Origin of the sequence: Sorangium sp. So ce887 (genome assembly GCF_051521455.1) — a bacterium.
Lineage (GTDB): Bacteria > Myxococcota_A > Polyangia > Polyangiales > Polyangiaceae > Sorangium.
The window spans coordinates 8,891,497-9,006,839 of record NZ_CP150354.1; the positions used below are offsets into that span (position 1 = coordinate 8,891,497).

At 69.1% G+C, this 115,343-nt stretch carries 87 protein-coding genes, 1 tRNA gene and 6 pseudogenes (2 of these 94 only partly in view); 56 read left to right on the top strand and 38 right to left on the bottom strand.

Annotation, left to right across the window (positions count from 1 at the left end; translation table 11 throughout):
- A protein-coding gene (locus WMF36_RS33190) for a hypothetical protein (RefSeq protein WP_437574792.1) crosses the window boundary here: on the top strand, positions 1-377 show its final stretch. The gene continues 889 nt to the left of window position 1, outside the view; only the last 377 of its 1,266 coding nucleotides appear in the window; its start codon lies off the left edge, out of view; its stop codon occupies positions 375-377.
- Between the two features lie 42 nt (positions 378-419).
- Here WMF36_RS33190 and WMF36_RS33195 read toward each other — a convergent pair whose 3' ends face one another.
- A complete protein-coding gene (locus WMF36_RS33195) occupies positions 420-2,342 on the bottom strand; it encodes a response regulator (RefSeq protein ID WP_437574793.1) in 1,923 nt (640 codons plus the stop codon).
- Between the two features lie 95 nt (positions 2,343-2,437).
- Here WMF36_RS33195 and WMF36_RS33200 point away from each other — a divergent pair, with 95 nt between their 5' ends.
- The 9 genes from WMF36_RS33200 to WMF36_RS33240 all read left to right on the top strand — a co-directional run bounded on the left by WMF36_RS33200 (position 2,438) and on the right by WMF36_RS33240 (position 12,805).
- Positions 2,438-3,361: an RNA ligase family protein gene (locus WMF36_RS33200; protein WP_437574794.1), complete on the top strand. Its 924-nt coding sequence runs from the start codon at positions 2,438-2,440 to the stop codon at positions 3,359-3,361.
- Between the two features lie 582 nt (positions 3,362-3,943).
- Positions 3,944-4,450 carry a hypothetical protein gene (locus tag WMF36_RS33205; RefSeq protein WP_437574795.1) on the top strand — a complete coding sequence of 169 codons (507 nt, stop codon included), beginning with the start codon at positions 3,944-3,946 and terminating at the stop codon, positions 4,448-4,450.
- A gap of 96 nt (positions 4,451-4,546) precedes the next feature.
- Positions 4,547-5,023, top strand: coding sequence for a signal peptidase II (lspA, locus tag WMF36_RS33210; protein ID WP_437574796.1), 477 nt, complete (start codon positions 4,547-4,549; stop codon positions 5,021-5,023).
- 269 nt (positions 5,024-5,292) lie between these two features.
- Positions 5,293-6,495, top strand: coding sequence for a phosphotransferase family protein (locus WMF36_RS33215; RefSeq protein ID WP_437574797.1), 1,203 nt, complete (start codon positions 5,293-5,295; stop codon positions 6,493-6,495).
- 30 nt (positions 6,496-6,525) lie between these two features.
- Positions 6,526-8,046 carry a hypothetical protein gene (locus tag WMF36_RS33220; protein ID WP_437574798.1) on the top strand — a complete coding sequence of 507 codons (1,521 nt, stop codon included), beginning with the start codon at positions 6,526-6,528 and terminating at the stop codon, positions 8,044-8,046.
- Between the two features lie 184 nt (positions 8,047-8,230).
- On the top strand, positions 8,231-9,601 hold the full coding sequence (locus WMF36_RS33225) for a hypothetical protein (RefSeq protein WP_437574799.1): 1,371 nt from the start codon (positions 8,231-8,233) through the stop codon (positions 9,599-9,601).
- A gap of 137 nt (positions 9,602-9,738) precedes the next feature.
- Positions 9,739-11,037, top strand: coding sequence for a hypothetical protein (locus WMF36_RS33230; protein WP_437574800.1), 1,299 nt, complete (start codon positions 9,739-9,741; stop codon positions 11,035-11,037).
- Positions 11,038-11,141: 104 nt separating this feature from the next.
- Complete coding sequence (locus WMF36_RS33235; RefSeq protein WP_437574801.1) at positions 11,142-12,224, top strand: AraC family transcriptional regulator; 1,083 nt, start codon at positions 11,142-11,144, stop codon at positions 12,222-12,224.
- Positions 12,225-12,730: 506 nt separating this feature from the next.
- Positions 12,731-12,805, top strand: a tRNA-Gly gene (locus WMF36_RS33240).
- A gap of 56 nt (positions 12,806-12,861) precedes the next feature.
- Here the strand turns inward: WMF36_RS33240 and WMF36_RS33245 are convergent.
- The 3 genes from WMF36_RS33245 to WMF36_RS33255 form a co-directional block, all read right to left on the bottom strand.
- Positions 12,862-13,881 (bottom strand): DUF2891 domain-containing protein, encoded by a 1,020-nt coding sequence (locus tag WMF36_RS33245; protein WP_437574802.1) that lies wholly within the window; start codon positions 13,879-13,881, stop codon positions 12,862-12,864.
- A 77-nt stretch (positions 13,882-13,958) separates the two neighbouring features.
- Positions 13,959-14,915, bottom strand: a complete 957-nt coding sequence (locus WMF36_RS33250) for a DUF979 domain-containing protein (protein WP_437574803.1) — start codon at positions 14,913-14,915, stop codon at positions 13,959-13,961.
- A complete protein-coding gene (locus WMF36_RS33255; protein WP_437574804.1) occupies positions 14,912-15,604 on the bottom strand; it encodes a DUF969 domain-containing protein in 693 nt (230 codons plus the stop codon). Before WMF36_RS33255 ends, WMF36_RS33250 begins: the two co-directional genes overlap by 4 nt.
- A gap of 205 nt (positions 15,605-15,809) precedes the next feature.
- On the opposite strand from WMF36_RS33255, the gene WMF36_RS33260 reads away from it, so the two are divergent.
- Positions 15,810-16,265 (top strand): GNAT family N-acetyltransferase, encoded by a 456-nt coding sequence (locus WMF36_RS33260; protein ID WP_437574805.1) that lies wholly within the window; start codon positions 15,810-15,812, stop codon positions 16,263-16,265.
- A 434-nt stretch (positions 16,266-16,699) separates the two neighbouring features.
- On the opposite strand, the gene WMF36_RS33265 is transcribed toward WMF36_RS33260, so the two are convergent.
- From WMF36_RS33265 to WMF36_RS33285, 5 genes are all read right to left on the bottom strand, one after another.
- Entirely contained in the window at positions 16,700-18,973 is a 2,274-nt protein-coding gene (locus WMF36_RS33265; RefSeq protein WP_437574806.1) for a molybdopterin cofactor-binding domain-containing protein, read from the bottom strand.
- A 2-nt stretch (positions 18,974-18,975) separates the two neighbouring features.
- Positions 18,976-19,434, bottom strand: a complete 459-nt coding sequence (locus tag WMF36_RS33270; protein ID WP_437479297.1) for a (2Fe-2S)-binding protein — start codon at positions 19,432-19,434, stop codon at positions 18,976-18,978.
- The gene (locus tag WMF36_RS33275) at positions 19,431-20,078 is read right to left on the bottom strand and encodes an Isoquinoline 1-oxidoreductase subunit (protein WP_437574807.1); all 648 of its coding nucleotides are present in this window, start codon (positions 20,076-20,078) and stop codon (positions 19,431-19,433) included. Before WMF36_RS33275 ends, WMF36_RS33270 begins: the two co-directional genes overlap by 4 nt.
- A 155-nt stretch (positions 20,079-20,233) precedes the next feature.
- A complete protein-coding gene (locus WMF36_RS33280) occupies positions 20,234-21,847 on the bottom strand; it encodes a DUF1552 domain-containing protein (RefSeq protein WP_437574808.1) in 1,614 nt (537 codons plus the stop codon).
- Complete coding sequence (locus WMF36_RS33285) at positions 21,844-23,604, bottom strand: DUF1592 domain-containing protein (protein WP_437574809.1); 1,761 nt, start codon at positions 23,602-23,604, stop codon at positions 21,844-21,846. The genes WMF36_RS33280 and WMF36_RS33285 overlap by 4 nt, the downstream gene beginning before the upstream one ends.
- A gap of 631 nt (positions 23,605-24,235) precedes the next feature.
- On the opposite strand from WMF36_RS33285, the gene WMF36_RS33290 reads away from it, so the two are divergent.
- From WMF36_RS33290 to WMF36_RS33310, 5 genes are all read left to right on the top strand, one after another.
- Entirely contained in the window at positions 24,236-25,597 is a 1,362-nt protein-coding gene (locus WMF36_RS33290; protein WP_437574810.1) for a serine/threonine-protein kinase, read from the top strand.
- Positions 25,598-25,608: 11 nt separating this feature from the next.
- Complete coding sequence (locus WMF36_RS33295; RefSeq protein WP_437574811.1) at positions 25,609-26,544, top strand: PEGA domain-containing protein; 936 nt, start codon at positions 25,609-25,611, stop codon at positions 26,542-26,544.
- On the top strand, positions 26,541-27,251 hold the full coding sequence (locus WMF36_RS33300; protein ID WP_437574812.1) for a hypothetical protein: 711 nt from the start codon (positions 26,541-26,543) through the stop codon (positions 27,249-27,251). The genes WMF36_RS33295 and WMF36_RS33300 overlap by 4 nt, the downstream gene beginning before the upstream one ends.
- A 111-nt stretch (positions 27,252-27,362) precedes the next feature.
- Positions 27,363-27,512 (top strand): hypothetical protein, encoded by a 150-nt coding sequence (locus WMF36_RS33305; RefSeq protein ID WP_437574813.1) that lies wholly within the window; start codon positions 27,363-27,365, stop codon positions 27,510-27,512.
- Positions 27,513-27,748: 236 nt separating this feature from the next.
- A complete protein-coding gene (locus WMF36_RS33310; RefSeq protein ID WP_437574814.1) occupies positions 27,749-29,149 on the top strand; it encodes a hypothetical protein in 1,401 nt (466 codons plus the stop codon).
- 325 nt (positions 29,150-29,474) lie between these two features.
- On the opposite strand, the gene WMF36_RS33315 is transcribed toward WMF36_RS33310, so the two are convergent.
- Complete coding sequence (locus WMF36_RS33315; protein WP_437574816.1) at positions 29,475-30,578, bottom strand: HNH endonuclease; 1,104 nt, start codon at positions 30,576-30,578, stop codon at positions 29,475-29,477.
- Positions 30,579-30,725: 147 nt separating this feature from the next.
- On the opposite strand from WMF36_RS33315, the gene WMF36_RS33320 reads away from it, so the two are divergent.
- Positions 30,726-31,148 carry a hypothetical protein gene (locus tag WMF36_RS33320; RefSeq protein ID WP_437574818.1) on the top strand — a complete coding sequence of 141 codons (423 nt, stop codon included), beginning with the start codon at positions 30,726-30,728 and terminating at the stop codon, positions 31,146-31,148.
- On the opposite strand, the gene WMF36_RS33325 is transcribed toward WMF36_RS33320, so the two are convergent.
- Both WMF36_RS33325 and WMF36_RS33330 read right to left on the bottom strand, forming a co-directional pair.
- On the bottom strand, positions 31,099-31,662 hold the full coding sequence (locus WMF36_RS33325; RefSeq protein WP_437574819.1) for a cysteine hydrolase family protein: 564 nt from the start codon (positions 31,660-31,662) through the stop codon (positions 31,099-31,101). The genes WMF36_RS33320 and WMF36_RS33325 overlap by 50 nt on opposite strands.
- Complete coding sequence (locus WMF36_RS33330; protein WP_437574821.1) at positions 31,659-31,985, bottom strand: hypothetical protein; 327 nt, start codon at positions 31,983-31,985, stop codon at positions 31,659-31,661. Before WMF36_RS33330 ends, WMF36_RS33325 begins: the two co-directional genes overlap by 4 nt.
- 194 nt (positions 31,986-32,179) lie before the next feature.
- On the opposite strand from WMF36_RS33330, the gene WMF36_RS33335 reads away from it, so the two are divergent.
- Positions 32,180-32,428 carry a hypothetical protein gene (locus WMF36_RS33335; RefSeq protein WP_437574822.1) on the top strand — a complete coding sequence of 83 codons (249 nt, stop codon included), beginning with the start codon at positions 32,180-32,182 and terminating at the stop codon, positions 32,426-32,428.
- Between the two features lie 197 nt (positions 32,429-32,625).
- On the opposite strand, the gene WMF36_RS33340 is transcribed toward WMF36_RS33335, so the two are convergent.
- From WMF36_RS33340 to WMF36_RS33350, 3 genes are read right to left on the bottom strand one after another with little or no spacing between them, the layout of a single operon-like run.
- On the bottom strand, positions 32,626-32,772 hold the full coding sequence (locus WMF36_RS33340; protein WP_437574823.1) for a hypothetical protein: 147 nt from the start codon (positions 32,770-32,772) through the stop codon (positions 32,626-32,628).
- The gene (locus tag WMF36_RS33345) at positions 32,769-33,311 is read right to left on the bottom strand and encodes a hypothetical protein (RefSeq protein WP_437574825.1); all 543 of its coding nucleotides are present in this window, start codon (positions 33,309-33,311) and stop codon (positions 32,769-32,771) included. The genes WMF36_RS33340 and WMF36_RS33345 overlap by 4 nt, the downstream gene beginning before the upstream one ends.
- A complete protein-coding gene (locus WMF36_RS33350) occupies positions 33,308-33,685 on the bottom strand; it encodes a hypothetical protein (protein ID WP_437574826.1) in 378 nt (125 codons plus the stop codon). Before WMF36_RS33350 ends, WMF36_RS33345 begins: the two co-directional genes overlap by 4 nt.
- A gap of 813 nt (positions 33,686-34,498) precedes the next feature.
- Here WMF36_RS33350 and WMF36_RS33355 point away from each other — a divergent pair.
- Together WMF36_RS33355 and WMF36_RS33360 are read left to right on the top strand one after the other, a co-directional pair.
- Positions 34,499-35,227 (top strand): trypsin-like peptidase domain-containing protein, encoded by a 729-nt coding sequence (locus WMF36_RS33355; RefSeq protein WP_437574827.1) that lies wholly within the window; start codon positions 34,499-34,501, stop codon positions 35,225-35,227.
- Between the two features lie 471 nt (positions 35,228-35,698).
- Positions 35,699-36,193 (top strand): RNA polymerase sigma factor, encoded by a 495-nt coding sequence (locus tag WMF36_RS33360; RefSeq protein WP_437574828.1) that lies wholly within the window; start codon positions 35,699-35,701, stop codon positions 36,191-36,193.
- A gap of 632 nt (positions 36,194-36,825) precedes the next feature.
- Here WMF36_RS33360 and WMF36_RS33365 read toward each other — a convergent pair.
- The gene (locus tag WMF36_RS33365) at positions 36,826-37,842 is read right to left on the bottom strand and encodes an IS1 family transposase (protein ID WP_437574829.1); all 1,017 of its coding nucleotides are present in this window, start codon (positions 37,840-37,842) and stop codon (positions 36,826-36,828) included.
- A gap of 287 nt (positions 37,843-38,129) precedes the next feature.
- On the opposite strand from WMF36_RS33365, the gene WMF36_RS33370 reads away from it, so the two are divergent.
- A complete protein-coding gene (locus WMF36_RS33370) occupies positions 38,130-38,468 on the top strand; it encodes a hypothetical protein (RefSeq protein ID WP_437574830.1) in 339 nt (112 codons plus the stop codon).
- Between the two features lie 313 nt (positions 38,469-38,781).
- Here the strand turns inward: WMF36_RS33370 and WMF36_RS33375 are convergent, their stop codons facing one another.
- The 4 genes from WMF36_RS33375 to WMF36_RS33390 all read right to left on the bottom strand — a co-directional run bounded on the left by WMF36_RS33375 (position 38,782) and on the right by WMF36_RS33390 (position 43,038).
- Entirely contained in the window at positions 38,782-39,852 is a 1,071-nt protein-coding gene (locus WMF36_RS33375; RefSeq protein WP_437574831.1) for a hypothetical protein, read from the bottom strand.
- A 291-nt stretch (positions 39,853-40,143) separates the two neighbouring features.
- Positions 40,144-40,704, bottom strand: coding sequence for a sigma-70 family RNA polymerase sigma factor (locus WMF36_RS33380; RefSeq protein ID WP_437574832.1), 561 nt, complete (start codon positions 40,702-40,704; stop codon positions 40,144-40,146).
- Positions 40,705-40,894: 190 nt separating this feature from the next.
- Positions 40,895-41,800: a helix-turn-helix transcriptional regulator gene (locus tag WMF36_RS33385; RefSeq protein ID WP_437574833.1), complete on the bottom strand. Its 906-nt coding sequence runs from the start codon at positions 41,798-41,800 to the stop codon at positions 40,895-40,897.
- A 119-nt stretch (positions 41,801-41,919) separates the two neighbouring features.
- Positions 41,920-43,038 (bottom strand): sigma-70 family RNA polymerase sigma factor, encoded by a 1,119-nt coding sequence (locus tag WMF36_RS33390; RefSeq protein ID WP_437574834.1) that lies wholly within the window; start codon positions 43,036-43,038, stop codon positions 41,920-41,922.
- Between the two features lie 225 nt (positions 43,039-43,263).
- Between WMF36_RS33390 and WMF36_RS33395 the strand changes: the two genes are divergently transcribed.
- The 8 genes from WMF36_RS33395 to WMF36_RS33430 all read left to right on the top strand — a co-directional run bounded on the left by WMF36_RS33395 (position 43,264) and on the right by WMF36_RS33430 (position 56,974).
- Positions 43,264-44,439, top strand: a complete 1,176-nt coding sequence (locus WMF36_RS33395; protein WP_437574835.1) for a hypothetical protein — start codon at positions 43,264-43,266, stop codon at positions 44,437-44,439.
- 275 nt (positions 44,440-44,714) lie between these two features.
- Positions 44,715-46,103 carry a hypothetical protein gene (locus WMF36_RS33400; RefSeq protein WP_437574836.1) on the top strand — a complete coding sequence of 463 codons (1,389 nt, stop codon included), beginning with the start codon at positions 44,715-44,717 and terminating at the stop codon, positions 46,101-46,103.
- Positions 46,104-46,140: 37 nt separating this feature from the next.
- On the top strand, positions 46,141-47,667 hold the full coding sequence (locus tag WMF36_RS33405; RefSeq protein WP_437581987.1) for a hypothetical protein: 1,527 nt from the start codon (positions 46,141-46,143) through the stop codon (positions 47,665-47,667).
- A gap of 948 nt (positions 47,668-48,615) precedes the next feature.
- Complete coding sequence (locus WMF36_RS33410) at positions 48,616-48,897, top strand: hypothetical protein (RefSeq protein WP_437574837.1); 282 nt, start codon at positions 48,616-48,618, stop codon at positions 48,895-48,897.
- A 334-nt stretch (positions 48,898-49,231) separates the two neighbouring features.
- On the top strand, positions 49,232-50,674 hold the full coding sequence (locus WMF36_RS33415) for a hypothetical protein (RefSeq protein WP_437574838.1): 1,443 nt from the start codon (positions 49,232-49,234) through the stop codon (positions 50,672-50,674).
- Positions 50,675-50,684: 10 nt separating this feature from the next.
- The gene (locus WMF36_RS33420) at positions 50,685-55,451 is read left to right on the top strand and encodes a sigma 54-interacting transcriptional regulator (RefSeq protein WP_437574839.1); all 4,767 of its coding nucleotides are present in this window, start codon (positions 50,685-50,687) and stop codon (positions 55,449-55,451) included.
- A gap of 459 nt (positions 55,452-55,910) precedes the next feature.
- The gene (locus tag WMF36_RS33425) at positions 55,911-56,786 is read left to right on the top strand and encodes a hypothetical protein (protein WP_437574841.1); all 876 of its coding nucleotides are present in this window, start codon (positions 55,911-55,913) and stop codon (positions 56,784-56,786) included.
- The gene (locus WMF36_RS33430) at positions 56,783-56,974 is read left to right on the top strand and encodes a hypothetical protein (RefSeq protein WP_437574842.1); all 192 of its coding nucleotides are present in this window, start codon (positions 56,783-56,785) and stop codon (positions 56,972-56,974) included. The genes WMF36_RS33425 and WMF36_RS33430 overlap by 4 nt, the downstream gene beginning before the upstream one ends.
- 309 nt (positions 56,975-57,283) lie before the next feature.
- Here the strand turns inward: WMF36_RS33430 and WMF36_RS33435 are convergent, their stop codons facing one another.
- The 3 genes from WMF36_RS33435 to WMF36_RS33445 form a co-directional block, all read right to left on the bottom strand.
- Positions 57,284-57,481 (bottom strand): hypothetical protein, encoded by a 198-nt coding sequence (locus WMF36_RS33435; protein ID WP_437574843.1) that lies wholly within the window; start codon positions 57,479-57,481, stop codon positions 57,284-57,286.
- A 90-nt stretch (positions 57,482-57,571) separates the two neighbouring features.
- The gene (locus WMF36_RS33440; RefSeq protein ID WP_437574844.1) at positions 57,572-59,626 is read right to left on the bottom strand and encodes a helix-turn-helix domain-containing protein; all 2,055 of its coding nucleotides are present in this window, start codon (positions 59,624-59,626) and stop codon (positions 57,572-57,574) included.
- A 387-nt stretch (positions 59,627-60,013) separates the two neighbouring features.
- Positions 60,014-60,298 carry a hypothetical protein gene (locus tag WMF36_RS33445; protein ID WP_437574845.1) on the bottom strand — a complete coding sequence of 95 codons (285 nt, stop codon included), beginning with the start codon at positions 60,296-60,298 and terminating at the stop codon, positions 60,014-60,016.
- Between the two features lie 686 nt (positions 60,299-60,984).
- On the opposite strand from WMF36_RS33445, the pseudogene WMF36_RS33450 reads away from it, so the two are divergent.
- A pseudogene (locus tag WMF36_RS33450) lies at positions 60,985-61,178 on the top strand (hypothetical protein); the annotation flags it as partial.
- A gap of 1,103 nt (positions 61,179-62,281) precedes the next feature.
- Here the strand turns inward: WMF36_RS33450 and WMF36_RS33455 are convergent.
- Positions 62,282-62,560 (bottom strand): annotated as a pseudogene (locus WMF36_RS33455) (helix-turn-helix domain-containing protein); the annotation flags it as partial.
- A gap of 272 nt (positions 62,561-62,832) precedes the next feature.
- Here WMF36_RS33455 and WMF36_RS33460 point away from each other — a divergent pair.
- The 3 genes from WMF36_RS33460 (at position 62,833) to WMF36_RS33470 (ending at position 66,175) form a co-directional block, all read left to right on the top strand.
- Positions 62,833-63,381: a transposase zinc-binding domain-containing protein gene (locus tag WMF36_RS33460; RefSeq protein WP_437574846.1), complete on the top strand. Its 549-nt coding sequence runs from the start codon at positions 62,833-62,835 to the stop codon at positions 63,379-63,381.
- Positions 63,382-63,501: 120 nt separating this feature from the next.
- A complete protein-coding gene (locus WMF36_RS33465) occupies positions 63,502-63,702 on the top strand; it encodes a hypothetical protein (RefSeq protein ID WP_437574847.1) in 201 nt (66 codons plus the stop codon).
- 883 nt (positions 63,703-64,585) lie between these two features.
- On the top strand, positions 64,586-66,175 hold the full coding sequence (locus tag WMF36_RS33470; protein ID WP_437574848.1) for an anti-phage dCTP deaminase: 1,590 nt from the start codon (positions 64,586-64,588) through the stop codon (positions 66,173-66,175).
- A gap of 742 nt (positions 66,176-66,917) precedes the next feature.
- Here WMF36_RS33470 and WMF36_RS33475 read toward each other — a convergent pair.
- Together WMF36_RS33475 and WMF36_RS33480 are read right to left on the bottom strand one after the other, a co-directional pair.
- A complete protein-coding gene (locus WMF36_RS33475) occupies positions 66,918-67,940 on the bottom strand; it encodes an IS3 family transposase (RefSeq protein WP_437574849.1) in 1,023 nt (340 codons plus the stop codon).
- A gap of 29 nt (positions 67,941-67,969) precedes the next feature.
- Positions 67,970-68,257 (bottom strand): annotated as a pseudogene (locus WMF36_RS33480) (transposase); the annotation flags it as partial.
- A 24-nt stretch (positions 68,258-68,281) separates the two neighbouring features.
- Between WMF36_RS33480 and WMF36_RS33485 the strand changes: the two are divergent.
- Together WMF36_RS33485 and WMF36_RS33490 are read left to right on the top strand one after the other, a co-directional pair.
- Positions 68,282-68,530, top strand: coding sequence for a hypothetical protein (locus tag WMF36_RS33485; protein ID WP_437574850.1), 249 nt, complete (start codon positions 68,282-68,284; stop codon positions 68,528-68,530).
- 466 nt (positions 68,531-68,996) lie between these two features.
- Positions 68,997-70,523: a methyltransferase domain-containing protein gene (locus tag WMF36_RS33490; protein WP_437574851.1), complete on the top strand. Its 1,527-nt coding sequence runs from the start codon at positions 68,997-68,999 to the stop codon at positions 70,521-70,523.
- 819 nt (positions 70,524-71,342) lie between these two features.
- Here the strand turns inward: WMF36_RS33490 and WMF36_RS33495 are convergent.
- Entirely contained in the window at positions 71,343-72,293 is a 951-nt protein-coding gene (locus WMF36_RS33495) for a hypothetical protein (RefSeq protein WP_437574852.1), read from the bottom strand.
- A 755-nt stretch (positions 72,294-73,048) separates the two neighbouring features.
- Here WMF36_RS33495 and WMF36_RS33500 point away from each other — a divergent pair.
- Positions 73,049-73,672, top strand: coding sequence for a hypothetical protein (locus WMF36_RS33500; RefSeq protein WP_437574853.1), 624 nt, complete (start codon positions 73,049-73,051; stop codon positions 73,670-73,672).
- A gap of 163 nt (positions 73,673-73,835) precedes the next feature.
- Here WMF36_RS33500 and WMF36_RS33505 read toward each other — a convergent pair whose 3' ends face one another.
- Positions 73,836-75,245: a serpin family protein gene (locus WMF36_RS33505; protein WP_437574854.1), complete on the bottom strand. Its 1,410-nt coding sequence runs from the start codon at positions 75,243-75,245 to the stop codon at positions 73,836-73,838.
- Between the two features lie 728 nt (positions 75,246-75,973).
- On the bottom strand, positions 75,974-76,288 hold the full coding sequence (locus WMF36_RS33510) for a hypothetical protein (RefSeq protein ID WP_437574855.1): 315 nt from the start codon (positions 76,286-76,288) through the stop codon (positions 75,974-75,976).
- A 244-nt stretch (positions 76,289-76,532) separates the two neighbouring features.
- On the opposite strand from WMF36_RS33510, the gene WMF36_RS33515 reads away from it, so the two are divergent.
- From WMF36_RS33515 to WMF36_RS33535, 5 genes and pseudogenes are all read left to right on the top strand, one after another.
- Complete coding sequence (locus WMF36_RS33515) at positions 76,533-77,039, top strand: heavy-metal-associated domain-containing protein (protein WP_437574856.1); 507 nt, start codon at positions 76,533-76,535, stop codon at positions 77,037-77,039.
- Positions 77,040-77,058: 19 nt separating this feature from the next.
- Positions 77,059-77,256 (top strand): annotated as a pseudogene (locus tag WMF36_RS33520) (PLP-dependent aminotransferase family protein); the annotation flags it as partial.
- A gap of 176 nt (positions 77,257-77,432) precedes the next feature.
- The gene (locus tag WMF36_RS33525) at positions 77,433-78,233 is read left to right on the top strand and encodes a hypothetical protein (RefSeq protein ID WP_437574857.1); all 801 of its coding nucleotides are present in this window, start codon (positions 77,433-77,435) and stop codon (positions 78,231-78,233) included.
- A 796-nt stretch (positions 78,234-79,029) separates the two neighbouring features.
- On the top strand, positions 79,030-80,136 hold the full coding sequence (locus WMF36_RS33530; RefSeq protein WP_437574858.1) for a hypothetical protein: 1,107 nt from the start codon (positions 79,030-79,032) through the stop codon (positions 80,134-80,136).
- Positions 80,137-80,169: 33 nt separating this feature from the next.
- Positions 80,170-81,267 (top strand): annotated as a pseudogene (locus tag WMF36_RS33535) (integrase core domain-containing protein); the annotation flags it as partial.
- A gap of 346 nt (positions 81,268-81,613) precedes the next feature.
- On the opposite strand, the gene WMF36_RS33540 reads toward WMF36_RS33535, so the two are convergent.
- From WMF36_RS33540 to WMF36_RS33555, 4 genes are all read right to left on the bottom strand, one after another.
- Complete coding sequence (locus WMF36_RS33540) at positions 81,614-82,732, bottom strand: DUF4185 domain-containing protein (protein ID WP_437574859.1); 1,119 nt, start codon at positions 82,730-82,732, stop codon at positions 81,614-81,616.
- 512 nt (positions 82,733-83,244) lie between these two features.
- Positions 83,245-84,192 (bottom strand): hypothetical protein, encoded by a 948-nt coding sequence (locus tag WMF36_RS33545; protein WP_437574860.1) that lies wholly within the window; start codon positions 84,190-84,192, stop codon positions 83,245-83,247.
- Between the two features lie 430 nt (positions 84,193-84,622).
- Positions 84,623-85,678, bottom strand: a complete 1,056-nt coding sequence (locus tag WMF36_RS33550; RefSeq protein ID WP_437574862.1) for an isopenicillin N synthase family dioxygenase — start codon at positions 85,676-85,678, stop codon at positions 84,623-84,625.
- A 147-nt stretch (positions 85,679-85,825) separates the two neighbouring features.
- Positions 85,826-87,241: an SOS response-associated peptidase family protein gene (locus WMF36_RS33555; protein WP_437574863.1), complete on the bottom strand. Its 1,416-nt coding sequence runs from the start codon at positions 87,239-87,241 to the stop codon at positions 85,826-85,828.
- A 745-nt stretch (positions 87,242-87,986) separates the two neighbouring features.
- On the opposite strand from WMF36_RS33555, the gene WMF36_RS33560 reads away from it, so the two are divergent.
- The 6 genes from WMF36_RS33560 to WMF36_RS33585 all read left to right on the top strand — a co-directional run bounded on the left by WMF36_RS33560 (position 87,987) and on the right by WMF36_RS33585 (position 95,814).
- The gene (locus WMF36_RS33560; RefSeq protein WP_437574864.1) at positions 87,987-89,201 is read left to right on the top strand and encodes a lactonase family protein; all 1,215 of its coding nucleotides are present in this window, start codon (positions 87,987-87,989) and stop codon (positions 89,199-89,201) included.
- A 27-nt stretch (positions 89,202-89,228) separates the two neighbouring features.
- Positions 89,229-89,933 carry an FAD-binding oxidoreductase gene (locus WMF36_RS33565; protein WP_437574865.1) on the top strand — a complete coding sequence of 235 codons (705 nt, stop codon included), beginning with the start codon at positions 89,229-89,231 and terminating at the stop codon, positions 89,931-89,933.
- Between the two features lie 36 nt (positions 89,934-89,969).
- Positions 89,970-90,764: a BBE domain-containing protein gene (locus WMF36_RS33570; RefSeq protein WP_437574866.1), complete on the top strand. Its 795-nt coding sequence runs from the start codon at positions 89,970-89,972 to the stop codon at positions 90,762-90,764.
- A gap of 304 nt (positions 90,765-91,068) precedes the next feature.
- Positions 91,069-91,656: a hypothetical protein gene (locus WMF36_RS33575; RefSeq protein ID WP_437574867.1), complete on the top strand. Its 588-nt coding sequence runs from the start codon at positions 91,069-91,071 to the stop codon at positions 91,654-91,656.
- 203 nt (positions 91,657-91,859) lie between these two features.
- A complete protein-coding gene (locus WMF36_RS33580; RefSeq protein ID WP_437574868.1) occupies positions 91,860-92,246 on the top strand; it encodes a WD40/YVTN/BNR-like repeat-containing protein in 387 nt (128 codons plus the stop codon).
- Between the two features lie 403 nt (positions 92,247-92,649).
- Positions 92,650-95,814 carry a hypothetical protein gene (locus tag WMF36_RS33585; RefSeq protein WP_437574869.1) on the top strand — a complete coding sequence of 1,055 codons (3,165 nt, stop codon included), beginning with the start codon at positions 92,650-92,652 and terminating at the stop codon, positions 95,812-95,814.
- A gap of 385 nt (positions 95,815-96,199) precedes the next feature.
- On the opposite strand, the gene WMF36_RS33590 is transcribed toward WMF36_RS33585, so the two are convergent.
- Both WMF36_RS33590 and WMF36_RS33595 read right to left on the bottom strand, forming a co-directional pair.
- Positions 96,200-96,634 (bottom strand): VOC family protein, encoded by a 435-nt coding sequence (locus WMF36_RS33590; protein WP_437574870.1) that lies wholly within the window; start codon positions 96,632-96,634, stop codon positions 96,200-96,202.
- A 98-nt stretch (positions 96,635-96,732) separates the two neighbouring features.
- The gene (locus WMF36_RS33595) at positions 96,733-97,362 is read right to left on the bottom strand and encodes a hypothetical protein (RefSeq protein WP_437574871.1); all 630 of its coding nucleotides are present in this window, start codon (positions 97,360-97,362) and stop codon (positions 96,733-96,735) included.
- Positions 97,363-98,314: 952 nt separating this feature from the next.
- Between WMF36_RS33595 and WMF36_RS33600 the strand changes: the two are divergent.
- Both WMF36_RS33600 and WMF36_RS33605 read left to right on the top strand, forming a co-directional pair.
- Positions 98,315-98,728: pseudogene (locus WMF36_RS33600) on the top strand (alpha/beta hydrolase); the annotation flags it as partial.
- A 369-nt stretch (positions 98,729-99,097) separates the two neighbouring features.
- Positions 99,098-99,328, top strand: coding sequence for an MYXO-CTERM sorting domain-containing protein (locus WMF36_RS33605; protein ID WP_437581988.1), 231 nt, complete (start codon positions 99,098-99,100; stop codon positions 99,326-99,328).
- A gap of 1,493 nt (positions 99,329-100,821) precedes the next feature.
- On the opposite strand, the gene WMF36_RS33610 is transcribed toward WMF36_RS33605, so the two are convergent.
- Positions 100,822-101,139 (bottom strand): hypothetical protein, encoded by a 318-nt coding sequence (locus tag WMF36_RS33610; RefSeq protein WP_437574872.1) that lies wholly within the window; start codon positions 101,137-101,139, stop codon positions 100,822-100,824.
- Positions 101,140-101,171: 32 nt separating this feature from the next.
- Positions 101,172-101,444 (bottom strand): hypothetical protein, encoded by a 273-nt coding sequence (locus WMF36_RS33615; protein WP_437574873.1) that lies wholly within the window; start codon positions 101,442-101,444, stop codon positions 101,172-101,174.
- A 52-nt stretch (positions 101,445-101,496) separates the two neighbouring features.
- On the opposite strand from WMF36_RS33615, the gene WMF36_RS33620 reads away from it, so the two are divergent.
- The 5 genes from WMF36_RS33620 (at position 101,497) to WMF36_RS33640 (ending at position 110,390) form a co-directional block, all read left to right on the top strand.
- Complete coding sequence (locus WMF36_RS33620; RefSeq protein ID WP_437574874.1) at positions 101,497-102,147, top strand: glycoside hydrolase family 11 protein; 651 nt, start codon at positions 101,497-101,499, stop codon at positions 102,145-102,147.
- Between the two features lie 684 nt (positions 102,148-102,831).
- Positions 102,832-106,602, top strand: coding sequence for an ATP-dependent RNA helicase HrpA (gene hrpA / locus WMF36_RS33625; RefSeq protein WP_437574875.1), 3,771 nt, complete (start codon positions 102,832-102,834; stop codon positions 106,600-106,602).
- Positions 106,603-106,729: 127 nt separating this feature from the next.
- Positions 106,730-107,779: a hypothetical protein gene (locus WMF36_RS33630; RefSeq protein WP_437574876.1), complete on the top strand. Its 1,050-nt coding sequence runs from the start codon at positions 106,730-106,732 to the stop codon at positions 107,777-107,779.
- On the top strand, positions 107,773-109,152 hold the full coding sequence (locus tag WMF36_RS33635) for a serine/threonine protein kinase (protein WP_437574877.1): 1,380 nt from the start codon (positions 107,773-107,775) through the stop codon (positions 109,150-109,152). The genes WMF36_RS33630 and WMF36_RS33635 overlap by 7 nt, the downstream gene beginning before the upstream one ends.
- Positions 109,153-109,313: 161 nt before the next feature.
- The gene (locus WMF36_RS33640; RefSeq protein WP_437574878.1) at positions 109,314-110,390 is read left to right on the top strand and encodes a hypothetical protein; all 1,077 of its coding nucleotides are present in this window, start codon (positions 109,314-109,316) and stop codon (positions 110,388-110,390) included.
- Positions 110,391-110,450: 60 nt separating this feature from the next.
- Here WMF36_RS33640 and WMF36_RS33645 read toward each other — a convergent pair whose 3' ends face one another.
- Complete coding sequence (locus tag WMF36_RS33645) at positions 110,451-112,007, bottom strand: hypothetical protein (RefSeq protein ID WP_437574879.1); 1,557 nt, start codon at positions 112,005-112,007, stop codon at positions 110,451-110,453.
- Positions 112,008-112,254: 247 nt separating this feature from the next.
- On the opposite strand from WMF36_RS33645, the gene WMF36_RS33650 reads away from it, so the two are divergent.
- The gene (locus WMF36_RS33650) at positions 112,255-112,419 is read left to right on the top strand and encodes a hypothetical protein (RefSeq protein WP_437574880.1); all 165 of its coding nucleotides are present in this window, start codon (positions 112,255-112,257) and stop codon (positions 112,417-112,419) included.
- A 219-nt stretch (positions 112,420-112,638) separates the two neighbouring features.
- Positions 112,639-115,343: the 5' portion of a DNRLRE domain-containing protein gene (locus WMF36_RS33655; RefSeq protein WP_437574881.1), read on the top strand. 463 nt of this gene lie beyond the right edge of the window; the window shows 2,705 of its 3,168 coding nt (coding positions 1-2,705); the start codon lies at positions 112,639-112,641; the stop codon falls past the right edge of the window.

Sequence of the window (115,343 nt, forward strand, 5' to 3'; positions counted from 1 at the left end):
GGTTCTTCCACGAGAGGGTGCGGCCCATCTTCGCGACCAACAAGAACCTGTGCAGCGGCTGCCACGCCGAGACGGGCGCCAATGCGAAGCTGATCCTCGGTGGCCACATCAGCTCCAGGAAGATCGTCGACGGTCTGATCAACAAGCCCTCCCGCGGCGGCGGCCAGTACAAGCTCGTCGTCCCGGGCGATCCCGAGAACAGCTGGCTCTACCGCAAGGCCGCCGGCACGGCGGAGACCGCCGGCTGCGTGCAGTCCGCCACGGCACAGTGCATCTCGGGCGTGATGCCCCCCAGCGCGGCCGGGCCGACCGTCAGCCAGGACGAGCTCGCGATCTTGCGGCAGTGGATCCAGGACGGCGCCGCGGGCCCGCCCTGATACGTAGCAGCGACCCGAGACAACGCCTGCCCTGAGCCCCGGCTACGTCCCCCCCGTCGGCTCCACCGCCCTCGCCGGCTCCACCGCCCTCGCCGGCAGCAGCGCCTCCACGCGGCGGATCAGCTCCGCAGGATCGATCGGCTTCGGCAGCACGCGGCCCCCGTGTGCTGCCAGGAACCGCCTGCTCGCCTCGCTCGTCCCGCCTCCGGTCATGAACAGCACCCGGTCCGCGAGCGCCGGCAGCTCCGCCTCGATCCACTCGTGGAGCTCGATCCCCGTGCCTTCCTGCATCACGAGGTCGCAGAGCACGACATCGAAGTCCGCATCCAGCCGGAGCGTCCTTTGCGCCTGGGCGCCCGAGGACACGCACACGACCTCGTGGGATGTCCCGAGGAGCCCCCGCAGCGCCCGCAGGATGAGCGGCTCGTCGTCCACGACGAGGATCCGGGCGCGCCGCGTCGGCCCCTCTTCGCGCGCTGGCGCGGGCAGCGCCGCGGGCTCCGCGCTCGTCCAGGCGGGCAGGCGGACGCGGACGCAGGTGCCCACGCCGGCCGTGCTGCTGATCCCGATGGTCCCGCCGCACGACTCGACGATGCTCCGGCAGATCGCGAGCCCGAGCCCCGTCCCCTCCCCCGCGCGCTTCGTGGTGAAGAACGGCTCGAACAGCCGGTGGATGTGCTCCTCGGCCACGCCGCAGCCCGAGTCCACGATCTCCGCGACGACCTCGCGCCCCTGCTCGCGGGTACGCACCTCGACGACGTTGTCGGCGACGCGCCCCTCCCGGATGGACTGCGCCGCGTTGATCAGCAGGTTCACGAACACCTGCGTGAGGCGCCCCTCCGCCCCGCCCACGCGCGAGACCGGGGCGAGCTCGCGCACCACGCGCGCGCGGTGCTTCATCTGGGCGTGGACGATGTTGAGCGCGCTCTCGAGCACCGCGTTGACGTCGGTCGGCCCGATCGCCTCGTTCGCCTCGCTGCGCGCGAACACCCCGAGATCCCGGACGATGTGCATCACCCGCGTCGCGCCGTGGCGGGCGTCGTCGAGCGGCTGGGCGAGCTGCTCGGTGGCCACCCCCTTGCCGGCCAGGCGCCGTATCTCGCGGGCGAGCAGCTCGAGGTTCGCCACCACGTAGGCGAGCGGATTATTGATCTCGTGGGCCACGCCCGCCGCCAGCTGCCCGACCGCGGCGAGCCGCTCGCTGCGCTCGAGCCGGAGCCTCAGCTCCTCCCCCCGGCGCCGCCCGGTCACGTCGCGCAGGAGCGCCATGCGCGAGGGCCGCCCCTGCCAGTCCACATCGACCCAGCGAACATCGATGAAGACCGTGTGCCCGCCGAGCTCCAGGCTCGTCTCGCCGGCGCGCAGCGCCACCGGGCAGCCCCGCCCGGCGACGAGGCGCCCCTCGCCGAGCAGCGCCTCTGCAGCGGGGTTCGCGAACAGCACTGTGCCGCCGGGGTCCAGCACGATCACCCCGTCGGCGCTCCGGGCGATGAGCTGGTGGAGATTGGCCTCGTTCTCCCGGGCCTCCGCCATCGTGCGCGCGAGCTGCGTCACGAGCTGCTGGCGGCTGACCGCATAGCGGATGGCGCGCCACAGCGTGTCGGTGTCGAGGCTGCGCTTCACCAGGTAATCCTGCACCGAGGCGCCGAGCGCGCGCTCCGCGAGGCGGACGTCGTCGTGGCCCGTCAGCACCACGATGGGCACGTGGGGATCCACGTCCCGGACGCGCTCGACCACCTCGAGGCCCTCCCCGTCGGGCAAGGAGAGATCGAGGAGAACGACATCCCACCCTTCCTTCACGCGCGCGAGCCCTGCCGCGAGCGTCTCGGCGTGTGCGAGCTCGGCGCGCTGCCACGGCACGGCGTCGAGGTGGCTCTGCACGATCGAGGCGGCGATGGCGCTGTCCTCGATCAGCAGGAGGCGAAAGCACGGCGCTGGCGGAGCCCGGCTGGATTCGGCGGACATGAGTGACCCCCCTGGGTCTAAGGAGCTCAAAGGCCTTCCCGGAAGTCAAGCGTCTCGCACGCGCGGCGGTGCCATCGGCGCTATCGTCGGCGGGAATGGAGTTCCTCCCCTTCCCCAAGATGCCGTGCCTCGGCGCGAGCGATGCCCCGACGTGGGTCGCGCTCGAGAAGATCCACGGCGCGCAGCTCGTGATCGGCGTCGACGCGGCCGGTGTCCGCTTCGGCAAGCGCAAGGAGTGGCTCCGGGACGACGACCCCTTCTTCGGCTGGCAGCTCCTCCGCGCGTCGCTGCGGGACGCCGCCCGCGCGGCGTTCGCGGCGGTCGGCGCGGAGCGGCTCGTCCTCTACGGTGAGCTCTTCGGCGGCGGCTACCCCCATCCGGACGTCCCCACGGGCGGCGTGAGCCCGGTGCAGACCGGCGTCTGGTACGCGCCCGACCTGCGGTGGGCGCTCTTCGAGCTCCGCGCCGTCGACGAGGGCGAGGACGCGTTCCTCGCCTTCAGCGAGGCGGCCGCCGTCGCCGTCGCCGCCGGGCTCATGATGCCCCCGCTCCTCGCCCGCGGGCGCAAGGCGGAGGTCGCCGCCCTGCCCGAGCGATTTCCGTCGCGCGTCGCGTCCGTCCTGGGGCTGCCGCCGCTCGGTCCGGCCAATCTCGCGGAGGGGCTGGTCGCCAAGCCCGATGTCCGCATGCCCGCCGCCGCCTACATGGCCTTGAAGCGCAAGATCGCCGAGATGCGGGAGGACCGCTTCGACGAGAGCGCGCCGTGGGATCCGGAGCGCCCGGTCGATCTGCCCACGCTGGTCCGCTGGGGCGAGCGGCTCGCGAACGGCCCGCGCCTGGCCTCCGCTGCCTCGAAGGTCGGGCGCCACGACCGCGCGGCCATCGACGAGGAGGCGGCCCTCGACGTGCTCGTGGACCTCGAAGCGGCGTTCCCGGGCGCGATGAGCGCCCTCTCGCCCGAGGACGGCGAGGCGCTCGAGCGCGCCGTCAGGGCGGCTATCGCGGGGCAGCCGCTCTAGACGAGAGCGGTGCTCGGACGAGAAGAAGAACAGGAGAACAAGAACCGCCAAAGCTCCTGCCCGATGGGCGCATTGCGTACTTGCTGAAGACATCTCGGCGACGACGCACTCACCGCGTCATGAGTCCAATGGAGTTCATCGCCCGGCTCGCGGCTTTGGTGGGCCATGCTCATGAAGCGCTCGTTCGGGTTCGATGCGCTCCGATGCCCGAGATGCGAACGGAGGATGCGCGTGCTTTCCACGATCACCGACTCAGCGGTGGCGCGCCGCATCCTCGATCATCTGAGCTTGCCCTCGCAGCCCCGAACGGCAGCATCCGCGCGCGATCCAACGTGTGGACCGATGGCGTTCGGGTTCGACGCGGCGTAGGTGGGCCCCGGCCCGAGCCCGTGATGGCGAACGCACGTCGCGGTCGTCGAGCCAGAGCTGCACCCAATGCACGGCGCGCGGGCCCTGCGATGGGGCGAGCGGGTGTCTGATGCGCGAAAGACGGCTCGCCCGGCGCCGTTCCCGCGGGCTTGACACGGGCGAGAGTTCTAAGAAGCTGCCGCGAACGCCTGCGCCCATCGTATCGTGGGCGCCGTGCGGCCTCGCCCCCCCGCCTCCCGCCCTCGCGAGTACCTCGCCATCCTCGCCGGCGCCCTGGCCGCGGGCGCCTGCGGGGCGCTCTTCGATCAGGTCACCGCCACCATCTCTCCGGAGTATTTCCTCGACGGAAAGGGCCTCGCCGTGTCGAGCTTGCCGTTCCGGCTCGCGGTCGCGTGGACGGGGTTCCGCGGAGGTCTGCCGCTCGGCGCCCTCGTCACCGGCGTGGGCCTCCTCCGCGCCGCGCGCAGCGACCGGTTCTCGTGGCGCGCCTGGCTGGCGAGGATCATGGCGGCGCTCGCCGCTGCGCTCGCGCTCTGCCCGGCCGTCATGGCGGCGCTCGATCCGTTCGGCGTGCGCGAGGCGAGCCTCGGCGCGTGGTCCCCCGGCGCCGCCACGCGCTATCTCGTCAGCTGGGGGCTCCACGCCGGCGCTTACCTCGGCGTCCTCGTCGGCGTCTTCCTGGAGGGCCGACCCGCCCTCCGCCGATCGCCCCGGCCGTGAAGTACGATGACGAGTTCATCCCACACCGTCCTCTCTGGAGAGAGCGGGAATGACCCGCCGCGACCACGCGTTCCGCCGGCCATGGCGCGACGCGCGATGAGCTGGGTCCTGATCCTGTTCACGATGGCCCTGGTGGGGTGCGATCATGCGACCAAGGCGGTCGCGCAGGCCGCGCTCGAGCGGCGAGCGCCCCTGTCGATCGTGCCGGGGGTGCTCGATCTCCGCTACGCCGAGAACCGCGACATGGCCTTCAGCCTGCTCCGGGGCATCCAGTCGCCGGCCAAGATGGCGTTCCTCTTCGCGTGCTCGATGATCGTCCTCGGCGGGGTGATCCTGGGCTGGTGGCACAGCCGCCGCGCCTCGCTCGCCGAGCAGGCCGCGTACGCGCTCATCGTCGCCGGCGCGATCGGGAACGCGATCGATCGCGCCGTCCGCGGGTACGTCATCGACTTCATCCACCTTCATCGCTGGCCGGTGTTCAACGTCGCCGACATCGCCATCGTGGCGGGCGGGATCCTGCTCGGGATCGTGATGTTCCAGCGTGCGCGCCGGGAGCCGCGCGAGGTGTCCTGAGCTCCGCTGACACGAGGCGGCGTTCCCGGGCGCAATGCGCGCCCCCTCGCCCGAGGACAGCGAGGCGCCAGGACGCCATGAGAGAGGGAAGAGAGAGGGAATGGTACGCCGGCGCGGCTGGCGGCGTCGGTTTCATTTCGACCCCAGTACGCTTCTGGCGTCCTTGGCGTCCTTGACGCCTTGGCGCCTCATTCTCCTCTCGCGGAGCACCGCCGTCCGTCACGGTTCTGAGCTCTCGACCCACGTCGGCCCTTCGCTATCATCGCCCGGTGCCGACCGAACCGCCGCGCATCGTTCGACTCGTCCTCGTCACCAGGGCGGGAGAGCTCCTGGGCGCGCTGCCGCCCTATCCGGTCGCGATGCCGTGGTGGCAGGAGACCCAACCGGTCATCGAGGGAGCTCGCGAGCACCACGGCATCGAGGTGACGGTCCTCCGGATGCTCGCCGCCGAGCTCCCGGTTCCCCACGGCGGCGCCGTCACCTACCTCGCGGAGACCGAGGCGCCGCCGCCGCCCCGCATCGAGCCCTGGCGCGGGGCGCTCGACGAGCACCCGCTCCGGCAGCCGTGGGCTCGGCCGGGCGGGCCTTCAGACGACCTCGCCTGGGCGGACTCGGTCCTGCGCGCTCGGGGCCTCGCGCGGACGGCGCCCGCCGAGCAGATCCGGACCTGGAACCTGTCGAGCGTGTGGCGGCTCCGGGCCGGCGGCCAGACGGTCTGGCTGAAGCACGTCCCGCCGTTCCTCGGGCACGAGGGGGCCCTCATCGCGCGGCTCGCGGGCGGGCCCGTACCGGCGCTCCTCGGCCACGACGGCCGGCGGATCCTCATGCCGGAGATCCCCGGCGAGGATTTCTATCACGCCGAGCTGCCGATCCTGGAGCGGCTGGTCTCGCTGCTGGTCGGCCTGCAGCACGGCGCGAGCCGGCAGGTCGGCGAGCTCCTGGCGCTGGGGCTGCCGGACTTCCGCGCGCCGGCCCTGATACGGCTCATCGCCGACGCGGTGGCCCGGACGCCCGGGCTGTCCGCCGGTGATCGGGCGACCCTCGGCGGGTTCGTCGATGGCCTGCCCGAGCGCTTCCGTCGCCTGGCCGAGGCCGGGTTGCCCGATACGCTCGTCCACGGCGACTTCCATCCCGGCAACGCCCGCGGCGACGCGACGTCTGTCGCGCTGCTGGACTGGGGCGACAGCGGCATCGGGCACCCTCTGCTCGACCAGCCGGGGTTCCTCAAGCGGATCCCGCCCGGCGACATCGGCCCGATCGGGAGCCTCTGGAGCCGCGCGTGGCGCGCCGCGGTCCCGGGCTCCGACCCCGAGCGCGCCGCCGAGCTGCTCGCCCCCGTCGCCGCTGCCCGCCATGCGGTCATCTTCCGCAAGTTCCTCGACGGCATCGAGCCGTCGGAGCACCCCTACCACGCCGGGGATCCCCTGGAGTGGCTCGAGCGAACAGCCGAGATGGTGCGTTCGCGCCCGTAGAGCACCGATATGGTTGCGCCTTGTGCCACGGTGAAGGAGAGCGCCCCGGATCTTGTACGGGCGCGCGCCGAGGGCCACCGGGCGACGATGGACAGCATCGCGGAGGGGCAAGCCGCGGGGATCCTGCGCGGGGGCGATCCGAGGCAGCTCGCCCTCGTGCTGTGGTCGCGCATGCGCGGCCTGGCCGTGCTCCTGACGCAGGGGCAGAGATTCAAGACAGGTGTTTTTCTGGGTGCCACACTCCTGGCGACGACTCATGTTGCCTGCCGGTCCGGCGGTGCTGCTCCAGGTACCCTCTCGCTCGGCAGCGACGCCGCGCAACATGCACCGAACGCGACGGGGCCATCTCTCCCGCGACCCCAAAGTTCGTTGGGCAAGGTCGCTGAGCTGCCCGTCCGTACGGCCCATCTGTGGCCCCTGGAGGGTGGACAGATCTTGCTGGAGCGCAATGGCACCTCCTTCGCATTGGTCGAGGGTGACCGTGTAGGGTCGTCGGCAGAGATCGCCGAAGGCCTGCCCATGGAGTCCTCCGTGCCGGACGGAGAGGTAAGGACCCTCGTCGGGCGCTGGCCCGATGCGGCATGGATGGTCTTGCGCACCCCGGACAACTCGAGCCGGGATTACCCATTCTATCATGAGCGCGTGTTCCGTCTCCGTGGCGCTCGCTGGACGAGGGTCCACCAGGTACCGGAAGGCGACTACTCCGAGGACCTGTACCAGGACCTGTGGGATCAAGGCCGCGGGTGCCTTGTCGGCCTGCTCGTGGACAACGAGAACGCAACAAATGCCTGGACGGCGCGCCAGGAGGTGCTCGATTGCCCCGGACAACCAGCGCCGCGTCCCTCGTACACGGCGACGAACGAGAAGACGTATGGGATAGCCGCGGCGCGGGGTTGGCGCTCGGGAGACGTGCTGGCGCTCGAGGCGCACGCTGCAATGAAGGAAGGCGAACCAGCTCCGGTCCGGCTCGTCCTGTCCCGCCCGGGGCGGCCGAACAGGACCGAGATTCTCCTCCCACTGCCGCCCGAAATCCGGCGCGACAGGCGGAAGTTCTACCCAGGCTACACCCGCCTGCTCGGAGAGAGCCCGACCGACGTGTACGTCGTCGGCAATCATGAGCTCGGTGTAGAGGCACCCCATGGGGTGTATGGGCCTTACCCCTCGGAGGAGACGTCGCCGCCCCTGCTCTTCCATTTTGATGGGACCGCTGTCTCGGAGATGCCCGCCCCACCGACAAGGAGGATCCTGAATGCTGCTCGCGGGCAGGACGGAACGTTGGTGATCCTCGGCCTGCCGCGAGACGCTTCCCGAGGAGGGAAGGCGCCGGAGGTCTGGGCGCTCCCACGGGGCGGCGCCTGGGTGCAGGTACCCATGCCTATCGATCCGGAGGTGAAGGCCGCGTACATCCCGAAAAGCGTCGCGGCGCGGTCGCTGTCCGACATCTGGGTCGTCGGCGTTCATGAGAAGAGTGAGAAGGATCGCCGGCTCGCCCTCTTCCGCTCTTACCGCCTGACGGACATCGCGCCGGGATCGGGCCCGACGCACCGGTAGCCGGTCGCCCGTCCCGCAGAGCGCTCGGTCGCTGAATGCGTGCTCACGTGGCGCCGCTCCTTGCAGGCCGCCCCCCGTCTCCTGGTACACTGCGAGTCAGCGGCGCTCTCTTCGAGCTGGCAGCGGACGGGCGTCGAGGGAGGGGAACAGGCATATGGCGACGCGAAGCGTACTGTGCACGCTGGTGAACTATACGGGCGAGCCGCTCACGTTCGTGGGCCCTCCTCGGCTCGACCACGGGATCCTCACCCCGGGCCGGGAACCACCGCCGGCGTGCCGAGCGACGGCAGTCTGGTCGGCCGAGTCCGACGGCGTCATGACCGGGACCGAAGGCCGCGTGACCTACCGCGGCCCGAGCGGATCGGTGACGGTGTACTGGAACAACCCCTTCGTCGGCGGCAACGACTACGGCGCCACACCGGGCGGCGCCTACATCATCACCAAGGTGCAAGGCCCGAAGGTGGGCAGCAACGTGAACGCCACCTACGTCGTGGACCGCAAGCAGGAGGCGGCGCCAGAGGCAGATGCGCCCGGCGGGGCCGCGCAAGCCCAGCCGCAGGCCGAGCAGCCGGAGGAGCCGGGGAAGAACAGTCACCTGCCCACGGGGACAGGGCAGGTCACCGTGATCAGCCCGAAGGACTGGCTTGTCGACATCGCCTGGCAGGCCGTCAACAGCATCGAGTGGAGCCCGCTCATCCTCGAGATCACCGAGAACCGACACGGCAGCCAGAGCGGCGCTGCGTGCCCTGGCATACTGCCCACCTTCCCTGGGGTCAAGGCGAGCGGGAAGTGCCAGCTACGGCACCAGGCGAAGGCAGCGGAGCGAGAGGCGAAGTACGCCGCAGCGTTCGAGCGGCTCAAGAAAGAAGGAATGGAAGAGAAGCTCGCCCAGGCCAGGGCTCGCGAGGAATCCAGCCAGAATTACAATGATTTTCACTCCTGGTGCGGCGACTTCGTGACCTGGGTGTTCTGGAAGGCCTGGGCCTTACGTGGCGAGCCGGAGGACAAGATCACAAGCGGGGAGCTCGGCAAGTTCCTCAACCGTGAAGCCCTCAACGGCGCATGGAGACCCGGAGCGAACCTGACCATGATCGAGGCCTATGCGAAGGGTCTCTCGCTGGAAGCATTCCGCGAGGACCAGAACGCGAAAGGTACGCCCACCGGCCTCCTCGTCTGGCATGCGCCGGGGGACGGGTATGCGCCCAAGCCGGGAGACATCTTCATGGCCAACCGCAAATCCGGAGGCCATATATCCATCGTCGCGTCCTGTGAGCTCGAGGCAATCTACGCCCCGTCGGACAAGCAACAGCAGCATCCGCACTACCGATTCACGACGCTGGACGGCAAGTCTTTCGATTTCCGCGACGACGACGGCGAGGCCGGCTGGAACGAGGCGCTGGCGGAGCTCAGCCCAGAAGAGCGCAAGGAGATCGAGGTTCCTCAGGGAAAGTGGCAGGGGGTTGCCCAGAACAAGCGCAGCACCGACGCGACGAAGGACCCGCTCCGGGGCTTCATCGACACCTCGAAGCTCCGGGAGGCCCTCGGGTACCGTTGATACGGGATAGGTCGGCCGATTCGACCAGGTTCGTGGCCGGCGCGACCAGGCGGAGCCGCGGCGGCACGCCTAACCTCCTTGCACGCGTCCACCGGGTAACGGTCGACGCGCTTCGTCACGATGCTTGGAGGTACCTCATGATCGATCGAATGCGACTCGCGCGGAACCCGAGGAGCCATCGGCTCGCCGTGGCCATCGCCACGGCCTTCGCCTTCACGGGATGCTGCGCAAATCCGACCGACGACAACCACGACGGGAGCGGCGGCACGCCGGCCGGCGCAGGCTCGGGCGGCAGCGGAGGCTCGGACGGCAGCGGCGCCTCGGGCGGCAGCGGAGGCTCGGGGGGAGATGGCGGCGCAGGCGACAGCCTCGCCCCGACGCACAACGGCATCATCTCCATCCAGGATGTCTCCATCCTCGGTGCGCCGCAGGCGGGTCACGGCCTCACGGTGCAGGTCCTGTTCACCGCGGCGAAGCGTCCCACTTACGAGGAGATGCCCGGCCAGCTCACCGGGTGCAAGGGATGGGTCTACGACGTGCAGGACGATCCGCCGCCGCCGCTCACCGATCAGGGCGTCATCACGATTTCGGGGCTCGCGGGCGGTTCGCTCGATTGCCGCTTCCAGGGCAACGGCTACGTCTGCCCGACGCACAGCGGAACGGGCCAGACGAGCGTGACCCCCGGGCAGATGGGCACCGCAGCGTACGTGATCGGCGGCGCGATGTTCTCCGCGGCCGACGTGGGTCGCACCCTGCGCGTGGACGGCGCAGCGATGGGCGAGAACAACGGGGCGTTCCCCATCGTCGCCGTCGAGTCGAGCGAGACCGCGGTCGTGGTCAATCCGCGCGCGGCCGAGGAAGCGTTCGTGGCCAACCACGTCGTGCTCGCCGGCGCAGGGCCGATCCCCGGTAACCCGAACGATCCCATCGCGAGCGGCGATGAGGTCGTCGTGGGTATCGAGCCCGGCGGCGTGATGGCCTTCGAGTTCCCCGATCTGGGACCCCTCGTGGCAGGAGGAGAGTTCCAGCTCGACGAGGCGTCGCAGTCCCTCCTCGGCGCGGTGCCGCTCGACGGCACGTCGATGACCCTGAGCTGCGGCGGCGAGGGCGGGAGCTGCGGGGCCGCGCAGGGCACGCTCGTGCGCATCACCACCACCGACGGCAGCGTCGAGGGAGCGTCGCCGTTCGCGATGCCGCCCCCCGCCGGCAAGCAGGTGGAGATCCAGTGCGTCGCGCTGGGAGGAGACGGTTCGCTCACGATACCGGTCGAGGCGATGAGGCTGCTCCAGGAGGCGCATCAGGCGTCCTCCATCACGCGCATCCGGACCGCGTTCATGCGCGAGGGCGTGGCGAGCGCCACGAACCCCGAGCCAGGGGCCCCGAACACCGTTTATGTCGTGGCGGGGCACGGGATCCTGGGCTTCACGAGCCCCTGAGCCCGCACGAACAGCGCACGCCCTGATCGCCGCGCCATGCCCGACGCGCCCACGAAGCCTCCCGCTGCACGGGGTGCCGTCCACGAAGAGCATCGGTCTCTGGCATGCTGCATGCTGGGGCCGAGCGCATGGTGCGCCCCCAACCGACGGTCGTGGCGAGGGTGGTCCAGCGTGTCGTCGACCAGGCGCTGCGGGACGGCGTGCGGCCGGACGCCCTACGCCGCGCGGCGCGCCTGCCGCAGACGCTCGCCGAGGACCCGGGGCGACGCATCGAGTTCGATCATCTGGTCGACCTGTGGGCGTATCTGGGTCGGACGCTCGATGACCCCTCGTTGCCGCTCCGGGTAGCGCAAGCGGCGGCCATCGAGGACCTGCACGTGCTCGGCTTCGCGCTGATGACCGCGCCGTCGGTGCGCGACGCGCTCGACACCATCGCTCGCCACGGCGCGCTGCTCACCGACTCGGGTCGCTGGGAGGTGACGGAGGTCGCGAGACGCGTCCACCTCCGATGGTACCGCGCGCGGCCTCTCACCCTCGGGCACCGCTTGTCCAACGAGACGGCCGTCGCGCAGGGCCTCGGGTGTCTGCGGCGGCTCGCCGGCGCGGATCTCACGCCCATCGAGGTGACCTTCCGCCATCCCGCGCCGCCTCGCCGGGCGGGGCACGGCGCGTTCTTCGATTGCCCCGTGAGCTTCGACGCTCCGCACGACGGGCTCTCCTTCCGTCGCGAGATCCTCGACGCGGTGCCTCCCTCCGCGAACCGGACGCTCTGGGAGTATCTGTGCAAGTCTGCAGGAGCGCTCTCGGAGCAGCTCGCGCCGCGGTCGCGCGAGGACGCCGTCCTGCACGCGATCGTCCGCGAGCTGTCGAGCGCCGACGGCGGTCTCCCGTCGCTCCCGCGCGTGGCCCGCGCCCTCGGCACGACGGAGCGGACCTTGCGGCGGCACCTCGAGGCCGAGGGGACGAGCTTCCGGCGCCTCGTCGACGAGGTGCGCCGCGAGCGCGCCGGCAGCTTGCTCCGGAAGGCGACGGTCAGCGTGACCGCGGTCGCGCTTCAGCTCGGCTTCGCGGACGCGACAGCGTTCAGCCACGCGTGCCAGCGATGGTTCGGCTGCGCTCCGCGCGAGCTGCGGGGGAGCCTCCGAGCCGCGGCCGGCCCCGCGCCGTCCTCGCCCTCGCCACGTTGACGAGGTGGAACGCCGGCCAGGCCTCGACGTCTCCACGGGGCTGCAAGGAGCGAGACGCCTTCATGCCAGTGTGGGACGATGTCACGCGGACAAGTCGAGACGGCACACTGCCAGGCGTCGATCTCGTGATCGAGCCGGTGTCGGTCGCGGCCGCGGTGGCGACGAAGCCGAGCCGTGTGCGGGTGACGCGCTGGAGCAGGCGCCATCCCTCGGAGAGATCGTCATCGGAAAAGCCGTGCCGGACGCCCGCCGCGCCGGTCTCCGGGCCCCCGGGACGAGCGACGCCGGACAAGGCAAACCGGCCGGGCGGGCTCGTGCCGTCCGGCACGCACGATCGCTCCAGGACCACGCACCTCGACGCTTGACTATGGCGGCGCCGGTTGATATTCCTCCGCCGCCTCGACGGAGACAGCCATCCGACGACGGCTCGGCGCACTCGGGGTCTTCTCCGAGAGGCGCCGAGATGAGTGGATCTCCAGATCCCTCGGTTTCTGTGCTCGACGTTTGCGGGAGTAACTCAGTGGTAGAGTGCAACCTTGCCAAGGTTGACGTCGCGGGTTCAAATCCCGTCTCCCGCTCCACGACCTAGACGCTGCGACGCGAGCCGCGGCCGAGCGCCGCGCATCCCTGTGGCGCGTCACCCCGCCCCGGCGCCCAGCGCGAGCAGCGCGAAGCTCGCGAGCCAGTGCTCGCCCATGTAATCGCCGGCCACGTGCGGCAGGCTGGCGTCGAGGTGCCGCTCCGCCGCGTCGAGGGCGCGGGCGCGCACCGGATCCGCTCCGGGCAGGGCCGCGGCGAGCGAGCGCCAGCAGAAGGCGCGGCTCAGGTTGAGCCCGTCGAGGTGGGCGATCTTGCCGTCGCTCCGGTCGCTGACCGTCGCCGGCTCGAACAGGGTCGCGGGCTCGCCCTCCGCCGCGCGCGGCAGGAACCGCGCGAGCCAGCCGCCGAACTCCGGCCCGGACAGGACCCGGCGCATGCACTCGGCCTCCATGAGCGCGGGCGAGAGGAAATCGTCCTGCGAGGGCTCCCACGCCTGGCAATCCGCGTCGCGGCCGTACCACGCCCGGGCGGCCTCGGCGCAGCGCCGCGAGAGCCGCTCATCGCCCTTCACGGCGGCGTACTCCAGCGCGAGCGCGAGCGCGAAGGCGCTGTTCGTGTGCGCACCGGCGCGGACCGGGTACGTGGCCCTCGGCAGGTACTCGACGAACCGCTCGGCGAACGCGTCGCCGAGCGGGGCCAGCGCGGCCGACCACCGCCGGCCCTCGTCGGTCTCGTACCGCGCGAGCTCGGCCGCGAGCAGGAGCAGCCACGCCCATCCATAGGGCCGCTCGAAGCCGCGGCTCGCCGGCCGCCGGAGATAGGCCAGCTCGACGGCGACCTTCTCGGCCGTGAGCTGCGACTCCAGCAGCGCGCGGATCGCGGCCGCGCCGGGGGCGCCGGGGAAGAGGCGATGGACCCGCGCGAGGAGCCAGTGGCCGTGCACGCACGAGTGCCAGTCGAAGCTGCCGTAGAAGATGGGGTGCAGGTCGCGCGGGCCCTTCACGTCCTCGGGACCGGCCATGACGTGATCGAGCTTGTTCGGATACTCCCGCGTCACGTGCCCGAGCGCGATGGAGGCGAAATGCGAGGCGATGTCCGGTGTCAGGACGTGCGTCATGGGTGGAGACCTCGGCGCCCGAAGACGAGCACGTTCACGAGCCGATGGCCACCCGGACGCGGTGAACGGGCGCGGCCTCAGCGCCGGAAGACGAGCAGGTACATGAGGAGCGTGTTCCCGATCAGCAGGAGCAGCGCGGTGGGGAGCTGGGCCTTGATCACGCCGTCGCGGTCGGGCAGCCCGAGCAGCGCCGCGGGCACGATGTTGAAGTTGGCGGCCATGGGCGTCATCAGCGTCCCGCAGAAGCCCGACAGCATGCCGATGGCGCTCATGACCGCCGGGTCGCCGCCGAGCCGGCGCACGATCAGCGGCAGCCCCACGGCCGCGGTCATGACCGGAAACGCCGCGAACGCGTTCCCCATGATCACCGTGAACACCGCCATACCCACGGTGTAGGCCGCCACCGCGGCGAGGCGGCCGCCGAGCGGGAGCACGCTCCCGGCCAGCCCGCCGACCACGTCGCCGACGCCCGCGGCCGCGAACACGACCCCGAGCGCGGCCAGCATCTGGGGCAAGATCGCCGCCCAGCCCACCGTGTCGAGCAGGCGCCGGCCTTCCTGCAGCGGGGCGAGCAGCGGCGGGCGCAACCACGCCACCGAGACCGCGAGCGCGAGCACCACGCCGAGGGCGAGCGAGATCAGCGTGGCCTGCCCGGGCTCGAGCAAGGGAGATCCGTGGATCTCGATCCGCCGGAGGACCAGCGCGCCCAGCAGGGCGGTCGCCGGGATGATCAGCGCCGGGACGAAGAGGCGGTCCCCGCGCCGCTCGGCGCTGGCGAGCCGCTGCTCGGGCGTCGTGGTGGCGGGGCGCCCCTGACCCAGGCCCCCGACGCCGGCCAGGAGCACGAGCGCGATCGCGAGGACGCCGTTCGCGAGATCCCCGAGACGCGAGCCGAAGAGGAAGCTCGCCGCCAGGAGACCCCAGAAGAGGGTGTTCTTCCAGCGCTTCTCGTTCGCGCGGTCGACCGCGCTCAGGACAGCCGCCGCCACGAAGAACAGACCCGCCGCGATGTAGCCGACATCGAGCGTGATCATTCGCGCGCCACCCCGGCGTCCGCGCCGGCGAGCTCGCGCTGGAGCCGCCGGTCGAGCAGGAGGAGCCGTGTCCCGTGGATCAGCAGCGCCAGCACCGCCGTGGGGATGGCCCAGACCGACAGCTGGAGCGGCTCGACGAAGATCCCGTTCTGCTCGAGGAAGCCCTTGATGAGCAGGATCGACGCGATGGCGAGGAAGATGTCCTCTCCGAAGAACAGCGCCACGTTGTCGGCCGCCGCCGCCGAGGCGCGGATCAGCCAGCGTGTCCTGTCCGGCAGCGGCCCGTACCGGTTCTCCGCGGCGGCCTCGGCCATGGGCGCGATCAGCGGCCGGACCATCTGCGCGTGGCCGCCCAGCGAGGTCATGCCGAGGGCCGCGCTGAGCTGCCGTATCACGAAATACACGAGCAGGAGGCGCCCGGTCGTGGCGGTCTTCACCCGCGAGACCAGCGCGCGCGCCCGCTCCTGGAGGCCGGAGCGCTCCAGGAGACCGATGACCGGCAGGACCAGCCAGACGAGGCTGACATAGCGGTTGTCGTTGAAGGCCTTGCCCAGGGCGGAGAGCCCCTGGACGAGGCTCATCCCCGCCGCGAGGCTGGTCACGACGGCGGCCGCGGCGACGACAAGGAGCGGATGGATCCGGACGACAAAGCCGACGACAACGACCGCGACCCCGAGGAGCGTGAGCATGCTTCTTCCCCCGTGTTCGCGCGCAACGTCGCACGCCGGCGGCGGCATCGTCCATGAGCGCGTACAGCACAGCGCGCCCGGCGGCCTCTCCTTGACGCCGGCCGGCGCCTCGGATTGCCTCCTGCAAAGCGACGGACACGGGGGTCGCCGGCGAGGCCGCGAGGGACCAGCCCCCAGCCTGCTCGCTCAACGGAGGATCGCCGTCATGGCCCACCAGGCAAGCGAAGAACTCGTCATCTCGTCGGACAAATCACGCCTCGACCTCGAGCTGATCCACGCCGTCCTCGCCTCTGCCTACTGGTGCAAGGGCATCCCCCGGGAGGTGGTCGAGCGAGCCATCCAGGGCTCGCTCTGCTTCGGCGTCTACAAGGCGGGCGCGCAGATCGGGTTCGCCCGGGTGATCACCGATCAGGCGACGTTCGCGTACCTGGCCGACGTGTTCATCGTCGAGGCGGAGCAACGAAAGGGGTACGGGAAAGCGCTGATCGCTCACGTCACCGAGGCCCTCGGCCAGCTCCGGTTGCGGCGGACGCTGCTCGCCACCGCGGACGCCCACGGGCTCTACCGGCAGTTCGGCTTCACGCCGCTCCAGAAGCCGGACAGCTTCATGGAGATCAACATCAAGGACATCTATCAGCACGGCAAAACGGGGACGTCGTAGCCGCGGCCCGCTGCCCTGCTCGAAGGCCTACATCAGGCACCGGATTCGGGCGAATCCTGGAGAGAGCGGCCTGTTTCCCTGCAAGCCCATGCCGTCGAGAGGTCCAGACGGCGCAGGCTAGAGCGACAAACGGGTTGAAACCCCGAAAAAAAGCAGGAATTTCACAGGGAGGCGAGGAGGCGGGGAGCGAGAGACGGCGAGAGGGAGAGATTCTTTTTTCTCTTCCTCCCCGCCTCCCCGCCTCCCTGTGAAAATTCTCCGGATTTCAACATGATTGGTGCTCTAGTACTTCGTTCCCTAAGTTCGTCCCGGGTTCGGCGACGCAGTATTTACGCGAAATCGCATAAATTTTCGGCCACGCAGACCCGGGAAGGACTCAGGGAACAGTGTACTAGGGCCCTTTCACGAGAAGGGGCTCGCCGCAGCCGCGCCCGTCACAGACCCAGGCGCCGCAGCGGGAGCTCCCGCGCGCGCGTCTTCGTCAGGGCGAACACAGCGTTCGCGATCGCGGGCGCCACAGGCGGCACCCCGGGCTCCCCGACGCCCCCGGGCGGCGCGTCGCTCTTCACGATCTCCACGTGGATGCGCTGCGGCACCTCCGTGGTCCGCACCACCGGGTAGTCGCGGAAGTTCGTCTGCTCGACCGCGCCGCCCTTCACCGTGATGGCGCCGTGGAGCGCGATGCTCATCCCGAAGACCACCGCGCCTTCCATCTGCGAGCGCGCGCGGTCCAGGTTGATGACCGTGCCGGCGTCGGCGACGAGCCACACCTCGTCGACCTGCACCTTGCCGAGCGCGTCCTTCGACACCGCGGCGACGACCGCCACGTACGTGAGGAAGCTCCGGTGCGCGGCGAGGCCCACCGCGCGGCCCGCCTTGCGCGCGGCGCTCCACCCCGAGATCTCCGTCACCCGCTCGATCACGTGCCGCAGGCGGCCCACGTCGACCGGGTGCTGCTCGATCGGCGCCCCGTAGTTCGGGACCTTCTGGACACCCAGCTCGGCCGGCGTCGCATGGCGCGCAGGGCCGAGCACCTCGAGCAGCACCTCGCGCGGATCGGCCTGCCGCGCGTGCGCGATCTCGTCGATGAAGCTCTGCACCGCGAAGGCGTGGAAGATGTTGCACACCGACCGGAGCCACCCGATCCGGACGTGCGCCGGCGCGTCGCAGGCCTCGGCCCGGACGTTCGGGGCCGCGAGCGCGAGATCGAGCACGCCGAGGCCGAGCTCGTTGTCGCTCGGGGTCTTCACCCTCCCGTCGAACGTCGACGGGATCGGCGGAAACGCCGTCCGGTGCAGCCAGGCGCTCACCTTGCCGTCCGCGTCGAGCCCCGCCTTGAGGTACTGCGCGCTCACGCTGTGGAAATAGCCGCTCTGCACGTCGTCCTCGCGGGTCCACTGCACCCGCACCGGCGTCCCCATGGCGCGAGCGAGCAGCGCCGCCTCGGCCACATAGTCCGGCTTGGACTTCCGCCCGAACCCGCCGCCGAGGAACGTCACGTGCACGGTGACCTTGGCCTCGTCGACCCCGAGCGCCCGCGCCACCTCGGTGCGCGCCGCCTGGGGGTTCTGCGTCGGCGCCCACACCTCGCAGCCGTTCGCGTCGACCCGCGCCACCGCCGAGGGCGGCTCCATGGCCGCGTGCGCCAGGTGCGGCACGTAGTACTCGGCCTCGAGCGTGCGCGCCGCCTTCGCGAGCGCCCCGTCCACGTCGCCGACCTTCCGCACGACCTTGCCCGGCGCGCGCGCCGCGCCCGAGAGCGCCTCGCGGTAGGTCGCCGAGTCGTACGCCGCGTTCGCGCCGTGATCCCACTCGATCTGGAGCGCCGCCCGGCCACGCATCGCAGCCCACGTCGTGTCCGCCACGACCGCGACGCCGCCGAGCGGCTGAAACCCGACCGCTCCGCCCTGCGGACCCGGCAGCTCCACGAGCTTCTTCACGCCCGCGACGGCCAGCGCGCGCGCCCCGTCGTACCGCACGACCTTGCCCCCCACGACCGGCGGGCGCGCGATCACCGCCGTGAGCATGCCCGGCAGGCGCACGTCCGCGCCGAACTGCGCCGTACCCGTCACGATGGCCGGGCCGTCGAGCAGCGGGAGCGGGCCGCCGACGCGCTTCAGCTCCGAGACGGGGCGGAGCGCGACGGTCTTCGCGTCAGGCACCGGGAGCTTCGCCGCGTCGGCCACGAGCTCGCGGAAGTCCAGCGAGCGCTTCGACTTCGCGTGGTGGACCGCGTGCTGCTCGGCCACGCACTCCGCGGCGGGCACGCGCCACTTCTTCGCCGCGACAGCGACGAGCATCGCGCGCGCCGTCGCGCCCACGCGGCGCATCGGCTCGTAGCCGTCGCGCACGCTGCGCGAGCCGTCGGTGTTCTGATCGCCGTAGGCCTTGTCGCCGTCGCCCTGCACGATCTTCACCCGCGCCATGTCGGCGCCGAGCTCGTCGGCGACGAGGACCGGCAGCGAGCTGCGGATCCCCTGCCCCATCTCCGACCGGTGGCAGACGACCGACACCGTGCCGTCGGTCGCGATGTGGAGGAACACCCCGGTCCGGAGCCCGGGCTGCGCCGGCAGCGCGGTGGGCCCGAGCGGCGCGGGCGGCGCGGCCTCGGCGTCGCCCGCGGCGAGCCCGAGCGCGAGCCCGCCCGCCGCGAGCCCGAGCCCCGCGAGGAAGGAGCGGCGGAGGAGGACGACGCGTTGCTGTTCCATCTTCACTCCGTGGGGAGGCCGGCGGCCTTGCGGACCGCGGCGCGGATGCGCGTGTACGTGCCGCACCGGCAGATGTTGCCGGCGAGCGACTTATCGATATCGTCGTTCGACGGCCGCGGGTTCTTCCGCAGGAGCGCGGCCGCGCTCATGATCTGCCCCGCCTGGCAGAAGCCGCACTGCGGGACGCCGAGCTCCACCCACGCGCGCTGCAGCGGGTGATCGCCGGCCGGGCTGAGCCCCTCGATGGTCGTCACCGAGCCGCCCGCCGCGCGCTTCACCGGCGTCACGCAGGCGCGCACGGTCTCGCCGTCGAGGTGCACGACGCACGCCCCGCAGAGCGCCTGGCCGCAACCGTACTTGGTCCCCGTGAGGCCGAGCACGTCGCGCAGCACCCAGAGCAGCGGCGTCTCCGGATCCACGTCGAGCTTCTGCTCGGCGCCGTTCACCTTCAGGATGATCATGGTCGGGACTCCTCGGGCGGGCACGCGGCGCCCGCCTTCACCCACGCATCGATGAGCGCGCCGAAGGCCGCCTGCGAGCCGGGCGCCTTCGTGCGGCCATGCCCGGGCGCCCAGCCCCACGCGACGAGCTCGTCGTGCGCGGAGTGCTCGACGATCTGCGCGAGCGTCTTCTTGCCGTTACGCGCCGGATCCTTGATCTGCGCGCAGATCGCCGCCGGCGAGCGGCCGAGCCACGCCATCTCGGCCGGCGCGAGGTGCCAGCCCGGCGCCCCGGGCACGCGGGCGAAATCGAGGTTCTGCGCCTGGTGGCACGACGTGCACTCCATCGCCGCGAACCCGCGATCGGCCGGACCGCGCTCGACCGGCGGGCTGTGGCGCTCGCCGACGTCGCCCTGGCGCGGGATGCCATCGTGCGGATGGCAGTTCACGCAGCGCGGATGGAGCAGCACCTTGCTCGCCTCGAGGAAGATCGTGGCCGCGCGCGCGCCGTCGTCCCGGATCGACGCGAACGCCTCCGGGCTGCGGAGCTCGCCCGCGGGCACGGGCGGAAGTTGGACCGGCCTGGGTGCCTCCGCGGGAGGGGCATCGCACGCCGCGGCGAGGAGGCCGACGCCCGCCAGGAAGCAGAGAGAGAGAGGCTGCATCGCGGCGCCTAGACTGATGGCTTCCGGCGCGCAGCACAAGCCCTTCCTCGGACCCCGGCTCTCCGCGCGCCGCGCCCCCGATGAGTGCCGGACGCCGCCCGCCCGGCGCGCTCCCCGCGTCTCGCGAGCCCCCCCCGAGGACCTGAAGCAGCCCGTCACGCCTTGATGGCGTCGAGCTCACCCGGGTTGCTGATGCCTGGCCCGTCGATGACGTTGCCTGCGCCATCCGTGGCGAACGACGGAGCGCTGCCACCGAAGCCGACCGAGACCGCATCCGACACGCCGAAGCGATCGACCGGAGCCCAGTCGGGCGTCCCGGCGCCGAGCGCGTTGATCAAGGTCGTATAGAGCTTGTTCAACGGGACGGTTCCGCCCGATGAGCCGGTGTTGCCGCTGTTGTTCTCGGCCTCCCCGCCGCCCGCGCAGCTGGCTTCGCTGTTGCCCACCGCGAGGTTGCCGCCCGCGAGGTTCACCGCGACGCCCTGCTTGAGGTAACCGCCGGCGCCGCCGGCGATCACGATGGGCAAGTTGTTGGTGTTGTGCGCGTTGCCATCGGCGAGCTCCGGCAGCCACATGATCGCGGAGTTGTCGAGCATGGTGCCGCCCCCCTCCTCGATGCTGTCGATGGTCTTGACCAGCTTGGCGTAGCGGCCCGCGTACCAGCGGTCGATCTCGTGGATCTGCTCGAGGACGCCGCTCACGCACTGGCCGCCCGTGGCGGCGCTCCCGTTCCGGTGCGAGAGCCCGTGATGATCGTGAGTGTGGCTGATGCCGTCCCACTTGAACGTCACGAAGCCCGGCCACTGGAGCACGATGGAGCGGTTATTGTCGCACATCATCGTGAGGGCGATGAGGCGGATCATCATCTCGCTGCCCAGCGTGTACACCGTCTCGCTGTTACCGCCGAAGCCGCCGCCGCGGGCGGGGTAGCCCGCCGCCGTGAGGGCAGCGTCCGTGACGCCGAGCGCGGCTGCAGCCTCCGCGGTGCAAGCAGAGGGGAGGACCCGCTGCTCCGTCTCGCGGAGCAGGGCGAGCCAGTCATCGACCTTCCTCCGATCGGCGCCGCTCATTTTCCGGGCCTTGAGGGCGTTCAGATCATGGGTCACGAGATCGATGATGCTCTCGCCGCGAGCCACGCGATGATCCGCTTCGGTCTCGGAGCCGCTCGCGAAGAGCCCGGTCAGGCTGCTGTACACCGTGCGAGCGTTGGTCACGGGGGCGAACGGCGTATTCGACGCCGAGTACGACACGATGCCCTTGACGTTCGTGAAGGCATTGCCGACGGAGAGCACGAGCGGGATCTTGTTGGTGCCCTGGTTGAAGCGGCGCGCGATCTCGTGGTCGAGCGAGTGCGACAGCGCCCAGTGCTCCCCGGCGGGATCGAGGGGCGCGCAGGTCAGCTTGCTGCCCATGCCCTGATCGTGGGGATCGAAATGCACGGCGCCGTCCACCTTGTTGTTGAAGCCGCTCAGGGGCATCGCGAGCCCGCGCGGGAAGAGCAGCTTCGCCGCGTAGGGAGCGAGCGGGGCGAGGGTTCGAGGCTTCCCATCCGCCTGCACCGTCTCCAGGGACGCCGCGGTGACGCTTCCGGCCCCGTTCTCGATCGCCGGGAACCAGCGGTTCGTCAGGCAACCGTTGTTTGTGTAGAAGATCACCAGGCGCCGCGGCGATGGGGCTTCCTGCGCTCGCGCGGAGCGGACGAGCGAATTCAAGAAGGGAACCGCGAGCGCTGCGCCACCAATTCCGCGCAGGAATAATCTTCGGTTCACGGCGCCACCTCCGTCTGTAGTGCACGATATCGGAACGACTGACTTTGCGTGAGGTCTGCGATCAGGTCGAGCACGGTGTAGCCGCCCTGGGTGAGCTTGGCGGTCAGCTCGTCCACGGTGCAGGAGTCTTCGTTGTTGAGCTCGCGCTGGTAGGCGAACGAGACCCACTTCCGCACGTAGCACCTGTGCGCCTCCGGGGAGCTCGCGATGGCCTCGGAGAGCGCCACCGGGCCGTCGAGCTCCACGATGTTCTCGCCCATGTCGACGCTCACCCGTGTGTCGATGGGCGCGCCGGAGAACGACTCCGTCTGCTGGTAGGCGCCCACGGCGTCGTACGCCTCGAGCGCGAAGCCCGTCGGGTTGATGTACGGGTGATGGCAGAACTTGCAGGTGTCTCCCGCCGTCTGTGCGTCGACGCGAGCGCGGTTGGTCGTGAGGTTGTCATCCGTGGGCAGCGGCGTGCCTTCCACCATCGGTGGTGGCGGTAGGATGTTCGCGCAGAGGATCTCTTTCTGCAAGAACGCGCCGCGCAAGATGGGCGACGTCCGGTCGTACCCCGAGTGCGACACGAGGAAGCCCAGGCGAGTGAAGAGGCCGGAACGCTGCGTCGGGTCGAGATCGACCGGGACGAGCTCCGCGCCGTTGAACTGCGCAGGATCCAGGTCATAGAGCGGCGCCAAGGAGGCGTTGACGAAGCCCACCGGCGTGGTGACGAGCTCCTGGAACGTGCCGGCCTGGTCGAAGACCACGTGCTCGACGAAGCGCTCGGTCTCCTTCGACAGAAGGGGGACCATCGAAGCATCGAAGTCCGGGAAGGCGGCCGGGTCACGCTGGATGTCCGACCAGCGCGTGCCGGGCCCCATGTGGAGGTAGTGCTCATGGAAGCCTTTGACCATCGCGCGGCTCTTGGGATCCGCCAGCATTCGCTGCGCCTGCGCGAGAATTTGCTCCGGCGTGAGCAGCGCGCCCTCGTCTGCTGCGGCGAACAGCGCGTCGTCCGGCATGCTCCCCCAGAGCAAGTACGAGAGGCGCGACGCCACCTCGTGACTGTTCAGCGCGAAGTACTCGCCCTCGGGCTCCTCGCTGATCTCTGCTCGCGTCAGGAAGGAGGGCGAGAGCAAGAACGCCTCGATGATCAGCTGGGCGCCGTCGGCGAACGAGCCGGTCGGCGTGAGCGCCTGGCGGCGGGCGTAGAGGGCCTGGAAGAGCCCTCTCTCCTCGTCGGTGAGCGGGCGCCGGAAGGCGCGCCGTCCCAGCGTATCGATGAGCTGGTGCGCGCACGCGGTGCCGTCGGCGTCCGGGGTGCAGGGGATGGTCCTGGCTCGCGCGCTGGGGTCTGCCATGACCGCCGCCGCCACGGTCGCTGCGGCGGTTTTGTACCCATCCCACGCGCGCTGATCGACGCTCCCGACGCCGTCCGGCGCGAGCATCGACGACGGCTGGTTGTCGATGCCGACCAGATCGCGAATCGTGTTGTCGTACTGCCCCCTCGTCAGACGCGGCAGCGCCGACGTTCGCGGGACCCCCGGCACGCACACCGTCGGCTCGACGTCGGGGTTGCCACCCGTCGAGCCGCTCCCGCCGGTGCCGGCGCCGCTGCCGGCTCCGCTGCCGGCTCCGCTGCCAGGCCCGCTGCCGGGCCCGCTGCTCCCCTCGACGTCGTCTCCGCCGCCGATCATTGCGGTGCAACCGGACATGGCTGCACAACTCGTCGTGAGCAGCGCAGGAACGATGAACCGTCTCGCCCACGTGTTCATAGCACTCACCTCATCCGGGGGGCGCTTACATCGGCCATCGCCCAGACATAGAATGCCCTGTCATGGGCCGCAGATCACTATTTTTCTCGTATTTTCGTGGTGGCGCAAGTTTGCTTCTGCCACGAAATTCCCTCGGGCGAGACGTTCTGGGGGCCGGCCTTGTCGAACCGCGCGCCGTACTCCGCCTCCGTGCGCTCCGTGCGCTCCGTGCGCTGCTTGCCCGGACGACACGCGCATCGTGCGGATATCGGACAGCTTCGAGAGGGTGTGTCGACGAGGGTGTGCGACCGCAAGATCGATTGATTTCATCAGGGTTTCAAGGACTCACGCGCGCTGTGGTGCGCCACCTTCGACGGGGCGTGGTGCCCTCCGCGGCACCCCTTGGTGTAGCGAACTGTCACGAGGGCTCTGCGCAGCGCGGCCCCACGCCACGATGCGCCACGCCGACGCCAGCTCATGCCCCCGTAACCCCTCGAGCGAGACGCTGGCTCGCCGCATGCAAGCCGGCTCCGGCATGAGCAACACGGTAGGAATGGGTGAGGCCACACAGCCATCGCCGTGCCTGATCGCCCCATCCGAGGCAATCCGCCACAGCGCGCCGTCGAGCTCGGAACGCGGGCCGCTGCCCGGGATGCAGGTGAGCTCGCAGCTCCGGCTCCTCCGCGCGCTCGGTCAAGGCGGCATGGGGAGCGTCTGGCTCGCCGAGCACGCCGCGCTCAGGACGCAGGTCGCCGTGAAGTTCCTCCGCGACATCTACGTCGATCACCCGCTCGCCGTCGTCCGCCTCCGGCGCGAGGCGGAGGCCGCCGCCCGGATCCAGAGCCCGCATGTGGTGCGGGTGTTCGACCTCGGGCTCACCGACCAGGGGGTCCCGTACATCTTGATGGAGCACCTCGAAGGCGAGACGCTCCAGGACCTCGTCGAGCGGCGCCAGCGGCTCTCGCTCGACGAGGCGGTCTCCATCCTGCGCCAGACCTGCGCTGCGCTGGCCAAGGCGCACGAGTCGGGCATCGTTCACCGCGACATCAAGCCCGAGAACATCTTCCTCGTGGAGGGCGAGCGCGAGCCGTTCGTGAAGGTGCTCGACTTCGGCATCGCCAAGAACACCGTCGAGGAGGCCGAGCGGCTCACGCTCACGGGCGCCATCATGGGGACGCCGCACTTCATGTCGCCGGAGCAGATGGCGGGCGGAGCGCGGGTCGGGCCGCACAGCGATCTCTGGGCCCTCGGCGTCGTGGCCTACTTCTGCCTGACCGGGCAGATCCCCTTCGGCGGGGCCACCATCGCGGCGGTGGCGGTCGCGATCGACCGCGGGTCGCCCCCGCCGCCGTCCCGCTTCGCGCCGGGCCTGCCGCCCGCGATCGACGCCTGGGTCCTCTCGCTGCTCGAGCCGGACCCGGCGCGCCGCGCCCAGAGCGCCCGCGCCGTCCTCGATGCGCTGGACGCCGCCGTCGCCGCCCCGCGCGACGCGCGGCCCTCCCCCGGCCCGACCGAGCTCATGCCCCCGCGCGACACCCTCACGTCGAGCGAAGGCTTCTCGTCCCTCGTCACCACGCTGATGCCCTTCGGCACCCTCGGCTCCACCTCGCCGCGGCAGCGGACGCGGGCGCGCTCCTGGGCCGTGGCGGCGGCCGCCGTGATGGGGATCAGCACCCTCGCCTGGGCCGGCATCACCCGGACGACGGCGCCAACGGCGCAGGCCGCGTCGCTCGCCATGATCGGGGCCGGGCCGTCGGCGCGCCCCGCCCTCGCCGCCGAGCCCGCGGCCGAGTGCGCGACGAGCGCGCCGCAGGCCGCAGCCGGCGCGCCGCCCCCGGCCACGGCGCCGCAGGCCGCAGCCGGCGCGCCGCAGCCCGACGTGCAGCCTGCCGCCGTGGTGCAGGCCGCGGCGCCGGCCGCCCCCGGGGCGCCGGGCGCCGCGCAGGCGGCGCGCGTGGCGCCGGTCAAGCAGGTGGCCACGCGCACACGCCCGCGCCGCGATCTCGGATTCTGACGGGGGAATGCATGCACTCCGGGCCCAGGACCCTGATGATGATCGCCGGCCTGATCATCGCGGCTTCACCGGCGCGCGCCGGCGAGGACGCGGTCGCCGCCGGCGGCGAGGCGGACGAGCAGGCGCGGATCGAGGCCCGGGAGCTCGTGTACATGGGCGACGAGCTCTTCGCCCAGAAGAAGTACGCGGAGGCGCTCCGCACCTACCAGCGCGCCGAGAGGCTCGTCTGCGTGCCCACGACCTCCATCGAGGTGGCGAAGACGCTCGCCGCGATCGGGCGGCTCAGCGAGGCGCGCGAGCTCGCGTCGACGATCGCCGCGTCGCGCGCGCCCCCCGGAGAGCCCTGGCCGTTCACGCAGGCGCGGCGCCGCGCCGACGCCCTGCACAGCGAGCTCGACGACCGCATCCCCCGGCTGAAGGTGAGGCTCACGCCGAGCCCCGCCGGCGCCCGGCTCAAGGTCGACGGCCAAGAGGTGAAGACCTCCGCCGAGGGGTCCCTGATCGATCCGGGCAACCACTGGGTTGAGGTCGAGGCCGACGGCTACGTGGGCGCCCGGCAGCGGGTCTATGTCCCGGAGCGGGAGGTCACGACGCTCGACGTCGCCCTCACCCCGGAGGCTCGCTCGGGCGGCGCCTCGGCGTGGGCCATCGGCGGGTTCGTCGCCTCGGGCGCCGGGCTGGCCGTGGGGCTCGGCGCGGGCGCGGCCTACCTGAGCGCGAGGAGCGACCTCGAGGAGGCGTGCCGGCAGCGCGCCCCGGGCTGCTCCGACGACGCGCGAGGCAGCGCGAACGCGGTGGGGTGGGTCTCGAACGTGGGGTTCGGCCTCGCCATCGCCGGCGCGGCCGTCGGGGGGCTCGCCCTCGGGCTGGAGAGCGCGCGGGCGCCGGCCTCGAGCGTCACGTGGGCGGTCGGCCCGGGCTACATCGGCGTGCGGGGAACGCTATGAAGGCGCGCTCCGCGGTCGCCTGCGCGCTCGCCGCGTGGGTCGCCGGGTGCCAGGTCGTCGCCCCGCTGCCCGGCGGCGAGGGCAGCAGCCTCGCGACCGGCGGAGGCAGCGTGGAGAGCGACGCCGACAGCGGCGCCCGCGACGCCGACGGCGAGGCGAGCCAGGACAGCGGCGTCCCTCCCGAGGCCACGACACCGCCGCTCCAGCCGCAGGAGATCGGCCCCTGCGAGATCGCCGCGTGCTCATCGCACTGCGCCGCGTCGCTCGATCGCTGCGAGCTCGCGCCGCAGTATCCGTCGGTCGAGGCGTGCTGCGCCGTCTGCGAGGCGATGCCGTCGCCCCCGGACTACGTCGCGTGCCGGCCGGTGGAGACGGGCGATCCCGCCGGCTGCACCGGCGCCGGGCTGCTCGGCCCGGACGGCGGCGACGGGTGCGTCGGGCGGTGCGAGGCGCTCTGCACGCTCTACGCGGCCGTGTGCCCGCGCGAGCTCGCGGAGATCGCGGCCTGCGAGGCCCTCTGCGCGGTCTTGCCGGCGCCGCAGGTGTTCGACGCGTGCGGCTCGCTCACGGCCGAGGGCTCGCTCGGGTGCAGCACGCAGCAGATCTACGCCGCGCTCGGCGCGGTCGACAAGAAGGCGCGCGACAAGGTGTGCCGCGACATCCTGGAAGGCCGCTGCCCCCACCCGGCGTGCGCGGACGGCGACTAGCTCGATCCTGCCTCGCGAACGGCACCGCAAGCGGGGGAGTCTGCCTGCTCTCCGCCGGTGCGTTCGCCTGGGCAGCCGATCCTTGGGAGCGGGAAGCGCTATGGCGCGGAGTTGCTGCTCCGGCGCGCCCGCGAAGACGAGGACGCTTTCCTCGAGATCGAGTGGCCCGCCCCGGAGGCACCGCCGCGCCTCGATCTGCGCCGGCGTGCGCGCGAAATCGACCTCGTGCCGTTTCTCCGCGGCCGCAACGTCGGGGAGTGAAGCCGCACCTCCAATCACCTCGCGAAGGCGGCCAAAGCCCCGGTGGAGCGAGACGGTCGCCCCGCGGCGGCCTTCCCTGCTGCTCACGGAGGTAGGGACCCGCGGCGGGCGAGGGTACGTGGTCGGCGTCGCCGTCGGCGCCGACTCGCGCTGTGGCCTCAGCCGTCCGGGGTCGCCACGCACAGCACTTGGGTCCGGTTGCTATGGTTCCACCCTCAGCGGAAAATGCGCCGGGCTTGCGTGGCCTGGATCATTGGGCGATCCTCGGCAGTTACATGAAGTACTTCGCTGGCTACAACGACGCCTTGGATCCTGTAGAGGATCGCGAACCGAAGCGGCTCAAGCCTGTCGATCCGGGGCTCGACTGTCTTCCCTTCGATCATCTCGAAGATCGCCGCTTCGAGACGCTAACCTACAGACTCAAGCTGGCCGAGCACGCGAGCCGGGCGCGTGTTTTTCTGATGCAGGGAGTCGGGGAGCGCGGTCGCGACGTTGTGGTGTACACGCCAGATGGACGCCTGGCTGAGATCGTTCAGTGCAAGAGGCTACGCAGCAGGATGACTGCTCCTGAGCTTCGGCGGGAGCTTCTCAAGCTGGCGATACACGCCTTCTTGGAGCCTGAAATACTTGGACCTGGTCCCGTGAGGTACGAGCTGTGGTGCCCGGGTGGCTTGGCTGAGCCAGCGCTCGATCTGATTGCGCGGTGGCCAACGCAGTGGACTGAGGACAAAATCGGTGAAGATGCGTTGAAAGTATTGGGCGAGTACACGGCGTTCTCAGGGCTCAGTTGGGAGTCTGCGAAGGCGTATGTGGTTGATGAGTTTTCTCGTGTCGTTACGGTGACTCTGCAAGAGGGTGTAGATATCTCCGTAAGAGCTCGTCGGGAGACTGCGGTCTACCAAGACTATTTTCAGGCGAACATTGTACTGTCTGCTAATGATACCAAAGAAACGCTGCGTCATAACTTTGATGCCGTCGATGAGCGGTTGCGGCGACTTGAGTTTTTGCACGCGTGTGAAAAACCGCTCAGGGACCTGTGTGTGGTGCTATTTCTGAAACAACCGATTTTGCCAAGTGTCGTTGGTGATTTTGTGTTCTTTGTCGAATTTTGTGGTCACCGCGGTCCAGGGCGACGGGCGAAATTGTCTCTCGCGGTGTGGAGTCATTACCCCGTTGCGTTTCTTGGTGGCGGGCGCGAACTCTTGTGGGGGACCTGTGTGTCCGCGTGGGACCACTCTCCACTGCGGCGCTTCTACTTCATGTGTTCGGGAACTATGGACAGGTCTGTACATCGCATAGAGACTCGGGTCGTGGTTGAGCAGGAAATAAGTTTTGCTACTCTCGAATCTATGGAAGACGCTTACATTTCGCCGATTATTCCATGTGCTCTCTGGGAAAATTTGGAAGGGTTCATTGTTGCGGCAAATGGCTACGAGCTGGTGCGAGCCACCGCTGATACCTGCGTTCCTCTCGAACGCGACTGGAAAGATTTTCCGGGTGAGTTCCCGGACACGCTTAGGGGAACGCCGCTGGTGCATCTGTCACGAAAGACCGCGCTGACTGATACCAACGGACCCAACTGGACGGGGTTCCGCGCGTCCTTCACACCTACTCCGTCGCTGATGACGGGCGCGTGACGGTAGCAGACTGGTGCAGTGGGTGCGTGACGACGAGTTCTGCTTCAACTCGACAACGGCTTCGGGCTACCCGCACGAGCTCGCGCGGCGCCAGCGTGTTTTTGTGGAGCGCTCGTTAAGTCTACGGGATCCACCGGTCGCCACCGCTGGAGTTCCCGAGCGCGGCCCCCGGGTCGAGCTGGCGGAGCTCGGCCCCTAGGTCGAACTGGCGGAGCTAGGCTTCCCGACCTACTCGGCGCGGCTCAGTACCTACCGGCGCCACCTGCCGGAGGCAATCGTCCGGCTCCGCATCGCGTACGACGCCCCGAGCGCGTGCGGCGTGAACCTACGTTGAGCCGTCTCGGCTACGTCTCATACGCTTCGCGAGTTCCGTGTGTTCTAGCGCCTTATTCCCGGTTCGATCGATGCTGAACTCGTGGGCATCGAAAAACAGTCCCTCTTTCAGCGCGATGTGTCCAAGTTGTACAACAAACGACCATTCGCCGTACAGAGCCACTAGGCCGACGAGTGCTGGTGGGTCGTAGAAAAGCGCGACTGCATGGGCGCGGGTTGGTATAATTGGCTTGGCGTCGCGACGCATTTGTACAAAGCGCGTGTCGACGGCCAATTGCCCCGATTTAACTAATTTGGAACGGATAACGTTGTCTCCGCAGATGTACGACCGTATTTCGTCGAACTCAGTACTAAGTGCGAGCTCGGTGCCTTTTTTTGCCGCGAGGTAGTTGAACGTAATTTTTGCTACCGCTCGGAACGTGTCATTGAGTCGAAACTTTAGGTGGGCTTCGATACTCGGCCGCTCGATTGTGCTGTGCTTTGCTTTGTTCTCTTGAAGCTGTTCCTTGATTCTGTTCCACTGTCTGTCCAGCAGTTCCAGAAACTGGATGCCTGTTTCGTGGGTTTTGGCGCGTACGTAGAGATCGTTGCTCCGGTGCTGCACGACTCTGGGAGTGGTAGCCTTGTCGGCGTTGTCGGTGCGTATGAACGTTCTAAGTAGGCGCCCAGTTACTTGTCTACTATCAACTACTTTGACGAAGCTATCCTTGTCTTGCTCTCTGCTACCAAAAAAATTAAAGTAATCTTTGACGTGGTGCAGTTGTGGCGGCAGATGGCTGCGCATCTCGTTGACTAGTTGTGCTTCGAGCCATAAATTTTCTTCTGAATCGTAGTGAAAGTGACTGCCGCCTACTCTTGTTGTGTGTGAGCTCGACTTGGTGTAGGCTGCCCGCGAAATTGCCGTTAGAAATTGCTCGGCGAGTGCTTGATCAATTGTCGAGAAGCTTTGGTTGCAGCCTTTGCAAACCGTGGGTCTTTCTGTGCCGTCGCTAAGCGTCGTGAGATCGCCTCCAAGACTGTAAGGGAGTACGTGCTCTTTGGACGGCGGCCGATCGTTGCGGCAGTAGATGCAGCGGCGGGGGTACTCACGGCTCATGTGTGTTGCCTCACTGGATCCTGCTTACGTCGGGAGGGGGCACGGACTTGAGAAACCGGCGCACACGATCTAGGGTGGCCTTCTCGTTCAGGATCATAGACTACCCCAAGTCATCGCCGCTCGGTTTGCGCCCAGGGGGCCGGCCTGGTGCGGCTGTCGCTCAAGCGCGCCTTTGCCGACGGGACCGTCGCGGTCGATATGGACCCGCTCTCGCTCCTGTGCCGGCTCGCGGCCACCGTCCCGCCGCCGCGGTTTCACACGGTCAAGTACGCGCGGGGTAAGCGCCCGGCCAACGGCATCGTGACCCTCCCGGCGGCGCCGGTTACGAAGAAGCTTGTTGACCCCGGTTGCTCCGGCTCGTCGAGAAGCAAAGCCATGAGGAGCTGCGCAAGGCGGCACACGCCGCGAGGGGGGCCGGCCGCCGCGAGCGGAGCCCGGATCGCACGGTTGGCAACCAGCCGCGTGCTGAGCGAGGCGATCGGGCTGTACCGCGCCGCGGGCTACCGCGAGGTCGAGCCGTTCAACGGGGAGCCGTACGCGCACCACGAGCTGGCCACTCCGCGCACGTAACGATTTCCGCTCCCCTGCTGGGAAAGACGGTGTTGACGAGGAGCTCGTGCACCGCCGGGTCCGGGTCGGCGCACCCGTCGCGGAGCACGGTCAGCCCGTAGCCCCGGTCCGACGCGTCGTACAGCGTGGCCGCGACCATGGCGCTCGTCGCGACACCAGTGAGCGCGAGCGAGTCCACGCCGCGGGCGCGGAGCACCAGATCGAGATCCGTTCCTGCGAACGCGCTCGTGCGCCGCTTGAGCACGACGACGTCGTCCGCGGTGACCTCCAGCGCGACCTCCGTACCCGGCGAACCCTCGTGGAACAGGTCACCGGCCCGGTGGAAGGCCGCGAAGACCTCACCCGCCAAGTCCGCGCCGTTGGCCCGAAACGCGGTACGCACGAACACGACCAGCACCCCGGCTGCGCGGGCTCGCGGCAGCAGCTCGGTCACCGGCGGCACCACGGCCTTCGTGAACGGGTAGTTGTCGAGAATCCCGACCTGGAGGTCACCGACGATCAGCGCGCTACTCATGGTGCGAGCTTCTCCATCCGGCGGCCCACCGTCAACAGCACACCGACGCCGGAACGGTCGTCGAGGTTCGCGGGGCAGGTCTTCTGCCCCCCCTCGGCGATCAGGCCTTGCCTCAGGCACGACCCTCGATGGCCCGTCGACCGGCACACGCACCACGTGCTCGCCTGCGTCGTCGTGCGCGTCCAGCGGCGCGCCACGCGTGCGCCTCTCATCGGCATGCCCGTGCGCTCGACGCGCGGCGCGCGGCGCGCGGCGCGCGACCATCGATGGCCCGACGCGCGGCGCACGCGCCACGTGCTCGTCTGCGTTGTCGTTCGCGTCAAGCGGTGCGCCACGTGCTCGCCCATCCGCGCGGGTGCTCGCGTCTGCTAGCCGCCCACGTTGGCGCGCAAGCTGATCGGACCGCGCTCTGCGAAGCCGCAACAGCCCGCGAAGGCGGACGACGAGCCCGCTCCCAGACGCAAGGGGGGCGGCTACCGGGCGGTCGACGACCCGCGCCGAGCTTCTGCGCCGCACGTTGGCGCTCGATGTCCTCGAGTGCCCGGCCTCCAAGGGCAGGATGAAGCTCGTCGCCATGATCACCGAGCCGAGCAACATCGCCCGCTTCCTCACCGCGCTCGGTGAGCCGACCGACGTTCCAGGCCGCTCACCCAACCGAGGGCCGCCCTACTGGGGGTTCGGGGCGCAGGGCGCCGCTGGCGACCCGGAGCCCCGAGCATTGAAGAGCACCGTCCTGCGCCGCAAGGCGCTCGGGGACGCCGCGTAGCCGCAAGAACATCCCGGGCCAGACCAACGCCCGGAGGGCGATGTATGCCCGCGGCACGCCGATGCGCCCCTTGGCGCGCTCTACGCCGCGCGGGGCCCGCTCTTTCGACCCATGAACGACGCGTCGCGACGCGCGCGGTCCCGCCACTTCGATTCGCCGCGCCACACTTCTTCGCGCAGCGATCCGGCTTCTTTTACCTACGCGCCCTGATCCTCGTCACCCACGAGGAGCCTCTCGACCTCGTCGTCCTCCTCGTCGTCGAGCGCCTCCGCGATGCCCTCCACCGCGTCGTCGATGTCGACTCCGATCGCCTCGTACGTCTCTTTCAGGTTCCTGTCTCTCATGACGTCTCTCCGATGCCCGCGGCCCAGTCCAGCACCGCGAACCAGTCTTCGTTGCCCAGGCGCGCCTGGATGCGCGCGCACAAATCCTCGTCGTCGAAGACCTTTTGCAGGGCCCGCTTCAGGGGCTGGATCTTCGGGTCTTCGGCGCCTCCTGGAAGCATCGCGACGACGCGCTGGAGCGGCACGCCGAGGAGCTTGTAGAGCTCCGTCTCGCGCGCGTTCGCGTTCTTGAGCCGCTCGATCGCGATCTCCTTCTGGCCCTGCACGATGGCCAGGCTCGCGCTCGTCTCGGCTGCCTTCGTCAGGAGCTCGTTGGCCTTCCGCTGGTCGTCGTAGAGCTCCGCGATCCGCCTGTCGCGGTCCTTGATGGTCGCTTCGCGCGCCTGGATCGTCCGCTCCAGAGAGTCGATCTGAGAGCGGGCGTCGGCCGCACCCCGGCTGTAGACCGCCCCGAGCTCCGAGGCGAGCTGATGGACGTCGATCGTCACGACCTGCTGGGTAACGACGGACGATGAGCCGGCGCGCGGCTTGGCGCTCATGCCGAGCCCTTCTTGGGATTCGCGACCCGCTCCTCGGCCCGGCGGCGCTCGGTCTCGGCCTTGTGCTTCAGGCCGAGCGACCGGCCGGCGTTCGCGCTGCTGGCGTTCGTCGAGCCGATGAGCGCCGAGCGGCACAGGCCGCGCAGGGTCGGGTTGGCGTCGCCCGCGAGCAGCGCGCCCAGGCCGCTGACCGCGGCCGTCGCGACCTTCACCGTGTCGCCGTCGTTGTGCCGCGCATCGGCGTACGAGACGCCGGACGCGATCGCGTTCGTCAGCGGCACCTCGACGACGAGGGGCATCGCTTCGTTCGCCTGGGCGTCTTCAAGGGCGACGACCAGATCAGCCTTCGACGCGCTCGCCAGCGCCGCGTCCATGGGGAGTGCGAGAGTGCCAGCCACAGGGAACCTCCTTCGTTCGAGCCGAGCTCGTTCGACGGAGGCTTAGCGTGCTGGCGAGGTGTCCCCCGCGGTTCCTACTCTGAAGGAGGTGTACTCGGACTCAGAGTACATAGTTGATGTGCGACGGTTTCCCGTGGAGATCCCGTGTGGTAGTGTTGGAGCTGCTTATGAAGGCCCGCCGGGACAAATCGTACTCTGAGGCCGTCGCGTGGCTCCGGTCCGATCCGCGGGTACGCGCCCCCGTCAGCCGCTCCCGGAGGAGCGACTTCCGCCGCATCGCCGCCCTGGGTGACACCTGGGGGGCACCCTCGATGCCCTCGGCGCGCCGTACTACGTGGTGCGATGGGTCGCCGGGCCTGGACGCGGGACGTGGAGGAGCGTGAGCGACGCTACCGGGCGGGGTGCGACGCCCTGTGGCGGGAGGTGCCGTGGAGCTGGGCCGCGTGGCTCCGGCTCCAGGCTACGGGCCGACCGGTCCGGCCGGCGCCGCCGCGGCACGTTCTGCGGTCGTTGTCAATCCTGCAAGTGCTACCCGAAGCTGCTCGGCGCTAAGACGAGGCTGCGCCGTACGGCGGTAGCCAAGCCAGGCGCTCCGAGGGGTGCCCCTTTGTGACGGGGGCGCAAGTACCGCAGCTACCCCACCTTCGACTAGCATGATGCCGAGGGAGGCTGTCGATGCCTGACGAACCTGTAAGCGGATCGAGTACGCACGATAGAGCGCCAGAATGGGAGGACCTCGCGCGAGAGCTGCCACCGCTCCAACATCTCCGCGACGCTTGGCTTCCCGTCGTGGAGGTAGACGCCCCAGTCGCTTTCCCGATCATACACTGGCACCGGCTGGCGGATGGCCGCTACTCAATTGACCCTGGCGACCAGGGATCCGCGTTCTTCATTTCGATGGGCCCCGTTGGCGGAGTGTTCCTGACCGCGAAGCATGTCGTGGAAACGCAGTCTTCCGACAAGCCCTATTATTTACTGATTTTGGACTCGATCGACGAACCGAAATCCTTCTACTCAGCCCGGGTTCAGGGGGTCGAATTACATCCCGATTACGATGCGGCGGTCGGGCTCGTGCGGTTAATAAAGCCAGTAAAATGTCTGAGCGTCGGTCGTCGTCAACTCCAGCCTGGAGAGCCCTTTGTGACCTTTGGGTATCCGAACACACAGCTCGTTGAATTTTACAACGACGAGCAGGAGCGATGTCTTGGCATCAACTACGCTCCAGCGCAGGTGAACGGTTTTGTGGCCGACTATCAGGATAACGAACGTCGGTTTGGTCCTGTGTACATTCACGAAACCCGCCTCGCATGTGGTATCAGCGGCGGTCCACTGATCTGTGCGACGGATGGTTTGGTGTACGCCCTCAACAGTCTTGGCTACCCACCAGACTGTGAGCTGGCACTCGCGATCGCACCGTTGCTCGACTGGCGGGTCAAACTCCTCGACGGGATGACGCTCGGCGAGTTCCTCACCCTGCACGAAAGAACTGCAGGAGTAACACCAGCGGGCACTGAGTAGCGCAGTCTGAACCCCGCGTCTCGGATGTCCCGTTCGCAGGACAACTGGCCCGTCAAGTAGATCGTCGCCGTCTGTGTCGGCGCAGGCATCAATCGGTGCGCCGCCTTCGAGCGTGACGCCGGCCTTCGGGCGCGTCACGAGAGTTTATGGCCAGAGCGGGCACAGCCTGCACGGCGGCGACGAACTCGCGCTGCTTCGGCTGTGTGGGCGGCGACCGCTATCCGGAAGCCCGGGACGCGCCGCGGTGGATTGTGACCGCGGGCCTAGGTAGACGGGGCACGTTGCAGAAAAAAGTTCGCCCGCGCTCGTCCTTCTGGCCGCACGCGTCGCCAAGACGGCCGTGGAGCGCATCCTGGCGCCAGGCGTGGTTGTCGCTGACCGCTGCCCGAGCTGCGGGAGCTCTGGGTGAAGCGCCCGCGGAAGGGGGCTCGCCGCCCGCCTGCCGCGTAACATCCCCGGAAGAAGCCGACGATGGAGGCGATCCTGGCTGAGCGCGGGATCGTGCTCGCCACGCTCGCGGGCATCCCGAAGCGCGACCGCGCCGACGTGGAGCAGCAGGTGCTCATGGGCGCGTGGCGCTCAGTGAAGCGCGGCAAGTACCGGCCCGACCCGAAGGATAAGCCGCGGGACGCGCTCCGGAAGTGGCTCCACGGCATCGCCTGGCGGCAGGCGGCGCACTACTTCGACAGCGCGTGGGTGCGTCGCGCCGTCCTGCACGCGGAACCGCTCGGCTTGCTGCGCGAGCCGGCCGGCCTGAACCTGGAGGCGCAGCTCCAGGCGTGCGAAACGCTGGAGGCACTGGCCGATCTGCCGGACTGGCAGCGAGAGATCCTGCTCGCTGTGGACCTTCCGGAGTCGCTCGTCGCGTACGCGCGGTCCCGCGGCATGCACCCCGGCACAGCGGCGAGCCGGCTCAGGATCGCCCGCGAAGCGCTGGCGCTGAAGCTCCGGCGGTGGCGCCGATGAGCAAGCCCAGGAGCGGCTCCGCCTTCCGATTGACGGCCGGACGCGAACGCCACGGCCGAGCTAAACACTCGAAACTACAGCACAATGTAGTTGTTAGCAGAAACTAACAAGTGAGCATTGATGCTCATAACCCAACTAGGGTATGATGCCCTAGGCGCCGGGGCCCGTCGCGCTCCCTTGACGGAGCGAGCGATGCGCGTGTAGGGTGACCCCCGTCAAGTTCACGTCGCTTAGGCGACGCATGAATAAGACGGGGAGCCAACGGTTCCAGCCGCGGGCTCCCCTTTCAACACCGAAGTGTTGCGCGGTGGTTCAGCCCCACCGAGTTCAGATGTGTATCTAGCGCAAGCTGGGTACTGACGTCAAGGGGCTGATCCGCCTTCGCAATCAAGCGGAGGGTTTGTGTCCCGACGTCGTCGTGAGAAGACGGTCCATTCAAAGACCGCCCATAAACGCATTCCTATCTTCAAGCTCCCGTTCGACGCTTCGAACGGGTCACGTGACGAACCGCCGCACGTGAACTTGCACCGAGCGATGAAGCAGCTCGTTCTGCCCATCTTCGGTCCGGGTTGCCCTCCACCCATCGATCCGAGCCTGCGTCGCGTAGAGCGACCGCGCCACTATCGGCGTCGCTAGTCGTCCAGGTCACCGAACAACGACAGTTGAACCCCCCGCCTCGGCTTCGGGGCGGGCGGCGGCTCTGGCTCTGTGGGTGCCACGGGCGCAGCCGGCACGCTGCCGACCAGCCGGAGGAAGCCCCGGCCGTTCGGCAGGGCCCTGGCGGGCGTCGTAGGCGCTCCGGCGGGCAGCTCCGGCAGCTTCAGCGCCTTCGGCTTCGGCGGCTCCGTGGACGCCTCAGCGAGCGCCGCGGTAACGAGCTCCTCGATGCTCCAGACGTGATCGGTCAGCCCGGCCTCCATGGCGGGCGTCACACGGTGCGCCTCGTGCGGGCGGCAGAAGTTGTAGAACGCCATGTGCAACGCGACGGCCGCCTTGTGGTGCGGGAGGCGCTTGCTGAACCCGTTGCAGAGCCGGGTGAACCGGCGGATGTGCATCCGGATCGTGAGATTCTGTCGCTCGATGTGGCTCGTGCTGGCGCGCTTCATGTCGGGCACCCCGAACACGGGCGTCTTCGTGATGAACGGCTCGCGCGGCGGCTCGTAGCGGTGGTCGTCATCCTTGCGAACCTTCCGGTTGTAGCGCTTGACGACCTGGGCGTAGTCGACCGAACCCGCAAGCGCGAACGATGAGCCGACCGCAGCGACGTAAGGCGCCCAGCCGTCGCTGTAGAGCTGCGGGACCGTGACCAGCCGAGCGCGTAGATCGGTGATGAACGCGCTCGTGTTCTCCTCATCGCGCTTCCCGACGCGGTAGCTGATGACCAGCTTCGACGCGCTCGCCATGCCGACGAAGGTGTACGCATCGCCGCGCTCCGCAGGATCTGTGTCCGTCACCCGAGACTGCTTTTTCTGGACGTAGCTCCAGATCTCGTCCACCTGGATCGTTCGACAGTCGACGTCGCGCAGCAGCAGCGACAGGATCGCCGGTTGGCTCACGCCGGTGAGCCGCGACGTGGGGCGGATACCCGCCCCCTCGACGAGATGAGCGACGACCTCGACGCGCTTCGCCATGGGCAGCACGTGTGCCATGCAGAGCCTTGCCTCTCCCCCTGGGCCGGCCCATCATGCGGCAGCGACGCGCGCTCTGTGGGCCACCACAGGGTGTGTTGCAGCCCCGTCTCGGGTTCCAGCCGAGGCGGGGCGCTTTGCTAAGTACCGTGCAAGGTAGCACGAAAAGCCTATGTTTCACGGCGTTTCGGTGCGGATAGGACACGCGCTGTCATAGCCAGAGCGCGTGATCGCAGCCTGTTTGACGGCACTTTGGCGCGATGGCGCCTGACCAACCGGACGCGCGGCCGGCGTGGTAGGCTCGCCGCATGCGCGTGCGGATCATACTGGAAAACGTCGGCCACACCATGTCAAAGCTCATCGAGCTACCCGAGCCGCCGAAGGTTGGCGATGTTGTCACCGTCGACCGCGGTCGTCAGCGCGTCGTCGGTCGCGTAGAGCACGAACCGGAGACCGACGTACACGTGGTCAGTCTGACGGAAGACGAGTACGACCTGGAGATCTACCTACATCCGCGCATACACCTTGAGCACCTTGCGGGGATGATGGAGGACGGGTGGGAGATCGAAGGCGAGGAGGAGCTCAGGCGAGAGCTCCGCGAACGACTCTCACGTCAAGGCGATCCAGGGCCCATTGCTCAAAATTGAGCACTACCCCGGACGAGGCGCCCGGCTGAGTTGCAACTCCGGCCAGGACCTCGAACGAAGCCGCGGGGGGAGTTGCAACTCCGGCCGGGACCCCGGACGAGGCGCCCGGCTGAGTTGCGACTCCGGCCAGGACCTCGAACGAAGCCGCGGGTGGAGTTGCAACTCCGGCCAGGACCTCGAACGAAGCCGCGGGTGGAGTTGCAACTCCGGCCAGGACCTCGAACGAAGCCGCGGGGGAGTTGCAACTCCAGATCGCCTCGTTCGAGCATCCCGGACCTGAACAGGTGAATACTCTCCACGGATGTGCCGTCCGCTACACCGGTAGCGGCGTCTCGGTGCCCCGGGTCGCCGGTGTCGCCCCGCCACCCGCGCCGGGTGTCGCCCCGCCACCCGCGCCGGGCGTCGCCCCGCCACCCGCGCCGGGCGTCGCTGTCGCTCCGCCGCCCGCGCCGGGCGCCGCATCCCCACCCGCGGGCGCCGCCGGCTCCTTCTTCGTTCTCTTCCGGCCCTGGCCGACCCGTCCGACCACGTAGAGCGACGGAAAGCGGGCCTCCCGTTGGGGATCATACCGCAGGAAGCGCAGCCCCAGCTCCTGCACCTCGATATAGAGCGGCTTGGCGAGCGTCCACGCGCGTTGGAGCAGGTCGTAGGCCTCGCGTGCCTTGGGGCTCAGCGCCGCGCCGAGGACGGTCAGGATCTGGGACGCGAGCCGCCGGGCATCGGCGAGGTCGGTCGCGCGGTAATGGATCGGGTCCTTGGACACGATGTCATGCTGGGCCTGGTAGATGTCCGCGTAGCCGAGGAGATCGTACGCGCGATCGAGGTAGCCGGTGCCGGCGCTGAGGCGGCGGAGGACGGGGCCGAGCTCCGGGCCGTCGCCGAAGAAGTGCTCGCAGACCTTCTGCAGGCGGGACTCGACCTCCGCCGACTCCTTGTCGAGAGCCGCCGACAGCTTGGCGCCGCTTGTGAACGCGCCCGCGGCGTCCGCCTGCCGATAGGCGTGGAGGAGGATGAGCGCGAGCGCCTTCAGGTGCTCGAGGTTATCGAGCTGGAACTCCCCCTGCGCGGCCGCGCCTCGGTACAGCGCGACGAGCGGCGGGGCCTGCGTGAGCGCGTGCACGGTGAGGAGGGCGCGGCTGGCCGACTCGATGTCGAGGCGCGGGACTTCCAGTCGATCCGGCGTGATGGCGGTGAGGCGCGGGCGATACGCGGCGACGAGCTCCTCGGCCAGCTCGGGATCGTAGCCGTGGGGCTCGGCCACGAAGCCCGCGAGCTGGGCGGATAGGGTGGTGACCGCGGACGGCGCGAACGCCAGCGGGTCGGTGCCAGGAACGAAGACGGACGCCGGGCCTTGCCGGCGCGAGGTTTTGTTGTTGGTAGCCATGATCAAGCGAGGCTACGGGCGGAGTGGCTCCATGGGGAACCGACGGGCACGATCCCGACGCCGCGCGGACGCGACCAGACGCGCGGGCGAACACGCCTTCTCGCCCCCTTTCTACCGCCCGGACGTTCAAACGGTCCGCACGCGCCGGGCACGGCGTCGGCCACTGGCCGAGCACGGGCGCGTCGCGCGCTGGCGGGAGCCGCGCTCGAGCGCGGGTTCGGGTGTCGATCATTCGCTCTGCCTCATCGTCTTTCAAGTCGCGCCGGAGGTGCGCGACCAGGCCTTTGATGCTCACCACGACCCCACGCTCTGGGTGGAGATCTCCCCGACTTCCCGAAGCCTCATGTCGTCACGCAACGCGCTGATGGCCTTTGTGCGTCGCTTGTAAAGCGTGGAGAGAGGTAGCCCTGCGTCTTCGGCTATCTTGGCCATCGGGACGCCGTGCAGGTCGTGTGCCACGAGAACGAAGCGCAGATCCGGATCGAGATCGTTCACTGCGTCCATGGTGCTGGCCCTGACGTTGTCGGACTCCATCGCAGTGGCGGCATCCGGCGCTGGGTCGAACACCTCGATCAGATCGACCAGCACCTCCCTGCGGTGCCGCGCACGCTCGTGGTAGTGCGCGGCAAGGTGTACAGTGATCGCGTTCAACCAGCGTTCCGGCCTGCCGCGCTTCGGGTCGAACCTGGGCCAGCTCTCCCAGGCGTTGACCCAGACTTGGCCCGCGACGTCGCCACGATGGCACCGAGGGACCCCCAGCCTCGCCAGCCAGCGCGGCACGGCACGGACCAGCATCGGGCAGAACAAGCGCGCGTGCGCGGCGGCGCGCTCGTCTACTTTCAGACGCTCCATGGCTTTACCCCGTGGGCGATCCGGCGCCCTATGATGATAGCTCGGCCCATGCCAACGGAGGCGTTGAGCGGCTGTCGATGGTCAGCGGGTTTTCCCGCGGGTGTTCGCCGCCGCGCCGAAGCGTAAGCCGTGGTTGGCGTCCCGGATCGCTCGCCCGTTTCCACTGAACGCGAGGCAGGCAGGGCTGCGCTCACCCATGGTTCCCGACTCCTGGTAGCGTCGTGTTCAGCGAAGAGCGCTCAGCGTCCTCCCAATCGGATCCGCGTGCAGGACTGGACCCACCTTCTTCACGCTGTAGCGGGAAGCTCGTCAGCGTGGCAGCGCGGCGCGCGAGCTCGTCCCCCGCCCCGGCGCGAACGGGGAGCGGCGACCGCAGCCGCGGCTGTGGAGGCGGCGGGAGCTTGGCCCGTGGGCTCGTGGCAACGAGATCTGGAGCCGGCACCACGGGCGGAGGAGCATCGGGCGCGCGACGAGGTATCGCGGGCGGAATCGGCGGCACTGAGATCGACGGCGGCGACGCCGCGGGACGCGCCGAGCTCTCGCGCTTGGTGATGGGCTCACCGATCCGCATCACCACCGTTTCCTCCGCGTCCGTTCGGCGGTCGTCGCGCAGCCGCCACAGGCGCTCCCAGTACCGCGCAGGCGTGCCGGTGAAGGCTTCCAGCTGCCGTGCGAGGCCGGGCGTCATGGGGAGGTCGCTCCTCAGCAGCCGCTCCACCTCCCTTGGTTCTAACCCCGTGCTCTCGGCCAGCTTTCTCCTCCACGAAGGCATCGTCGCGCAGAACGATTCGAGGACCCTGCCTGGCCCGGGGACGGAGCGCGCGCGGGCGTCTGTCAGCTCCGCGAGCGCCGCGTCGACGTGACAGTCCAGAAGGCGGCGGTATCGATCACGCTCCCCCGCGGCCTGCTCCTTCGCATCGGTGAGGGCGGCCTCCTCGTCATCATGCGCGTGCTCGCGCGCCTCGCGAAGCCCGCGCTCGCGTCCCAGCGCTTCGCGCGCGGTGACCGCGAAGCCGATCGCCACGCAGGCTATCATCGCGAGCCCGAGCGGCGAAATGAGCCACATCGCACCCAGTAGATCCTCCGTCGTATTCATCGCGTTTCGTCTCCTGGACGTGATCGTTCTTGTCGGGAACAAGGCGGATCTTCGCCTTGTGCTGTCCGAGGACATCACCAGGGTCACCGCCTGCTAGCTGCCGAAGGACAGCCGAGGATTCAGCGAATCTGCCGGAGGAGTGCTTCGCGCTCGGCGGCGAGCCGCCCACGGGGGAACTCCCGCGCGTGGGTGTTCAGCAGCCGGAGCGCCTCGAGGTTGGCCATGGCGTTGCGGGCCTCGATGGCCCTCCGGGCCTGGTTGATCAGGCTCCTCTCGCGCTCGCCCCCAGTCGGTCGAACGACGCTCGCCGGAGATGCGGGCCGGCGAGCGCTCGTCGTCGAGGGAACGGGCGTGCTGCTCGCCACCGCCTGCGCGCGCGCGCTTCCTTGCTGCCTCGGCGACGACATCTCGCGCGCGATCGGCGCGACCGGTGCCGCGGCGCCGTGCGCGCGTTCTCCACCGGCGGGCGCCGCGGCGCCGTGCGCGCCGTCTCGCGCAGGGGGCGCCGCGGTGTCCTGCGCCGCGGGCCGGGTGGCAGGGACCGCCACCGCCCCGAGCCACGATTGCACGTCAGCCAGGGGCGGCGCTGACGAGACGACCGCGCCGGTCAGCACGACGAGCGCGCCCTGAACGAGGATCCTCACGCCCAGACGGCGCAGCGAGGCCACCCACGACGCGCGACGGCCGAAGCCCAGTGCGAGCGGCACGCAGGCGCTGTCGTCCCTTCCCTGAGAGCGCTGCTGATCCTGCCACCGCTCCCGCTGCGCCCGGAGCGCCTTGCGCGCCCGCCAGTGTCGCGTCCTCACCGTGGCCAGCGGGAGTCCCTGCTCGGTGGCGATCTCGGCGAGCGGGACCTCTTGCAGATCGTGCTTGATCAGGAGATCCCGGTACTTGGGATCGAGTTGGTCTATCAGCTGCCGCGCGAACTCTTCCCGCTGCCGTCTCCGCAGCAGCTCTTCCGGCGTGGGGCACTCGTCTCGGACCTCGCACTCATCGAATGACGTCAGCACCTCGCCGCGGCGGCGTGCGTCACGGACGTGATTGCGCGCCTGGTTGATGGCGATCGTGACGCGGTACGGAGCTGGGTCTGCCCCCGGGTCGAGCCGCTTGTCGGCCTCCAGCCCCCGCAGCAGCGCTTCCTGAGCGATATCCTCGGCGTTTCGCGCCGGCACGCCGTGGCGCCGGGCGAGGCGCCGGAGGAGCTCGAAGCCGGGGGAGACGGTCGCTGGCTTGTCCACGGTCAGCAGCACACTTGAGCCGGCCCAAACGCTTCAAAAAATAGAACCGAGGAGCAACTTTGGTCGGACGATGTGCTCCAGGGTAGCACCATCAGTTACACAAATCGGGGCTCGCCGACGGCTGAGCGCATTCCGTCATCCGGCCGCCAATTCTCGCCCAAGCGGTCGAGACGTCGCGGTTTCCGCCGGTTGACGCCGAACGGCCGGCGTTAGTACCGTCACTGGATGCGTCACATTGCGCATTCGCTCTCGATTCTTCTCACACTCGGGGCCGCGACAGGCTTCACGACCTCTGCCAGCGCCGACGATGTCCCCCCGAAGGCGCGACAGGCTTCACGAAGTCTGCCAGCGCCAACGGTGTCCGCCCCGAAGGCGAAACCGAGCCACGGTTCATCGGTGAAGGACCCTGTTCGCCGTGGTCGGCTAGCGCGCAATGCCGGACGGTGGATCGAGGCACACGCTGCCTACAAGGCTGCTTTCGAGGCCGCGGACCCGACGACCAGCACCGAGCGAGAGCGGGCGGAGATCGCCGGCGAGCTCGGCCTTTGCGAGGTCGCATTGCACAGGTACCGCGACGCGGCCGAGCACCTTGCCAAGAGCCTCGAACAGCGCGAAGCGCTGCCGGAGGCGCTCGAGCGGCGATTCGAGGCAGGACAGCGCGAGGCAGTGAAGCGCGTCGCCACACTCGCGCTCTCGGTCGATCCGCCTGACGCCGAGGTGCTCATCGGTGGCGAGCGCATCGGGAGGACCGCGCGCACTTACACGCTCTTCTTCGAGCCGGGCAAACACATCATGGTGCGGGCTCGGGCACCGGGCCACGCAGACGCGTTTCAGGGTTTCCTCGGCGTGGTGGGCGCGGAGCACCAGATGACGCTGGAGCTGTCCCGTGCGGCGGCGAGCAGCGCCAAGGAGGCGAGCAGCGCCAAGGGCACCGCGCCAGCGACGCCGACCCCCTCGCGCACGTTGCCCGCTGCGCGCGCGCAGGCTCCCAGCCCGTGGGCCTCCTGGCCGGGGACGCTGCGCATCACGGGGATCGCCGTCACGACGGCTGGCGTGACGGTGGGCACCCTCCTCATGGTCCGGGCGGGCAAGCTCGATGACGACCTGAGCGCCCGGCGAAACCGGCTCCAAAGCGAGCCGTCATCGAGCGCGTCGATGTGCTGGCAAGCGCCTCGGAGCTCGCCGTGTGGCGAGCTGGCGCGCCTGCAGGACGCGCGCAACATGCACGGCCGCGCCGGTCTGGCCGCGGTGATCACGGGCGGTGTCGTCGGTGCCGTGACCGCCGCGTCGTTCTTCACGGACTTCTCTTTCCTGGCATTCAAGCCGGCGCGGGATCGGGTCAATGTCTCTCCCGTGGCGAATGGGAACGAATTTGGGGCGCGAATCGAGGGGGCATGGTGACCACGCGGGGGGCCGAGAGCATGAGTTCGCTGGTAGACCGACGCGCCGTGACGTCGGTCGTCGCTCTCGCAGTCAGCGTGTGGGGAGCTAGCCTGCTGACAGCTTGCGCTAGCTATTCCGATGATTGCGCGGAAAAGCTGGCGTGTTCTCCAGATCCGGAGCCTCCGCCCGACCCGTGCGCGGCAGAGCCCGGCACAGCGCCAGCGCTCGACCAGTGCGGAGTGTTTGTCAGCGAGCAAGGTGACGACAAGAACGCTGGCACGAAGGACGCGCCGGTGAAGACCTTGCAACACGCGGCCGGCCTCGCCGCGCAGGTTCGCGACAACGGCCAGGCGCCGACTCGGCGCGTGTACGCGTGCGGCGGGGTGTTCGAGGAGGCCATCTCGCTCCCCCAGGGGGTCGACCTCTGGGGCGGCCGTCTGTGTGCCGGCGGCGACTGGTCCTACGGAGGGCCGCTCGACGGGCAGCACGCGTTGACCGTCATCGCGCCGCCCGTGGGGATCCCGGTCCGGGTCCTCGGGGGGGACGACGCGGTCCTCGCGGGGGAAGACGCGACGTCGGTGATCGTCGGCGTGCGCGCCGTGGCGGCCGACGCCTCCGCGAGCGACGGCAAGTCGTCGATCGCGATGGTCCTGAGCCATGGGGCCAGGGCGATCGTGCGGGCAAGCGAGATCTACGCAGGCGACGGCAAGGATGGAGAGCCGGGCGAGGACGCGCCGAGCTTTCGCGCGAACGCCGGCGTGGTGGGGAACAACGGCGCGGACGCCTGCACCGCGGACGTGGCGCTGGGCGCCCTTCCGGTCGTGACCGTGTGCGGCGATGGCATCGAGTCGAGAGGTGGCTACGGGGGCGACGGCGGCCTCGAGACGGGTGGCGATGGGGCTTCAGGACTGCCGGAACCGGTCGGGAATCCGGACGAGCGCGGCCTGGGCGGCTTCGGCGCGTCCAGCATGGCGTGCAAGGAAGGGCAGAAGGGAGCGGACGGCGCCCCTGCAGAGCGCGCTGCCGGAGCGCTTGCCGATGGCCTCCTGGGCGTCGACGGATGGGCCGGCGTCCGTGGGGAGGACGGGAAGAAGGGCGGCGTCGGTCAGGGCGGCGGTGGGGGTGGCGGCGGCAAGGGGCGCGACGACTTCATGAACGCGTGTCCGACCGGTCGGCCTCAGGGCGGTGCGGCCGGCGGATCGGGCGGCAGCGGCGGGTGCGGTGGCGAGGGCGGCAAGGGGGGCGACTACGGCGGCGCGAGCATCGCGATCGTGGCGCTGTACGGGAGCGACCTCACGGTCGTGGACAGCAAGGTCCTCGGGGCCAAGGGCGGCGATGGTGGGGTCGGCGGAACGGGCCAGTGGGGAGGCGCTGGCTACGGCGGCGGCAATGGTGGACGCGGTCTTGTGACCGACAAGTCGGTTGGGTGCCGCGGCGGCTTTGGCGGCCGAGGCGGCCGAGGCGGCGATGCCGGCGGCGGCCTCGGGGGCCACTCGCTCGGCATCGGATCCGTGGGCGCCTCCGTGACCCTTCTCCCGGATGCGACGGTCTTGCCCGGACAAGCCGGCACCGGGGGGCTCGGCGGCAATGCAACCCCGGAAGCTCTGTCCGGCACAGGGAACGACGGGACTGCGCTCTTCTGGTACAGGTTCGATGAGCAAGATCCGGAAGCGCCTCGATGAGCCGCCCTGCGCAGGCGGCGCACGTCAGGACACGCACATGAAGAAGACCTCCGCTGCACCCTTCGTCCTTCTGTTGTCGCCGTGGGCCACCGGCTGCGGGACCGTGCCCGACGTGAGCGACGCTGGCGTGATGCCTTGTGAAGGCACATCGTGCGAGGACGAGCCGCCTCCGGAGTCGGTCTGCGTCGAGCACGTCGCCGCCGATATCCTCGACGACGGTTGCGGCGTGTTCGTCGCCGGAGCCTACGGTTTTGGCGACGACGGGAACCCCGGCACGAAGGCGAAGCCGGTGTTCACCGTCGAGCGCGCCGTCGAGCTCGCGCGCGCTGGACGAGGGCGCGTGTTCGTCTGCAACGACGGATTCCGGTTGCATCAGGTCAGGCTGCCCTCCGGCGTGGATCTCCTCGGGGGCTTCGACTGCCGGAAATGGGTGCGCAGCGATCTACCCAAGCGGTCCTCGTTTTTTCACGATCCGGTCCCCACTCCCATGGTGATCATCGAGCCCGCGGGCCCGGAGGACAGGGGGGCCGCGGACGGGGTGTCGACGCTCGCCGATCTCTACATCCAGGCCTGGGGACCGACCGGCGTGCTCGCTCAGTCCAACACGGTGGTGGAGATCCTGCGGAGCGAGATCTCCGCCAGCAATGGATGGGGAGGCGTCGATGGCGAGGAGTGGCCGTCCAGGCAACCAGACGGACCGGATGGCAATTTCGGTGGGGACGCGTGCTCGGCGACACGCGTCGCCGGCGGGCCTGCGTCCGTGAACCGGTGCGAGAACGGGCTCACGAGCGTCGGCGGCAAGGGAGGGGACGGGCTGTCCGACAGCGCCGAGGATGGCGGCGACGGGGAGCCCGCCTACGCTTCGCCCTCGCGCGGCGGTATCGGGGAGCGGGACAACGTCAGTTGCTCCATCGGATTCACTGGGGGCCCGGGGGCTCCTGGAACGCAGGGTGCGCCCGGCAAGGGCATCGGGCGCCTCACCGAGACAGGATGGGAGGGCGACACGGGGGGCGAGGGCACCTGGGGCACGCCGGGCCAGGGCGGCGGCGGCGGTGGCGGTCGCTGGGGCGGGCTCGCCCTGTGCGGCGTGGCCTCCAAGGGAGGCCCAGGCGGAGGCTCGGGCGGGGCCGGCGGTTGCGGAGGCCGAGGGGGCCGCGGGGGAGCGGCCGGACTGCCGTCCATCGGCGTCGTCGCGCTTCACGCCCGGGTGACCGTGCGCGATACAAAGATCACGGCGGACGATGCCGGCTGGGGCGGCGACGGCGGGGAGCCCCAGGACGGCGGCCGAGGCGGCAGAGGCGCGCCGGGCGGAGTGCTGGCGGATGAACTGGCCGCCTGTTTCGGCGGCCGGGGCGGGCAAGGAGGGCCCGGCGGCTACGGCGGCCCAGGGCGCGGCGGCGACTCGATCGGCATCGCCTATCTCGACGAGGACCAGCTCACGCTCGAGGGCGTCACCATCGAGACCGGACAGCCGGGCAAGGGCGGGACCAGCTGGAACCACGATGGCACGACAACGATGGGGCCGAGCGGTGAGGCCCACCCGACGCTTCGCTTCCCCGAATAGCCGAAAGGACGGCGCGGATCGCCGGTTTCTCGTCCGGCTCGCCCACGTCGTGGATGCCATAATAGGGCCCGAGGAGGCTCACGTGGAAGCCGAGCGAAGCCCTGTTGCTGAGCGATGGAACGGGCTCGAAGTCCTTGTGGCGATAGATGCGGGCCGAGTACGCCGGAACGATCCCACCTGACAACAGGTGAAGCGATTCGTTTTGAATTCGGTATCAATCTCCCAGGCGGCGGATCATCGCTTTCCATGCTGGGTACTCCGCTCGCCCGCGGGTTGCGGCTCCAACCAGGCGGCGGTACTCCTCCGTATCGTCGTAGACGGGCAGGGCGATGTGTGCCCGCGGCACGCCGATCCGCCCCTTTGCACGCTCTGCGCCACGCGGGGCCCACTCTTATTTGTTGTTCTGTGCTTTGGTCTCGCGGCGTGCAATTACGATGTAGGGGAATGCTATGTCCGGGGTTCGGGAAACGAAGGTGCCGGCGGCAGCATCATTACCCCGACTGGAGGGGTCGGAGGCTTCGGGTGGTATGTGCCACTGGAGCCGCAAGATCACACGGGCTTCGATGCGGATCCGTGCTCGCAAACCGTGGAATGCACGGTCACGTGGAAGGCTGGCTCGGATGTGTGCGGTAACCAGGGCGCGGCCGGCAGCTGCACAACCAAGTATCAGGGCGAGCACGCGAGCTTGGACGAAGCCAAGGATCGATGTGAAGAAGCCTACGGGGTTCGAAACGGCTCCGGTGCGCAGTCATGCGACTCGTGTCGGTGGGCGACAAGCTCAAGCTCGTCCGACTGCAAAGAGGCATGCAAGGAAAAGTGTGACAAAATTCATGATCGATGCCACGAAGACTGCAACAAATATGACCGCACTCAAAGCTGTCGCAAGAAGTGTAACGACGAGTATTCCTCGTGCCTTAGGGGTTGTGACCGAAATTGTTAGGAGGATCAATGCTGGAGCTCACCACGACATTTACACCCGCGGACGGGAGTTCGCCTCGAACCATCACACTTCGGGTCAGTGACGTGCGTCCGGACCCAGATGGCTTCACGTGGTCCGTGGCCGTCGATGTGCTTGGATTCAAGTATGATGACAGTGTGCGCCTGAAGCAGGTGGACTGGGCGGCTGCGATTGAGGACGCAGGGCGATTCATCAAGAAGATGGTGGCAGACAAGGTGGAGCTTGCGGGCGGAGGAACGCTCGACCCGCCCATTCTTCCTCCGGAAACATAGGCCTTCGACTACACGATGCGGCGCGGCGACCATGGGCGGCATCCGCAGCCCTTCGAGCTGGAGATAGCCGAGCGGCCCTGCGCGAGGCGCCGCTGGAGGTCCTAATGCTGTTCCAAGCGATGCCTCTGCCCCGAGTTGTCATGAGGTGTCCGCCGGAGATCGCGAATCGCTGCCGGTCGTCGTCAGGTCGGGTTACCAGCTCCTGGTCACCCCGCCGTTCCAGTTACCACATCCCCTGGTAACGGCCTCGTTGCGACGCTCACAATCCATTGAAATTCAATGACTTAGCGCGATGGCCCGAGAGCTGCACCAGGGCCGGGCAGGAGGTTTTCCCATGGTAACCGCATCGACGTCCCGCCACCTCACGCTCCCCTTCGTCCTCTCCACCCTGATCGTCGCGTGCGCCGGAACGACCGACAGCGGTAGCTCGAACGACGGCGCGCCGCCCGACCCGGCGCCTCACCCTGGCCAGGTCCCCGACCAGCAGCCGGCGCCCGGCGTGAACTCGGCGCCCGATCTCGCGTACCCTGGCAAGGGCTTCATCGTCCACGAATGGGGCACCGACACCGTGGTCGTTGGCTCCGACGGCTCGCTTCAACCGGGGCTGCACCACGAAGAGGAGGACCTCCCCGCCTTCGTCTATGACCGGCTCGAAGCCGGCTCGCTCGATGGCGCGACGTCGACGAGCGTCAACGTGAAGATGGAGACGCCGGTCACCTACTTCTACGCCGAGGAGCCGCTCACCGCGTTCGTCCAGGTCGCGTTCCGCAAAGGGATCTTCACGCAGTGGTACCCCGCCGTCCGCGAGTTTTACCCGCCCATCTTCGCGCCCAACACCGTTGCTGGCGTGACGACGTACAAGGACCCGGCGTTCGACCCCGAGTTCCCCTTTGGCTCGCCGGTGTGCTCAGAGATGTACGGCCCGAACGCGAACGGCTATCTCGAGTGGGGTGCGCTCGAGATCCTCGGGCGCGACAGCGACATCCCCCTGCCCGAGGCGCCGCTCGATCGGTTCACGTGGGCCCACGCGCGCCAGGTCGGCGCCAACCCGCTCCGCATCGCAGGCGTGCCCGGCGCGACGGAGGCGCCCCAGCACGAGCGCTTCCTGTTCTATCGAGGGCTCGGCAACTTCGACCTGCCCGTCCGCGTGACGGCCGGTGTCGACGGGGCGATCTCCGCCGAGAACACCCTCGGCGAGGCGATCGGCACCGCCTTCGTCCTCAATGTTGGCGCCTCGGCGGGCGCGTTCGTCGCGCATCCCGAGGGTATCGCCAGCGGTGGCACGCTCGTCGAGCATGCCCCCTCGCTCGAGGGAGCTCCACCCCTCGACGAGTTCGTCGAGGCGCTCGGCGTGAGCGTGATCGACGCCCTCGACGCGACCGGCCTGTACCATGACGAGGCCGTCGCCATGGTGAACACCTGGAAGCGCCAGTGGTTCCGGACGCCGGGCGTGCGGGTGCTCTACCTCGCCCCGCAGGCGTGGACCGACGCCTCGATCCCGCTCACGGTCCAGCCCACGCCCGACGCCGTCGTGCGCATGATGATGCTCCGCGTCGAGGTGCTCTCCCCCGAGACCGAGGCGGCCGACGTCGGCGCGGCGCGGCGGCTCGCAGACCCGTCCACCGCCGGCGAGGCCGAGCGCCACTTCGACGACCTCGGGCGCTTCGCCGAGCCGCGCCTCCGCCGCGCGCTCGCGCTCCTCGGCGAGCCCGCGTACGGCGAGCCCCTGCTCGCGCGCATCGCAGCCGGAGCGACGGCGAGCGCCGCGCGCGAGTAACCTCTCCGCCATGCACGCCCCACGGCGCGAGCCCTTCGTTGCCCATGCTCGGTACGAGCCGGGCGAGATCCTCGGACAGGGAGCGCAGGGCGTCGTGGGGCGCGTGATCGACCGCGAGGCGCGAGGGCGCGAGCTCGTCGCGAAGGTGTTCCGTCAGGGCGCCTTCCGCGAGGACACCCTGCTCGGCGAGTTCGCGCTGCTCGCGCGCCTGCGCGTCCCCGGCGTGGTGCGGGCGCACGATCTCGGGCGGGACGAGCGGACGGGAGTCCCCTTCCTCGTCGAGGAGTACGTGGCCGGCGACGACGCCGCGGCGTGGGTGCAGGGGGCTCCGGCCGTCGAACGCCCGGCGCGGCTCGCGCGCGTGCTCGGCGGCGTCGCGATGGCCCTCGCCGCCCTGCACGACGCGGGGTTCGTGCACAGCGATCTCAAGCCGGCGCACGTCAGGATGCGGCCCCTCGGCGGGGGCGGCGCCGAAGCCGTGCTCCTCGACCTCGGGGCGGCGGTGTCGAGGGCGCGCGCGCCGGGCGGCGCCGTTGCGTTCACCTCGGCCTTCGCGGCGCCCGAGCTGCTCGCCGGGGGCACGCCTTCGCCCGCGTCCGACCTCTACAGCCTGGGGGCGCTCGCGTGGTGCTCGGCCGCAAGCCACCCGCCCGGGCCCTGGCGCGCGCGGCGCCCGCTGCGCGACGCCGCCCCGTGGGTCCAGCCGAGCGTGGCCGAGGTGATCGAGGCGCTCCTCGCCCTGCACCCGCGAGACCGCCCCCCCGAGGCCCGCGAGGTGCTCCGGCAGCTCGGCGTCGCGGCCGCGGAGGCGGGTATCGCCGTCGGGGCGCCGCCCGCGCCCATCGGGCGGGAACGCGAGCTCGAGACGCTGCAAAAGGCGCCTTCAGGACGCGTGCGCTACATCACCGGACCGAGCGGCGCCGGCAAGAGCCACCTCGGCCGCGAGCTCGTGACGCGGGCGCTGCTCGGCGGGCGGAGCGCTCGGTACGTGGCGTTCCCGCGCGAGGCCGACCCGCTCCTGCCGCGGCTCATCGCGTTCTTCCGGGGCGCCGAGCGCGCGCCGCCGTTCGTGACGCCGCCCGGCGATGGGCTGCCGCTCCTGCTCTTGCTGGACGACCTGGACCAGGCCCCGGCCGAGCTCCGCGCCGCGCTCGACGCGTACCGGTGCCGGCCGGCGGCGCCCGGCGGCGCGGCGATCGAGGTGGTCGCGACGGTCCGGAGCGCGCCCGAGGGCGCGGAGTGCGTGGCGCTCGATCCGCTCAGCGACAGGAGCTTCGGCGCGCTGTGCCGCGCGCTCGGCGTGGACGACGAGGCCCGCATGCGAGAGGCCGCCGCGGCGTCGGGGAAGAACCCGGGGTGGCTCTTCGCGTCGCTCGGGCGCGTGCCGCTCACGGAGGACACGGCGATCGAGCGTGTGCGCGGGCTGTCGGCCGACGCCTGCGCGACGCTCGCGGCCATCGCGATCGCGGGCGGCGCCCTGCCCGAGGCGCTCTGCCGTCCCGGGTTCGGGCGCGGCGGCCGTGCGGCGGTGCGCAGCGGCGGGCAGCCGGCCGCCTCCGGCGAGCGGGCCCTCGGCGAGCTGCTCGCGGGTTCGCTGATCGCGAGGCGGGAGGAGGCGGCCGGCGCGCTCTACACGCTCTCCGCTCCGGCCCTGGCGAGGGAGCTCGCCGCGGCGCTCGCCACGCCCGAGGTCGCCGAGGAGGTCGCCGCGGCGCTGCTCGCGGATCCCAGCGCGCCTGCGTCGGCGCTCCTCTCGGCGGCGGCGTCGCCGTGCACGAAAGCCTGCCGCGCGCAGCTCCACGAGCGGGCCGCGGCGCAAGCGCGCGAGGCCGGGCTGCGGTCGGAGGAGATCGACGCGCTGCTCGCGCTCGGCGAGGACGCGGACCGGAGGACCCCGGGGCTCCTGTGCAGGCTCGAGCGGCTGACGCGGGACGCGGGCGTGGGTGCGGCGCACCCGCAGGTCGTGGCGTGGCTCGACGAGGCGGCGCAGCGGGACGAGCGGGTGCTCGTGCTCGCGCTGCGGCGGCGGGCGGAGAAGCGCGCGCGGGATGGGGACGCGACGGCGGCGAAGGAGCAGGCGCTCGCGGCGCTCGCGGCGGCGCGGAGGCTCGGCGGAGGGGCGGCCGAGGCGTTCGCGCTGTCGACGCTGGGGCTCGTGGCGCTGATGCGCGCCGACTGGGGCGAGGCGGAGGCGTGGCTCGCGGGGGCGCTGGCGAAGCTGCCCTCGGCGGGCGAGCGCGCCGACGATGTGGAAGAGGTGGCGCGGCTCCACCACAACGCGGGCATCGTCGCCCTCTACCGCGGCCAGGTGGACGACGCGGTGCGGACGTTCGAGGCATCGCTCGCGGTCAAGCGGAGCCTCGGGGACCGAGCCGGTATGCGGTCGTGCCTGATGAACCTGGGGATCGCGCTCGGGAAGGCGTCGCGTTACGAGGACGCCTTCCGCGCGCTCGACGAGGCGATGCAGCTCGCGCGGTCGCTGGGTCAGGTGGCGGGGCGCGGCTGGTGCCTGTCGGCGCGCGCGGACATCGAGGTGCGCCGCGGCGACGCGCGCGCGGCGGAGCGTTGCATCGAGGAGGCGTGGGCGCTCGCGGCGTCGCTCCCTGCGGCGATCCAGGCCGATCTGGTGATCGCGCGGGCGAACGTGGCGTTGCTCGACGGCGACGGTCCGCGTGCGCTCGCGGCGCTCGCGGCGCTGGAGCCGGGCGTGCGGGCGAGCGACCCGCTGGTGGACGCGCGGGCCTTGGTGGCGGAGGCGCAGGTGTCCCTCACGAAGCTGCCGGCGGAGCCCCGGCGGGCGGCGCGGGGGGCGATCCGGGCCGCGCGGCGGGCCCGCGCGGCGATGCTCGCGGAGGTGGAAGCGCAGGCGCTCGACGTGCTGCGCTCGGCGCGGCAGGGCGTGCGGCGGGCGCCGGCCGCGGCGACGGCGCGGGGCGGCGCGCGCCCGGCGCAGGGCGCACCGGCGGCGGCGCAGAGCACACCGGCGGCGGCGCAGGGCGCACGGGCCGCGGCAGGCGGCGCGTATGCTGGCCGAGGCATGACGGCGGTGGCGAGCGGGGAGGACGACGCGCTCTGGGCATGGCTCGGGTCGGTGGCGGCCGCGGGCGACGGCGCGAACGCGGCCGCGGAGGGCGCCGCGGAGGCCGCAGTCGGGCTCGCACGCGCCCTCGTGCAGCAGTCGGGGGCGGAGCGCGCGCTGCTCGCCGTGGTCGACGAGCAGGGACGGGTGGCCGCGGCCTGGGGCGCCGACATCGACGGGATGGAGATCGCCGAGGCGGCCCGGCGCATCACGGCGGACCTGGTGCAGCTTGCGCTGAGCCGGGCCGCGTCCGTCCACTACCAGCGCGACGTGGAGACGCCGGGCGGCCGCGGCTCGCGGCTCCTGCTGCGTGGCGGCGCGGACCACGCCTCGATGGGCGCGCGCGCCCTGGCGGCGGGCGCGGCCGCGCCAGGTCCGGCGCTCCCCGGCGCTCTGCGCGCGCTCGTCGTGATCGAGCATCGGTTCCGCCCGGCGTGCTTCGACGCCGTCACGGAGGCGCAGGCCGCTCGCTGGGCGTCGCTCGCGGGGCTCTTCCTGCGGATCTTCGCCCGCCCCGGAGCGCCGGACGAGCCCCGCCGCATCGCCCGCCCCGGAGCGCCGGACGAACCCCGCCGCGAAGGCCTGGCGCCTGCCGGCCTCGCCTCGCTCGCCGAGCCCGCGCCCGATCTCCGGCGCGCCGAGACGACCGTCGTGCCCGCGGCCCCGCTGCGGAGGAGCTTCCCCGACATCCTGGGCCAGAGCGCCGCGCTGCGCCGGGCGCTCGCGCGCCTCGACGCGGCCATCGACAGCGACCTGCCCGTGCTCCTCACGGGCGAGACCGGCACGGGCAAGGAGCTCTTCGCCCGCGCGCTCCACGATCTCGGCCCGCGCCGTTCGCGCGAGCTCGTCGCCGTCAACTGCGGCGCCGTACCCGACGCGCTCTTCGAGGCGGAGCTCTTCGGCCACGCGCGGGCCTCGTTCACGGGGGCCGAGCGCGCGCGTCCAGGCCTGCTCGCCCGGGCCGAGGGCGGCACGCTCTTCCTCGACGAGCTGGGGGAGCTGCCGCTCGCGCGGCAGGCGGTGCTGCTGCGGGCGCTGGAGTCACGGCGCTATCGCCCGGTGGGCAGCGACGACGAGCGGCCGTTCGACGTGCGGATCGTCGCGGCCACGAACCGGGATCTGGCGCAGGCGGTCGCCGAGCGGGCGTTCCGGCAGGACCTGCTCTTCCGCGTGAACGCGATCGAGATCCACGTCCCGCCGCTCCGCGACCGGGAGGGCGACGTACCGCTGCTGCTCAACGGGTATCTGGGTCGGACGGGCGTCCCCATCGAGATCGCGCCGGGCGCGCTGGCGGCGCTCGATGCCTATTCGTGGCCCGGCAACGTGCGGGAGCTCGCGCACGTGGTCCAGCGCCTGGCCGCGCTCGGCGTGCGCCGCGTCGAGCTCGAGCACCTCCCGCGGGCGATGCGAGCGAGCGCGCGCCGGACGCCCACCGCCGCGGAGCGCCCCGCGGCCCCGGCCCGACCGCCGGCCGGTCCCGTCCCGCCGCCGGCCGCGGGGCGGAGGAGCTCGGGCGAGGCGCTCCGCGTGCTGGCCGAGGACGACGAGCGCGAGCCGATCCGGCGCGCGCTCGCGGAGACCGGCGGGAACATCAGCCGCGCGGCCGAGCGTCTCGGCATCACGCGCCACGGTCTGAAGAAGCGCATGACGCGCCTCGGCATGCGCGCCCCCTCCGGGTCGCAGAGGAAAGCGGAGTGAATCCCTCGTGAACGCTCTGCTGACAGAGAAGCAGGCAAAGACAGCATCGGAGGACTCTTTATGAAGGGCAGCGGTTCCGGAGCACTGAACACGTCGAGGCCCAGGGAGGATCACCATCGAGGCCGCGAGGCGGGAAGAATCGTCCCTCCGATCTTCCCGTGTCGCCGTCTTCGAGGTCCGAGCTCTCGCCGTGGATCGAGCGGGCGGCTCGCTCTCGCGCTGTTCATCGCGGGCTGCTCGCCGGCGGTCGTCGACGACTCGCCGGCTCACCTGCCGGACGGCGGAGGTGGCGCCCCCACCACGCCGCCGTCACCCGCTGCATGCGACGCCTCTGCGGCCGACGGTGTCGCGGTCTCCGCCTCGTACGTCCACGCAGGCGTCCCGCAGGCGCCCGGAGCTCCCCCCTACGCGATCGACGGCTGCTGGCTGGTTTACGTCGCGGCGCCCGAGGCTGGCGACGTGAGCGGCGATCTGAAGCTGCGTCATCTCGGCACGGGCGAAGAGCTCCTCCTCGCGCCCGCCGCCGAGGCGCCCCGCCGGCCTGCGCTCGCCGGCGATGTCGTGGTCTGGGAGGCGACGGAGAATGGAACACGCGTGGTGCGCGCGCGCCGGGGCGGCGAGACCGGTACGATCCCCGGCCCGTTCGATCATGCGGGCGAGCCGCGCGTGGAGGGAGGCGCGGTGGTGCTGACGGGCTGGCTGACCGCGGACGAGGCGGGCGACACGGACGTCTTCCTGTACGAGACCGGCCAGGCGGAGGCGGTCCGCATCGCGTCCGGCCCGGGGCAGCAGCGCTTCCCGGACATCTCGGCGACGCACGTCGCCTTCGCCGACTTCTCCGAGGATCCCGACGGCCGCTTCGACGAGGACGCGCGCGATCTCGCGGACATCGTGGTCTATGATCGACGTACGAGGCGCGCCACCCTGCGCGCCCGGGAGGGCAAACAGGCCTTCCCGATGCTCGGCGCCGGCGAGAGGATAGCCTATCTCGAATGGGCGCCGGTTCATCCGGAGCCCAAGTTCGAGCAGTTCGAGCTGCGGATAGGAGACATCGTTGCGCCAGGGAGCGGCGACGCCGTGGCGGCGAGCATCGAGATCGCGAGCGCGCCGTTCGTGCTTCCCGCGGTCCGTGGCGAGCTCGTCGAGTGGGTGGAGCGGCCTGAGGTGGGCGAGGCGTCCTTATGGCGGAGGCCGGCCGATCTCTCGGCGGCTGCGGTCGAGGTCCCCGGGCTCTCGGGGCTCGAGCTGTTCGGGCCGTCGGCCTCGGCGACGATCACGGTGCTCGGGGCGCGCTCGCCGGGCGGCGCGCTGGAGCTCCGCGGCATCCCGCGGTGATCCACAGGGCCACCTGCCGCGCAGGCTGGCTCCTCGGCGACGCGGTGCGCGTCCGGGAATGCCACCTCCCGGCGGCGATGGAAGAGCCGCCTGCCGGACAGCAATGGCGTCGTGGGCTGTCGCCGCTCTTGCCGAGCGCACTCAAGAGCACCGTCCTGCGCCGCAAGGCGCTCGGGGACGCCGCGTAGCCGCAAGAACATCCCGGGCCAGACCAACGCCCGGAGGGCGATGTGTGCCCGCGGCACGCCGATGCGCCCCTTGGCACGCTCTGCGCCGCGCGGGGCCCACTCCTTCGACCCATGAACGACGCGTCGCGACGCTCGCGGTCCCGCCACTTCGATTCGCCGCGCCACACTGCTTCGCGCAGCGATCCGGCTTCTTTTACCTACGCGCTCTCGGTGTGATAGAGGTGCTTCCGCTCCGGTCGAGCGTTCGCAGAGCTGACCGCCTTTCAGGGACCACCTGTTGGCCGAAAGAACGGATCACGTCCCAAGTTGCTACGTAGACGATGAGCCCTGCCCGTGCATCTTGACCGCAGCCGTGCCGCTTTCGCTGTCGACGATCTTGTTAATGACAGCCTGAACCGCCTGCCACCGCGTCGGTCGCGTCTCGATCTCCCCGGTAATTGGATTCCAAGCCGACCACTTGTCCGGTCCCGTTTGCTCAACCTCGATCTCGATCCTTGTCTTTCCCATGAGCTCCTCCACTGCATGACAACAGATCCCTACTACCACGCCAACGCGCTGCGGCTGTGCCGCTCGCTCAACTCAAGGACCGCGGTTCGATCACAGACGATCATATAGTCCGTCCAACGCATTATTGAGGAGCGTGTTCCGAGCGATGACCCTGACCGTTGACCTGGTCGTCTTCTCAAGCAACCGGTAATTGGTATCGTCAGGCTCGAGTTCAAGATGAAGCTTGTTCTCGAGCAATCCACGCAAAAGATACGCACACGAGTCAGCCGACCTGCTCACCAGGATTCCATTCAGAACACCTGTGCTAAGAATGATCTGAAGCGCGAGCGGATGGACCTCCTTGAAGAGCCTTGCTCGTCTAATTTCAAATCCTACAGTGGTCGCAACCAATATGCGTTCGACCTCAATGCGCAATTCCGACGTGAGCTCCGGAAGCTCGCCACGACTGATCGCGCTAACAAACTCTGTGTATTCTTCGCGAAGCCGCGTGGCACGCTTCATCTGGTCTTCGTCTTTCTTTTGCTCAGTATCCTGGTCTTTGGCCTCCTTCTCTTTGACATCTTTCCCACGAATCCGCTCGGACTCGTCTAGCAGAGCAAAATCAGCCCAATGCAGATGCACGATCTCGGTAATCTGCTTATCCGACAGAGCCCCGATTCTCGCCGTTAGCGCTTCGGTGAACAGACCGTCGTGGTCGAGGTCATCAAGATCCTCTGCAGTCCGCCCTTGTGCGAGCAACATCTCACGCAGTCGAAGGTCGGTCTCCGCGATCAACGACTCAGAGTCCAAACCGGCAGACGGCAAGGCAAGCTTCGGGACATAAACAATGACGGGCTTGCCCTGTCCCAGTGCCACCGAAGCCTCCGAATCCTTGCCGAATGAATCCGCCTTCTGTGCCATGTACAGAGTAACGCTCGCGCGTCGGAGCATCAAAGCTTCGACCAAACCTTTGGCCACACGATCCTCAATCCATGATTGTGTTGGATTGAAATAGCGAAGGCGCAGCGGAGCGATCTGGTCGTGGCGAAACAAACGAGCAACAAAACGGTTAACGGAGACGAAGTCTGACGTGTTTCGCATGGAGGTCGCCACATAGACGTCCATATGATCGGCGCTAATGTAATGGGACAGGTTCGACAGTGCCTGTGCCTGGATGCGCTCCATCTCCGATTCGTCTTTTTCGTCGCGGAGAATCCTGTTTGCTTCGTTCTCAAGATTCGCGGCGTTGGACACAAAGAGAGGCGACATGGGAGTGTGCGCCATCGTCGACCCCAACTCGCGCATCAGCGAGTCGATCTTTCGACGCCGCTTCTCGCCGAGTTCATCCAAGGCATGAGGACCTTTTACCCTCACCTCTTTCGCAAGCTCACGAAGGTACTTCGCGAGCGCTTCGCGTTTTCGCTTCTGTGTCTTGTATTTGGCGGCCGAGATGTAGCCCAGGAACTCAAGCTTGTGCTCCGGAATCGGAAGGATCCTGTTACCCTCAAGGCTTGCAGGATCTGGCGCATCCCAGACCGTACGATCTGTATAGGCGCTAAGATCTCTCGCGGCGAGAGGTTCCAAGACCGTCGAGAGATTATTCGAAGCGTTCATCTTGCGATACGCTTCGGCAAAAGTGCTAAAAAGCCGAATAGCCTCTTCGTGAAAACGCCGAATGGCAGCGTCGAATAGCTCAATCGACTGAAAGGCGGTTCCCCCAAGGTACCGATCGAAGAAAGCTCGGCTCATGCGGGGCACAGCGTAGAATAGAAGTATACTATTAAACGTATCAAAAGACTGGGTTGCGGTGAGCATCCCCGAGAATAGCGTTTTGATGGTCGCCTCGGCGGCGTGAACTGACTCGATGTCCACGGACCGGAGCCCAACCACTCGGCCTACCAACTCCCCGACGGATGCCTCGAACTGCTGACGAAGATGAGATTCATCCCTCGCGAACGGTGCCCAAGTTTCCCCGGGGATCCCAAGTTGTTCGGCAATCGCTCGAAGACTATCGGGCTTGGGCAGACGTCGTCCCTGTTCCAGTAGCGCAATCTGCGTTCGGTTAACAGTCGCCCCGCAGCATTCTGCAAGGCCCTCCTGCGTCAGCTTCTTCATCTCGCGGAACTGCCGAAACAAGTCGCCCAGGTCGCCCAATCGCTCAATCATTGCTGACTCCTGCCGTTGACGTTGTTGGAACGGATGTGGCTCTTTCAGACGGTGCTCTTGTCGGCTCCCGACCGTCTTCCGGGTGCCGAAACGCCGGAGAGCGGTCGGCGCTGCTCCTGACTTGAGAAGCGATAGCTTTCCGTGTTCCCGAGATAGGCCGTGGCGTACGCGACCTGTCAGCACATCGTGCGCGCGCGCTGGAGGATTCGGTCACGGCCTTGCTCGTTCGCGTCCAGCTCGGCGTCATCGGCCTTCGGGCCCAGGGCCGCCGCTCCTACCTGGGCCGCGGATGCACCAGCTCTCACCCCGCATGCCCGCTCCTGCTCATCGTGGGGAGGTAGCGTAGCCGATAGTCAACCCGACATGTCAAGCCTTCTGTACGGGCGATCAGGCGACCCGATCTCGATAGTTTTGCGTCGGGTTGTTGATGGCGGCGATGTAGCCGGCGGTGGCGACCTCAGCGGGCGGCCCGGTGTCCTTCGGCGGGGACGGTGGCGCCTGGATCGCGCTTCTGGAGAACCTCAGCCTCAGTAACGACTTGACGGACGCCATCGCGCATCGTCGGTTCGTACTTCGACGTGCTCCGAGCAGCCGTTCCGATGCGATCTGTCGAAGACCGGCCTCATGGATCGCGACCCGGTCGGCAGAACGGATCACGACTACAGCGGTCAAGATTCCCCGCTTAAACCCTGTACCGGCCCCTCCACAGCGCGGCGGGCAGCTCACGTCAAGGGCTCAAATCTGTTAGGATTTCCGCGGAGCGGCCCCTTGGCGTGAGCGGGCACCGCGCCCCCCTGCCTCGCGGGGTCCTAGCGGGCTTGCCCACGATCCGCTTGGCCGGTCCGGGCGCGATCCGATGGGACTGTCCGTGACAGCTCCGCCGTCCCGAGAGAGCGCGGCCCGTCGCAGCGCCGCGGGGAAAGGCCGCCGCCGGTGAGGGCGCGCTGACGGCCGCGCAAAAGCAGCTGCGCGAGCGGCCCCGTGCTCCACCGTCCCCAGAGAGCGCGGCCCGACGCGGCGCCGTGGGGCAAGCTGCCGCCGGTGACCGTGCGCTGACGACCGTGCGCGAGCGGACCCGTGCGCCACCGTCCCGCCGGAGCGCAGCCCGGCGCGGCACCACGGGGCAGACCCGCCGATGACGGCGCGCTGACGGCCGCGCGCAAGCCGCTGCGCGGCGGGCCCGTGCGCCACCGTCCCACCCGAGCGCGGCCTGTCGCGGGCCTTGGGGCAGGCCGCCGCCGATGACGGCGCGCTGACGCCGCATGCCAGGAGACGCACGACCGCGGCCGTGCTCCAGCGTTTCCGGAGATGGGTGCATGGGTCCACGGCGAGCCTGACGCGAACCCGCGCCAACGGGCGGCGGCTATGGCGGGCCCGGGCGTGGCGGTGACTCGATCGACATCGCGTACCTCGACAAGGACCAGCTCACGCTGGAAGGCGTCACGTATGAGCTGGGGCCGCCGGGCAAAGGCGGCACTCGCTGGGATTGGTCGGCGAGATGGTAACGGGGCAGGACGGGACCCAGGTCGAGACGCTCCGTTTCCCTGGATAGGATCGACGAGCGGGCGCGATGGCATGCACGGGAGAGGTACGCGCCGGAAGTGCAACGCGAGGCCGCTTCATCTGCTCGAGTGACGCGCTTCCCGCCGGGCAGCGCTGCACCGCAGACGAGGATGCCGATCGCCCGGACGTGGGCTTGCGCCCGCGGACGTCCCGCGCTCCGCCGCCTCCCACGCGGCTCGCAGACTGATTGCAAGTTTTCCTCCCCCCTCCATCGGCGGTGCCGTTCGTTTCAGCGCCTCCACGCGCGCAGCCTCCAGCCTCGACCGGCGCGGCGCCGTCGCCCGGCGCTTCTCCACGAGCTCACCGAGCACCTGCGTCGCGCGCTCCCACTGCGCCGCCGCACCCGGCGCGTGCGCGATCCTTCGCACGCCGTTCCAGGGCGCTTCGAGCTGATCGCACAGGTTACCGATCTCGGGGTGCAGCCGTGCAATCGCGCGTAGGTGGCACCGGGTCTGCTTGTTGATCTGGAAACACTCTTCGAGGACGTGGTTCGGCGCGCGGACAAGGCCGCACGCGAGCTCGTACCAGCGCCGCGAGCTCATGCGCCTACAAAAGAACCGCAAACCTGCCAGAGCGAAGCCTTAATTTTTTGTTTAACCTTAAAGAGCGTTAAAGCACAGTACAAGAGTCGGCTCCAGGCGAAGGGAACACGACGCGTCGCGACGCTCGCGGTCCCGCCACTTCGATTCGCCGCGCCACACTTCTTCGCGCAGCGATCCGGCTTCTTTTACCTACGCGCAGGGCTGGCTCCCACCCACGGTCAACCAAGAGCCGCCCCCAGCATCGCGCCAGCTCGGCCGTGCTCGTGACATGCTTGCCGAGCACCATGCCGCCCTCTTCGGCTGCGAGCTTACCCTTTGCCTTCCAATCCGAAAATTCCGCCTCAGACACATGCCGGAAAAAGATGGCTCAATCCCCTTCTACAGCGTAACTGCGGGGCGGATCGCCGGGCTCTGGAGGAGGAGTAGGAGCACGCAGCATGAACGGTCCGAGGAGCGCGAGGGTAAGCTAACGGTGGGCATCTGTCCATCCATCAGTCCCTCACGGCCGTCTCGCCTCAGTTCACCTAGTCTCCTGTTGGACACCGCGAACTCATGCGCGAACGGCCCGCGCGCGTTTCTTCTGTGGTCGAGCCCGCTCCGGCTTCGCCTCCTCGCGAGCACCGAACTCGAGACGACCGGTCATGTACCGCGCCGGCGACGTGCCGAGCGCTTTGCGGAACATGGTGACGAAGCTGCTCGCGCTCTCATAGCCGAGGTCGTTGGCGACGCTCTGCACGCTCGCTCCGCGCGAGAACCGCTGGAGGGCCAGGATGATGTGGAGCTGCTGGCGCCAGCGACCGAAGCTGAGACCGGTCTCCCGGACGAGCAGCGGTAGCGCGAGAGCTTCGCGCTCCGCGTGCGGGACGCCGACCCCATCCTGCCGGAGTGCCGCATCGAGCCGGCGAGTAAGCGGCGGCGCGCCGTCCGCCATGGCGCCGCCATGGGCGATGGCCCGCCGGGCTTTCGCGATGCCGCGGGAGATCGCGCAGTCGCCGCCTGGCCCGCGGCTTGCGGTCCCGGCGCCGTGTGGCCAGCGCGGATGGCTCCCCGGGCATCGTCTATGAGCGCCGTCACCCCGAGAGGACGACGCTCTACGAGGTCGTGCGCGACAACGTCGAGACGCTCTACGGAGCCATCGACGACGGCGCCATCGCCATCCGGATACCCGAGCGTGCGAAGAAAGAGCTCGAAGCCTATCTCGATTGCGGGCTGCTCTGCCGCGGCTTCGCGCGACTCCGGTGCGAGAGTTGCGACGAGAGCCGTCTGGTCGCCTTCAGCTGTAAGGGACGTGGCTTCTGCCCGTCGTGCCTGGGCCGGCGCATGTGCGCCACGGCGGCGAACCTGATCGAGGACGTGCTGCCCGAGGTCGCGCTGAGGCAATGGGGCGCGCACCATGCCGCGTCGAGGGAGGCGCTCTTGCGCTACGTCCTGAGACCCCCGATCGCACAGGAGCGCGTCGAGCTGCAACAGGACGGCCTGGTGCGGCTGTCGCTCAAGCGCGCCTTTGCCGACGGGACCGTCGCGGTCGATATGGCCCCGCTCTCGCTCCTGTGCCGGCTCGCGGCCAGCGTCCCGCCGCCGCGGTTTCACACGGTCAAGTACGCGGGGGTGCTCGCGTCTGCTAGCCGCCCACGTTGGCGCGCAAGCTGATCGGACTGCGCCCTGCGAAGCCACAACAGCCCGCGAAGGCGGACGACGAGCCCGCTCCCAGACGCAAGCGGGGCGGCTACCGGGCGGTCGACGACCCGCGCCGAGCTTCTGCGCCGCGCGTTGGCGCTCGATGTCCTCGAGTGCACGGCCTGCAAGGGCAGGATGAAGCTCGTCGCCATGATCACCGAGCCGAGCATCATCGCCCGCTTCCTCACCGCGCTCGGTGAGCCGACCGACGTTCCAGGCCGCTCACCCAACCGAGGGCCGCCCTACTGGAAGAGCACCGTCCTGCGCCGCAAGGCGCTCGGGGACGCCGCGTAGCCGCAAGAACATCCCGGGCCAGACCAACGCCCGGAGGGCGATGTGTGCCCGCGGCACGCCGATGCGCCCCTTTGCACGCTCTGCGCCACGCTCGACCCACTCTTTCGACCCATGAACGACGCGTCGCGACGCTCGCGGTCCCGCCACTTCGATTCGCCGCGCCACGCTTCTTCGCGCAGCGATCCGGCTTCTTTTACCTACGCGCCCGAAGCCGGCTCCCCGGGCCGCACGGTCGGCGCTACCGGAGACCGGCAATGATGCGCAGCGTCAATGAGGGTGAATCGCCCGCGTGAGGTGGTTCCCCGATGGCACGCGGTCCATGGACCTGTCGCTGATGTAGGGGACGTGAGCCGTACGGGAGCGTACCGACGCGCCGCCAAAACCAACCGACGTGGTCGCGAAGACCTGCTAGCTGTGGGTACCCCGCGCGGTGGGGTGGGGGCGCCGAAGCTTGGCGACCAAGCCCGATCGACCTTCAAGCCAGCCGATGGGCCCGCCTCGGACCCGTACCTGGGCCAACTTTTACCACTTGACAGGTGGTCGGCACGGAGGCTGATCTTTACTCATCAGGTCGCGCTCGCGCGCGGTTTCAGATGGCGATGCTTCCGCTCTTACTGGCAGCGGAGGGCAACGACCGGAACCAGGTCAGGACGTAATCCCTGCAGGTGGCACATCGAGGCGGGTGGGTCGAAGACTGGCGGGAATGAGAAGATGTAACTGGTAACCGCGCGCGACGCGCGCTAGTCGGCCAATTCTGCCGATTTTCCGCACTATTCTGGCGTGACACAGGCGAAAAATCGCTGTACGTATATGCGTAGATACAGCGTCATCCATGCAAGCGAGGCTGGCTGGCTGAACATGGCTAGCGAGCTCGACTACTCTCATGCGGTCTACCGAGCAGAGCGGGAATGAACTGGTTATCGGTCTCGTTGGTGCCATTGGCACCGACTTGAAAGCAGTATCGCAGTCGCTCGAGCGGGCGTTTGAGACGGTTGATTACCAGACTCGCGACATACATCTGATTGAGCAGGTCATGAGCCTGCACCCTCGCTGGAAGCATGACCCAGCTCTGATGCTAGAGGCAAGCTGCTCCAGGCGAATGGACATCGGCAACGAGCTTCGTGCTGCGTTGGAGTGGCCCGATGCGCTCGCCCTTCTTGCGATGACGGCAATCCAGAAGGAACGAGAGCGTACGCATGGGGAATTAGAACGTCCCATCAAGCGATGCGCCTACGTTCTTCGGTCGCTCAAGACGCCAGAAGAGGTTAAGTCTCTAAGACAGGTATACGGAAGCAATTGCTTCGTTGTCGCTGTATATGCATCGAAGAGAACTCGCGAGGCTGCACTAGCTGAGAGAATTGCTCATTCGCATTACGAGTCAGATCGGAGTCGCTACAACGGCGCTGCGAATCGACTGATTGAGCGCGACGAACGAGAGCACGGAGAAAGATTCGGGCAGAACGTTAGGGATACCTTCGGCTTGGCTGACGTTTTTGTCAATGCGGGCAAGGGCGTCGACGCCATGAGTCGGGATATCCGGCGATTTGTCGAGCTTCTCTTTGGGCATCCATTCAGCACTCCTACACGAGAAGAGTGCGGCATGTTTCAGGCTCATGGTGCTGGTCTGCGTTCGGCGTCCGCAGGACGTCAAGTGGGTGCTGCAATTGCGACTCTTGAAGGAGACATCGTTTCCGTAGGCACTAACGAGGTCGCCAAGGCATTCGGTGGGCAATACTGGGCCGAGGATGAGCACGATCAGCGCGACCATAAGCGAGAGCTGGATTCTAACGCCGAGATGACGAGAAACATTCTCGCCGACCTCTTCGCGCGTCTCAGGTATCGAGGGTGGTTGAAGCAGGAGCTAGCCGAGCAGAGTCTCGATGGTCTTCTGTCGCGGGCCGAGCAAGACCTGTTGAAAGCCATGCCGTCCAATGTAGTCGAAGACGAAGGGATCCCTTCGCTGGCGGAGAGCGCCAGAGTGAAGCATGTTATCGAATTCATCCGCGCTGTTCATGCGGAGATGGCGGCGCTCATGTCGGCGGCGCGGAGGGGGGTTGCAGTCGATGAGTGCGTGCTGTACTCGACGACGTTTCCGTGTCACGAGTGTGCAAAGCACATTGTTGTGGCAGGTGTCCGAAAAGTTGTTTTTATAGAGCCGTACCCCAAGAGCAAAGTGGCGGACCTGTACGGCGACTCTATCGCGGTTGACGGTGGAGGAGACTCTAAGCGGGTCTCGTTTCAGCCGTTTGTCGGTGTCGCCCCTCGGAGGTATGTGGAGCTATTCACCGCCCCCGAACGGAAGAAGAACGGTAGCTGGGTAAATTGGGAAATGGTGAGGCGCGAGCAAGAGCCGCGACTCGGTGGCCCAATTCAGTCATACGTTGAGCGAGAAACGGAATTGGTTTCGATGCTGGAAGATGCAAAGCAAAAGCTTTCCAACATTATCGAGGTGATTTATGGCCAGTCAGCGTGATACGCTTTCTGACGTTTTGAAGGAAGCAAGCAGACGGGTGAATTCGTGGCCCGAGTGGAAGCGGAGCGATGACGTCGAGCGCAGACGTCGCGAGTTTGAACAGCGCGTGAACAATATGCTCAAGGAGCCGCGTCCGCCTGTGACGGAGGGACAGAAGAAGGCGCCGTGACCGTTGGCCAGACGTTGGGCCAACGTTGCACCAGTCGCTTCCTCGTCCGGCGCTGACACGGCGGCGAGCCGCTGTCATGATGCCCCGGCAGGGCAACGACCGACATGCGAAGGCAGGCCACGGCGAGCAACGGCGCGGGTAGGACGGGCCGTCACCAGGAGAGTGGAGGGGGACGCCGCGGGATCGAGCCTGCCGCGCCCGGTGTGGCGTCGCGCCGGGCGAAGTTCCTAGCCATCGTCGCGGTCGAACTGGGCGCCGAGGTCTGGCGGCGGGCCTGCGATGTGGTGGTCGTGGCGGCCGATCGCCTGGGCCGGGCCGCGGGCGCCACCGGAGGAGCGGCTTCCGGCTGGCCCGGAGGGTTGAGCGGTGGCTCGGCCTAGTACTACAGTTGTACTTATGGCGGCCGAGTGCCACGGCGCCGGTAGTGACAGCTGCGCGCCAGCGCCTGATGATGCCGCCGCCACCAGGACCAGCGCAGGACCGCGTCGGGGTCAGCCGGCGCGTTCCACTGCAGCGCCCAGAGCAGGCGGCGCACCTCGGGAACGGTGTCAAGATAGTTGGCCGTTGATTTGGTCACAGCCTCATGAGTGCTTTGGCCTCGTGCGTGTGGGGGTTGAGGGTCACTGGGCCGATGGGCGTCCAGTTGCGTGTCTGGCGGGTCCAGCGCAGGGGCGTCCTGCGGCGGGCCCGCTGGTAGAGGGCATGGCGAGCGGCGAGCAGCGCGCCGTCGCGCCCCCGGTGTCGGTCGTCGGGCGTGACGAAGCGGATGCTGCTGTGCAGGTGCTCGCCGTTGTACCAGGCGACGAAACGCTCAACCCAGTGGCGTGCCTGCTCCACCGTGGCGAACGGGCGGCGTGGGTGCTCGGGCCGGTACTTGAGGGTGCGGAAGAGGGCCTCGGCGTAAGGGTTGTCGTCGCTGACGCGAGGGCGGCTGAAGGACGGCACGACGCCCAGGCGCTGGAGGGTGGCGAGCATGGTCGAGCCCTTCATCGGGCCGCCGTTGTCCGCGTTCAGCACCAGGCAGCCGGAGCCCACGGCTTCGCGACGGCAGGTCTGCTCGACGAGACGAGCGGCAGCGAGCATCGACTCGTCGGTCTCGACCGACCAACCGACGATCTTGCGGCTGTAGACGTCCACGATCAGATACAGGAAGTAGAACGCTCCGCGCACCGCGCTCTTCAGGTAGGTGATATCCCAGCACCACACCTGATTGGGCCTCTTGGCGACGAGCGCGCGAGGACGACGGGCGCTCGCCGGTCGAGCCGGATTGCGATGCGCCAACAGCCCCTGCTCGCGCAGGACGCGGTAGAAGCTCGACCCCGATGCCAGATACACGCCGCGGTCGGCCAGACGCGGGACGATCTGCTTGGGCGAGAGGTTGCAGAACTCGGGGCTATTGGCCGTCTCGACGATCCGCCGACGCTCCGCCTCGGTCAGCTTGTGCATCGGCGCGTGGCGCGGTCCGGCTCGACCGTCCTCGCCGCCAGCCTCACCTCGCCAGCGGGCCACGGCGCGCTCGCTGAGCCCGAGCGCACGGCAGGCCGCTGCGAGTGTGGCGCCGCCACGGACGGCCTCATCGATGAGCTCGAGCGTCACCTGTCGGTCTCCGGGTCCGTGTCGTCGTCCCCGTCCCCCCAGATGGCCTGGGCTTTTTTTAAGATGTCGCGCTCCATCTCCAGCCGCTTCACATCGCGGCGCAGCCGCTGCAGTTCCTCACGCTCCGGCGTCGTCAGCGCCCCGGACAAGCCATGGCTCGCGTCGATGTCCGCGCGCTTGATCCAGTCGCGCAGCGCCGTCTCGGTCAGGTCGAGGTCCTTCGCCAGCTGGCCGATGCTCCGGTCGCCCGCCTTCGCCAGCCGTACCGCCTCCGCCTTGAACTCGGGCGTGAACGCCCTCCTCCTTCTCCGTCCCATCCCTGCCTCCTGGTGCCTCCGGGGGTGTCCACGGAAGCGGGGGAGGACCAGGCCTGCAAGGGCAGGATGAAGCTCGTCGCCATGATCACCGAGCCGAGCAACATCGCCCGCTTCCTCACCGCGCTCGGTGAGCCGACCGACGTTCCACGCCGCTCACCCAACCGAGGGCCGCCCTACTGGGGGTTCGGGGCGCAGGGCGCCGCAGGCGACCCGGAGCCCCGAGCGTTGAAGAGCACCGTCCTGCGCCGCAAGGCGCTCGGGGACGCCGCGTAGCGCATCGCAACAACATCCCGGGCCAGACCAACGCCCGGAGGGCGATCTGTGCCCGCGGCACGCCGATGCGCCCCTTGGCACGCTCTCGCACGCTCTGCGCCACGCGGGGCCCACTCTTTCGACCCATGAACGACGCGTCGCGACGCTCGCGGTCCCGCCACTTCGATTCGCCGCGCCACACTTCTTCGCGCACCGATCCGGCTTCTTTTACCTACGCGCCGGGGGGCGCGAGGATGGGGATACCAGAGGGCGGGGGGCGATGGCCCAGATGGCGTGGGGTGTCTCCCGAGGAACCGCTGCCAGGACGGCCAGGCCCCCCGGACGGGGCCGGGTGGGTGGATGCAGGTGGGGGCTTCGGCCCGGTTGACCCTCTCGGTGGGACGCGGGATGCTGCGGGCGCTCTCAGCCCGACGGCCTCGGGATCCGAGGGCCCGGGAGCAGCCGGTCATCCCACCGAAGAGCGACCATGAGTGACGAGTACGAGTACTTCTGGAAGAGCGGCGCCGACATGGACGAGGCGCAGCTCGCGGAGTGCTCCGCGCTCTTTTCCGAGCACTACGGCTTCTGGGGCCGCCGCCATGCGCGGCACGGCCAGCGCATCCGGCTGGGGCCCAAGAGCCTCCGGGGTTTCCTCCCCGAGGGGAGCTGGGCACTGCTGGCCCGGCATCGCGGCGCGCTCATCGGCCATGCCTTCGGGGTCCGGGTTGACATCCCGGAGCGCGGGGTGGTCGACTGGGTGACCCAGCTCGTGGTCCACGCGGAGCACCGCAACCGCGGCGTGGCGAAGGACCTGCTACTCACCTTCTTCGGATTTTCGAACCACTTCGCCTGGGGGCTCGTCACCTCCAATCCATTCGCGGTGCGCGCACTCGAGAGGATCACGCATCGGCGCTGTGAACCTCAAGAGATTGGAACGAATCTCGACGTGGTGACGACGGTCGGCGAGCGGATAGGCTACGTGCATCGCAGCCCGATCACGGTCGATGCCGGCCAGAGCATCATCAACACCAATTTCCATATCGACCTCACCAATTTACCTGGAAAGCTGCAAAAGGCCAGCGAGCGCACGCGCTGGCTGCTCGGGCAGATCCAGGAAGGAGAGGAGTGGTTGGCCTTCACATTCCGCGAGCAGCCCATGATGGCACTGGACCGAAACGAGCTGCGGCGCCTCCTGGAACATTCGGACAGGACGGTGAAGCAGGCTTACGCGCGCATGAAGCGTGGACCCATGCACGCGTGGATGAAGGCTACCAAGCCGGAGACGGATTTCGCTGCGCAAGTGCTCGCGCTGAAGCCAGGCGCTCGGGTGCTGGATCTTGGCTGCGGCAACGGGCGCCACACGCTGGGGCTCGCCCGGCTCGGCTACGAGGTGACGGGGGTCGACTTCGTGCAAGACTCCCTGGATCAGGGATGGCTGGAGGCGGAGCGCGACGGCCTGCTCGGAGCGCGGTTCGAATGCGCCGACGGACGCACGGTCGACCTGGGCGCGGAGAGCTTCGATGCCGCCATCTGTCTCTATGACGTCATCGGCACCTTCCCGGAGCAGAGCGAGAATCAGCTCCTGTTGAACAACCTCGCCAGGCACCTCAAGCCGGGAGGCCGCGCGCTGATATCGGTGCTGAACATGGAGCTCACGCGATCCATCGCGACGCGGCGCGGCGCCGTGGAGGACAACCCGCGCCTGCTCCAGGAGCTGCCGCCGAGCCGGGTCATGCAGGAGACCGGCAACATCTTCAAACCAGAGCTGTTCCACCTCGACGAAGAGGCGGGCATCGTCTACCGCAAGGAGCAGTTCGAAGGCGACGGTTGGCCTCCGGGCGAGTACATCGTCCGCGACCGGCGCTACACGCGCGAGGACGTCGCGGCGATGTGCGGCCAGGCGGGGCTCAGCCTCGTCTGGGCGAGGCCTGTGGCGCTGGGGATGTGGGAGCAGGAGCTCGCGGCGGACGATCCGAAGGCGAAGGAGATTCTGTTTCTGGTGGAGCGGGGCTGAGCGATCTCTCGACCGGTTGCTCGTCGGCGCTCCTACCCCTTCCCTACTCGAAGTCCATCTGGACATCCCTCCGGCTCATCTGGACAGCCCCCTCGCCCATCTGGACATCCCCCGGCCCATCTGGACATCCCCCGGCCCATCTGGACATCCCGGCCGCTCATCTGGACATCCCGGCCGCTCATCTGGACATCCCCCGGCCCATCTGGACATCCCACCCCTCGGCCTCGCCTCCCGGGTCCCCCCACCCGCGTCCAGACGCTGTTCCGTGCTGGACGTCTCCACGAACGAGCTCATCCTCGACGCTTCGCGCCGTGCCCCGAGGGGCGCGGGACGCAGGAGGAGGGGTCAAGCAGTCATCATGGCAAAGCAGGGGAAGGACTTCGAGCGCTGGGTCTAGGTCGCCGCCGAGACGGGGCGGACCGACAACCCGCTGAACATTCCGTACGATATCGCCGTGCGCGAGGCGTGGCCGCCGCGGCGTTCGTGAAGAAGTACTGGGAGCCCGACGGCGATCGCCTGGGCGCCGCACGGCCTCTCACCAGCGGAGGCGCTGGTGTTCGCCCCGCTCGCCCGGATCGCAACCTATCTCTGGCAGCCAGAACGCGGCCCAGCACACCGCAAATCATCGAGATTCTTCGGCTCAGCGGCGTCTGCCACCGAGTGATGCCGCAGGCCCTCGACTCAAAACCGACCGGAAGCGCTGACACCCCAAGCTGACGGCGCGACCAGGGGTCGGAGCGTCAGCGCCAGATCGTCTCGCACCAGCGTCTTCCAGATACGGCAAGCAGCCCTCCTGGGCGAGCGGGATTCAGCGGCGGGTCATCCACCCAGCTGCACGCGGATCCGGCGCCGAAGGGCGTCATACCGCGGGCTCCGGGTGGGGAGCCCGCCCTCGGCCGCCTGTGCGAGCGTGAACTTTCCGTCTCGTTTTTGAGGGTCGTAATACTCCGCGAGCGGCTTGTACACCTCCCCAGGGAGGAACGACGCCAGGGAACACCTATCCCAGAAGTCGCCCGGTATATCGATCGTAGCGAACCCGAGGGCCGCATACGCGGTGGCGAACCTCCGAGCCGCAGTCGCGTCGCCCTTGTATTTCGTGAATGGATAGATGGCCAGCGGCTGAACATTGATATCCATCTTGCCCGTAAAGAACGAGAAAGTCGTCGGATTCCCGGCGAAATGACGGAGAACGTCCGTACACACCTTCAATCCGCTTCCGGACTCGACGAAGTCGATCAAGAGCACTGTCTTGGCGCCGTACATGCCCGTGTCGAGGTATCGGTCGAAGAACGCGAAGAGGTTCCTCTTCTGGCTCTTCGTGAAGGTCGGCATCGTCATCCCACCGGTTCCAACTCCCTTGATGCCTCCGAGCGGGAGATTCGCAGCGGAGATGCCGAGGTCGGGATGCGCCCGCGCGACCTCCTGGAGGTACGCGATGATCGGCGTCGGGCTCCGGCCGAGCCCCAGATAGAAGAACTTCGCGGGTGGATACGTGACGCGGATACCATCACTCAGCTCGGCGAGCTGTTCGAACAGGTGCTCCTGGATCGCATCGGCCGCCGTCGCCCGCGACCGGCCGGCGCGCAGCGCTGGCTCGCGGTCGAGCTCCTCGAGGATCCGGGTGCGCTCTGGATCCTCATCTTCATCTCGGTCGTCGAGCGCCACGTCGATGAGGCGGAGCGGGGCGAGCTCGATGTCGGGGGTCGGACGGTTGTCCTCGCCCGAATCACGGCGGGACCTTGAATCGAGATCGAGCAGAAGCGGTTCCACGTCGGAGCGCTGGATCGCCGAGCCAGCGAGGGGAGGCGAGCCGCGCGTCGTGCCCCGGCCACCGCCGCTCCCCCGCCGGACGGTGGACGGGTGCGGCGCTCGCGACGAGCCTTTTCCCAGGGCTGCACGCGGCTGAATCAGCGTCGCGGGGTGCGGAGGGCGCGCCACCGTCCCACCCACGATCCTCTTCGGCTGGGCCACGGCCGCCGGATGGGGCGGCTGCGTCGCCTCCACCGCCGTCGCCGGGTGAGGAGGTCGCGTCGGCGATCCCCTGGGCGCCGGCTTGGGCTGTGCCACCGTCGCCGGATGCGGAGGCCGCGTCGGCGATGCCGTGGGCGCCGGCTTGGACTGCGCCACCGTCGCCGGGTGCGGAGGCCGCGTCGGCGACGCCGCGGGCGCCAGCTTCGGTTGTGCCACCGTCGCCGGATGCGGCGGCCGCGCCGGCATGGGGCTCCGCGGAAGCGTCGACGGTCCACCGAACGGATTGTCTCGATCAGATTCCATCTGGCCCCGCTCCTGTTGCAGCGTCAAAGCGTACGCCGAACCGGATCGGCCGCACAAGACAGCGGCGCCGCGCTCGACGCCCCGGGCGCGGCTCCGCAACAATCTTGGTCTCGCCCGCGCGAGCGTGCTCCGGACACTCCATAGGGATCCCGAGACCCCGTCGACGCGAACGCACGCCTCTTCCCGCTCGAGACCGAGCAGCGTCTCACGCGTCCCTTCTCTGAACGCTCCAGCGGCGCTACTTCGATCAGGTGGGCATCGACGCCTGGCGCGCCACGACGGTGCCGCACTGCGTGACGAACAATCCCGCCCTCGCGCACGCCTACGCCGAGGTCGTCCTGGGGTCCCTGCGCGACGGTCAAGCAGGAAGTCCAGCCCTGGATCGACGCGAGCCCGTGACGATCGTGGAGCTCGGCGCCGGGAACGGGCGATTTGCGTACCTGTTCCTGAAGGCGTTCACCGCGATGCACCGGCGCTCGGCGGTCCGCGACGTGCGTTTCCGGTACGTCATGACGGACGTCACCGAGACCAACGTGCGTTACTGGCGCGCGCACGCGAAGCTCCGCCCATTCGTGGAGCAAGGCGTGCTGGACTCCGCGCTCCTCGACGTCGAGGAGGGGCGAGAGCTACGGTTGCTCGAGACCGCTCCCTTCCGGTCGAGCTTCGCAAAAGGGTGCCGGCCCCCCTCATTTGGCACACATGGAGGCCGAGACGGCACAGGTTCCGCGCAAGGCGCCGGATCGCCGCAGCGACCGCGCGAGCGCGTCCGCTCAGCGAGCGCGCTCGCGCGGTCGCTTCAGCGCCGCCTTGAGGACGTGCCAGTAGGGTACAGCTATACGGTAGGATGCCTTCCGCTTGGTGCTACGTCGCGGTAATCCCAGGCGTTTCAGGCGTGGAAGACCTGCCTGATCGCACAAGGCCCGTTCTGTCAATGAGCTCGTACCGTCGGACTGCACGAGTCAGGAACGGCTCCGAGAATCTTGACTTTGCGGAACGCGTTTGCTTGTCCTTCTATGGAACGTAGTGTGGCCGTGATCGTCAGTGCGCTGTCGGATCGTTGACGCGTCCCGCGAAGAGGATCGCCCCCGTCGGCACGTCGCTGATGAAGAAGAAGAACGGACGGTCCAGGACGATCGCCGCCGGCTCGGGGAAGGAGCCCGTGCTCGTGGTGCCGAGGATGACCGCCGTCGCCGCCGCGGCCTCCGTCCCTGCCTCGTCCACGTTGATGACCGCCTGGTGAATGACGTCCTGGATCACGATGCCTTTCGGGAGGATGCCTGAGAAGTCGGCCTCCTCGAGATCGAAGGCGACCTCCATGCCGAGCCCCGCGAGCGCTTCCTTGAGAGAGGAGGACCAGCCGAACGAGAACTTCGGCATCGTGATGTCGACCGACCGGGGCAGCGTCGACGCGATGATCTCCTCGAGCGCCGCGCCGTCGAGCGATGCCTCGAACGCGTCCGCGGTCCCCTCGGCGGGCAGCACGACGAACATCGAGACGGGGGTCCCCGCATAAGGGATCTCCACCGCTTCCCAGCCGTCGCCGGCGCCGTAGCCCGTCTGCTGCTCGCCGCGCATCATCGGCACGGTGACGCTCGTGTCGTCGCCGCGCCGGAACGTCCCCGGCTCCGTCGCGTCCTCCTTGAACGGCGTGCTCCACGCGGCGTCGAAGTAGATGGCGTTGGTGAGCACGACCAGCGTCTCCTCATTCACGTCGTCCTCGAGGAGCTTCGGGATGTTGCCCTTCGTCTGGTCGCTTACCCACGCATTGATGAGGGCCTCAGCCTCCTTCGGGGCGTTGAAGTCCGCGAGCCGCATGCTTGTCCCGTAGCTCTCGCCGAGCACCTTCAAGAACGGCTGCTCGACCTCGAGGCCGACCTGCGACCAGATCGCGTTGGCCGTGTGGAGCCGGAAGCCGCTTCCCTCGATCGCGCTGTAGCCCTTTGAGCGCTTCTGAAGCTCGAGGTCCACGTGGTTGAACGCCGGATGCAACCGCCCCTGCGGGAGCTCGAATCGCATCGCCGTGGCCATCGCCTGCTCCGTCGTGGTCCGCGCGCCCGCGTAGGCCATCGCGAGCGCCGTCGAGACGCTGAAAGGCGAGTAGATGACGTTCTCCGTCGAGCTGTGGAGCGCGCGGCCGAGGTCGAGCGCGAAGCTCGCGTTGTTGCGCGAGAGCGACGCCTGATCCTCCGCCGACACGTCCGGGTTCTCGATTCGCGTCGCGTTCGAAGGCAGCACGCAGCCAGCCTTCATCTCGAAGCACTCGACGGGGGCCCCGGCCGAGCCGCCGCCTCCCGTGCCCCCGCCCTGGCCCGAGCCGCCGCCTCCCGTGCCCCCGCCCTGGCCTGAGCCCCCGCCTCCCGCGCCCCCGCCCTGGCCTGAGCCGCCGCCTCCCGCGCCCCCGCCCTGGCCCGAGCTGCACCCCACCAGGACCGACATGAGCATGGCCATCAGGCCAATTGCCTCTCGCATGCCGCCGGGGCCAAGCAGGCCGCGTGCCAGAGCGCCCCGCGTGGAAATCGCGTCTTTAGCCTGGGGGTGTGCCGCGCGCGGCCCGGGAGCCAGGACCAGCTTGTGCCACGATGAGCCGCACGGCAGCAGCCCATCCGGTCTCGGCGACATCGCCAAAGGGACGCTCGCCGTGAGCGCGTACGATCCTGTCGGCGCGGCTGATGTTGCCAGGCGGGAGATGAAGAGGCGTGATATGTGCAACGATCAAACGGCGAAGTCGGGCGACAGATCCTACGGGACGGCGTACCGGGAGCAGGCTCCAGTGGCGAGGTGCATGGCACGCTAGAAAGCGGCTTGTCGTCCGTGACAGCTGCTCGGGTCGCTGTACACCACAGGGGGCTCCTCGAGACGTCCCCATAGCGTCGAATCTTCGCGATCATGCCTGGTCCGCGTAGAGCGCCTTCTTCCCGGTCCGCGGGTTAGTCCTCACCAGCGGGTGCGCGACTGCCTCGTAATGACTGAAATGCTTGTTCGTGTCCACCCCTTGTTGCTCAGGATGCGCTGCGCGCCCTGGTACTTCGGGCCGAAGGCCCTCCTTCTCAGGGACAGGTCGGTCGCCATGCGTCGTCGGCGAAGTACCTGGCGATGAGATCGTGAAGCGGACGATCGTAGTCGCGCAGCTCGACCCGGGTGTTGATCTCGTTGTGGATCCCGTTCCCCGGGATCGATTAGCCGATGTACGGATCGCTCGGGTAACACAGGACGTTCTCCTCGGCGCAGGAGCTCGCCGGGCGGGCGGGGGTCGCGCCGAGGCCGCGGGCCCGCGTGTCCCAGTCCGTCCCCGGGAACGCCTCGTAAAGGTCGCTGTGCTCGGGGATGTCGGTCGTCACCTCCGTCTCCGCCATCACGGCGACCCGCGTGTGGTTCGCGATCATCGCCTGACGCACGTCGTCGCGATGGCCGAGCATGCGCACGACGACCGAGCACGCGCGCAGCAGCGCCGCGTCCGGCGTCATCTCGGAGCTGATGACGGGAATCCCCATGGCGTCGATGTACCTCTTGTAGAAAGGGTCGAGTCCCAGCTCGGACGGCTCAGTAGGGTACAGCTATACGGTAGGATGCCTTCCGCTTGGTGCTACGTCGCGGTAATCCCAGGCGTTTCAGGCGTGGAAGACCTGCCTGATCGCACAAGGCCCGTTCTGTCAATGAGCTCGTGCAGTCGGACTGCACGAGTCAGGAACGGCTCCGAGAATCTTGACTTTGCGGAGCGCGTTTGCTTGTCCTTCTATGGAACGTAGTGTCAAGCCCGTGGAGCCGACCGGAGCAATGGCCTCGCCCGCCGCGCCGCGCGCGCGGGCCGACCTCCCGGTCCAGGGCATGACCTGCGCGGCATGCGTGCGCCGCGTCGAGCGGGCGCTGCGCGCGACGCCCGGCGTCCAGGAGGCGGCGGTCAACCTGGTGACGCAGCGGGCGACCGTCGCCTACGACGCGCGGGCGACCACGCCAGCCGAGCTCGCCCGCGCGATCGTGGAAGCAGGGTACGAGGTGCCGGACGTCCCCGAGGCGCCCGACGTGGGCGCGCCGGCCGGCGCCCCTGCCCTCCCTGCGGTCGCGGGCGCCCGCGCGCCCGCCGTCTCGCCCGAGATCCCCGCCGCCGCGGTCGCCGCGTCGCCCGAGGTCCCCGCCGCCGCGCCTCCATCGATAACCGCTGAAGACATCCCGCGCCTGACGATCCAGAACCGCACTTTCATCGAGGGTGAAGGCGGCCGCTTCGATGCATGGATGAGGTGTTGAGCTAGCGTCGCCTTCTTCCAGCCGTCTTGCGAAGGTCCTTGCGCCCAACTGGCGGGTGGGCTACGTCGCGCCGCCGCCGTTGGTCGACATCAAGCTGCTCTCGACACGGACCACGCCCTCTCTGCTGAAACGAGCGCCGGCGCTGCGCGTCGAGCAAGGCCAGCTGAGGCGCCATGCGGACCGTGTCGGGACGCGGCTGGCGCAGGCTCGCGCTCGGGGCGCTGCTTTCTGGAGCGTGCTCGAGCAGATGCCGGCGGACATGCGGTAGCCCACCCGGCTCCTCGCCGTGACACGGAAGGAGCAAAAGGTCCGGTCTCCAGCGTCGCCTGCCTGGGACCGCGCCGCCGCCGAGTGGCACGGTCAACAAGAACAACCAACAACAGGGATGGAAGCATGCACAATCCAGGCGATGTGATCGGCGGCTACGGCAAGAGCCGTTCTCTCCTCTTCACCGGATGGTTTCTGGCAGCGCTGTTCGCCGGTGCAGGCGCCCTGGTGCTGTCCCTGGTACCAGGGCCGGGCAGCACGGTGCGGTTCGAGGGGGATGTGTCGGTGCTGTATGGCGTCGGCTACGGCGCGATCGCGCTGGGCGTGGCGATCGCGCTGGGCACGTGGTGGGTCGTGGGCTCGCAGCCCGTGTTCGTGCTGTACCAGAACGCGATCGAGGCCAGGGAGCGCAAAGGCGCCCGGACCGACTTCTACGCCGACATCGAGGATCTCTACACGTTTTACTTCGGCGGTATCGGCTACAGGGCGACACCGCAGGCGCCGTGGGTCTTCATTGGAGCACGCACCTCGCGCTACGCCGAGCTGAGTCGGACATTGCGTATGCGCCATGTAGAGCAGCGTGGGGAGCGGCTCTACCAGGTGCTTCAGGCCGGTGGGTCGGTCGGCTTCCGGGCTCTACCCGACGGCGTGGCGCTGTCCAAAACCCTGTTCGCCTCCCGCAACATGGACCACCCGATGCGGAGGATCGAGCTCACCCGCGGCCACCTCACGATCGAGGGGAAATCCATCGCCATCGAACGCATCGCCGACGTCAGAACCAACCTCTGGGTAGAGCGGTCGCAGATCCTGGACGTGGATGGCGGGGTGTTCCACGCCATGCACTCGAATGCCGTGATGTCGTTCGACGTGCTGGTGACGCTGATCGCCCGCCTGCAGCAGGACGCCACCTCTGCAGCCCGCGCCTGAAAGCGCGCACGGGAACGATGGCCTGAAGCAGGTCACCGGCAACGAGCCGGCCGCGCCGCCGCTCGAGCCGCGAGGGACGATCCGGCACCCCGCGCCCGGGGACGCCCCGGCCCGGCTCTCGCGCCTCGGCCTGAGGCGGGCGGAGGACGCCGTCGTTCACCAGGAAGGGTCATCATCCCGCCGCGACGACGCGCAAGGCTCGGCCGAGAAGGCCTCGCCGGCGGCGTAGCGCGCTCGCCCTGCCGGCCGATGGTGCCGCGGGGCGGCGCCGACGCGCTGACCCGGCTCCGCGCGATGGCAAGGTTTGCCGCGCCTTGGCCCCCAGCGCTGGCAAGCTTTGCCAGGACGGCAACGATTGCCACGCGCACGCCGGCCCAGGGGCGCGAGAGCGGGCGCGGGGCGACCGCTCGGCGCGGCGCGCCCGGTGCGGCGCGCAGGCCGAGGTGAGGCTCGGCCAGCCGGGCTCGCCGGCCACGCGACCGTCGCGCCGCCCGTGAGGGAGATGGATGGCATGAGATTCGCTCGATGCCCCGCCCGTGGAGCGTCCGTCGCGAGCGCCCTCGCCGCTGCACAGGAGATCATCACCATGCGTACCAGAGAACTATGTCGACCGATCGTGCTCGCGTCCGTGCTCGCGGCGAGCGCGACCGGCGGATGCAGCGGCGCCACGGACACAGGAGCGGACGGCCGAGAAGCCCAGATATTCGCCGAGACCCATGGCCAGCCACTGGACCCCTCTTGCGTCAAGGCAAGCAGCGCCCCGGGCAAAGACCCCAACTACGGTGACGCCGACCCCTTGACGGCTTCGTACTGCTGCGAGGCCGAGCAGCCCGGCTGCCGCCAGGGAGTGACGCTCTACGACGACGAGAAGCTCGCCGTCTACAGCACGACCCCGATCCGCGGCACGGAGCCGGACCTGGCCATCAAGCACGCGGTCGTCGTGATCCACGGGCAGCCCGGCAACGCCGATGTCGCGTTCGCGGCGGTGGCCGGCGCGATGGGCAGCTCGACCGACACGGTGGTCGTCGCGCCCTTCCTCGGCGGAACCGAGGGAGCAAAGCGATCCAAGGCCCAGCTCGGCATCGACGGGGCGATCGACTGGGGCGACAAGGTCAAGAACTGGGCCGGCGGTGAGCTCGGCTTCGGCGGCGCGCCGGCCATCAGCTCCTTCGCGGCGCTCGACCTCCTCGCGACGCGGCTCGTCGCGGCGTTCCCTGACCTCGAGAGCCTCACCTTCGCGGGCTTCTCGGCGGGCGGGCAGGCGATCCAGCGCTACGCGGCGATGAGCCGCGGCGGCCTGCCCGAGTGCTCCCCGGTCGACGTCCGGTTCTTCGTGGCGAGCCCCACGTCCTACCTCTACCTCAGCGATCAACGGCTCAACAAGACGGCCCATTGTCCCGACGAGGATGGGAGGTGCGACGTGCAGGACGACTTCGTCGATGGGAGCGAGAGGGACCCGGCGTGCGACGACTACAACACGTACAGGTATGGTCTCGACGACGTACCCTCGCACCTCGAGACGATGTCGGGGGCGATCGCGCCGACGTACCAGGAAACGTACCTGGGGAACAAGATCAGCTACCTGGTCAACACGGGTGACCAGGGTGGCTCGTCGGACTGCGAGGACAAGATGCAGGGCCCGAGAACCCAGTCGTTCCGGATGCAGCGAGGCCTGGTCTTCTACAACCATCTGCTGAGCACGGCACAAGAGGAGAACCTGCTGGTCCGGATCGGGAACCACAAGATGTACATCTACGATGGCGCGCAGGACGATTGCCACCACGACGAGTACTGCGTCTACGCCTCGTCCATCGCCCGCGAGCTGCTCTCCGGCGATGGCCAGGTCACATGCACGGATGCGCTCTTCGAGCCGCACAGGGAATACGAGGTGCTCGAGCCGTAGGGGCTCAGGCCGTGCCCCCGTCATGCCTACGCAGGGCACGTACCAGCGGAGCTGTGCCGGCGGTTCGGCATCAGCCGGAAGACGGGGTACAAGTGGGTGGAGCGCTACGAGCAGGCCGGGCCTCGCGGCCTGGAGGAGCGGCGGCCCGTGGCGCACACGTTTCCGCATGCAACGCCTGCAGAGGTCGTCGATGCGCTGCTCGCGCTGCGGAAGGATCGGCCCACGTGGGGCCCGAAGAAGCTGCGCGCCCGGCTGGAGAGCCTGGGCATCAATGGGCTGCCGGCGACGAGCACCATCGGCGAGCTGCTCAAGAAGCACGGGCTGATTCGGCCCCGTCGGCGCCGCGTGGTGACGCCGACGTCAGCGATGCCGTCGACGCTGGCTCCTGCGGAGCAGCCTAATGACACGTGGTGCGCCGATTTCAAAGGGCATTTCGCACTCGGCGATAAGACCCGGTGCTACCCGCTGACGCTGACGGATCAGGCGTCGCGGTACTTGCTCAAATGTGAGGGCGTGGCGACGCCCGACCATGCCTCGGTACGACCCCACTTCGAGCGCGCGTTCCGCGAGTTCGGTCTGCCGAACCGCATCCGCTCGGACAACGGCCCGCCATTCGCCACGCTGGGCGTCGGTGGGCTCTCAGCGCTGTCGGTGAGCTGGATCAAGCTCGGCGTGTCTCCCGAGCGCATCGAGCCCGGTAAACCGCAGCAGAACGGCCGCCACGAGCGCATGCACAAGACACTGAAGGCGGAGGCGACCTCGCCGCCAGAAGCCACGCTCGCGGCGCAGCAGCGCGTCTTCGACCGTTTTCGGCATGAGTACAATGACCAGCGCCCCCACGAGGCGCTCGGCCAGAGGACGCCGGCTTCGCGCTACACGCCGTCGCGCCGCTCGATGCCGAGCAAGCCCTCGTCGCCGGAGTACCCGGATACAATGGCCGTTCGACGCATCGGCACCACGGGACAGCTGCAGTTCGGGGGCGCGTCCACCTTCGTCTCCACGCTGATCGCCAGCGAGCCCGTAGGGCTGCTGCCGATCGCGGACGACATCTGGGAACTGTACTACGGCCCTGTTCTGCTCGCGCAGGTCACCCTGAAGAACAAGGAGGTGCAGCTCTCCAAGAGGCGGTGACCTGCGCGCTCGCACGCCGGACCGTGAGGAGAGGCTCGTGTGTACCGAGACCGCGGGGAGTGGTTCGTGTATAATCCTGGTGGTCCGAGAGAGCGCGGCGAGCGTGTCGCGTCGACAAGGATCCGGCCCCTGTTTCCAGTCCTCCCGGAGCACGGGGCCGTGGCTCGAGGAAGTGTCACCGCGGCTCCCGGTCTGAAGTGTTACCAGGGCTCCGCTCGTACCGGATGCGACCCCGGACAGCCAGACGTCTGGCCACGGGCAGCTAGACGCCTGGTGGTGCTGCGCTTCGTCCCAAAGTACAGCACCAGAGCTCAATTGCAGCACGCTGCGGGTGAGCGCCCGCCCGTCACTGGAGCACGACACGGACGAGCGCGAACTCCGACCCGAACCAGCCGCTCGTCGGCCGCGAGTACGTGACGTACTGCACTCGGCCGCCGTCCTCCTCGTACTCTGCGTGGTGAACCGCGTCGTACGGCGCGTGCTCCTCGGGGGCCGTATACAGCGTGGCCTCGTCCGACCAGGGGCCGGTGAGGTCGGGGGCGGTGCGCGCCACGATCCGATGGTCGAACGGGGGCGCGTAGACCGCGAGCCACGCCGCGAGGTGCTCACAGTACGAGACGGACATGATGGGCGCGCCGTCGAACAGCGCGGCGGCATCGGCGGCGTCGTCGCTCCAGCCGCCGCCGTCGAAGTAGCGGAAGGCGCCTCGGTCGACGGGCGTCTCGAGCGGCACGCGCGCGAGGCGGCACGGCTTGGACAGGCCGCCGTCGCACGCGAAGGTGTAGAGGTCGTCGCCGTGGGTGACCACCCCGGCACCCCAGCCGGGCTCGCCTTCCGTGAAGAGCAGGTCGGGGTGCTCCGCGCTCGCGTCCACGATCGGCCGCACCGGCGCCTCGTCGAGGTGCTCCCAGATCGCGAACGACAGGCCCACGCCGCGGAAGTTAAAGTCGCCCGGCTCGGCGTAAATCAGGCCATACGGGATCAGCGCCCGGTCGCGCGCCGCATCGAACACCGGCGCGCCCGGCCACACCGCCCAGCGGGCGCCGCACGGCGCCTCGGCACAATCCTCGCCGGCGTGAGCGTCGTTGAACGCCTGCTCGACGGCGGTGGGCGCGATCAGATACCCCGGCGCCCCGACGCCGTCGGACGGCGACGAGAAGCCGCCGATGCCGTCCGACGCGTCGAGATCGTCCGAGATGTCGAACGAGTTGTGGTGCCAGTTGGTCCCGGCCTCGTCGGCCGTCGTGAGCACGGTATCGCCGTAGGCCCAGACCGACTTGCCCCACACGACACCGCTGTCCCCACCGTCGCGTCCTTCGATCCACGAGCTCTTCTCGATGACGCTGATCTCCTCGGCAGACTCGACGCCTGGCCCTGGCTCCCCTCCACATGCCGTCAAGGCCAGGAGCGCGAGGGCAATGGGGACAGAACGGCAGCGCGTGATGGATCGGCGTACATCGCACATGACGCCATCATCGCACGGCGGCGGACCGCTCGGGTCGACGGAGCAGATTTCTGCCGTCTCGGAGACGAATCCCGAAGCCGACAGGGAACCATCGTGAAACCGAGAGCGCCTGCATCCGCGCGACCCGGGGTGGTGGGGTCATTTGCTTGGAGAGGATCCACATGAAGGCGGGAAGGCGGGAAGATCATTCGGGTTTTCTTCCCGCCTTCCCGCCTTCATGTTCAAATGACCCCACTACCCGAGGACGCCAGCTGATCGGACCGCGCTCTGCGAAGCCGCAACAGCCCGCGAAGGCGGACGACGAGCCCGCTCCCAGACGGTCGCGAGCGCCCCGGGCCCGAGGTCCGGCGGTTGGGCCCGAGTTGGGCCCATGCCCTTCGAACCGGTGCGATCCGTGGTCACGCCCCCCTGGAACTCCGGGGAAAGCGACGGATCGCAACGGTTCGTCCCCGCGGAACAGTCCCGCCAGGAACACCGGTCGATGGCGAGCGGTCGCCGGGGCGCTCCGAAGCTCACCAGCAGTCGCGGGTGCTCCAACCGTTCTGAACCACGGTGGCACATGCCCGGCCGATGTTGTTCTCGATGAAGGTACGGTTGCTGTTGATCGGCGCCCAGATGTTGCCCACATTGGCGCCGCTACACCCTCCCTTGGAGTTGACTCCCAGGAGGACACCCGAACGAACGGTGCTATCTGGAGTGGTCGCTGCGCTGGTCAGGAAGCGCAGCGGCCCGCCCGAATCGCCGGCGCACAGGTGCGGGTCGGCCTGTGGGACAGTCTTTGTGTAGGCTCCGCCGCTCAAGGCAATACCAGAGAAATTTCCCCCGCGAAGCCTGCCGTCGCTCGCCGGCGAGTCTGCGTAGCCGTAGGCGGTCCCGATGGTCGAGTCACCGCCTGAATTCAGATAGGCTGCGTCCTTCTGCACGACGTTCGCGAAGTTCGTGCCAAAATTCAGCGTGGCGACATCGCGATCCGCGTTGTCACCGGTCCATGCTTGCGTCGCCGTGTGGTACACGCCCAGGTACGTCGACGGCACCGCCCAGCTTGCCTGCAATTGACAACCACCGGCAGGATCCGTGATGCAAGTCCAGGTGCCGTCTTCGTTCATTCGGTAGGCCGCAAACGACGTGGTCCCGGTATCCGGCGGATTGTAGTTGACGTTCGGCGGATTGGCCGTATCCGGCGTCAGCCAGCGACGAACACAGTGGGCGGCGAGCACTATCGCATCACGAGACACGACCTGCCCGCTGCAGCCGGACATGACCCACTGACTCCCGTTCCAGAAACCAATATCAACGATGCCGCCTGCCCAGCGATTCGAGACAAGCGTTCCATTCGCTAGCCCTTGTTCAGCTTCATCGAGCTCCATCTCGACGACCGCCGGTCCATCACCTGCGACCTGGTCGCCGCAGGACGCAAGTCCGACCGACAACAAGCCCATCCCTGCCAACACCTTGTTCACTCTAAACTTTTTGAACATTCATATCTCCCGTACCTGTGGAGGAGTCGCCCCTCCACGACCGCCACCCGGAGCGCCGAGCAGGTTGAAAATTCCCTGAATCCGATGAGTTGCGAAGCCCGACCGCGCCGCCGGGAAGCAAGCTCCAGGGGCAAGGAATGAAGAGCCTCATGACAAGGCCTCCCGCCGTACAATCTCCGGGTTCCGTCCCCGCGATCACAAATTCGTCGCGCGCAGATCCCGGCGCCCGCATCCATGCGGCCGAGACGTCGTCGGAGATGCTGGCGTTGATCTTGCGGCTCTTGGCGACCAGCCTGGTCCACGCCGACCCCGGTGGTGAGGCTGGCCAGCATGGAGGTGCCGATGTCGAGGTGGACGCCGATGAGGCCCATGCCACCGCAGATGACGAGGAACGTCGAGGTCGCCCCGCGCATCACGAGCGTGCGGCGCGAAGTCGCTCGCCCGCTGTCTCGAGCCCTCGAGTCGGCTCGAAGCTCCGTGGTCCCATGACCTTCGCGAACAGGTGCTCACCGGCGAGGACAGGTGGATACCTGGCGGGCCGGTCGGGTCCCATACAAGTGGGTAAGCAGCTGACGACCGCGTCGTAGTTGCCATCGAAGAACAGCGCGACGGAGCGACGCTTCGCCGGCCCGGGTTGGCTCTCGGGCGGCGGGACCACGCGGTGCAGCGTGGAGCGCCAGCGGTCGTTGGTCCAGCGGGCAGTGAGATCGCCGAGGTTCACGAGCAAGGCACCCGTGCGTGGGATCACGCCGTGCCACGCGCCGTCCGGGCCGAGGATCTCGAGCCCGGGCACGGGATCCGAATAAAGCACCGTGACGATGCCATAGTCGCTGTGGGCTCCCATTCGCATCTGTCCCGAGCGCGGCGCGTCGTCGTCGTGGCGACGTTCGTAGTGGTTGACCCGCAGGGTCAGCGTGGAGCGCTCGACGTACGGCCGAAACCAGCCTTCGGTGAGGCCGAGCGCGAGCGCGAACACGTCGGTCAGTCCGAGCGCGACGCGCACCGCGGAGTCGAAGTAGTCGAGCAGCGCGGGACGCAAGCTCGGGACATCCGCGGGCCAGACGTTGGGCGCGAAGAAATCGTGCGGGTCCTTGCGGTAGAACTCGTCGTCCGGCACCGGATCGAGGCCGATGTTGAAGGCCTCGAAGAGATCGGGCGAAGGCGCCTCGATTCCGAGGCTGTAGCTCAACGCTTCGGTCCCCCGCGCCGCATACCCGCGGTTGATCCCGGGATGCGCCGGCCGCACCAGGAGCTTGCGATCGAGCGGTAGCGCGAAGAACTCGTCGCTCGCGGCGCGCATCGCGGCGATCGTCGACTCGGGGATCCCGTGTCCGACGACCTGCAAGAACCCGCTCGTTTCGCACGCCGCTGCCACCGCGCTGGCCACTCGCGCGCGCTCGGAAGGGTCATCGCTCTCGAGCGGCGCGAGATCTACGGTCGGGACGAGCTCGTCGTCGGTGGAGGCCATGGTGCCCTGGTTCGGGTCAGACGCGCTTGAACAGGCGCCGGCAAAATACCATGCTGCCGAGCCTCGCGCAGAAGAAGGTGAGCATGGGCGCGGCCCCGTCCGGAACGAAATAGTCACCGACCCGAGGCGCCCCGACAACCGGCAACTCTAGAGGCAACCGCAAGCGAGCGAGCCTTCGCGCAGCGAAGAGCCGTCGGCGTCGGCGTCGTCGGTCCAGAAGAACGGCTTGACGCCGCCGCTGCACTCCGCGTCCGGCGCGAGCGCGATGCCTTCGTTGTTGGAGTCCGGCAGCCCGCCGGGGTGCGTGAAACGCCGCTCCAGCACGAAGCGCCCGAGCGCGTCGTCGATACCGAGCACGGCGGATTGGTTGTCGCACGTGTCGTCGCAGTAAGCCCACAACCTCCCGGTGTCACGGTCGAGCTCGAGCCCCATCACGCCCCCGAGCGGCGTCGAGATGCTGGCCACCAAGGTGGCCGCGCCGCTCTCGTGGTTCAGCGCGAAAGCGTACACCTTGCCGGTCTCTTCCACGCCCACCAGAAACAGGCCGGCGCCGTGCTCGCCGTAGTCGCTCGGGACGTAAGCTCGGGCCTTGCTCTCGTCGAAGAAGTGGTGCGCCGTGAGCAAGCTGTCAGCCGCCCAAGTGATCGCTTCCAGACCCGCGTTCGGGTCGACCTCGGGCAAGAGCGCGGTGAGGTTCCATTCGTGAGTCGCGGTCAGCGTCGCTCCGGCGGCCGTCACGTCGTAGCGCAACACGGACAGCCGGCTCACGGACGAATCGTCCGCGTCGCGCTCGGCGCACACGTAGACGCCCGCGGCGCTCGTGGCGGCGAACGTCACTCCCTCCGCGTCGGGCGTGCCCTTGCCGTTCGGGTAGTGCAGCCGTTTGCCGGAGGCCCAGTCCTTGGACGTGTCCGGCGCGTAGCTCCCTCCGCTCTTCAACAACCGAAACAGCTTGGCGGAGAGGTTGTCGGTCGCCCACAGCACTCCGGGCGCCTCGTAGGTCAGCCCGCTCAGATCGCGCTCGAACGCGTCCTCCCTGTCGAGCGTGCGCACCTCGGCCTTGCCGGGCCACGGCGACAGCTGCGTCGAGCCCGCCGGGCACGCGCCGGCACCGCCCGCCCCCGCGCTCGCACCACCGGCTCCGGCGCCGTCGCCGGCGGCGCCGCCAGCGTTCGGGGTGCCGGCCACGCCGGCCGAGCCCGCGACAGCCGCAGCGCCGCCGCTCCCTCCCGCAGCACCTGCTTGTGCTGCGCTCCCGCTCGAGCCTCCTGCCACGGACGAGGCGCCGGCCGCCGACATACCGCTTGCCCCGCCCGACGGCGCTGGCAGAGGCGGCTCGCTCGAGCCGCTGCTGCACGCGGCCAGCCATGCCATCGCGACGACGGTCGCGTAAGCCCGGAGGTTCATCGTCTTCTTACCCTCGGCCTTGAACTCTCGCCAACCGGTCGCTGACACCAAGCAACGATAGCGCTCGAGCGCGCCACGCCACAATGGCTTGTGTTCGAGATCCTCCGCGCGAGCGTCAGCGTGGCGTGGACGAGCGGTGTGCCGGCGGTGCGTCACGTTGTGACGGCGCGTTCACTGCTGGCTGCGGCCGGCGGCATTTTTGCGGCTGTGTAGGACGAGCACGCCTGGGCCGCCGGCGCAGGGCGTTCGACGATCTCCGGCCGCGCAAGGGCGACGCCGACGCAAGACGCCCGATGCTGCGAGAGCGGTGTTGTTCGTCTTATCCTCCCGGCCCGTGGCACCTCGACCTCAGAAAGTCTCCGCCCCGTCGAGCGATCCTCGTCGGGTGCGCGCGCTGGGCAATGCCGTCCGCCAGGGCGCGATCGCGGTTGTGGGATGGCTCGTTCTGGTACGAGCGGAGGCCGCCCACGCCGCGAACGTGGGGGCCGCGGTGGAGCTCGATGAGCAGCGCTGCGTGACGCTCGACGCGGTGCGGGCGGCGGCCGCGCTGCGCGGAGGGCACGTGGACGCCGACTCCCCGGTACGGCTCCGGGTCCATGTGCGCGAAGCGGAGCCGCCGAGCGCGGTGACGCTCGTGATCACGGGAGAAGGCGCTCACGGCGCCATCGAAGCGCGCACGATCGTGGCAGACTCCTGCGCGGAAGCCGCCTCAGCGCTCGGGCTGGTCGTCACGATGGCCGGCGAGGACGAGCAGGCCCCGGTCGAAGCTTCCCGCGCCGAGCCTCCCTCCCTGACGCCGCCGGCGAGACCGTCGCAAGGCACAGCAGTCTCCAGGCCAGATCGCCCGGCCGGTCGAATCGCGTCACGCCGGCCGCAAGCGGTTGCCCGCACAGCGAAAGAAATGCCGCGTAACCATGCCCTTGCCAGGAATCGTCTCGACGTTCTGGGCGCGCTCTGCGCGATCTCGCTCCTCGGAGCAGCCTGCGGGAGCACCGCCGGCAACCAGCCGGCCGGCGGCCCCGGGGGGATCGCGTCCGCGCCTGACGCGACGCTGGCCACCACCGCCGCGGGAGGCTCGCTCCTCGCCTTCGTGAGCGGCAAGGAGGGGAAGATCCGCGTCTACTCGGTCGACGAGCGCAGCGGCGGGTTGGCGCTGCTCCAGGCCAACGCCACGGAGGGGCTGCCGTCTTTCCTGGCCGTGGATCCGGCGCGGGCCCTGCTGTTCGCCGTGGACGAGGACAATGCCCTGATCCGCTCGTTCGAGCTGGACGCGGAGAGCGGCGTCCTCACCGCGATCAACGCGGTCAGCGCACAGGGCGACGGCCCAGCCCACCTGTCGCTCGCCACGGCCGGTGACTGGCTGCTGGTCGCCAATTACGAGGACGGCAGCGTATCGGTGATCCCTGTCGCGCGGAACGGGGCTCTGGGCAACGCGACCGATACCGAGAGCCCAGGCGCGAAAGCCCACATGGCGATCACCGATCGGAGCGGCGCCTATGCCTTCGTGCCCTGCCTCGGCGCCGACCTGATCGCCCAGTATGCCTTCGACAGCATCCAGGGTCTGCTCGAGCCCAACGCGGTCCCGAGCGCGGGCCTCCCGGCAAACTCCGGTCCGCGGCACCTCGCGTTTCATCCGCAGGGCGCGGTCGCCTTCGGGATCAACGAGACCGCGAGCACGATCACGTCGTTTCGGTTCGATCGAGCCTCGGGCCGGCTGACGCCCATCGCGACGGCCTCGACGCTGCCCGAGGGGTACTCGGGACGAAACACCGGGGCCGAGATCGCCGTGCACCCGACCGGCAGGTTCGTCTACGGTTCCAATCGCGGGCGCGATAGCATCGCCGTCTTCTCGGTCGACGCTTCGTCCGGGAAGCTTTCGCCGCTCGCCGATGTGCCGTCAGGGCACGGCGGCGGCCCGCACAATCCGCGCAGCTTCGCGCTGTCGCCAGACGGCCATCTCCTCTATGCCGCCAACCAGGGCTCCGGTCAGCTCGTCGCATTCCGTATCGGGGCCGACGGCAAGCCCGCGCCGCTCGGCGTCAAGGCGCAGGCGCCGGGCGCCACGTATGTCGGTTTGTTCCGCTTCCCGGCCCACCGCGAGCCGGCGCCACGATAGAGATCGACCTCCGGGAGGAGCTACCTCATGATCGCGCACCATCCGAGGGTTCAATGGCTTCGCCGCCTGCAGTGCTTCCTGCTGTGGGCGACCGTCGTCCTGGCCAGCGCTTGCCGGCCGCCGGCGGCCGCCGACCCGATCTCGCCCGTGGACCGGGCGCCAGACGCGCCGGCGCCGACGCAAGATGCCATCGCGCGATGCCTCGCCCCGGCCGCACCCAGGGCGGTCTTTCCGAGCTCGGCGGGCTACGAGCGCGACCGCCGTGGCTTCAACCTCCGTATCCAGGTCCTTCCGGGCGTGATCGTCCACCCCGTGAACGTCCCGCAGGTCCAGGCTGCGGTCAGGTGCGCCCGTCGCCTCGGCCTGAGCATCGCGGTTCGCTCCGGCGGCCACAGCTACGAGGGCTACTCGCTTGGCAAGGACGGCGGCATGATCATCGATCTTGCCGGCATGACCGACCTCGCCATCGACAAGGACCGAAAGACGGCGACGGTGGGCGCCGGGTGGCGCCTGGGCCCGCTCTATCACGCCGTGTGGCAGCAGGCGCAGCTGGCGTTCGTGGCGGGCAGCTACCCGAGCGTCGGCCTGGCTGGCCAGAGCCTCGGCGGCGGCTATAGCTTGATCTCCCGCAAGTTCGGCCTGGTCGCGGACAATGTCCTGAGCATGACGGTCGTGGACGCGGAAGGAGAGATCCTGAGCGCCGACAGCATCAACAACCCCGATCTCTACTGAGCCCTGCGCGGCGGCGGCGGCTCGTTCGGCATCGTGGTGTCGTTCACGCTTCAGCTACACCAGCTCCCGGATACGGTCGCGGTGTTCCGCTACAAGTGGCCGCGCGAGGCGATCAAGGCCGTCATGACGGCCTATCAGCGCTGGTCGCCGGCTCTCCCGCCGGAGGCGAACGCCATGATGGTGGTGAGCTCCAGCGGCGTATCCGTCAAAGGTTTGTACATCGGCGCCTCGTCGGCCGCCGCCGCGGCCGCCGCGCGCCTGCTCGCGACGGTGCCTGGCGCGAAGACGCTCTTCGTCGAAGAGATGCCCTTCATCCAGTCGGTGCTCTTCTTCGCCGGCCTCCCGACGACCGACCCGAAGGTGCTCTCGCCCGAGCGCCTCGTGATCGAACCGGTCTGGTTCAAGGCCAAGTCGGTGTACCTGGACGCCCCGCTCTCCTCGGAAGGGGTCGACATGATCGTCGAGTCGCTGGCCGGGACGGTGCTCGGCCCCGACCTCATCTTCAACACCTACGGCGGCGCGATCGGCGCCGTGGCCCCGGACGCGACGGCGTTCGTCCACAGGAAGACGATGTTCAGCATGCAAATCTACCTCGAGGGTGACGCGAGCACGAATCATGACGACGCCATGGCCTGGATGACGGCGTTCGGTGACAAGCTGCGGCCGTACGCGTCCAGGTTCGCCGTGCCGAACTACATCGACGCCGACCAGAAGGATTGGCCGACCGCCTACTACGGGAGCAACTTGGCGCGGCTCGTCGCCGTGAAGCGGAAATACGACCCGCAGAACGTCTTCCGTTTCGCCCAGAGCATCCCGACTCACTCTCCCTGAGGGGTGGTGGTCCTCCACCGCGCTCGCGCAAGGCCGGCGCCAGGCCGCGGAGGGAGGGCCGGGGCGCCCTCCGCCGCCCCATCGCCCGCGATGAAGGGCCCGCGGCATCACCGGTTCCACCGTACAGCCACGCTGTACGCGCTGGTTGACATCGAGCACCGCACGCGATCCGCGTCCCTCCTTGAAAAGCGACGCTGTATCAATAACTTATTCATCTGTCGAAGGGGCCGCTCTCACGCCACGGCCTGCGGGCTTCGCCGTCGCTCTGGCGCCCGCTGCTGAATGACGGTATTGGGGATCGAAGATGCATCCTGCATTCTCCAGCATTCAATTCGGCCCCTTTGCGAGCGCCTACCACGCGGCAGCGATGACCCCGGAGTTCAAGGAGGCGCTTGGCGCATTTCTGGAGAAGGAATTGCTGCCGCAGGTCGAGCAGCCCTTCGAGTCGACGAGCGGAGCCTTGGTGGCGGCCTACGACGCCGAAAGGTACTGCGGTCCGAACAGCGCGGTCCGCGACATCTATAGGCTAGAGCTCGCGTATCATCGTTCGTCGGGCGATGACACGATCAAGGTCGAGCTGGTGTTCCGTGCGCAGGCCAGGGCGTTCTCCGCAAGAAGGAACAAGCCGCTCTACCTCTGGACTCCCGCCCGCCGCGATCGATACCAGGCGGAAGGTCGACAGCTCCAGCACCTCTGCGGCTGCATCGCGAGGCACGAGGGCGTGGCGGCTGTTTGCCCCTTGTGTTCGGCGGTGCTGAGCGTCCACAATTCGCCAAACCTGTTTGATGTGAGTTGCCCGAGCCGCTGCTTCAAGTACAACTATCACCGAGATCCGGCGAACGGGCAGTTCCTGCACGGTCACTTCTTCCGGAAGGAGCCCGGTGATCTCTGACCCCGCTCCTGTCGGATGTCGGGCAGCTGGTACACATATTCGTCCTCACGCCGATCTTCCTTGTGGTGAGGGCACGAGACATCGGACGACCACCGCCGCTGCCAACTGACGATGTCCACCGTCGCGTGCCTTCGCCAGCAGCGCGGGGGGCCTGGACACGATCGCGAGCGCCCCCGGTGCACCGGCCTGGTATCGTGCCCGGAATGAGCATCCGGCACAGCGCCGTCTGGGGACGAGGTCGCCTGATTGTCATCGCGGGATCCGAGGGGCACGTCCTCCGCTCGGAGGAGGGCGGCCAGCGCTGGAAGAGGGTGCAGACGTCCACCCGCCAGGACCTGAGCGCGCTCGCGGGCGCCGGCGCGGCGCTGATCGCCGCCGGACACTGCGGGACCCTGCTGTCCTCGCGCGATGACGGGCAGCGCTGGTCCGACGTGGGCTGCGGCGCGACGGCGGACCTGCGCGGCGTCGCCCTGCGGGACGACGGCGAGGCCATCGCGGTGGAGCTCGGCGGGACGGTACTCCGCTCCGGCGATCACGGCCAGACCTGGGGAGCCGTCCTGCGCCGCAAGGCGCTCGGGGACGCCGCGTAGCCGCAAGAACATCCCGGGCCCGACCAACGCCCGGAGGGCGATGTGTGCCCGCGCCACGCCGATGCGCCCCTTTGCACGCCCTTTGCACGCCCTTTGCACGCCCTTTGCACGCTCTGCGCCGCGCGGGGCCCACTCTTTCGACCCATGAACGACGCGTCGCGACGCTCGCGGTCCCGCCACTTCGATTCGCCGCGCCACACTTCTTCGCGCAGCGATCCGGCTTCTTTTACCTACGCGCCCCACGCGCTCGAGAATAGCACGAGGGCCGAGGCGTTCCGGGTTATACTCGAAGCTCAGTACGCCACTGCCGCGGGCTACGCCGCCCGCCCCTACGAGCATCAGCGGGAGCCTCGACGCCCCACACGTGGTCGTCGTCGGCGTCGCGTTCGTCTAGACTCGAAGCATGTTGGAACCGCTGTCGGAGGTCCGTCGACTCGGAAGCCTGAGCTTCGCGAAGCGGGGGCGGGCGCTTGCCCTGCTCGCCCGCGGCTGGGATCAGGCCACGGCCGATCGGGTCATGGCTGCGCTGGATGGGGGCGACGGCGACGAGCGGCGGCTGGCGCTGGACCTGGCGACCTATCGTCGGGACGTGGCGCGCATCGAGAAGGCGCTGCGCGACCCCATGATGCGTCGGGCTGCGCTTTCCTCGTCGCGCCGAGTGCCGGTGTCGGAAGAAGCGTTGCTCCAGGCGCTGCGCGAGGGGAATCGCCGCGAGGCCCGCGGGGTGGTCCTGATCATGCACAGGCACCGTCGCGTCGCCCAGGCGACGGCGGTCATTCCCCTGGTCATCGCCAGGCATGGTGTGGGGCTTGCGACACGCCTCTTCGCGACATGCGATCTCGACACGCTGGAACATTACGCGGCCGAGCACGAGGCCGCGTGGAGCGAGCTGGTGACGCGTGCGCCGGAGCGGGGCCTTCGAGTGGCACTGGCGACGAGGCGCAAGATCACGACGGACGAGGCCACGCTGTTCTGCACCCGATATCCGAGGGAGGCCCTGGCGCTGCTCGTGCGGCGAGATGCCTTGGATGGGAGGGCGATCCACGCCCTGGCGATGGCTTGCCCGGCCGAGCTGCTCGAGGTCTTGCGCCGGAACGACTGGACTGTCTCTCTCGCCAACTGTCCGCTTCCATCCGGATTGCTGCCGATCTCGACGCTGCCAGCCGAGGATGTGCTGGAGCTCCGGAACCGGAGCAAGCCCCTCGACGCCTCCGCCGATCCGCTCTTCCGCTTCCTGCCCCTGGCCGAGCGCGAACGTCTCCTTGGCGCCGAGCTGGAACAGGCCGCGACGGCGGCATGGTTGCCCCGTCCTGGCATGGAGGCGCGGCTGGCCACGATACCACCGGCGAGCGTCACGCGGCTGACGGCGGCGGCCCTCATTCCTCCCGTCGATCCGGACACTCGGCGCAAGCGGCTTCAGGCCATCGAGAAGCACCTCGACCTTGCCCAGCTGCGATCCGAGCACGAGGCGCTGGGCGCGGCCAAGGACCGGGGCGAGCGCGCGGCGCGGATGGTTGCACTGGTGCGTTCGCTCCGCCGCGGCGCCGACCCGGCGACCTGCGCGTCCGTTCTCGCCGAGGTGGAGCCGGCATGGCATGGCCCGAGCCGCCATCTGGTCATGGCCGAGCTGACCCAGCTGTCCGATCGTCAGGTCTCGGAGATCCCCGTGCAGACCTATAGGGACGCCCTGCTCACCACAGTGCAGTCGCGCGAGTCGAACGCAACCACCCTGGCCCAGGCCGAGCGGGCCGTGCACAAGGCCATCGGCGCCGCGATCCTCCGGGACAGCATCACGCGCGCGGCGCAGTTGCTCGGGCTCCTGGTTCAGGTTCGCCTGGATCCCCGGGTGCGCTGGCGCGCCGACAAGGTGCCGGCGCCCGGCCAGAAGCCGTCCATGGAGTATCTGCCGAGCCCGCTGCGCATCGCCGAAGGTCTCGCCGCCCAGCTCCATGCGGCCTACGAGGGCGTGCGCCTCGACGGCACCACACCCATGCTGGGACCGGTGGCGGTCGGTCGCCACGAGCCCGAGGCGGAGCGGCTCATCCTGGACCTGCTCCTCGGAAGAACACCGAAGACGCCGCGGCCCCCGCGCAAGCCCGTCACATGCGGCGGGCCGCTGGACGAGGTGATGGGGTACGTCCCGGAGATCAGCTTGAAGGAGACTGCCCTGGTCGACGAGCTGCTGGATCGGGACGATACCACCGATCCCCACAAGACCGATCTGGTGGCGGCGATCTCACCATCGGCCCCCGGGCGGTGGACGCCCTCCCAGCGCAGGCGCTTCACGCAGCATCTGCTGCGGGTGGCACGGGACGCCAGCCTCGATCTCTCGAGGCGCGTCAAGGCCATCGGCCGCGTCGAGGACGCGCCGCTGCTGCTCGAGCTGCTGCCGGGAGCGGCCGGGCCGGTCGCCGCCGCGATCCTGGCGCGGTGCGCCCGGATCGCTCCGCCGACCGCCGAGCTCCGACGGCTGTTCCTGGAGCGCGCGCGAAGATCCGGCGTGGTGGGTCGCGCGGCGATGAGCGCCCTCAACGTGCTGTCCGAGCGCATGCCCGGTCCGTTCGATCTGGCGCCGTATCGTGAGCTGCTGCTGTCGAAGGACTGCGCGGTGGTCAACCGCAAGAACGCCGCCGGCAGGGTTTCCGCCTCTGCGACCGTGGAGGCTCGCGACCTCCTGATGGAGGCGTGGCGGTCCGAGGACTTGCACCCCAGCATCCGGCCGGACATCCTGGCGGGGTTGCTGCGCTTCGTTGACCAGGCCGACGTCCGACAGGTGCTGATCGACGGCATCACGACGGTGCCGGATACGTGGCCGCTGCTCAACCCCGGGTCGAGACTCCTGTTCCCAAACGAGTCGCGGACGCGCCCCGCGGTGGCTCGCGGCTTCGTGGCCTTGGCCGAGGTGCTGGTCGACTGCGGCGACGAGCGTATCGCTTCCACGGCAGCGGGCGTCTGCATTGCCCAGCATGACTTGTGCTCGGAAGGGCTTGGTCTGGCTACCAGGCTCCTCGCCGAGGCGCGCACCTCCGGCCGCGTCCTGGTCCAGACTGTCGACTCATTGAGCCGCCTCCCTGACGCCGGATTACCACACTGGCAGGCGGCGCTGGCCCGGCTCGTCGCAGCAGCGAGCGGCAGTCGGACCTGGGCCGTGGCCCGACTGGCACGGCTCGCGCCCAGGCCACGGGCGTTCCGGGTTGCGCTCGGCCTGGCTCAGAAGGCTGCAGGCCTGCGCCTCACGGCCGCCGCCTCACTGAAGGAGATCCTCGACGTCGATCTTGTCGAGGTCAGGTTTGCCAAGGAGCTATGGTCGGAGTATCTGGCCCTGGTAGACGAACAGCCTGCGCGTCGGATCCCCTCCACCGGCAAGCTGAAGGATTCCAGGCTCGCCGCCTCCCTGATCGATTGGCTCATCCAGCATGGCGGACTGGCGGCCGCGCTGTCGGCTGCCGAGCTGTCGCTGCAGGTCGAGAAGCAACTCCGAGACAGCCCCGCATGGCGCGCTCGGCGGGACGCCATCCGCGCAATGCACGCTGACGCCGCCGAGCGTTTGCTGCTGGCGGACACCTAGCTTCGTCGGTGTCGCGCTCTGCTCCTGCGCCAACGGCGCCCACCGCAAAACCCCGAGGATTTCCATGCCCCCTCGAAGGTCTTCTCTCCCTCGACGGTCATCACCTCGGGCTGGACGGGGGCGCCGGCCGCTGGGCCCTCCGCGGGGGGAAGCGTCGCGGGAGCGGGCGTCGGGGGCTCCGGAGGAGCGGGCGCGCTCGGCGCAGCTGGAGCGAGCACGCTCGCCCCCGGGAGAGCGGGCGCGCTCAGCGCGGGGCGCCGCGACGCGAGCGCAGCGGCGCCGAGGAGCGCGAGCCCCGCCAAGGCGCGCCGCGCGGGGCGGGGGCTGAGCGGCGGGGGCACGGAGGAGCCCCGGAGGGGGCGACGTGGGGTCGACCCTGGTTGGTTCAGCCCGAAGCCTCCAGCAACGCCGCGTCGTGCGCCTCGGCGCCGGGCCCGAGCGGCTGGCCGTAGGAGAACTCGACGTAGTTGCCGTCCGGGTCCTTGAGCGCGCAGAAATAAGCCACCGGATAGGGCAGCTCCTTGGGCGGCCAGACGAGGTGCGCTTCGCCGCGGCGCGCGATCTCGTCGACCGCGGCGCGGCTCTCGAGCGCAAACCCGAAATGACTCATGTCCTCCGGCGCCTGCGGCGCGCGCTGGCCGCCCTCGATCATCACCAGGACGAACGTCCGCTCCTTCCCCTCCTCGGCGAGCCAGGCGACCCGCGTGCCGGCGTCGCTGCGCTCGTGAACCACCTTGAGCCCGCAGAACTCGCGATAAAAGGCGATCGTCGCATCGAGGTTGCCTACGTGGAGCGCGACGTGGGTCATCATGGGTTTCATTGTAAACTCCCCTTCTTTTCTCCCCCGGCAGCGTAGCAGGCGAACGAGCGCGGCAGCAGCCGGGCCGCGCCCCGGCGCGCTCGAGCGGAGGTCCCGTCCTAGGCGGGCTCGAACGCCTTGCTCGACGCGTACCCGCGCGCGGCGGACCGGATCTTCGCGATCTGCGCCGCGTCGAAGGAGACGGGCGCTCCGGTGCGCGCGTAGCTCATCACGTTGTCGTCGACGCCGCTGTGCCCGAGCCCGAAGAAGTGCCCGAGCTCGTGCGCGAGCACGGTGGGCCGCGCGTTCGCCGCGATGATGACGAAGCGCCGCTCCGGCGTCGCCCGGTGCCGCCAGTGCACGCCCATCCGGAAGCGCCGCGGATCGTCGACGTCCCGCAGCGACGCGACCACCATCACGTTGATCCGGCGCGCCTCGATCGCCGAGGCGAGCGCGTCCCGGTCCTCGCGCGTCTCGAGCCGCGAAAACCGCGGGGCGAGCGCGCGCGAGCCGACCTTGCGCAGCGCCACACCGGCGGGCTCGAACAGCCGGACCGCCTCGGCGATCTGCGCGTCGATCCAGGCGTCGTCGCGCACCGGCTTCCCCGCCTCCTCCTCCGTGACCGCGATCGAGAGGGGAAACGCCGGGAGGGGCGCGGGCACGCGCCCCTCCGCGCGGGCCAGGCCCGAGGCGAGCGCGCCGGCGGAGAACAAGCCGGCTGCGGCGATCACGGCGCGGCGGGAGACCATGGATAAGGCCCTATACACGGCCTGCATGCTCGCTGTCTACGCTTCGCCACGGGGGTTGCCCCTCATCGACGCAAGACTCGCTTCCGGCTGGTGACCCTCCTTGGCCGGACGGGATTCGAACCCGTTGGTTCCCTTCGCGAGGTTTCAGCTACTTCTACATGGCATCCTCCTCGCCCAGGCTTCGCCAGGCGCACCGAAATCTACGTTTAGGGCAAGGGTGGCGAAAAACGGACAGACATTAATCTCACGAAGCAGGTCCTCGTCGCCTGGGAGGGCACGAAGCCTGTCCTCTCCGAAACGTTTCGAGCTCCTTGTCCCTTGACCGCTTTCCCAGAGGGAGGCAACGCGGCGTATGGGGCGCGAGCCGCCCCTGGCACGCGTGCCCGCACGGATCAGTTGTTGGTACAGCGGCACTTTTCCAGGAGGGAGGCGAATCGCGTAAGGTTTCCTATATCAACCGGCACGTGCGGCGTGGCTGTACGATGAGAACGTTCACAACGAGGCGCTTGACATTCGGATCGCATTTGGATTCTCTAGCCCCTCGGAATCGCGTTTGGATTTCCTCGCCCTGTATGCTCCTCGGAACGCCTGAGGCGTAGTTTTGCATGCCAGCTGCAGCGCGGCGCGCGACCCGTGCGTCGGCACGTGCCGCTTGCTTGGGACACCACGGTGCCAATGCAAAATGCGCCAACGCACTTGTAGCGCGGTCCATGGAACTAGCGCGGGCCATGGAACTCGAGTTTGATTTTTACGCACGTTGGAGGTCCTCATGCCCTTGAAGAACTGGCCTGCTGTCCTTTCGTTCTCGGTCATCTCTGTCCTCCCCGCCGCGGTGTATGCCAGCGACCCCGCGGGTCTTCCCGTTCCGCCCAGGGGCTTCGATGCCAGGGACGCCAGCATTCCCCATGGGAAGGTGGACGTCTCCGTCAGCTATCCGACCCGAAACTACGGAATGCGGAAGGTGACGGTTTATACACCGCCGGGGTATTCGACGAGCCAGAAATATCCTGTCGTTTACCTGCATCATGGAATCGGCGGCAATGAGGTCTCCTGGATCGGCCAGGGGAGCAACGAAGGCAATGCCGACAATATCATGGATTATCTGTACTCGAAGCAGATGGCCAAACCCATGATCGTTGTGATGCCCAGCGGCAAGATGGACGGAGCGGACGATTTCGCGCGCTTCGCAAACTTCGGGGACGTCCTGCTCCACGACCTGATCCCCTGGGTCGAGGAGACTTATTCCGCCGCCACCGATGCCGATTTGCGCGCCATCTCCGGCCTGTCAATGGGCGGGGGGCAGACCTTCAACTTCGGGTTCCCCAACACCGATGTCTTCCATTACATCGGACCGTATTCAGCTGCGCCCAATACCCAGCAGCCAAGTCAGACCATCAAGGATGTGGCTGCGGTCAAGGACAACGTGAAGCTCATCTTCATCTCTTGCGGCAGCACAGACGGCCTGATCGGCAATAGCGAAAATTATCACAACTTCCTGGATCAGAACAACATCGACCATATTTACCAGATCGAGCCGAACGAAGGCCATACCAAGACCGTCTGGAACCGCAGCTTTTACAACTTCGCCCAACGCATTTTCCTCGACGGGGGCGCGACGGGCGGCGGTGGGGCCGGTGGGGCCGGTGGGGCCGGTGGGGCCGGTGGGGCCGGTGGGGCCGGTGAGGCCACGGGCAACGGCGGTAGTGCAGGGGACGGAAGCGGAAACGGCGGGGGCGTGACCGGAGGTGGTGCCGTCACGACAGGCGGTTCTGCAGCGACTGGCGGGCAGGTTTCGAGCAGTGCGAGCGGCGGCACCGACGAAGGTACGCCCCCGACGGAGGACTCTGGCTGCAGCTGCTCGGTCCCCGGGTCCGAACCCGGAACGCCGCCTTGGCGCTTCGGGATCCTTCTTGCGGCAATCGGAGCCGTCCTCTTCAGAGCGCGAGCAAGACGGAATCGAGGCTGAGCGGCCGAGCGTCGCTCGAGCTCGCACAGCGTAGAAGACGGCGGATGCGCCATGGAGGGCCCGTGGAGGGCACAGCGTGTGAAGGCGGCGCCGTTGATGCCTGGATAAATTGGTTGAACTAGCGTCGCTTTCCCCGGAGGTGGTGGATCGCAGCCTGCGGGGATTCTGGCGGGGTGTGACGACGGATCGCGCCCCTTCGGGAGGCATGGGCCCGACCCGGGCCCAATCGTTCTATTTTTGGTTCGGCTTCGCAGTCGATCTCGACTTCGTCGTCGGGCCAGGGCCCTGCGGTCCGAGATAGGCCGGACACGCGGAATGCAATCGGATCTCGTCCGAGAGCTTGTTCGAAGCATCCTCGCTTGGACGAGCTCAGCGTGGCGTGTAGATGATCTCGGCAACCCGGTCGGGTAGGCCGGGGAGGTTGCCCTCCCCGGCCCCCCACAGATCCGGACATGCGGGACTACCACATCCGGCTCTTCGGTCACGGGTTCGCTGCTCGAGACACGTGAATGGGCGAGAGGCTCGGCGGCGGAAGCGGATAACGCTTCAACAGGTCGTTCATTCGCGCCCAATCTACGCGTGCGCGTTGCGAGCGGCGGTCAAGCCATCTCCGCCACGCGCAGGTGACCTCGTCGCGGAAGCGTTCGAGGGCATCAGAGTTTCCGGTGATCCCGAAGTACCCATAGTGCCCTGAGGGGTTCGCCGAAGCGGTTGCCCTCGGTGCGGGTGAGCGGCACGGCGCGGCGCCTCGGAGCGGGGCGCCGCGCCGTGCCGCTCACCCAACCGAGGGCCGCCGTACTGGAGGTTCGGGGCGCAGGGCGCCGCAGGCGACCCGGAGCCCCGAGCGTTGAAGAGCACCGTCCTGCGCCGCAAGGCGCTCGGGGACGCCGCGTAGCCGCAAGAACATCCCGGGCCAGCCCAACGCCCGGAGGGCGATGTGTGCCCGCGCCACGCCGATCCGCCCCTCTGCACGCTCTTGCACGCTCTGCGCCACGCGGGGCCCACTCTTTCGACCCATGAACGACGCGTCGCGACGCTCGCGGTCCCGCCACTTCGATTCGCCGCGCCACACTTCTTCGCGCAGCGATCCGGCTTCTTTTACCTACGCGCTGAACGACGCGTCGCGACGCTCGCGGTCCCGCCACTTCGATTGGCCGCGCCACACTTCTTCGCGCAGCGATCCGGCGTCTTTTACCTACGCGCTCCGTAGACGACGCTGCCGGCGAGCCCGCGGCGCCGACGCACCCGGGCACGACCAGCGACGCGCCCGAGCCTGGCGCCACGCCCGCCGCGGCGCGACCTCTGCCGCTCACGTCCCAGAGCCGGAACGCGCCTCTCTGCGCGATCCACTCATAGGATTCTCGTCCGGCCCGTCTCAATCCTGTTGGCATTTTCCGCCCCCTCTGTGCCAACGTCGGGTGAAAAATGCGATCCATAAAACAATAAAACCGTGCAAATGGGGTTGTGTCGCGGCCGCTCCATGGTGTATAAATTTAGTCGAATGACCACATAATTTTCCAGAGAGAGCATGGGTGTCCGGATAAGATTTCGGACTCTGCGAAGGCGGGCGCCAGCATGATATTCTTCGCACGGACATCGAGAACGGCGCCGAGCGTGTTCGACGGGGGACATTCTACGGATGGTTCACGGCGCCACTGCTGGATCTGCTGGCCGAACTTCTCAACCGCGCAATTGCCATCGGTCAGCGGCAGCCGGAGCTCTTGCCGGGAATTTTCGGCGGTTTTGCCCGAAAATCGGTCAAGGCATAAGCCGTGAAACATCATATGATCACAATCGTCAGCAAGCAACATTGGAAAACATCTATGACAAATTTGAAACAGAATCAATTCTCTCGTTGGTTCATACTGGCGTTCGCGTCAGTCGCGCTAGCAGGCTGTGGCGATGGTGCCGATACCACAGGGCCCTCGAGCAGCTCATCGTCTTCTGGCAGCTCTTCATCCTCCGGCTCCGGCTCCAGCTCATCTTCGAGCAGCTCTAGCTCATCTTCGAGCAGCTCTAGCTCATCTTCGAGCAGCTCTAGTTCGTCTTCGAGCAGCTCCAGTTCGTCTTCGAGCAGCTCCAGTTCTTCTGGTGGCGATACACCGGTTACACCCATCCCCGATCTGTCCAAGTTCTCAGCCTACACTGAGAGATACACTGACAAAACGGTGATCACTTCAAATCACGCAACGGGCCACGTTGGTGATTTTTTCTTCACTCACTGGAAAGATGGCGGCTCGACATCTTTGACCGTGGACCCGAACGGCGAATTCAGCGTGACCTGGCAGGGCGGTGGCTATAACTATGTCGGTGGTCCAGGATGGCATTACGGAGATGAGAACAGGGTGATCGGCTACCGATTCAATAGCGACAGCGGCGCGAGCTACATCACTTTGTACGGCTGGGGGTACGACAAGAGTATGCCCACTTCAAACGCGGCACACCTGGTGGAGTATTACATTCTGCAACGATGGAGTTATGATCCCAGCCAGGGCGCTACCGCTGGCAAGACCTTCACGAGCAATGGGGTTGAGTATTCCACTTACCGCTCAACGCGGCAGCAGCAGCCCTCTATCAATGGTCGCACCACTTTCTACCAGTACTGGAGCAAGCCTGCTCAGCAGCAGGCCCTCGGAGAGGACCACAAAATCATATTCGCCGATCACGTGAAGGCATGGGCCGACACCGGCTGGATTGTTCCGAACATGAACAATCTGGACGCGAGTGACGACCCCACCTATCAGGTCATGGCCGTCGAGGTGTTCAACCCCGGTAGCAATGGAACTGCATCGGGTCGCGTCTGGGACGAGACGCCCTGATCGAAAGAAGCTGTGGCACTCCTGAACGTTTCGTGGGTGATTAGCTGACGCCCAGAGCGTCACGAAGGCACACGCCCCCCTTACCCCTCCACGATCATTTCGGCTGGTTCCATGCTCAATTGAGCCAGCGGGCGAGCTGCGAGCACCCCGGCACGTGCAGGGTCGTGCCCCGAGCCGACCGAGCCGACCTTCCCGGAAGTAGCCGCTCCGCAGAGCGCGTTCTGAGGCGAGCTCGTGGAAGGCGGCCCCGCGCGTAGAGTCGCAGCAGGAGGAGCGCGCGGGAGCAGCCGGGCCTGCCGCCCGCGATCGACGCCGGGGTCCTCTCGCTGCTCGAGCCGGACCCGGCGCGCCGCGCCCAGAGCGCCCGCGCCGTCCTCGATGCGCTGGACGCCGCCGTCGCCGCCCCGCGCGTCGCGCGGCCCTCCCCCGGCCCGACCGAGCTCATGCCCCCGCGCGACACCCTCACCTCGGGCGAAGGCTTCTCGTCCCTCGTCACCACGCTGATGCCCTTCGGCACCCTCGGCTCCACCTCGCCGCGGCAGCGGACGCGGGATTGACGGAGCGGGCGCGCGCTGACGGGTGAGGGACGGCGCGTCGCCGCGTGCCCGACGACGCGCCGCGCTCCGGCGAGCGCACGGCTTCGAACGGCGCGCCGCGGCGGGAGGTGCTACCCCCTCGCGCACCGTGAGCACCCGCGTTCCGCAAGAGCCATCCCCCGCGCCGGCCGCCCCCGGCGGCCGGACCTCTCCCCCGCCCCCGACCGCGAGCCCGGTGCGGTTTCCCGAGGAGCTGCCCATCTCGGCGCGGGTGCACGACATCGCCCGGGCCATCGAGGCGCACCAGGTGGTGATCGTCGCGGGCGAGACAGGCTCGGGCAAGACCACGCAGCTCCCGAAGATCTGCCTGGCCATGGGCCGCGGGCTCACCGCCCGGATCGGCGTCACGCAGCCGCGCCGCATCGCCGCCACGAGCGTCGCCGCCCGGGTCGCCAAGGAGCTCGGCGTCGAGCTGGGCAAGGAGGTCGGCTACAAGATCCGCTTCTCGGACAGGACGAGCCCGACCACCTACGTCAAGTACATGACCGACGGCATCGTCCTCGCCGAGATGCAGGGCGACGCGCGGCTCTCGGACTACGACACGCTCATCATCGACGAGGCCCACGAGCGCAGCCTCAACATCGATTTCCTGCTCGGGTACCTCAAACGCCTCTTGCCGAGGCGGCCGGATCTCCGCGTCATCATCAGCTCCGCGACGCTCGAGACCGACCGGTTCGCGGCCTTCTTCGACGGCGCGCCCGTCATCGAGGTCTCCGGCCGCACGTATCCCGTGGAGGTCATCCACCGTCCCCCCGAGAGCGGCGAGGAGGAGATCGCCGATGCGGTCGCCAACACGGTCGAGGAGATCACCGCGATCGACCCGCGCGGGGATATCCTCGTCTTCCTCCCCGGCGAGCGGGAGATCAACGACACGATGGCCGAGCTGGAGCGCCACGGCCTGCCGCACACGACCCTCTTGCCGCTCTACGGGCGGCTCCCTCAGGGCGACCAGCAGCGCGTGTTCCAGTCGCTGCCGGGGCGGCGGATCGTGCTCGCGACCAACGTGGCGGAGACCTCGCTGACCATTCCAGGCATCGTGTATGTCGTCGACTCGGGGCTCGCCCGCGTGAACCGGTACAGCCCCCGCACGGGCGTCACCCAGCTCCAGATCGAGCCCATCTCGCGCGCGAGCGCCGATCAGCGCAAGGGGCGCGCGGGCCGCGTGCAGAGCGGCGTGTGCTTCCGGCTCTACGCCGAGCAGGACTATCAGGCGAGGCCTTCTTACACCGATCCGGAGGTCCTGCGCGTCGGCCTCTCGGGCGTCATCCTCACGATGAAGTCGCTCGGGCTCGGCGCCATCGAGGATTTCCCGTTCCTCGACGCGCCGTCGAAGCGGGCGGTGGACGAGGGCTACCGGGTCCTCGAGGAGCTCGGCGCGCTCGACGACGCGGGCGCGCTCACCGACATCGGCCGGAAGCTCGCGCGGCTGCCGCTCGACCCGCGGCTCGGCCGGATGGTCCTCGGCGGCGAGGGCGAGGGGGCGCTCGCCGAGGTGCTGATCATCGCCGCCGCGCTCGGGGTGCAGGATCCGCGGGAGCGGCCGCTCTCCGCGCAGAGGCAGGCCGACGACGCGCACCGGAAGTTCAAGGACGAGACCTCGGACTTCGTGGGGCTCCTGAAGCTGTGGAGCTTCTATCAGGACGCGCAGGGCCGGCTGACCCAGAACCAGCTGAGGAAGGCGTGCCGCGATCAATTCGTGTCGTACCTCCGCATGCGCGAGTGGGTCGACGTGCACCGGCAGCTCAGCCGCATCACGCGGGAGATGGGCTTCTCGCCGAACGGCACGCCCGCGAAGGGCGACGCCATCCACCGCGCGCTTTTGCCCGGCCTGCTCAGCCGGATCGGCATGTGGAACCAGGAGAACAGGGTGTATCTCGGCGCCCGACAGACCCGCTTCCAGCTCCACCCCTCGTCGGGTCTCGCCAGGAAGCCGCCCGCGTGGATCATGGCCGCCGAGCTGGTCGAGACATCGCAGCTCTTCGCCCGGACGGCGGCGGGCCTCGATCCCGCGTGGATCGAGGCCGCGGCCGGGGCGCTCTGCAAGCGCAGCTACGGCGATCCTCACTGGGCCGCGAAGCCGGCGGCCGTGATGGCCAAGGAGCAGGTGACGCTGTACGGCCTGCCGATCGCGCGCGACCGCAGGGTCGATTACGGGCCGATCGATCCGAAGTCGGCGCGCCAGATCTTCCTGCTCCACGCGCTGGTCCGGCAGGAATACACGACGCGCGGGGCGTTCATGGAGGCGAACCGCCGGCTCTTCGAGGAGGTCAGTCGGCTGCGCGACAAGGCGAGGCGGAGCGAGATGCTGGCCGACGAGCACGCGCTCGAGCTCTTCTTCGACCGGCGCGTGCCCGAGGGGGTCTACAGCGGCAAGACGTTCGAGGCGTGGCGGAAGGAGGCCGAGGAGAAGGACCCGCGGGTGCTGCACCTGTCGCTCGCCGACGTCCTGCTCGACGAGGCCGCGGAGCTCTCGCCCGAGCGCTTCCCTGACGCGCTCGACCTCCATGGCGCGGCCGTGCCGCTCTCCTACCGCTTCGATCCCGGCGAGGACGACGACGGCGTCTCGCTGTCTCTGCCGCTCGTGCTCCTGCCGCAGGCGGATCCGGACGAGCTCGAGTGGACGATCCCCGGGTGGCACGCCGAGAAGATCACCCTGCTGCTCGAGTCGCTGCCGAAGTCGCTCCGCAAGGCGCTGGTCCCTCTCCGGGAGACCGCCCGGGAGATCGCGGCGGAGCTGCGGCCGTTCCAGGGCCCGATGCGGTCCGCGCTCGCGCGCGCCGTCGAGGAGCGCACCGGCGAGCGCGTGCCGGCGGACGCGTTCCGGCCCGAGGATCTCCCGCCCTACCTGCGCTTCTACTTCCGCGTGCTCGGCGAGGACGGCCGGGTGATCGGGGAGGGGCGCGGCCTGCGGGAGCTCAAAGAGCGCCTGTCCGGCCGGGCGCGCGAGGCCTGGGCGAAGGTCGGCAAGGCGGGTCTGGAGCGGGACGGGCTGACGTCGTTCGCGATCGACGCGCTGCCCGAGGGCGTGCAGGTCGACGCCGGGGGACAGAGGGTGCTCGGCTATCCGGCGCTCGTCGACAACGAGACCTCCGTCTCGGTGCGCGTGCTCGCCTCGAGGGCGGCGGCGGCCGAGGCCACGCGCGCCGGGCTGCGGCGGCTCATCTTGCTGCAGCTCGGGAGCAAGATGAGCCAGATCGAGCAGCCGCTGCGCAGCGCCGTGGCCGTGAGCGGGCTCGGCGCCAGGGTGGCTCCGGGCGAGCCGGGTCTCGCCCGGCAGATCGCGCTGCGCGCGCTCGACGAGGCGTTCCAGCTCGGCGATCCCGCGTCGTTCCCGAGGACCCGGGCCGCGTTCCAGGCGCGCCTCGACGAGGGCCGGCGGTCGCTGCAGGGCGTGCTGGGGAGGCTCTCGGGGCTGGCGCGCGACATCGGCGTCGAGCTCGATCGCGTGCAGTCGATGCTCCGGTCGATGACGGGGAAGCCGGGCTCGCCGAGGCCGTCGCTCGACGACGCGCGCACGCAGGTCGACTTTTTGCTGCCGGTCGGGCTCTTCTCGCGCGCCCCGCTCGACCGGCTCGCGCACCTGCCGCGCTACCTGCGCGCCATCCAGATCCGGCTGGAGCGGCTGCCCAACGGGCCGCAGAAGGACCAGGCCAAGGCCGCGCAGGTGCTGCCGTTCTGGCAGGACTACCTCAAGCACCAGCAGGCGCTCCGCGAGAAGGGGGTGCCCGCGGAAGAGCTGGAGTCGTTCCGCTGGCTGATCGAGGAGCTCCGGGTGTCGCTCTTCGCGCCCGAGCTGAAGGCGGCAGTCCCGGTCTCGACGCAGCGGCTCTCGGAGCAATGGAAGCGACTGCTGGGGTAGCGGGGCGGAGCCAGAGAGAACTGGGAAGCATTACGTTGAGAAGGTTCGCTTTTCCACTCGCCTGATGTTTTCGGTGATTCCCAGCGAGCTCCCCTCCGCGTGATCTGTTTTTGGTATGTAGCTCCTGGTGAACATCACGGTCCTGCGAGCGCTCGTCCGGTCGTTGCTCCTGCTGGCGCTGGTCCTCGTGCCTTCCGTCGGTCGCGCGGACGGCCCCTCGAGCGGGCCCCAGGGTCGACTCCAGCGCTCGGCGGACCGGGCCGTCGCGGAGGGCCGCCTGGCGGAGGCGCGGGACATGTGGTTGCAGATCTGGCAGCTCGATCCCTCGGAGATGGCTGCGTGCAACGTCGGGCAGCTCTCGTTCCGCATCGGGGACATGCCGAGAGCGGCCGAGTTCCTCACCGCGTGTCTGGAGAGGGCGCCGGCGCCGGCGGACGCCAGCGCGCGTGAGCGGTACCAGAGCCGGGCGCTGGATCTCGCGCGGGCGACGCAGGCGGTTGGCATGCTGACCTTCGCCGTGCCCCGGGGCGCGGAGCTGTCGGTCGACGACCGGCCTGTGGGGCGGGCGCCGCTCGGGCGCGCGGTGTTCGTCGCGCCGGGCTCGCACCGCGTTCGAGCGGCGCTCGGCGAGGCGGCGAAGGAGACCCCCGTGGAGGTGCGCGCGGGGGAAGCGCGCGAGGTCGTCCTCGATCTCGCTTTGCCGGCGGACACCGGACAGGCGGAGGCGCGCCCGCCGGCGCGGGCCGAGCCGCGCCCCCCGGTGGCGCCGCGCGCGTCGGCGCGGGCCGAGCCGCGCCCACCGGTGGCGCCGCGCGCGCCGGCGCCGGTCGAGCTAAGTGCGGGGCCTTCGCCGGGGCTCGTCGTGCTGGGCGCCCTCGCGTCCGCCGGGTGCGTCACGCTCGGCGCGGTGCAGCTCGCGAGGTCGGGCGAGCACGAGCGCAGGTTCAACGACCTGCTCGAGCGCAACCACGGAGGCTACCGGATCGCCGGCCTGGAGCTCCAGCGCGCCCAGCGCGCCTACAGCGCGATGGAGCTCGCCGAGGAGCGCGCCGCGGTCGCGCTGACGGCCGGCGCGCTCCTGGCCGCAGGGACGCTGATCTACGCCCTTTACCCGAGGAGCCGCGGCCCCAGGCTGACCGCGATGGGGACGCGGCTCCACCTGGAGGCGACGTGGTAGACGGGTCTGGCCTGGGGTACCGGATCGTCGAGCGGCTGCAGGGTCGCGGCCCTGTGGACGTCTATGCCGCCGTCGATCGCGAGGGCCGGGACGCGCTGCTCCACGTGAGCGAGGCGGTGCCCGGCGGGTTCCGCGACGGCCTGGCTCGGCTGCGCGCCGTGAGCCAGCGCATCGAGGAGGTCCCGCGGGTCCTCGACGGCGGCCTCCGGGACTCGTTCTGCTGGGTGGCGGTCGAGCGGTGCGACGGCCGGTCGTTGCGCGCCGTCCTCGAGGAGCGCCCCAGGGACATCACGCCGCCGTGGGCGCTCTCGCAGGTCGCCGAGTTCGCCGAGGTCCTGAAGGCCGCACACGCGGCGGGGATCTTCCACGGGGACCTCTGCCCGGAGACCTTGATCCTGCTCGACGACGGCTCGTTCAAGCTCGCCGGCCTGGGTCTCGCGCAGCTCTTCGGTCTGAGCGCCGCGGACGCGGCGATCACCGCGATGTACCGCGCCCCCGAGCAGCTCGCGGAGCCCGCGGTCCTGGACGAGCGGACCGACGTCCACGCGCTGGGCCTCGTGCTCTACGAGCTCATCGGGTTGCGCCGGCCGTTCGCGGAGCGCGTGCCCGAGGAGCTCGTCCGCTGCGTCCTCCACACCACGCCGCTGCCGCTCGATACCTTCGTCCCCTTGCCGCCGGTGGTCGCGGGTGTCGTGAGGCGCGCGACCGAGAGGCACCCGGACGCCCGGTACCGCGACATGGCGGAGCTCATCGCGGCGCTGCACGGCGCGCTCGAGGGCTGGTGTCGCTGGCGAGGCGAGGTGAAGCAGGACGTCGGCTCCGGGGTGCGCAGCGCGAGCCCGGCGTCGCGCGTGCCGCCGACCGAGCCGACACCCGGGCTCGCGACCGAGCTACCGCCCGGGCTCGCGACCGAGCTGCCGCGCCACGCCCCCTCCCCGGCCTCGCCTGAGCCTGCGTCGGCGCCCCCGGAGCAAGCCCCGCCGGCCCGCTCACCGCGCAAGGGGCGGATTCGCGTGGCGCTCGCCCTGGGAGCAGGCGGGCTGGTCCTCGCGGCGGCGCTCCTCGGCGGCCTCCATGCCGGCGCGCTGTCGGCAGCCCGTACCCCGGCCGTCGCGCGGCTCCCGCGCGTCATCGTGGTGCGCCCGCAGGCTGCGCCGGCGCCCCCCGATCCCCGGGCGGTGGCCGCCGTCACGCGGGAGCGCCCCCTCCGCTCGAAGCCGGTGCCTCCCCGCGCGCGCGGCAAGGAAATGGCCCCCTCGCCTCCTCCGGTGCCGGATTCGCCGGCACCGGGAGAGCCGCTGCCGCCGTGCGACGCGGACTGGTACACGTGCGGGGCCACCTGGCCCGACGCGCGTTCCAACACATTCCGTTGACGCCCGCGAGGTTTCCACTTTTTAGCAGCGATTTCTGTCGATTTCTTACGCGCCTCTGCGACTGCGGTGCTGTATAGGAGGAGTCGTGTAGAGGGCAGTCCGCGACCCTCGCTGGTCCTTTTGCCGGCGACCGAAGGTGGGCGCCCGGAGGCTCTGTTCGCATGCACACTCTATTTCGCCGCGTGGTGCTCGCCGGCGCCGCGTGGCTCGTGGGCTCTTGTGCCGGAGATTCTCCCTCTCTGGGAGGCTACTGCGAGAACAAGGCCGATTGCCACACGAAGTACCAGGACATCCCCGGAGCCACCTGTGTCGGCGATCGTTGCCAGTGTGTCGATCCGGGCCAAGGGATCTGTTGCTCTCCTGACGCCGCGAAGGATCCGGACTGCGCTCTCTCGTGCAGGCCGTGCGCCGAGTGCGCTCCGGGCACGGCGGGGTGCGCTCCTGACGTGGGGCCCGACGGGGGCGTCGACGCCGGCTGCAAGAGCGACGCAGCGTGCCCGGGGCCGCCGAGCCGCGAGTGCGGCGCCGGGCGGTGCGTCGAGGGCGCGTGCACCGTCGAGATCAACCCGGGGCCGATCGCCTCTCAGCGGAGGGGCGACTGCCAGCGGATGGAGTGCACGGTCACGGGCGAGCTCATCGCGCTCGGGGACCCGTCGGACGTCTACGACGACGGCGAGCAGTGTACGTATGATAGCTGCGGTGCCAGCGGGCCCGTCAATGTGCCGATGACCGAAGGTGCGGTGTGTCCTGGCGAGCAACAGAGGATGTGCCATGCGGGCACGTGCGTCGCTTGCTTTGACGGCGACGTGACCATGAACGACTGTCCCAACGGCCTGGCGTGCTTCGGCGTGATGTGCGTGCCCTCGCATTGCACGAACAATGGTGTCGATCTCGCGCTCGGGGAGACCGCGAGGGACTGCGGCGGTCCGTGTCGTCCCTGCATCGCCGGCGAGGCCTGCGGAGCGGGCACCGATTGCGAGAGCAAGGTCTGCCGCGCGGGTCGCTGCGCGGCGCCGACGTGCGAGGACGGCGCGCAGAACGGGGATGAGACGGGGGTCGACTGTGGGGCGCTGCCCTGCCCGCTGTGCCCGGCGGCTCAAGGATGCAGGACGGGCACGCAGTGCGAGAGCGGCGCCTGCTGGGCGGGCATGTGCCGGGAGGCTTCGTGCATCGATGGCGTGATGAACGGCGGCGAGGCCGGCGTGGATTGCGGCGGCGCCTGCGCGCCGTGCCGGTGAGCCGGCGGCCTGGCGACCAGCGTGCGCGCGGCGACCCCTGGTGCCCGCGGACCTGCGCGGCTACCTGACCAGCCGCACCACGACGAGCTCGCGCTGCCCGCCGACGGGTCCGAAGCCGAAGTCGCCGGGGCCGTCGAGCTGGCCGGCGAGGTAGACGGAGTGCTCTCCTCCCGTGCAGACGGCGAAGAAGCGTCCGGGAGCGTCGAAGACCTCCGGTTCGCCCGGTGTGCCGTCGGCGGTGAAGCGGACGAGCATCGGGCTCTCCTCGGCGCCGTAAGCGCTGCCCGTGACGAACACGCCGCGGTCCGCCGCGAAGGCGGAGGCTCGCGCGTAGTAGTCGGCCGCGTCGCCCCAGAGGGAGCTCCACAGCGGCTCGCCGCCGGGGCCGAAGCGAGCCGCGAAGAGCTTCGTGGAGCCGCCCGTGTTTCGCGAGCCTCCGCCGAAATCGGCCGTCCCGTTCATGTAACCGACGATCAGGGTGCCGCTGCCCGTCGCGCCGTTGATGTCGTTGGCCAGCGTGTAGCCATCATCGCCGAAAGGTCTGCCGGTCAAGCGCTGTCCGGTCGGTGAGAACTGCGCCAAGTACGAGCCGAAGCCGTGCGACTGACTGGCGTATCCCGTGAGCCAGACGGTCCCGTCGCGGCCGAGCGCCACGCCGGTTGCGTTCGTCATGGGCCAAGCGTCGAGGTCACCGCTCCTGGAGAACACCTGGCTGGCGACGTGACCGCCGTCGGCGTCGAGCGTCAGCAAGAAGGCCGTGTCCTCACCGGCCTCGTGGACGCCGCCTCCGAAGTCGATCGCACCGCTGACGTAACCCGCGACGTACACGTTGCCGTTCGGCGCCACGGCCGCGCTCTCCGCCCAGTCGTACCCGCTACCGCCGAAATGTCGCGCCCAGATCACCTCGCCGTTCGCCGCGACCTTCATCACGAACATGTCGGGGCCCAGATTCGCGTTCGTGGGCAGCCAGATCTCATCGCCGATGACGACCATGGTGCGGTAAGCGCCGACCGCGATGATCGACCCGTCGGCGAGCGGAGCAATCCCGTTCACCTGCGTGTCGTAAGCGGCGCCGCCGAAGCTCTTGGCCTGCAACAGCTCGCCGCTCGGCGAGAGCCACAGCAGCACGGCGCCCGCGTGGTCCTCGCCACGCAACGAGAGGGTGCCATCCGCGCCGCCGCCGACCACGAGCCGCCCCTCTGCGTCGAGCGCCGCTGCATAGAAGCTGTCGTTGACGCCGTCCCCGGCGAACACGACGCTGTAACCGGGGCCGTCGTCCGAAAGAAAACCGACGCCGGGGCCGTCACCTCCGGCACCCGCGCCCCCCGAGGTACTGGCGCCGGCCGCGCCGCTCGTGACGCCGCTCGAGCCCGGCTCCTCGCTGAAGCCGCTTGTTCCCCCGGCGCGACCGCCGCCAGCGCTTCCTTGCGCGCCGCCCTCGTCCGCGCCGGCGCTCGATGCCGAACCGTGCTCCTCTTCGCCGATCCCCCGCACGACCCTCGCATCGCACGCGACCGTCACGAGCGCCGCCGCGAGGAACCAGCTCGCGGACGGCCCGCGCCGGTACCGAAGTCCACGCCCGTCGCTATCGCGCCGCCCGATGACCGATACCACCATGAGGCCGAAGCTATCACGGATACCCGAGCGCCCCCCGCGCTCCCTGCGCATACGCCCCGTGGAAAACATTACCGCTCCGGCATCCTTCGGCGCTCGCCAGAAATGGCCCACCGGCGCTTGTCAGAAAGGGTCCGGGCGCGGATCAGCAATCGTTGCGTGGACGGTGAGCGCACGGCGCGTGTGCGCGGGCCCGGATGCGGCGTGGAGGTCCTTCGGCGCGATGGCGCGAGTGATCCTCCCGGACAACATGAAAGCCACCGTCTCGCGCGCCGACGAGCTCGCCCCCGTTCTCGTGCTGGCCTTCCTCGACCACGCGCAGGCCCGCGGACTGTTCGTGGATGCCGCGCGTGTCAGGTCACCGAGGGACAAGGCGCGTGTCGAGGATCAGGTCACGTACGTGCGTGAGAGTTGACATGTCTGCACTGGCCGCGCGACGATGAGCGGATCTCTGTCCTGATCCTTTTCAGCAATTCACGCCGCGCGCTCGCCTCGAACGAGCGCTCGTGACCGTGGGGCACCACGACGCCGGCCTTGCGCCCGGCGAGGCTTGGCGCGGCTCACCACAACGAACGTCAGGGGAAATCTCCACATGAGAAACAAGACGAAGAGATTCCATATATTATGCGCCGGAGTGACGGGCGCCCTCGCGGCCGGGTGTGCGGTCGATCCCGGCGGCGATGGCGCCGAGGGCGTCGGTCGAGCGGCGCGGGCGCTCTCGACCGAGGGACAGGTGTGCACGACGGTCCAGCGCGGCGCTGGGCCGGCAGGCGTGGCCGACGCCGTGCTCTGGCAGAGCTCGCCCAGCTGGAACGACGGCGCGAGCGTGACGCTCAGCACGGGGACGAGCGCGGGCGGTGGGCTCCGGCGCAGCCTGCTCCGGTTCGACCTCTCCGGCCTGCCCGCGGGAGCCGAGGTCGTGTCGGCGAGCCTGTCGCTCTCGCAGACCTTCAAGGGGGTCGACAGCACGGTCCGCGTCCACCGCGTCACCGACGCCTGGGAAGAGTCGGCCGTGACCTGGGCGAGCTTCGGCGAGGCCATCGACCCGGCGGTCGCCGCGTCGTTCACCTCCGGCGGGGGCTCCGGCTTCCGCTCGTCCGATATCACCGAGCTCGCGCGCGCCTGGGTGAGCGGCGAGGTCGAGAATCACGGCGTCCTCATCGAGGAAGATCCGGTCCAGAGGACCGACTTCCGGAGCAGCGAGAAGGCGGTCGTCGAGGACCGGCCGAAGCTCGACCTCTGCTATGTCACTTGCGACGACGGGATCCAGAACGGCGGCGAGAAGGGCGTCGACTGCGGCGGCTCGTGTCCCTCCTGCGACGGCCAGTCGTACGACGGACCGCCGGGCGGGAGCCCGATCGATCTCTCGGGGACCGGGGCGACGTACCCGTGGTCGGTCGGGGACATCAACGAGCTGCCCGAATCCGTCGCGCAACAGGGCACGCACCAGCCCTGCACGACCAGCGAGGATTGCCAGTTCGACCAGTACTGCGAGCACCCCGCGCAGGGCGCGTGCGCCCACAATCCGTGCGAGACGGGCCTCTCGCTCCTGTCGACCTGCAGCGGCTGCGTCGCGAAGGTCTGCGAGGCGAACCCGAACTGCTGCACCCAGACGACCATCCCGGCCGACTGCGGGCATGACGCCTGCGAGGATGCCCCCGGCGTCGCGACCCACATGACCGCGACGTGCGGTGACCCGTGCATCGCCAACATCTGCGCGGCCAACCCGCTCTGCTGCGACTTCAGGTGCACGTCGACCACGCAGTGCACGACCGTCTTCGGAGCGGGCTTCACCTGCCCTGTCGTGCTGCCCGGCACCCCGCGACGTTGCCGCCCGCCCAGCGGCGTGTGCCCGCCGGGAAGCGTCCTTTCCAACGGCAGGTGCGCGGGGACCTGGAGCTCCGAGTGCGTCGATCTCGTGGCTACCGAGTGCCCTGGGAAGACGTGCGCCCCACCGACCCAGGTCTGGGACGCCACGTGCGTCGGCCTCGTAGACCAGCTGTGCGGCACCACCTGCAGCGCCGATCCAGACCAGCAACGAGGCCTCTGCAAGGCTTACCTGCCGAGCGAGACGAACCCCGCATGCACCGGCGTGGATTTCACGGTCGGCGTGCCCTGCGGCGGGACGATCCCGGTCTGCAACCGCGGCAACACGCCGGCCCCCGCGGGCATCGCGATTCACCGCTACGCCGCGGGCGCGGGCCAGCTCCCCTCCTCGGCCCCGAGCCAGGTCCTGGACTCCTGCAGCCCGAGCGGCGGCACCCTCGCCTGCACGACCGCGCAGCCGATCGCCCCGGGCGAATGCATCAGCGTGGCCGGCTGCACGGGCCTCACCGACGGCATGGAGCTCTTCGTCAACCCGCCGGGCCCGAGGCACATCGCTGAGTGCCAGTGCGCCAACAACGGGAGCATCTATCAATCGGCCATGTGCGAGTCGCCAGGCTGCATCGCCACGGCCAGCGTCTCGCTGATCAGGCCGGTCACCCTGTTCGTGTCGCTCGATCGGTCCACCTCGATGTGGGAGACCTCGTTTGGAGTCCCCGGGTTCAACGACCGATGGATCCCGGCGACCAACGCCCTCAAGGAGTTCTTCAGCGATCCGGCGTCGGCGGGGCTCGGCGTCGCGTTCCGGTTCTGGCCGCACGACAACCCCGGGCCATGCAACGACAACCCCAGCTGTCCGCCCGCCGGCGGCGGCGGCTGTGCGCTGCCGCTCGTCCCGTTCAACGGCGCCGCAGCCGACAGGTTGACCGAGCAATCCGCGTTGATGGGAGATCAGCAGGAGATCAAGCTCCTGCAGGCGTTCACCAATTTCCCGATGCCCTACGGCGATACGCCGATGTACCCGGCCCTGGACGGCGCCACGACCTGGGCGATCAACTACAAGACCGCCCACCCCGAGGAGGAGGTCGCGGTGGTGTTCGTGACCGACGGCGTCCCGTCGCACTGCGACACCGTCCCGAACCACATCGCGAACCTGGCGGGAAACGCCTTCGAGAACCACGGCGTCCGCGTGCACGCGGTGGGCTTCGGCAACTCGAACGCGGAGATCATCAACAGCATCGCCGCTCGCGGCGGCGGACAGGCGTACAACCTCACCGCGGGCACGGCGCTGCAGGGCAGCCTCCTCGACGCGCTCGTCTCGATCCGCGGAGAGGCGCTCCCCTGCGACGTGACGGTCCCCCTCGCCGGCGTCACGGATCCCGCCTCGGTGTCCGTCGTCCACGTGGACGGCGCCGGCACCGAGACCACCCTCACGCCCCGGCCCGCCGGGCTGGGCAGTTGCGGCAGCGGCTGGTACTTCGCCGACGCGACGAACACGAGCGTCAAGCTCTGCCC

What these genes read in the sequence shown, in the direction of transcription:
- WMF36_RS33195 (WP_437574793.1), bottom strand. Translation starts at nt 2,342, where the DNA reads ATGTCCGCCGAATCCAGCCGGGCTCCGCCAGCGCCGTGCTTTCGCCTC.
- WMF36_RS33200 (WP_437574794.1), top strand. Translation starts at nt 2,438, where the DNA reads ATGGAGTTCCTCCCCTTCCCCAAGATGCCGTGCCTCGGCGCGAGCGAT.
- lspA (WP_437574796.1), top strand. Translation starts at nt 4,547, where the DNA reads ATGAGCTGGGTCCTGATCCTGTTCACGATGGCCCTGGTGGGGTGCGAT.
- WMF36_RS33230 (WP_437574800.1), top strand. Translation starts at nt 9,739, where the DNA reads ATGATCGATCGAATGCGACTCGCGCGGAACCCGAGGAGCCATCGGCTC.
- WMF36_RS33235 (WP_437574801.1), top strand. Translation starts at nt 11,142, where the DNA reads ATGCTGCATGCTGGGGCCGAGCGCATGGTGCGCCCCCAACCGACGGTC.
- WMF36_RS33245 (WP_437574802.1), bottom strand. Translation starts at nt 13,881, where the DNA reads ATGACGCACGTCCTGACACCGGACATCGCCTCGCATTTCGCCTCCATC.
- WMF36_RS33250 (WP_437574803.1), bottom strand. Translation starts at nt 14,915, where the DNA reads ATGATCACGCTCGATGTCGGCTACATCGCGGCGGGTCTGTTCTTCGTG.
- WMF36_RS33255 (WP_437574804.1), bottom strand. Translation starts at nt 15,604, where the DNA reads ATGCTCACGCTCCTCGGGGTCGCGGTCGTTGTCGTCGGCTTTGTCGTC.
- WMF36_RS33260 (WP_437574805.1), top strand. Translation starts at nt 15,810, where the DNA reads ATGGCCCACCAGGCAAGCGAAGAACTCGTCATCTCGTCGGACAAATCA.
- WMF36_RS33265 (WP_437574806.1), bottom strand. Translation starts at nt 18,973, where the DNA reads ATGGAACAGCAACGCGTCGTCCTCCTCCGCCGCTCCTTCCTCGCGGGG.
- WMF36_RS33270 (WP_437479297.1), bottom strand. Translation starts at nt 19,434, where the DNA reads ATGATCATCCTGAAGGTGAACGGCGCCGAGCAGAAGCTCGACGTGGAT.
- WMF36_RS33275 (WP_437574807.1), bottom strand. Translation starts at nt 20,078, where the DNA reads ATGCAGCCTCTCTCTCTCTGCTTCCTGGCGGGCGTCGGCCTCCTCGCC.
- WMF36_RS33285 (WP_437574809.1), bottom strand. Translation starts at nt 23,604, where the DNA reads ATGAACACGTGGGCGAGACGGTTCATCGTTCCTGCGCTGCTCACGACG.
- WMF36_RS33290 (WP_437574810.1), top strand. Translation starts at nt 24,236, where the DNA reads ATGCAGGTGAGCTCGCAGCTCCGGCTCCTCCGCGCGCTCGGTCAAGGC.
- WMF36_RS33295 (WP_437574811.1), top strand. Translation starts at nt 25,609, where the DNA reads ATGCACTCCGGGCCCAGGACCCTGATGATGATCGCCGGCCTGATCATC.
- WMF36_RS33300 (WP_437574812.1), top strand. Translation starts at nt 26,541, where the DNA reads ATGAAGGCGCGCTCCGCGGTCGCCTGCGCGCTCGCCGCGTGGGTCGCC.
- WMF36_RS33315 (WP_437574816.1), bottom strand. Translation starts at nt 30,578, where the DNA reads ATGAGCCGTGAGTACCCCCGCCGCTGCATCTACTGCCGCAACGATCGG.
- WMF36_RS33325 (WP_437574819.1), bottom strand. Translation starts at nt 31,662, where the DNA reads ATGAGTAGCGCGCTGATCGTCGGTGACCTCCAGGTCGGGATTCTCGAC.
- WMF36_RS33340 (WP_437574823.1), bottom strand. Translation starts at nt 32,772, where the DNA reads ATGAGAGACAGGAACCTGAAAGAGACGTACGAGGCGATCGGAGTCGAC.
- WMF36_RS33345 (WP_437574825.1), bottom strand. Translation starts at nt 33,311, where the DNA reads ATGAGCGCCAAGCCGCGCGCCGGCTCATCGTCCGTCGTTACCCAGCAG.
- WMF36_RS33350 (WP_437574826.1), bottom strand. Translation starts at nt 33,685, where the DNA reads ATGGACGCGGCGCTGGCGAGCGCGTCGAAGGCTGATCTGGTCGTCGCC.
- WMF36_RS33360 (WP_437574828.1), top strand. Translation starts at nt 35,699, where the DNA reads ATGGAGGCGATCCTGGCTGAGCGCGGGATCGTGCTCGCCACGCTCGCG.
- WMF36_RS33365 (WP_437574829.1), bottom strand. Translation starts at nt 37,842, where the DNA reads ATGGCACACGTGCTGCCCATGGCGAAGCGCGTCGAGGTCGTCGCTCAT.
- WMF36_RS33370 (WP_437574830.1), top strand. Translation starts at nt 38,130, where the DNA reads ATGCGCGTGCGGATCATACTGGAAAACGTCGGCCACACCATGTCAAAG.
- WMF36_RS33375 (WP_437574831.1), bottom strand. Translation starts at nt 39,852, where the DNA reads ATGGCTACCAACAACAAAACCTCGCGCCGGCAAGGCCCGGCGTCCGTC.
- WMF36_RS33380 (WP_437574832.1), bottom strand. Translation starts at nt 40,704, where the DNA reads ATGGAGCGTCTGAAAGTAGACGAGCGCGCCGCCGCGCACGCGCGCTTG.
- WMF36_RS33385 (WP_437574833.1), bottom strand. Translation starts at nt 41,800, where the DNA reads ATGAATACGACGGAGGATCTACTGGGTGCGATGTGGCTCATTTCGCCG.
- WMF36_RS33395 (WP_437574835.1), top strand. Translation starts at nt 43,264, where the DNA reads ATGCGTCACATTGCGCATTCGCTCTCGATTCTTCTCACACTCGGGGCC.
- WMF36_RS33405 (WP_437581987.1), top strand. Translation starts at nt 46,141, where the DNA reads ATGAAGAAGACCTCCGCTGCACCCTTCGTCCTTCTGTTGTCGCCGTGG.
- WMF36_RS33410 (WP_437574837.1), top strand. Translation starts at nt 48,616, where the DNA reads ATGCTGGAGCTCACCACGACATTTACACCCGCGGACGGGAGTTCGCCT.
- WMF36_RS33415 (WP_437574838.1), top strand. Translation starts at nt 49,232, where the DNA reads ATGGTAACCGCATCGACGTCCCGCCACCTCACGCTCCCCTTCGTCCTC.
- WMF36_RS33420 (WP_437574839.1), top strand. Translation starts at nt 50,685, where the DNA reads ATGCACGCCCCACGGCGCGAGCCCTTCGTTGCCCATGCTCGGTACGAG.
- WMF36_RS33435 (WP_437574843.1), bottom strand. Translation starts at nt 57,481, where the DNA reads ATGGGAAAGACAAGGATCGAGATCGAGGTTGAGCAAACGGGACCGGAC.
- WMF36_RS33440 (WP_437574844.1), bottom strand. Translation starts at nt 59,626, where the DNA reads ATGATTGAGCGATTGGGCGACCTGGGCGACTTGTTTCGGCAGTTCCGC.
- WMF36_RS33470 (WP_437574848.1), top strand. Translation starts at nt 64,586, where the DNA reads ATGCGGTCTACCGAGCAGAGCGGGAATGAACTGGTTATCGGTCTCGTT.
- WMF36_RS33490 (WP_437574851.1), top strand. Translation starts at nt 68,997, where the DNA reads ATGAGTGACGAGTACGAGTACTTCTGGAAGAGCGGCGCCGACATGGAC.
- WMF36_RS33505 (WP_437574854.1), bottom strand. Translation starts at nt 75,245, where the DNA reads ATGGCCATGCTCATGTCGGTCCTGGTGGGGTGCAGCTCGGGCCAGGGC.
- WMF36_RS33510 (WP_437574855.1), bottom strand. Translation starts at nt 76,288, where the DNA reads ATGGGGATTCCCGTCATCAGCTCCGAGATGACGCCGGACGCGGCGCTG.
- WMF36_RS33515 (WP_437574856.1), top strand. Translation starts at nt 76,533, where the DNA reads ATGGAACGTAGTGTCAAGCCCGTGGAGCCGACCGGAGCAATGGCCTCG.
- WMF36_RS33525 (WP_437574857.1), top strand. Translation starts at nt 77,433, where the DNA reads ATGCACAATCCAGGCGATGTGATCGGCGGCTACGGCAAGAGCCGTTCT.
- WMF36_RS33540 (WP_437574859.1), bottom strand. Translation starts at nt 82,732, where the DNA reads ATGTGCGATGTACGCCGATCCATCACGCGCTGCCGTTCTGTCCCCATT.
- WMF36_RS33550 (WP_437574862.1), bottom strand. Translation starts at nt 85,678, where the DNA reads ATGGCCTCCACCGACGACGAGCTCGTCCCGACCGTAGATCTCGCGCCG.
- WMF36_RS33560 (WP_437574864.1), top strand. Translation starts at nt 87,987, where the DNA reads ATGCCGCGTAACCATGCCCTTGCCAGGAATCGTCTCGACGTTCTGGGC.
- WMF36_RS33565 (WP_437574865.1), top strand. Translation starts at nt 89,229, where the DNA reads ATGATCGCGCACCATCCGAGGGTTCAATGGCTTCGCCGCCTGCAGTGC.
- WMF36_RS33575 (WP_437574867.1), top strand. Translation starts at nt 91,069, where the DNA reads ATGCATCCTGCATTCTCCAGCATTCAATTCGGCCCCTTTGCGAGCGCC.
- WMF36_RS33580 (WP_437574868.1), top strand. Translation starts at nt 91,860, where the DNA reads ATGAGCATCCGGCACAGCGCCGTCTGGGGACGAGGTCGCCTGATTGTC.
- WMF36_RS33585 (WP_437574869.1), top strand. Translation starts at nt 92,650, where the DNA reads ATGTTGGAACCGCTGTCGGAGGTCCGTCGACTCGGAAGCCTGAGCTTC.
- WMF36_RS33590 (WP_437574870.1), bottom strand. Translation starts at nt 96,634, where the DNA reads ATGAAACCCATGATGACCCACGTCGCGCTCCACGTAGGCAACCTCGAT.
- WMF36_RS33595 (WP_437574871.1), bottom strand. Translation starts at nt 97,362, where the DNA reads ATGGTCTCCCGCCGCGCCGTGATCGCCGCAGCCGGCTTGTTCTCCGCC.
- WMF36_RS33610 (WP_437574872.1), bottom strand. Translation starts at nt 101,139, where the DNA reads ATGTTGCTTGCTGACGATTGTGATCATATGATGTTTCACGGCTTATGC.
- WMF36_RS33615 (WP_437574873.1), bottom strand. Translation starts at nt 101,444, where the DNA reads ATGGGTGTAACCGGTGTATCGCCACCAGAAGAACTGGAGCTGCTCGAA.
- WMF36_RS33640 (WP_437574878.1), top strand. Translation starts at nt 109,314, where the DNA reads ATGCACACTCTATTTCGCCGCGTGGTGCTCGCCGGCGCCGCGTGGCTC.
- WMF36_RS33645 (WP_437574879.1), bottom strand. Translation starts at nt 112,007, where the DNA reads ATGGTGGTATCGGTCATCGGGCGGCGCGATAGCGACGGGCGTGGACTT.
- WMF36_RS33650 (WP_437574880.1), top strand. Translation starts at nt 112,255, where the DNA reads ATGAAAGCCACCGTCTCGCGCGCCGACGAGCTCGCCCCCGTTCTCGTG.